This is a genomic window from Nostoc sp. T09, assembly GCF_002154695.1.
Lineage (GTDB): Bacteria > Cyanobacteriota > Cyanobacteriia > Cyanobacteriales > Nostocaceae > Aulosira.
Genome location: NZ_MTAV01000055.1, coordinates 1 through 87,306 on the forward strand (window position 1 = coordinate 1; position 87,306 = coordinate 87,306).

The 87,306-nt window shown below is 40.6% G+C and carries 86 protein-coding genes and 2 pseudogenes; 47 read left to right on the forward strand and 41 right to left on the reverse strand.

The genetic code is table 11. From position 1 onward, the window contains the following. Positions 1-96 precede the first annotated feature (96 nt). Positions 97-1,224 carry a VCBS repeat-containing protein gene (locus BV372_RS13460; protein WP_218776716.1) on the reverse strand — a complete coding sequence of 376 codons (1,128 nt, stop codon included), beginning with the start codon at positions 1,222-1,224 and terminating at the stop codon, positions 97-99. Between the two features lie 219 nt (positions 1,225-1,443). Between BV372_RS13460 and BV372_RS13465 the strand changes: the two genes are divergently transcribed. The 6 genes from BV372_RS13465 to BV372_RS13495 all read left to right on the forward strand — a co-directional run bounded on the left by BV372_RS13465 (position 1,444) and on the right by BV372_RS13495 (position 7,427). Further along, the gene (locus BV372_RS13465) at positions 1,444-3,336 is read left to right on the forward strand and encodes a S9 family peptidase (protein WP_086687084.1); all 1,893 of its coding nucleotides are present in this window, start codon (positions 1,444-1,446) and stop codon (positions 3,334-3,336) included. A gap of 845 nt (positions 3,337-4,181) precedes the next feature. Continuing rightward, positions 4,182-4,559, forward strand: a complete 378-nt coding sequence (locus tag BV372_RS13475; RefSeq protein WP_086687014.1) for a hypothetical protein — start codon at positions 4,182-4,184, stop codon at positions 4,557-4,559. Positions 4,560-4,569: 10 nt separating this feature from the next. Next, on the forward strand, positions 4,570-6,246 hold the full coding sequence (locus BV372_RS13480; RefSeq protein WP_086687015.1) for a caspase family protein: 1,677 nt from the start codon (positions 4,570-4,572) through the stop codon (positions 6,244-6,246). A gap of 36 nt (positions 6,247-6,282) precedes the next feature. Next, complete coding sequence (locus BV372_RS13485) at positions 6,283-6,798, forward strand: hypothetical protein (protein ID WP_086687016.1); 516 nt, start codon at positions 6,283-6,285, stop codon at positions 6,796-6,798. 246 nt (positions 6,799-7,044) lie between these two features. Continuing rightward, the gene (locus BV372_RS36270) at positions 7,045-7,206 is read left to right on the forward strand and encodes a hypothetical protein (RefSeq protein ID WP_086687017.1); all 162 of its coding nucleotides are present in this window, start codon (positions 7,045-7,047) and stop codon (positions 7,204-7,206) included. A gap of 11 nt (positions 7,207-7,217) precedes the next feature. Continuing rightward, the gene (locus BV372_RS13495; protein ID WP_179198079.1) at positions 7,218-7,427 is read left to right on the forward strand and encodes a hypothetical protein; all 210 of its coding nucleotides are present in this window, start codon (positions 7,218-7,220) and stop codon (positions 7,425-7,427) included. A 138-nt stretch (positions 7,428-7,565) separates the two neighbouring features. On the opposite strand, the gene BV372_RS13500 is transcribed toward BV372_RS13495, so the two are convergent. The 5 genes from BV372_RS13500 to BV372_RS13515 all read right to left on the reverse strand — a co-directional run bounded on the left by BV372_RS13500 (position 7,566) and on the right by BV372_RS13515 (position 9,563). Beyond that, positions 7,566-8,036 carry a GNAT family N-acetyltransferase gene (locus BV372_RS13500; RefSeq protein ID WP_086687019.1) on the reverse strand — a complete coding sequence of 157 codons (471 nt, stop codon included), beginning with the start codon at positions 8,034-8,036 and terminating at the stop codon, positions 7,566-7,568. A 34-nt stretch (positions 8,037-8,070) separates the two neighbouring features. Next, positions 8,071-8,271 carry a hypothetical protein gene (locus tag BV372_RS36275; RefSeq protein WP_218776717.1) on the reverse strand — a complete coding sequence of 67 codons (201 nt, stop codon included), beginning with the start codon at positions 8,269-8,271 and terminating at the stop codon, positions 8,071-8,073. Next, complete coding sequence (locus BV372_RS13505; protein ID WP_086687020.1) at positions 8,255-8,590, reverse strand: DUF5615 family PIN-like protein; 336 nt, start codon at positions 8,588-8,590, stop codon at positions 8,255-8,257. The genes BV372_RS36275 and BV372_RS13505 overlap by 17 nt, the downstream gene beginning before the upstream one ends. Further along, positions 8,583-8,894: a DUF433 domain-containing protein gene (locus BV372_RS13510; protein WP_086687021.1), complete on the reverse strand. Its 312-nt coding sequence runs from the start codon at positions 8,892-8,894 to the stop codon at positions 8,583-8,585. Before BV372_RS13510 ends, BV372_RS13505 begins: the two co-directional genes overlap by 8 nt. 99 nt (positions 8,895-8,993) lie before the next feature. Further along, the gene (locus BV372_RS13515) at positions 8,994-9,563 is read right to left on the reverse strand and encodes a Uma2 family endonuclease (protein WP_086687022.1); all 570 of its coding nucleotides are present in this window, start codon (positions 9,561-9,563) and stop codon (positions 8,994-8,996) included. Positions 9,564-9,791: 228 nt separating this feature from the next. Here BV372_RS13515 and BV372_RS13520 point away from each other — a divergent pair, with 228 nt between their 5' ends. After that, the gene (locus tag BV372_RS13520) at positions 9,792-10,373 is read left to right on the forward strand and encodes a Uma2 family endonuclease (protein ID WP_086687023.1); all 582 of its coding nucleotides are present in this window, start codon (positions 9,792-9,794) and stop codon (positions 10,371-10,373) included. A gap of 51 nt (positions 10,374-10,424) precedes the next feature. Here the strand turns inward: BV372_RS13520 and BV372_RS13525 are convergent, their stop codons facing one another. Continuing rightward, positions 10,425-12,815: a tetratricopeptide repeat protein gene (locus BV372_RS13525; protein ID WP_086687024.1), complete on the reverse strand. Its 2,391-nt coding sequence runs from the start codon at positions 12,813-12,815 to the stop codon at positions 10,425-10,427. A gap of 184 nt (positions 12,816-12,999) precedes the next feature. Further along, entirely contained in the window at positions 13,000-15,060 is a 2,061-nt protein-coding gene (locus BV372_RS13530; protein ID WP_179198081.1) for an ATP-binding protein, read from the reverse strand. A gap of 393 nt (positions 15,061-15,453) precedes the next feature. On the opposite strand from BV372_RS13530, the gene BV372_RS13535 reads away from it, so the two are divergent. From BV372_RS13535 to BV372_RS37570, 8 genes are all read left to right on the forward strand, one after another. After that, positions 15,454-16,137: a Uma2 family endonuclease gene (locus tag BV372_RS13535; protein ID WP_086687026.1), complete on the forward strand. Its 684-nt coding sequence runs from the start codon at positions 15,454-15,456 to the stop codon at positions 16,135-16,137. Between the two features lie 43 nt (positions 16,138-16,180). Then, a complete protein-coding gene (locus BV372_RS13540; protein ID WP_086687027.1) occupies positions 16,181-16,870 on the forward strand; it encodes a hypothetical protein in 690 nt (229 codons plus the stop codon). A 41-nt stretch (positions 16,871-16,911) separates the two neighbouring features. After that, on the forward strand, positions 16,912-17,037 hold the full coding sequence (locus BV372_RS37565; protein ID WP_256973195.1) for a hypothetical protein: 126 nt from the start codon (positions 16,912-16,914) through the stop codon (positions 17,035-17,037). Positions 17,038-17,075: 38 nt separating this feature from the next. Next, on the forward strand, positions 17,076-18,029 hold the full coding sequence (locus BV372_RS13545) for a ferritin-like domain-containing protein (RefSeq protein WP_086687028.1): 954 nt from the start codon (positions 17,076-17,078) through the stop codon (positions 18,027-18,029). A gap of 130 nt (positions 18,030-18,159) precedes the next feature. Further along, complete coding sequence (locus BV372_RS13550) at positions 18,160-18,906, forward strand: isoprenyl transferase (protein WP_086687029.1); 747 nt, start codon at positions 18,160-18,162, stop codon at positions 18,904-18,906. A gap of 355 nt (positions 18,907-19,261) precedes the next feature. Then, on the forward strand, positions 19,262-19,531 hold the full coding sequence (locus tag BV372_RS13555; RefSeq protein ID WP_256973196.1) for a hypothetical protein: 270 nt from the start codon (positions 19,262-19,264) through the stop codon (positions 19,529-19,531). Next, complete coding sequence (locus BV372_RS13560) at positions 19,524-19,691, forward strand: type II toxin-antitoxin system RelE/ParE family toxin (RefSeq protein WP_256973197.1); 168 nt, start codon at positions 19,524-19,526, stop codon at positions 19,689-19,691. The genes BV372_RS13555 and BV372_RS13560 overlap by 8 nt, the downstream gene beginning before the upstream one ends. Beyond that, positions 19,684-19,752, forward strand: coding sequence for a type II toxin-antitoxin system RelE/ParE family toxin (locus tag BV372_RS37570; RefSeq protein WP_373270762.1), 69 nt, complete (start codon positions 19,684-19,686; stop codon positions 19,750-19,752). The genes BV372_RS13560 and BV372_RS37570 overlap by 8 nt, the downstream gene beginning before the upstream one ends. Before the next feature lie 139 nt (positions 19,753-19,891). Here the strand turns inward: BV372_RS37570 and BV372_RS13565 are convergent, their stop codons facing one another. Continuing rightward, positions 19,892-20,593, reverse strand: a complete 702-nt coding sequence (locus tag BV372_RS13565; RefSeq protein ID WP_086687031.1) for a hypothetical protein — start codon at positions 20,591-20,593, stop codon at positions 19,892-19,894. A gap of 156 nt (positions 20,594-20,749) precedes the next feature. Here BV372_RS13565 and BV372_RS13570 point away from each other — a divergent pair, with 156 nt between their 5' ends. Further along, complete coding sequence (locus BV372_RS13570) at positions 20,750-21,169, forward strand: Mpo1-like protein (RefSeq protein ID WP_086687032.1); 420 nt, start codon at positions 20,750-20,752, stop codon at positions 21,167-21,169. After that, complete coding sequence (locus BV372_RS13575) at positions 21,156-22,184, forward strand: aromatic ring-hydroxylating dioxygenase subunit alpha (RefSeq protein WP_086687033.1); 1,029 nt, start codon at positions 21,156-21,158, stop codon at positions 22,182-22,184. The genes BV372_RS13570 and BV372_RS13575 overlap by 14 nt, the downstream gene beginning before the upstream one ends. 177 nt (positions 22,185-22,361) lie before the next feature. Here the strand turns inward: BV372_RS13575 and BV372_RS38365 are convergent, their stop codons facing one another. Beyond that, a complete protein-coding gene (locus BV372_RS38365; RefSeq protein WP_373270763.1) occupies positions 22,362-22,634 on the reverse strand; it encodes a hypothetical protein in 273 nt (90 codons plus the stop codon). Positions 22,635-22,777: 143 nt separating this feature from the next. Between BV372_RS38365 and BV372_RS13580 the strand changes: the two genes are divergently transcribed. The 4 genes from BV372_RS13580 to BV372_RS13595 all read left to right on the forward strand — a co-directional run bounded on the left by BV372_RS13580 (position 22,778) and on the right by BV372_RS13595 (position 27,585). Next, positions 22,778-23,518: a hypothetical protein gene (locus BV372_RS13580; protein ID WP_086687034.1), complete on the forward strand. Its 741-nt coding sequence runs from the start codon at positions 22,778-22,780 to the stop codon at positions 23,516-23,518. 21 nt (positions 23,519-23,539) lie between these two features. Then, complete coding sequence (locus tag BV372_RS13585; protein ID WP_256973198.1) at positions 23,540-25,240, forward strand: SulP family inorganic anion transporter; 1,701 nt, start codon at positions 23,540-23,542, stop codon at positions 25,238-25,240. A 358-nt stretch (positions 25,241-25,598) separates the two neighbouring features. Then, entirely contained in the window at positions 25,599-26,681 is a 1,083-nt protein-coding gene (locus tag BV372_RS13590; RefSeq protein WP_086687035.1) for an aromatic ring-hydroxylating dioxygenase subunit alpha, read from the forward strand. After that, positions 26,668-27,585, forward strand: coding sequence for a hypothetical protein (locus BV372_RS13595; protein WP_086687036.1), 918 nt, complete (start codon positions 26,668-26,670; stop codon positions 27,583-27,585). Before BV372_RS13590 ends, BV372_RS13595 begins: the two co-directional genes overlap by 14 nt. Positions 27,586-27,670: 85 nt before the next feature. On the opposite strand, the gene BV372_RS13600 is transcribed toward BV372_RS13595, so the two are convergent. Beyond that, complete coding sequence (locus tag BV372_RS13600) at positions 27,671-28,420, reverse strand: alpha/beta fold hydrolase (protein WP_086687037.1); 750 nt, start codon at positions 28,418-28,420, stop codon at positions 27,671-27,673. 105 nt (positions 28,421-28,525) lie between these two features. Between BV372_RS13600 and BV372_RS13605 the strand changes: the two genes are divergently transcribed. The 4 genes and pseudogenes from BV372_RS13605 to BV372_RS37575 form a co-directional block, all read left to right on the forward strand. Beyond that, positions 28,526-29,731 (forward strand): P-aminobenzoate N-oxygenase AurF, encoded by a 1,206-nt coding sequence (locus BV372_RS13605; protein ID WP_086687038.1) that lies wholly within the window; start codon positions 28,526-28,528, stop codon positions 29,729-29,731. 149 nt (positions 29,732-29,880) lie between these two features. Then, the gene (locus tag BV372_RS13610; protein ID WP_086687039.1) at positions 29,881-30,072 is read left to right on the forward strand and encodes a hypothetical protein; all 192 of its coding nucleotides are present in this window, start codon (positions 29,881-29,883) and stop codon (positions 30,070-30,072) included. 239 nt (positions 30,073-30,311) lie between these two features. Then, positions 30,312-30,599: a 2Fe-2S iron-sulfur cluster-binding protein gene (locus BV372_RS13615; RefSeq protein ID WP_086687040.1), complete on the forward strand. Its 288-nt coding sequence runs from the start codon at positions 30,312-30,314 to the stop codon at positions 30,597-30,599. A gap of 17 nt (positions 30,600-30,616) precedes the next feature. Further along, positions 30,617-30,772 (forward strand): annotated as a pseudogene (locus BV372_RS37575) (type II toxin-antitoxin system prevent-host-death family antitoxin); the annotation flags it as partial. Between the two features lie 77 nt (positions 30,773-30,849). On the opposite strand, the gene BV372_RS13625 reads toward BV372_RS37575, so the two are convergent. The 3 genes from BV372_RS13625 to BV372_RS13635 all read right to left on the reverse strand — a co-directional run bounded on the left by BV372_RS13625 (position 30,850) and on the right by BV372_RS13635 (position 35,885). After that, positions 30,850-32,202 carry a PIN domain-containing protein gene (locus BV372_RS13625; RefSeq protein WP_086687041.1) on the reverse strand — a complete coding sequence of 451 codons (1,353 nt, stop codon included), beginning with the start codon at positions 32,200-32,202 and terminating at the stop codon, positions 30,850-30,852. Positions 32,203-32,774: 572 nt separating this feature from the next. Beyond that, positions 32,775-34,526, reverse strand: a complete 1,752-nt coding sequence (locus BV372_RS13630) for an ABC transporter ATP-binding protein (protein ID WP_086687042.1) — start codon at positions 34,524-34,526, stop codon at positions 32,775-32,777. Positions 34,527-34,667: 141 nt separating this feature from the next. Next, entirely contained in the window at positions 34,668-35,885 is a 1,218-nt protein-coding gene (locus BV372_RS13635) for a lipid-A-disaccharide synthase-related protein (protein ID WP_086687043.1), read from the reverse strand. Positions 35,886-35,908: 23 nt separating this feature from the next. Here BV372_RS13635 and BV372_RS36280 point away from each other — a divergent pair, with 23 nt between their 5' ends. Continuing rightward, positions 35,909-36,079, forward strand: coding sequence for a hypothetical protein (locus BV372_RS36280; protein WP_179198082.1), 171 nt, complete (start codon positions 35,909-35,911; stop codon positions 36,077-36,079). Between the two features lie 211 nt (positions 36,080-36,290). On the opposite strand, the gene BV372_RS13640 is transcribed toward BV372_RS36280, so the two are convergent. Then, on the reverse strand, positions 36,291-38,549 hold the full coding sequence (locus BV372_RS13640; protein ID WP_086687044.1) for an HAD family hydrolase: 2,259 nt from the start codon (positions 38,547-38,549) through the stop codon (positions 36,291-36,293). Positions 38,550-39,570: 1,021 nt separating this feature from the next. Between BV372_RS13640 and BV372_RS13645 the strand changes: the two genes are divergently transcribed. Then, on the forward strand, positions 39,571-39,963 hold the full coding sequence (locus BV372_RS13645; protein WP_086687045.1) for a hypothetical protein: 393 nt from the start codon (positions 39,571-39,573) through the stop codon (positions 39,961-39,963). Between the two features lie 176 nt (positions 39,964-40,139). On the opposite strand, the gene BV372_RS13650 is transcribed toward BV372_RS13645, so the two are convergent. From BV372_RS13650 to BV372_RS13670, 6 genes are all read right to left on the reverse strand, one after another. After that, positions 40,140-41,399, reverse strand: coding sequence for an ISAs1 family transposase (locus BV372_RS13650; protein WP_086687046.1), 1,260 nt, complete (start codon positions 41,397-41,399; stop codon positions 40,140-40,142). A gap of 221 nt (positions 41,400-41,620) precedes the next feature. Continuing rightward, entirely contained in the window at positions 41,621-42,124 is a 504-nt protein-coding gene (locus BV372_RS13655; protein ID WP_086687047.1) for a hypothetical protein, read from the reverse strand. Between the two features lie 29 nt (positions 42,125-42,153). After that, positions 42,154-45,141, reverse strand: coding sequence for a CHAT domain-containing tetratricopeptide repeat protein (locus BV372_RS13660; protein WP_086687048.1), 2,988 nt, complete (start codon positions 45,139-45,141; stop codon positions 42,154-42,156). A gap of 221 nt (positions 45,142-45,362) precedes the next feature. Next, complete coding sequence (gene ltrA, locus BV372_RS13665; protein ID WP_086687049.1) at positions 45,363-47,057, reverse strand: group II intron reverse transcriptase/maturase; 1,695 nt, start codon at positions 47,055-47,057, stop codon at positions 45,363-45,365. Positions 47,058-47,337: 280 nt separating this feature from the next. Further along, positions 47,338-47,472: a hypothetical protein gene (locus BV372_RS37580; RefSeq protein WP_256973200.1), complete on the reverse strand. Its 135-nt coding sequence runs from the start codon at positions 47,470-47,472 to the stop codon at positions 47,338-47,340. 413 nt (positions 47,473-47,885) lie between these two features. Beyond that, positions 47,886-48,521, reverse strand: coding sequence for a chemotaxis protein CheB (locus tag BV372_RS13670; protein WP_086687050.1), 636 nt, complete (start codon positions 48,519-48,521; stop codon positions 47,886-47,888). Between the two features lie 239 nt (positions 48,522-48,760). Here BV372_RS13670 and BV372_RS13675 point away from each other — a divergent pair, with 239 nt between their 5' ends. Further along, positions 48,761-49,459, forward strand: coding sequence for a Crp/Fnr family transcriptional regulator (locus BV372_RS13675; RefSeq protein WP_256973201.1), 699 nt, complete (start codon positions 48,761-48,763; stop codon positions 49,457-49,459). A gap of 154 nt (positions 49,460-49,613) precedes the next feature. Here the strand turns inward: BV372_RS13675 and BV372_RS13680 are convergent, their stop codons facing one another. Further along, positions 49,614-52,244 (reverse strand): DNA polymerase III subunit alpha, encoded by a 2,631-nt coding sequence (locus tag BV372_RS13680; RefSeq protein WP_086687052.1) that lies wholly within the window; start codon positions 52,242-52,244, stop codon positions 49,614-49,616. Between the two features lie 175 nt (positions 52,245-52,419). Here BV372_RS13680 and BV372_RS13685 point away from each other — a divergent pair, with 175 nt between their 5' ends. Further along, positions 52,420-53,715: a dicarboxylate/amino acid:cation symporter gene (locus BV372_RS13685; RefSeq protein ID WP_086687053.1), complete on the forward strand. Its 1,296-nt coding sequence runs from the start codon at positions 52,420-52,422 to the stop codon at positions 53,713-53,715. A gap of 682 nt (positions 53,716-54,397) precedes the next feature. Here the strand turns inward: BV372_RS13685 and BV372_RS37590 are convergent. Beyond that, a complete protein-coding gene (locus BV372_RS37590) occupies positions 54,398-55,222 on the reverse strand; it encodes a hypothetical protein (RefSeq protein WP_256973202.1) in 825 nt (274 codons plus the stop codon). A 641-nt stretch (positions 55,223-55,863) separates the two neighbouring features. On the opposite strand from BV372_RS37590, the gene BV372_RS13700 reads away from it, so the two are divergent. From BV372_RS13700 to BV372_RS13710, 3 genes are read left to right on the forward strand one after another with little or no spacing between them, the layout of a single operon-like run. Continuing rightward, positions 55,864-56,082, forward strand: coding sequence for a hypothetical protein (locus BV372_RS13700; protein ID WP_143845104.1), 219 nt, complete (start codon positions 55,864-55,866; stop codon positions 56,080-56,082). 45 nt (positions 56,083-56,127) lie between these two features. Then, entirely contained in the window at positions 56,128-56,433 is a 306-nt protein-coding gene (gene clpS, locus BV372_RS13705; RefSeq protein ID WP_086687056.1) for an ATP-dependent Clp protease adapter ClpS, read from the forward strand. Between the two features lie 2 nt (positions 56,434-56,435). Then, on the forward strand, positions 56,436-56,729 hold the full coding sequence (locus BV372_RS13710; RefSeq protein WP_086687057.1) for a DUF2103 domain-containing protein: 294 nt from the start codon (positions 56,436-56,438) through the stop codon (positions 56,727-56,729). Between the two features lie 49 nt (positions 56,730-56,778). Here BV372_RS13710 and BV372_RS13715 read toward each other — a convergent pair whose 3' ends face one another. Together BV372_RS13715 and BV372_RS13720 are read right to left on the reverse strand one after the other, a co-directional pair. Continuing rightward, positions 56,779-57,099: a hypothetical protein gene (locus BV372_RS13715; protein WP_086687058.1), complete on the reverse strand. Its 321-nt coding sequence runs from the start codon at positions 57,097-57,099 to the stop codon at positions 56,779-56,781. A gap of 267 nt (positions 57,100-57,366) precedes the next feature. Beyond that, complete coding sequence (locus BV372_RS13720) at positions 57,367-58,458, reverse strand: glycosyltransferase family 4 protein (protein WP_218776719.1); 1,092 nt, start codon at positions 58,456-58,458, stop codon at positions 57,367-57,369. Between the two features lie 371 nt (positions 58,459-58,829). Here BV372_RS13720 and BV372_RS13725 point away from each other — a divergent pair, with 371 nt between their 5' ends. After that, a complete protein-coding gene (locus BV372_RS13725; RefSeq protein WP_086687059.1) occupies positions 58,830-60,161 on the forward strand; it encodes an ABC transporter substrate-binding protein in 1,332 nt (443 codons plus the stop codon). Positions 60,162-60,299: 138 nt separating this feature from the next. Here BV372_RS13725 and BV372_RS13730 read toward each other — a convergent pair whose 3' ends face one another. After that, the gene (locus BV372_RS13730; RefSeq protein WP_086687088.1) at positions 60,300-62,369 is read right to left on the reverse strand and encodes a S9 family peptidase; all 2,070 of its coding nucleotides are present in this window, start codon (positions 62,367-62,369) and stop codon (positions 60,300-60,302) included. Between the two features lie 36 nt (positions 62,370-62,405). Then, the gene (locus BV372_RS13735) at positions 62,406-63,161 is read right to left on the reverse strand and encodes a hypothetical protein (RefSeq protein WP_086687060.1); all 756 of its coding nucleotides are present in this window, start codon (positions 63,159-63,161) and stop codon (positions 62,406-62,408) included. Positions 63,162-63,273: 112 nt separating this feature from the next. Between BV372_RS13735 and hemE the strand changes: the two genes are divergently transcribed. The 5 genes from hemE (at position 63,274) to BV372_RS13760 (ending at position 67,999) form a co-directional block, all read left to right on the forward strand. Next, positions 63,274-64,326 (forward strand): uroporphyrinogen decarboxylase, encoded by a 1,053-nt coding sequence (gene hemE / locus BV372_RS13740; RefSeq protein WP_086687061.1) that lies wholly within the window; start codon positions 63,274-63,276, stop codon positions 64,324-64,326. Positions 64,327-64,549: 223 nt separating this feature from the next. Then, a complete protein-coding gene (locus BV372_RS13745) occupies positions 64,550-65,518 on the forward strand; it encodes an NAD(P)-dependent oxidoreductase (RefSeq protein ID WP_086687062.1) in 969 nt (322 codons plus the stop codon). A 101-nt stretch (positions 65,519-65,619) separates the two neighbouring features. After that, positions 65,620-65,835 (forward strand): hypothetical protein, encoded by a 216-nt coding sequence (locus BV372_RS13750; RefSeq protein ID WP_086687063.1) that lies wholly within the window; start codon positions 65,620-65,622, stop codon positions 65,833-65,835. A gap of 2 nt (positions 65,836-65,837) precedes the next feature. Beyond that, positions 65,838-66,245: a type II toxin-antitoxin system VapC family toxin gene (locus tag BV372_RS13755; protein WP_086687089.1), complete on the forward strand. Its 408-nt coding sequence runs from the start codon at positions 65,838-65,840 to the stop codon at positions 66,243-66,245. A 164-nt stretch (positions 66,246-66,409) separates the two neighbouring features. Next, positions 66,410-67,999 carry a B12-binding domain-containing radical SAM protein gene (locus BV372_RS13760; RefSeq protein ID WP_086687064.1) on the forward strand — a complete coding sequence of 530 codons (1,590 nt, stop codon included), beginning with the start codon at positions 66,410-66,412 and terminating at the stop codon, positions 67,997-67,999. Between the two features lie 101 nt (positions 68,000-68,100). Here the strand turns inward: BV372_RS13760 and BV372_RS13765 are convergent, their stop codons facing one another. Then, on the reverse strand, positions 68,101-71,757 hold the full coding sequence (locus tag BV372_RS13765; RefSeq protein ID WP_218776720.1) for a CHAT domain-containing protein: 3,657 nt from the start codon (positions 71,755-71,757) through the stop codon (positions 68,101-68,103). A gap of 462 nt (positions 71,758-72,219) precedes the next feature. On the opposite strand from BV372_RS13765, the gene BV372_RS13770 reads away from it, so the two are divergent. Beyond that, complete coding sequence (locus BV372_RS13770; RefSeq protein ID WP_086687066.1) at positions 72,220-72,696, forward strand: hypothetical protein; 477 nt, start codon at positions 72,220-72,222, stop codon at positions 72,694-72,696. Between the two features lie 281 nt (positions 72,697-72,977). Here the strand turns inward: BV372_RS13770 and BV372_RS13775 are convergent, their stop codons facing one another. Further along, positions 72,978-73,298 carry a hypothetical protein gene (locus BV372_RS13775; protein WP_086687067.1) on the reverse strand — a complete coding sequence of 107 codons (321 nt, stop codon included), beginning with the start codon at positions 73,296-73,298 and terminating at the stop codon, positions 72,978-72,980. Positions 73,299-73,329: 31 nt separating this feature from the next. Then, positions 73,330-74,217: a carbohydrate ABC transporter permease gene (locus tag BV372_RS13780; protein ID WP_086687068.1), complete on the reverse strand. Its 888-nt coding sequence runs from the start codon at positions 74,215-74,217 to the stop codon at positions 73,330-73,332. A gap of 85 nt (positions 74,218-74,302) precedes the next feature. Between BV372_RS13780 and BV372_RS13785 the strand changes: the two genes are divergently transcribed. Then, positions 74,303-74,923, forward strand: a complete 621-nt coding sequence (locus tag BV372_RS13785; protein ID WP_086687069.1) for a hypothetical protein — start codon at positions 74,303-74,305, stop codon at positions 74,921-74,923. Further along, a complete protein-coding gene (purN, locus tag BV372_RS13790) occupies positions 74,920-75,597 on the forward strand; it encodes a phosphoribosylglycinamide formyltransferase (RefSeq protein ID WP_086687070.1) in 678 nt (225 codons plus the stop codon). Before BV372_RS13785 ends, purN begins: the two co-directional genes overlap by 4 nt. 93 nt (positions 75,598-75,690) lie before the next feature. Here the strand turns inward: purN and BV372_RS13795 are convergent, their stop codons facing one another. The 4 genes from BV372_RS13795 to BV372_RS13810 form a co-directional block, all read right to left on the reverse strand. Beyond that, positions 75,691-76,272, reverse strand: coding sequence for a CPBP family intramembrane glutamic endopeptidase (locus tag BV372_RS13795; RefSeq protein WP_086687071.1), 582 nt, complete (start codon positions 76,270-76,272; stop codon positions 75,691-75,693). Positions 76,273-76,374: 102 nt separating this feature from the next. After that, the gene (locus tag BV372_RS13800; RefSeq protein WP_086687072.1) at positions 76,375-77,436 is read right to left on the reverse strand and encodes a DUF3326 domain-containing protein; all 1,062 of its coding nucleotides are present in this window, start codon (positions 77,434-77,436) and stop codon (positions 76,375-76,377) included. A 127-nt stretch (positions 77,437-77,563) separates the two neighbouring features. Then, positions 77,564-77,749: a hypothetical protein gene (locus BV372_RS13805; protein WP_086687073.1), complete on the reverse strand. Its 186-nt coding sequence runs from the start codon at positions 77,747-77,749 to the stop codon at positions 77,564-77,566. Positions 77,750-77,911: 162 nt separating this feature from the next. Beyond that, entirely contained in the window at positions 77,912-78,232 is a 321-nt protein-coding gene (locus tag BV372_RS13810; protein WP_086687074.1) for a 2Fe-2S iron-sulfur cluster-binding protein, read from the reverse strand. A gap of 289 nt (positions 78,233-78,521) precedes the next feature. On the opposite strand from BV372_RS13810, the gene acnB reads away from it, so the two are divergent. Genes acnB through BV372_RS13825 form a run of 3 tightly spaced genes read left to right on the forward strand, consistent with a single transcriptional unit; the run spans position 78,522 to position 81,952 of the window. Continuing rightward, positions 78,522-81,152: a bifunctional aconitate hydratase 2/2-methylisocitrate dehydratase gene (gene acnB / locus BV372_RS13815; protein ID WP_086687075.1), complete on the forward strand. Its 2,631-nt coding sequence runs from the start codon at positions 78,522-78,524 to the stop codon at positions 81,150-81,152. 51 nt (positions 81,153-81,203) lie between these two features. Next, on the forward strand, positions 81,204-81,620 hold the full coding sequence (locus BV372_RS13820; protein WP_086687076.1) for a XisH family protein: 417 nt from the start codon (positions 81,204-81,206) through the stop codon (positions 81,618-81,620). Continuing rightward, positions 81,608-81,952 (forward strand): XisI protein, encoded by a 345-nt coding sequence (locus BV372_RS13825; RefSeq protein WP_086687077.1) that lies wholly within the window; start codon positions 81,608-81,610, stop codon positions 81,950-81,952. Before BV372_RS13820 ends, BV372_RS13825 begins: the two co-directional genes overlap by 13 nt. A gap of 121 nt (positions 81,953-82,073) precedes the next feature. On the opposite strand, the gene BV372_RS36285 is transcribed toward BV372_RS13825, so the two are convergent. The 3 genes from BV372_RS36285 to BV372_RS13835 form a co-directional block, all read right to left on the reverse strand. Continuing rightward, a complete protein-coding gene (locus BV372_RS36285; protein WP_179198083.1) occupies positions 82,074-82,250 on the reverse strand; it encodes a hypothetical protein in 177 nt (58 codons plus the stop codon). Positions 82,251-82,304: 54 nt separating this feature from the next. Beyond that, positions 82,305-83,126, reverse strand: a complete 822-nt coding sequence (locus BV372_RS13830) for an endonuclease NucS domain-containing protein (RefSeq protein ID WP_086687078.1) — start codon at positions 83,124-83,126, stop codon at positions 82,305-82,307. Between the two features lie 257 nt (positions 83,127-83,383). Further along, complete coding sequence (locus BV372_RS13835) at positions 83,384-83,626, reverse strand: helix-turn-helix transcriptional regulator (RefSeq protein WP_086687079.1); 243 nt, start codon at positions 83,624-83,626, stop codon at positions 83,384-83,386. 109 nt (positions 83,627-83,735) lie between these two features. Between BV372_RS13835 and BV372_RS13840 the strand changes: the two genes are divergently transcribed. After that, positions 83,736-83,948 (forward strand): hypothetical protein, encoded by a 213-nt coding sequence (locus BV372_RS13840; RefSeq protein ID WP_218776721.1) that lies wholly within the window; start codon positions 83,736-83,738, stop codon positions 83,946-83,948. A 137-nt stretch (positions 83,949-84,085) separates the two neighbouring features. Here the strand turns inward: BV372_RS13840 and BV372_RS13845 are convergent, their stop codons facing one another. From BV372_RS13845 to BV372_RS13855, 3 genes are all read right to left on the reverse strand, one after another. Continuing rightward, complete coding sequence (locus tag BV372_RS13845; protein ID WP_086687081.1) at positions 84,086-84,487, reverse strand: type II toxin-antitoxin system VapC family toxin; 402 nt, start codon at positions 84,485-84,487, stop codon at positions 84,086-84,088. After that, on the reverse strand, positions 84,484-84,744 hold the full coding sequence (locus tag BV372_RS13850) for a hypothetical protein (RefSeq protein WP_086687082.1): 261 nt from the start codon (positions 84,742-84,744) through the stop codon (positions 84,484-84,486). Before BV372_RS13850 ends, BV372_RS13845 begins: the two co-directional genes overlap by 4 nt. A 186-nt stretch (positions 84,745-84,930) precedes the next feature. Beyond that, entirely contained in the window at positions 84,931-85,167 is a 237-nt protein-coding gene (locus BV372_RS13855) for a hypothetical protein (RefSeq protein WP_086687090.1), read from the reverse strand. Between the two features lie 164 nt (positions 85,168-85,331). Between BV372_RS13855 and BV372_RS13860 the strand changes: the two genes are divergently transcribed. Then, on the forward strand, positions 85,332-85,550 hold the full coding sequence (locus BV372_RS13860) for a helix-turn-helix transcriptional regulator (protein WP_086687083.1): 219 nt from the start codon (positions 85,332-85,334) through the stop codon (positions 85,548-85,550). Positions 85,551-85,759: 209 nt separating this feature from the next. On the opposite strand, the gene BV372_RS13865 is transcribed toward BV372_RS13860, so the two are convergent. After that, positions 85,760-86,590, reverse strand: coding sequence for a dienelactone hydrolase family protein (locus tag BV372_RS13865; protein WP_086687091.1), 831 nt, complete (start codon positions 86,588-86,590; stop codon positions 85,760-85,762). A 509-nt stretch (positions 86,591-87,099) separates the two neighbouring features. On the opposite strand from BV372_RS13865, the pseudogene BV372_RS13870 reads away from it, so the two are divergent. After that, positions 87,100-87,306: pseudogene (locus tag BV372_RS13870) on the forward strand (photosystem II q(b) protein); the annotation flags it as partial.

Below are 87,306 nucleotides of genomic sequence, written 5' to 3' on the forward strand. Positions count from 1 at the left end.
TTGTCAGATTATTTCTTAATATTGCTTCTTTCCCCTGTTCCCTGTTCCCTCTTAAAGACTATGAATTTAGCATAACAAGTACGGTAGAGCCATTATTTATTCTCTCAGGGTGTTTCTTAAGAAACCTACAAAATTCAAATCCCAATAAGAGTCAATATCTGGCAGATAAGCTCCAGTAGTAATACTAGTACCATTCATTAACCAAATGCCATTTTGACCTGTTGTTGAATTACGTAAAAGCAGATCTGACTTATCATCTCCATTAAAATCCACAATAGGACTTAGGCTCCAAGAAGAGTTAAGGTCTGGTAGATAAGCTCCAGCAGTAATATTAGTACCATTCATCAGCCAAATCCCGCTTTTTCCTGTGGTTTCATTTCGCAAAAATATATCTGTTTGATTATCACCATTAAAATCTGCAATCGGAATTACATCCCAAGAAGAGTCAACGTCTGGTAGATAAGCTCCAGCAGTAATATTAGTACCATTCATTAACCAAATGGCATTCTTGCCCGTGCTTTCATTTCGCAAAAATATATCTGTCTTGTTATCGGCATTAAAATCTGCAACGGGAATTACATCCCAAGAATAATCAAGGTCTGGTAGATAAGCTCCAGCAGTAATATTAGTACCATTCATTAACCAAACGCCAATTTTTCCTGCTTCTGAATTACGTAACAGAATGTCGGTCTTATTATCGGCATTAAAATCGGCGGAAGGAATTACATCCCAAGAAGAGTCAACGTCTGGTAGATAAGCTCCAGCAGTAATATTAGTACCATTCATTAACCAAACGCCGATTTTTCCTGTTTCTGAATTACGTAACAAAATGTCAGTTTGATTATCGCCATTAAAATCGGCAGCAGGAATTATATCCCAAGAAGCATCAATATCTGGTAAATAAGCCCCAGCAGTAATATTAGTACCATTCATTAACCAAATGCCGATTTTTCCTGTTTCTGCATTACGTAAAAAAATGTCTGTCTTATTATCGCCATTAAAGTCTGCAACAGGAATTACGTCCCAAGAAGAATCAAGGTCTGGTAAATAAGCTCCAGCAGTAATATTAGTACCACTCATTAACCAAACGCCGATTTTTCCTGTTTCTGAATTATGCAAAAAAATGTCAGTTTGATTATCGCCGTTAAAATCAGGTATGAGTATTGAGTTATTAGTATACATATTTAGTTTAGTGTTTTTTCTGTAGCAAATTTCATCAAACAATATTTTACATAGCATTTTTAATAGTTGAGTAAAGAACCTGTTTAATTAATAATTAGTAATATTACTTAAATTTTTATAATCATTTTCCTACTCACGGAGCGCGTAAGCTAGACCAAGCAAATAGGCAATTGTATAGCCATAATTTGCGATAATCAGCAAATGCGATTTTTTTCCAAGTTTTTTACTACCTTCATTGCAGTATTCTTACTGCCTATTCTCATGGTTTCTGCCCAAAATCCTACAGTTAATCCAGGAGAAAATCTTGTAACTGAAGGTATCTCAGCGATACCGATATCACTGACAGAAACAGTAGACCGCTACACCCAATTTCGCTCAGCAGGTCTTGCTAGTTGGCATCCCAAACGCCGCGAAATGCTGATTGCGACGCGCTTTGGTGATGTACCCCAAGTACACTTAGTCAAATTTCCCCTGGGAAGTCGCAAGCAGTTGACGTTCTTCCCAGAACGAGTTGGCGGCGGAACTTTTCAACCCACCGAAGGCAAGTATTTTGTTTTTAGTAAAGATACTGGTGGTAATGAATTTAACCAAAATTACCGTTATGAGTTGGCAACAGGGGAGATAGCACTCCTAACTGATGGGAAGTCAAAAAACAGTCGTGGTGTGTGGTCGAATCGGGGAGATAGAATGATTTACACCTCCACCCGTCGCACAGGGAAAGATAATGATTATTACATTATCGACCCAAAAAATCCGAAAAGCGATCGCTTGTTAGCGCAGGTTGAAGGCGGCGGTTGGGGTACTTTGGATTGGTCACCAGACGACCGTCAATTGTTAGCACAGGAATATGTTTCGGCTAATGAAAGCTATCTTTGGTTAATTGATACTCAGTCAGGTGAGAAGAAACTAGTCACACCCAAGGGAGGTAAGGAAAAAGTCGCCTATTATAGTGGCGCATTTAGTAAAGATGGTAAGGGTTTGTATGCCATCACTGACCGCGACTTTGAATTTTCCCGATTGGCATACATTGACTTAGCGACATTACAGCACACCTATCTCACCAGTAACATTCCTTGGAATGTGGAAGACTTCGACCTTTCTTATGATGGTAAACACATTGCTTTTGTTACCAATGAAGACGGGGCTGGTGTGCTGCATCTTTTGGAGACAGCCACAGGTAAAGAAAAGCCACTGCCAAAGTTACCAGTAGGAGATATATATGGTGTTAATTGGCATCGCAATAACCAAGATTTAGGCTTTACCTTAGTTTCGGCGCGAACAACTGCCGATGTTTACTCCTTAAATATCCTCAGCAACAAAATCGAACGCTGGACAGAAAGCGAAACAGGCGGCTTAAATACAGAGAATTTCCCCGAAGCCCAACTAGTACGCTGGAAGAGTTTCGATGATAAAACCATCTCCGGCTTTTTGTATCGTCCTCCTGCCAAATTCAAAGGTAAGCGCCCAGTAATTATTGATATTCATGGGGGGCCAGAAAGCCAGTTTCGTCCATCATTTTTAGGACGGATTAATTATTACCTCAACGAATTGGGTGTGGCGATCCTGTTTCCCAACGTCAGGGGTTCGAGTGGTTACGGCAAAAATTTCTTAAAGTTGGACAACGGCTATCAACGAGAAGACTCTGTTAAGGATATCGGCGCATTATTAGACTGGATTGCTACCCAACCAGACTTAGATAAAGACCGGATTTTAGTCACAGGGGGAAGCTATGGTGGCTATATGTCCTTGGCAGTTGCGACTAAATATGGCGATCGCATTCGTGCTTCTATAGATATAGTTGGCATTTCTAACTTCGTCACTTTCTTAGAAAAAACCGAAAGTTATCGCCGAGATTTACGACGAGTAGAATACGGCGACGAACGCGACCCCAAAATGCGAGAATTCTTGTTGAAGATTTCACCTGTGAATAATGCCACTAGCATCAAGAAACCGCTATTCGTGATTCACGGCAAAAATGACCCCCGCGTTCCCCTTAATGAAGCTGAACAAATTGTGGCAACAGTGAAAAATAATCAAGTGCCAGTTTGGTATTTGATGGCAAAGGATGAAGGGCACGGGTTTAGTAAGAAGAAAAATATTGACTACCAATTCTATGCAACGGTGATGTTTGTCAAAGAATTTTTATTGAATTAGTCAATATAAGTAGTTGCACAAATTTAAATTCAATGGTGGAGAGAGGGAACAGGGAACAGGAAACGGGGAACAGTGAAAAAAGTTGTGTAATTAATTCTGTGTGACTACTTAAACAGTTTTCTCATACACCCAACAATAGCCCCAAGCTTCCAGCTTGTGGGCTATTGTTGGGTGTATGAAGGCAAAAATATCGCGATCGCGAGTGCAAGAATTACTGATATGAGTTAGCAAACAAGTAAATTGAGAATGAGATTTGCCGATTGCTTGCGGAAAACACCAAAATGAGTGCGTGATTTACCGAAATGAGTAAGCGTTAAGGCATTTTGAGTAAGCAATATGCTATTTTGCTTGCGGAAAACACTAAAATGAGTGCGTGATTTACTAAAATGAGTAGGCGTTAAGGCATTTTGAGTAGACGTTAAGGCATTTTACTTGCGGAAAACACCAAAATGAGAAGGTGTTAAGGCATTTTATGAACTCGTTAAAACATTTCAAGTAAGTGAAATGCCATTTCAAGAACTTAATTAAGCAAAATATTAAAGTAATAGACCATTTTTGCTGATTTAAATAAATTTAATGTATTTTTCGATGTAGTGAGCAGTTATAGCGATCGCCGTTTGGTTAGGTGATGGCTTTGGCTTACTCCTTTTACTGCCGAGTTTGGGTCAAACTATGATGTGCAGTCATGGTTCAGGTCAGACTTGTAATCAAAAAGACAAATATATATTTTATGAAGATTTGTACTAGTGTTAGTTGTGTTAATTAGAGCATGAGGTTTTTACTGGTATAACTGAAAGAATTGTCAGTAATTAAAAAAAACTAACTAAACCTTTATTCAGTGCAGTATGACCGCAAACTCTAGTATTAAGTTTACGATTGCCTTCAATGACCCTGGCTTAGATGCGGAAGAACAAGACGAGCAGGTTCAAAGGCTAATTACTGAACTCAAGCAAATTGACGAAGTAGATACAGTTGGTCGTGTTCTCGATCTCAATCCACCAGAAGGAAACAAAGCATTAGGCGGATTTCTAGCAGGTTTGTTAATGGCTGAGGTGAATGCAGCCAATGCAAAAAAGTTGATGGGATTTTTGGGCGATCGCCTTGGTGGTAAACCTATTGAACTAGCGGTGGAAGCCAACGGCAAAAAACTTACGGTGAAAGCCCACAGCCGAGAAGAACTCGAAGCAGCCATCAAAGCAGCCCAAGATTTTATCTCAGCATAGGCAAGAAAACATGGTAAAGGTAGCATTGCTGATTGGGGTCAGTGAATATGAGCCTGGGCTGAATCCCTTACCTGCGGCTGTTAAAGATATTGAGGCGCTGCAACGGGTGTTGAAAGATCCAGAGATGGGGGGATTTGATGAGGTAAAAGCGCTTCCTAATCCTGACCGACAGACAATGGAATCTGAGATTGAAACCTTGTTTTCTAGTCGCGCCAAAGACGATCTGGTGTTACTATTTTTCTCTGGACACGGTATCAAAGATGATAGTAGCAAGCTGTATTTTGCGACTCGCACCACTCGTAAAAATCCCAAAGGAGAGTTGATACGGTCAACCGCTGTAGCCACCAACTTTGTCCATGAAGTCATGAACAATAGCCGAGCCAAACGGCAGACAATTATCTTGGACTGTTGCTTTAGCGGAGCGTTTGATCCGGCATTACAAGCTAAAGATGATGGCTCGGTTGACTTGCAGAGCCTGGGGGCTGAGGGGCGGGTGGTACTTACTTCTTCTAGTTCAACCCAGTATTCTTTTGAGCAGCAGGGTTCGGACTTATCGATTTACACCCGATATCTAGTTGAGGGGATTGAAACAGGAGCAGGCGATCGCAATGAGGATGGATTTGTTTCAGTGCTGGAATTGCATGAGTATGCTGCCAGCAAAGTGCAGGAAACTGCCCCCAATATGACCCCGAAGATTATTGTTCTTAAAGATAAGGGGTTTGAAATTGTTCTATCCAAGGCACGAGTTACTAACCCTAAGCTGAGATATCGGAAAGCCGCTTCACGTTATGCAAATGCCGGAACAATTCGACCATCGGGTAGGGCTATTCTGAATACACTGAAGCAGCAATTAGGCTTAACCTCTGAAGAAGCCAGTGAAATTGAGGCTGAGGTATTACGCCCTTATCAGGAGCGATTAGCAAATTTACAAACCTATCGAGAAGCTTTAATTGCAGAGGCAGAGCATGAATATCCTCTAAGAGAGGAAGCCTGTGAAGAAATGAATAGGCTTCAAGAGATTCTGGGGTTAAGGGACGCTGATATTTTGCCAATTCAGCAAGAACTTGAGGTGCAGTTTGCCCAGAAGTTAGATTTATACCAACAGAAATTAACTCAATACAAGCAGCTATTAACACAAGCAATTCAACGAAAATTTCCTCTAAACCAGCAAGATAGTCAAAACTTAGAGAATTGGCAGAAGTCTCTAAGACTAAGAGAAGAAGATATTACTCATGTTGAACAACCTCTTCTTAAGGAGGCACAAATCAGATATCAGGAAAAGTTGAGACAAGAAGCAGAGCAACAAAGGCAGGAGAAGGAACAAGTTGAGCAACAGCCTCACGTAGAATCTCAAGAGACAGGGCGATCTCAATTGCTTGGTGAAACGCAGCAGTTTGAGTTTTCAGATCAAATCGGAATCATTGATGGGAATAATCAAGTTAAAAATACTACGACTATGACTAATGGATTACCTGATCGTAAACGCCGTAGGCTAGAGCAAGAACGGGATTCATTGCAGCAACAATATGAACTTGCGAGTGAAAAACTCAGTCGATTGCGTCAGGCTCTTGCTCTTGAAGTTGATCCCTCAACAAAATTGAAATTGGAGAAGCAAAGAGAACAAGCTCAAATAGACCTAAATCAGATTGATGAGCAGCTTGAACAAGTTGAGCAACTGTTAGGTTAAGGTAGTCTTAAAATTTAGCTGCCGGAGAAGTAATTAATGTCATCTAAGCGACGTTTGCAGGTTATATATGAAAGCAAACAGCAAGAATGGGAAACAGTTCATGAACGGTTGAGTTCTCTCCGTCAGAGTAGAACTATTGAAACAGATCCTGAAAACCAATTCAAGCTTGATCGTCGAATCAAAGTAATTGAGCAAGAGTTAAAAGTTATTCAAGATGAACTCAATCAAATTGAGCATCAACTCGGCCTGTTGGGAAGTAGTCAAGATAAATATACACCTGAACAAGTTAAACAAACTTCTTTTGCCCAACAGCAGAGACGAGAAAGGTCTGATTTCGGAGCATATCAATCATCTTATACTTCCAAGCCAACAACATCATCTAAACGCAGGATTCTTGCTGGGTTCCTCATTATGACTGGAATTGGCTTGATAGGTTTTGCAGCTTATGTTCTCTTTGTTGATTACAACCGCGTTTCATTACCACAAAATGTAGCAGCATTCTATGGTTCACTAGGACTGCTTATTGGAGGGATTGGAGTATATCTTTGGTAAAAATAACTTTTGGTAAAATTATTAACGGTAAGCTACGCTAACGCATTCCATCCTTATTAAAGTCGAAGTCGCAAAGCGATCGCCAAATTGCAATAACTTTAATTTTGAGGCTAGCGCTCGCCTCCAACTGCTGACAAATGTAATATTGGGTGAGACTGCTTTTTCAATTTTCAAAAAGGTAGTTTTGTATTTTCTCCTAACCTGCTAGTCTGATTCAGAGCTATGTGGTTATGAGGTATACAAATCTTGCCAACTGCTGAACAAGGCATCAGGTGTGTCATACTATGCCAAGCTTTGACGTATACATTTACCTCTATTTTCATTGTCCGTCTTGATGAACAAACAGGTAATGTGTTTATTTTGGCAGGCGATAACATAGAAATAGAAATCTATCGCAATGGTCTTTAGAGGTTCTTGTGATGAAGCCTGACTTTAGTAGCATGACAAAAACTGAGTTAAGAGCTTTCGTCATTGCTCACCCCGACAACAAAGCAGCGTTTCGTGCCTTTGTTGACCGCTTTACTTCTGAAGCATCTCCAGAGACTTTTGACATCCCAAAATCGAATAGTGAGATTGAGGAAGTTGAAATCTTGATTAGAAAAAAGTTAGAACAACTAAAGACGAGCTGATTAAATTGTTTTGGGATTGCAGTAGGCAATGCCCACCAAAACCCGGATACTGTGGGCATTGCCCACCCTACAGATACTTAGATTTTTTCACAAATCAAATATGAGTCTTATAGCATTAACAAGATTATTGGCAATCAATTAGCTAGAAATTAAAAACTTCTCCATTACATAATTAACAAAAACTTCTCCTCTACGTTCCACCTGTTGTTCAGTGATGATGGAAAACCCCATGTGCAAGAAAAAAGGCTTGGCGGTAATACTTGCTTCAACGTATAAGCGATTAATTCCTAATTCATCAGCTTTTGCTTCAATTGCAGAATAAATCTTACTACCAACACCCATCCGCAGGTAATTTTTATGGCAGTAGAAGCAGTCTATATGTCCGTTTAACTCTAACTCGCCAAAACCTGCAATCACACCTCGATCATCAGCAACGTAGGTGAATCTTTCTGAACAGACTTTTGCCCAGTTTCTAAAATCAATATTATCTGGTGCCCAAGCTTTAACTTGATTGTTTGAGTAGTCAGAAATATTAATTTCACGTACTGTTTCGTGGAATAATTGCGCTATTTGCTCCGCATCTTGCTGTTGAAATAATCGTATTTTCATAAAAGTATTAAGTAGCTCTTTATTTATAAGATTACTACCTGATTCTTAAAATATACATAGGGAAGCCACTGCGTTGGAAGGTTCCCTGGGTTGTAAACGCGTAGCAGCTTTCCGCAGCGTAGCAAATGGCTTTGGGCATTGCCCACTCTACACTACAACCCAATTTACGCGATCGCAAAACCCGCAGATTATGCAAGTCTCTTGGCGCTGCTTTGATTTCACACAAACTCGACACGTCCCACCATCTCTTCTGGTGTCATCACTTCATAAATCAAAACCAAAGTTTGAATGATTTCACCAATTGAACGAGTCCCTTTCCTACAGTAGGTAATACCAGGATGATCGAGTCTAGAACTTGCAATAATCAAAAAATCTGCATCTTGAGTGAAGAGTATTCGCTGTGTTTCTTGAATAAACGCTAACTGAACTTCATCGCTTTGAGTCCGTAATTCCACATCATTGGTTGTTGTGACATCAATTCCATAACGGCACAAGCCAAGCGCGATCGCCGGATCGACATTTTCATCGAGATGAAAGCGAATTCGTTCACTCATTCCGCAACTGTCTGAGTTTTTCTTGGAGACGCGAGGGATGATTTTGCTTCAGTACCTCAACTAACTCATCTTCTTCTGCTGTACGGCGATCAATCTCGTCTCGGTGATCAAAGTAATAAGCCATTGCTGCATAAACAGATGCCAGTGACAGGTCATACTTACCAGCAATCTCTACCAAAGAATATCCTAGCTTTAAATGCATCACCGCTACATCTTCTACAGCAATGCGAGTACCGACAATGCAGGGCTTCCCACTCCGCACATCAGAAGCGATCGCGATATGCTCCCGACTGACTAATTGCATTGGTAAATCTTCCAGGTCTGTTCAATAATTTCATAATATACAGTTGTCCTGGCTTTTACAAAACAAGCTGGGCGATCGCATCTTTCAGCCAGAGCTATTTTACTCAAAAGCAACGCCGCGATAAATTTCCGCCATTGGCAATTCAATCCCAACTGACTCTAGGGAAATAGATCGCTCTAAGCCGCTACAATCACTGAGTAACCAACCTTGAGTTTGCTTGCTATAGCGCTCAACAAAAGGTTCATCTTGCTCGACTAATAAATATTCACTAAAACTAGGAATTGAGCGATATATGCGAAATTTATTTTGGCGATCGTAATCTGCGGTGGAAGGAGATAGGACTTCAACAATCACCAAGGGATTTAAGACTTCATCTAAACGCTCAGCATTCAGTTGCGGTTCACCATCAAAAACCATCACGTCTGGATAGACTCCGCGTCGATATTCGGGAATCCATAGCCGCAAATCGCTGTTAATTGGCTCGAATTGAGTATCACGCAGCACATAGGTAAAATAAGCCAAAATGTTCCTACCGATGCGGCTGTGTTTAAGCGTTCCTCCGGGCATTGGTACAATTTCTCCATCTCGATATTCGCTGCGTCCTTCTGCTTTTTCTTCGATGGCGCGGTATTCATCTAAAGTGTAGCGGCGCTTGATGGTAGAAATCATAAGTCGTCAGCGATCGCATTGCTGGTAGGACAACAAGATTATAATTCCTATATTGTATGGCTGAGATGTGGTGCATTGTGCGTTGTGGCAAAACACCTTACTAGCTAATATTGCGATCGCATTTCTTCTGTAGAGTGTGTTGTTCAGACTCTCCTTTGCAAGAGTTGTACAAAAGAGGATATTCTTTTTCGCTATCTTAGAACAGTAAATCATTCACCGATCGCGCCGATGGTTGCTTTACCCGATCCTATTTTGATGAGTGCAGAAGAATATCTGGTTTGGGAACCCACCCAAGAACAACGCTACGAGTATTGGGATGGCGAAGTTGTGGCGATGAGTGGCGGTACACGCAACCATAATCGGGTTTCTGCAAATTTCTTTAAGCTTCTAGATGATGCTTTAGGCGATCGCTCCTGTGAAGTATACATTGTAGATGTGAAGGTGCAGGTGGAACCTGGGCAAAAGTATTTTTATCCCGATGTGGTAGTGACTTGCGACGATCGCGAAAACGCTCCGCAATTAGTGCAATTTCCCTGCTTAATTGTCGAAGTGCTATCACCTTCAACGGAAGCCGCCGATCGAGGGAAAAAGTTTGCCAAATACCGCCAATCTCCAACCTTGCAAGAATATGTCTTAGTACAAGTAGCGCAACCGGGGGTAGAAGTGTTTCGGCGCAACGAACAGGGAAAATGGGTGCTGTCGGAGTATAGTTTGGAAGATAGATTGACACTTGAATCGGTAAATGTAGAAATAGCAATCGCTGATTTGTACCGACAAGTGCAGTTTGAACCTGAAGAAGCTGAAAGTTGAATAGATGAGCGATATAGGATGCGTTAGCGTAGCTCACCGTAGGTATCGCCCTCAATTGGAAATCTTTGCCACTTGCTTGGGTGCTTCTATTTCAGTAAATAGCTGCATTGCTATATTAAAATTAATTTGGCTTTCATCGGGCTTTGCCATTTGTTGATAAGTTAAACCCAATTGAAAATAAGCTTCAGCTAAATCACATTTAGCGCTTATTTTATCTAAAAGTTCAATTGCTTCTGTATGATTAGCCAGAGCTAAATCAAATTCTACTTGTTGGCGATGAATTTCTGCTAAACCATTGAGAGTTTTTGCTTTCACTTGCGTATAGTGGCTTTCTTCCGCAATAGTCAAAGCTTGCTGAAATATTTGATTTGCCCGATCGCATTCTCCTAAATTGACGTAGGTTTGTCCCAAAATTTGCATAAAATAGACAAATCTCCCAGTCTGTTCTACCAGTTTTTCGGTTGTCATATTTCGATAAGCTACGTCTGCTAAGGCATAAGAAGCATCACGCAAACCTAAATAAGAATATACTAAAGCTAAACACACAGAAGCTTTCTCTGCCCAGCGATGATGCTCGGTATTTTGAGCGAGGTAAATTACTTGTTGAAATAACTTTGCAGCCGCCTCTAGTTCCCACAAATCTATTTTGTACAGGCCAATACTTAATAAAGAATCTACCTCTAGCATACGCAGATAGTAAACTGTATGTTTATTTTCTGGCTGAGGTACAAGTGATTTGAGTGCTTGAGTTGCTAATGTAATAGTTTTTTCTTGGCAGGCGATCGCTTGATTAATTTTGCCTGTTATCCAGTATAAATCGCCCAATATATTGTAAAGTTCGCTGAGATTCTGGTCATCATCAAGATTGTTGACAACTTGATTAATAGCAGCAAGTACAGGTTGAATTAAACCCATACGATATAGCGTACTACCAAGAGGTAAAAACTGCTGCCATTGATTATTTCGGCTTTTGAGAATGACTTTGCCTGCTAACTCAAATTGATTAATTTCTATATAGTGATAATATGCTTCCAGAGCTTGCAAAGCATCTTTAAAAGTTTCGATTTGTTGAACGCTAGCTGTCCAAAATTCTGCGGCTTTATAGTTAGTCAATTCCCATTCATCGCTAGGGCGTAAACGCGCGATCGCTTCTGCACGAATCACCGGATGCAGCCAATATTCACCGTTATGGCACTCTACCAAAGACCGATTTCTCAGAGAGGCGATGATTTGCCGATGTTGATTGGGTGGCACATCCCACAGTAAGCAAAACAATCCTTGTGATGGGATAGTAGATATATCTTGGTAACGATAACATCCTAAACGGCAAAGCAGGCGATAAGCTTGGGGGTCGAGGGTTTGCAAACGATTAATTTGACTAACTGCTAAATTTTTTAAGTCGGTTGCTGCTAGCGGATCGGCATGATTTTCTTGCCAATAAAGTGCCATATCACCGTCAAAATCTTCCTGAATCGAACCGCAGAGAATTCCCATTGCTTTGGCATTTCCAGCATAGGTGCGATGCATCATTTGCAGAGTTGAGGAGTTGATGGTTAACCCACGATGGCTAAAAAACTCTTCCCATACGCTTTGATCCAAACCAGGAAGCCGATAGTGATTGACATTCAGCCCAGGTTCACAAAGGCGATCGCGACTGGTAATTAAAGTCACAGACTGCACCCTTGCATCAGCCAAAACCCGCAATAGTTCTACATAGTTACGGTGTTCAGCAATCAACCGTCCTTGTTGATCTAATGCTGGTTCGAGATTGTCAATTAACACCCCAATCCGCCGATTGTGGAGTTGGCGCTTGAGGCGTCCCAAAGTTACGCCAAATTCTACCCCTGGTTCTTCATGAAAGTCTTGTTTCAGCCATTCCTCTACCACCCGTTCCGCCGGAGTGATATTCTGCGTTTCCTTCGCCATCAGCAATTCTAAAACCAAGTCAAAACCTTGGTGGAGATATTGCTGCGCCAGAGTAGTTTTGCCTAAACCGCCCTCACCTTGGATGACAATTACCTTCGACCCTTGATTTACCAAAGTATTCAGGTGAGCGATCGCATCTTGTCGTCCAATAAAATTGGTATCCTCTGGTGTTGGGGTAGGTGGCTGAGGCGATTGCGCTGCGCGCACTGCCGGAGGCAATCGCGTATAATCAATCAAACTGGATATCGTCGTACTTTTTCTCAGAACACGCTCCAAAGTAGCACGACAATTACTTTTGGTAATCTTCTCCCGCAATACTTTAGAAAGCAAGCGCCATAACTGCGAGCCAGCATCCTTAGCGTGTCCTTCCGTACAACCGTAAGAATGCGCGATATCCAAGTACTTTCTACCCAACCAAACCTGCTGAAGAATAACTTTTTGCAAATCGCTCAACCGTTCCCCGGTCTGAGCAGGAATAATGGTGTCTAACCATGCTAATGCTGCTTCAGCGTCCATTGTGTAACGACTAGGGTAGTTCAGACTTTAGAGACAACTATAAATTACTCTACAGTTATGCTTCTGCAATTTTCGGATAAGATTCTGTAAATCCGACTTTTTTCCCGACTTTTTCCAGAAAGGCACAGGGCAAATAATTTTAGCTGACTCTTGACCATAGGTAATGCCTAAGCCCGGAAGTCAGCTAGTGAGCATCAGGATTAATATTATTTTGCAGCAAATATGGTAATTCAATAATGACTTGTGTTTCCCTATATAATTGCGAAACAACTTTAATATTGCCTTGATGCTTTTGGATAATCTGATAGGACACAGTTAATCCTAAACCTATACCCTTGCCAACAGCTTTAGTAGTAAAAAATGGATCGAATATTTGGGTAAGATTTTTAAGTTCGATACCTATGCCATTGTCAATAATGGTGATATTTACGCTATTTTGATTATTTTTAGTTTGAATAATAATTTTTTTATCAATCTGCTCTTGAGCTAATTCAATGGCATCTATTGCATTGACTAGAATATGCATGAATACTTGATTAAGTTGCCGAGAGTAACACTCAATTAAAGGTAAATCGTCATATTCTTTAATTACCTGAATAACTGGATAATCATGATCAGGATTGAGTCGATGCTGTAGTAGCAATAAAGTACTATCAATTCCTTCATGGATGTTCACTTTTTTTATCTCGGCTTCATCATGTCGAGAAAAATTTCTCAAAGAAGAAATAATATCTTTAATCCGATTAGCACCTGTGTCCATAGAAGCGAGAATTCGAGGTAAATCTTTACTTAAGTACTCAAGTTCTATTTCTTGTGCATAGAGTTGGATTTCTTGATCTGAATAGCGTTGCTGATAGCGATATATGAGATTGAATAAATCTTGAATATAGTTATTGATGTAGGTGAGATTAGCGTAGATAAAATTAATTGGATTATTAATTTCGTGGGCGATACCAGCAACTAAATTACCTAGGGAAGACATTTTTTCTGTTTGAATTAACTGCGATTCAGCCATTTTTAAATTGTGTAGCGCTGTACGCAATTGTTCAGTTTTAATCTCTAGTTCCTGATTCTTGTGTAAAAGCTCTACTGTTCGTTCTTGCACTCGTTCTTCTAATGTGTGATGAGCTACTTCTAATTCTTGAGTGCGTTCAGCTACCCTTTGCTCTAGATTGTTGATTAAAGTTGTGAGAGAGTGAGCCATTTCATGGTAAGCATTAGCTAACTGCCCAATTTCACCACCATGTTGAACACTAGGAATCGGACTACTCAAATCGCCTGCTGCTAAAGTTTTACTACGCTTTGCAAGTTGAACAATTGGGTGACTAATTTGTTTCGCGAGCAAATGAGCAATGAATACTGACAATAGTACGACTAAACTTAATACAAGCACAATTAAACGAGTAAGAGTGAGCTTAGCCTCCTGAAAATATTTAGCTACAATTTGGAGCTTGACAATAGCAATAGGCTGATGCCCAGAATATATAGGAGCATAAATTGTATTTAATCCTAGCTCTGGCTGAATATGATAAAATGAACGTTTTTGGGATATAGTGGGTAAAATTTGAGAATAAAAATAAGCTTTTTCCCACCTGTCTGGTTTCCCATCAGTATTACTAGAGACAAAAACTTCTCCATCTAAAGAAATGATTTCTAATCTTGTCGTTGGCTGCGAATAATTTAAAAATTGTCGCAACCATACTTTATCTAATAATTGCCCTAAAATTAATGTGCCTGATGATTTCCCAGTTCCATCACTACGAGAAATCGGTGAGCCTGCTAATAAGATGAGTCCTTGTGCTCCTGTATTAATCAACTCCTGAGATAATTTACTTCTCTTAGTTAAATCTTGAATTTTTGACTTTACTACTGGAAGAGTTAGGATATTACTTCCTGCTTCACCAATAATCTTTTCATTTGGGGATTGGATTACCTTGACTATATCAAGATCAGTAGTGAATAATAGTTGCTCAGACACTTCTTTTTTTATCCACGCACGATTCGGATGTTGAACTGCATTGTATAAATCAGTCCAGTTAGCATAACTAGAAATTAAATTTCGTAATCCCTTTTCTGTAGCAGCGGTGTAACCGCGAAATGCTAACACTTGATCGTCAAGTCGAGTTTTTTCTAATTCAATGAGTGGTTTCTCTAATAATTGCCACACAACACTGCTAAAACCTAATACTGGTAATAAAGATGCTCCAAAGGTAAAAACTAAAATTTTGGGTTGAAGGCTTTGCAAAAATTTTAGTCTTCTAAGGGTTATCATCCGCACGTGCCTTTGACGAATTATCGTGGATTATTAAGAGGTTTGATGTAAGCAAAGCAGAGTCTTAAATCTATTATTCCCAAAATTGCTTGCTAATACAGTTTTGTCCATAGTCGCGAACAGTGCGAAAAGCCTTAAGGCGTAATGTTAACGTGAGCTAGCTTCAAATTTATCAACAAAAAATATATATCTAGTAGTAGGGTGTGTTGTCGCGCAGCGCAACGCACCTGCAACAATTCTATTAAAATCATCCTGCATTTATGCAACTTCCAATTGTTATATAGAAATCCTATTTAATTTTGAAAAAATTCAGTACACCCCTGCCTTTCTTGATAAAATAAGGTAACGTCAGCACCATCATTACTTATGGTGAAATCAGACCACCGTCAATCTTTGCCTAGCAGTGCTGAACTTCCTTGTTCAGACGATACGCCTGTGGATAATGAAGACCAGAACTTTATTCCGAACCTGCTTTTATTCTTACTGGAATATATTTGGGCTAACCGCAATGACTGGTTTTTCGGCGTTGACATGGGCGTTTACCATACCACAGGGGTTAGTCCACTTGTGCCGATTGTCCCAGACGGATTTTTGAGCTTGGGTGTAGAACGTCGCAAAGCAGGTAAATCTCGTCTAAGCTATGTTGTTTGGGAAGAAAACGAAATTGTACCCATTCTAGCCTTGGAAATTGTCTCCTTAACTCCGGGTGAAGAATACGACAAGAAATTAGACACTTATGCCAAGTTAGGGGTACTGTACTACATTATTTATAATCCAGAGTATTGGCAACGCGATCATCACCAACCTTTTGAAGTCTATCGCTTAGTAGATGGTAGTTATCAACAGCAAATTGGCGAACCCTTTTGGATGCCAGAAATTGGTTTGGGAATTGGTAGAGGACAATACATATCTGGTAATATCCAGCGTCAGGTTTTGTATTGGTATGACCAACAAGGAAAGCGCTATCAAACTCCAGAAGAACAGCTTGAATTAGCACAAAAACAACTTGAGCGATACCGTCAGCAATTTGGAGATCTGCAAGAGGGTTAAATAATTACAAAATGATTTTCATAGCTTAAGAAAACTTACAATAATGGATACTAATAATTGGTTACTGGATACTTTAATATACTATCGTCAAATAGAGTTTTTTACTCGATATCAAGATTTTTCAAATAAGGAATTAGTAGATGAAGTTAAAAAACTAGCCAAGAAACTTTATTCAAATACTTACGAGCGTTTTTTTGACGAACAAAACGATTGGTATGTTTTAAATTTAGATAGACAAAGAGTGTTTGATATAGATTTCGGTTCAATTCATGATGATTGCGCAATAGAGGGTATAAATCAGAGTATACGGCAACTAGTAAACGTGGCAGAGATATCTAGAGGATTTTTTACACCTAATAAAGTTACAAGCTACTATATTAATGAATGTCACGGAAAAATTTACTCAGAAAAAGATTTACTCAATTATTTTGATAGTTTACCTCCAGATGAAAATATATATCATTTTTACAAAAATATAGTAGATTTTGAAATAGATGGTTCTAGACATTTGATTGTTGGGAGTTACGATCCATCATTAACGGCATTTCAAATAAATAAAATAATTATTAACACAGGTTATCAATTTTATTTAGGTGAATTTGGCGATCCTACACCGATGCTTTTACTCAATCAAGAAGAAGCACAAAAGTTGGAGCAAGAAAGAGGCTTGAGAGCTAATGTAATTAGACGTGTCGGAGACACATCTTGGTTAAATTTACCCAGTAATCTTTAGCTAATTTTAGCTATTAGCCTGTAGATACATTTAAGAGCAGATTGCCACAAGGTAGTTTAGTTCTAAAATCAATTAGCCGCTATCCGACTTTTTCTCCGACTATTGCAACTCCATCACATAAAACTGCCGACTTCAGCCGACTGACAAAAGAAAGTGCGATCGCTTAGGCTATTGAGCATAGAGATAAAAAACAAAGTATAAAAATATGCTTAATACTCTCAGCCCGCTTGCAGAAGATTTGGTAGGTCAAAGCTATACTTCTCCTGGCTACTTACAAACACAGCGCCGGATTCGTTCTCTCATAGATAGATATCTTGCAGTTGAAAAACTACGCGATCGCTTGGAGGATTTACCTATACAGTTTGCCAATCCCCAACCGCGTCCCTGGAAATCTATTGATTGGCAAGCGATTAACTCCAATCAAATTATCGGCATAGATCCAGAAGTATTTCTATCAATCTTGATAGGTGCAATGGATACAGAAGCCCCGATTCGCGGCTATACCCAAACAAGTAGAAAGTATTTGGCAAAATTGCATCCTGAGATGGCGCGGTTTGTTGGTGGAAGTGTCGGTGAAGATGGGGAACTACTAGAACCTGGCTTATGGGAAAAAGAAGAACGTCAACATACACCTGCATTAATTAAGGTTTACACCCAACTCACAGGGGAAAAAATTACCCCCAAACTTCGCACAGTTCGCGGCTACCTCCCCACAGATGACCCTTACGAAGACCTGTATCGCCACGGCTTACACCGCGTAGCCACAGAATACGGTGCAACCTGTCTTTATCTTTGGCTGATGGCTTACACCACAGGCCCGCTTCAGGATGTTCTTGAGGAATTAGCACAAGACGAAATCAACCACATGACCAAATTCTGGGGCTTTGGCGTCTGGGCTTTCCCCGATACTGGACTGATGCGCATTGGACGCACCTTAATCAAAACACGCTCTCAAAACTATCAGCGCAACAACCTCATGCGTACCCTACGTCGCATGATGGGTACACTAAACTGGAACGCTTGGTCTTTGAGCAATAAAGGCACTCTCCTCTTCACCTTCAGCTACACAATGCTTCGTTTGTGGAGTTGGAACAATAGCCTGTCACCAAAGTATTTACAAGATTTATTTGGAATTACTTCTGTTGCGCCAAAGAATTAATTTAACGAACCGCAAAGTACGCAAAGTACACAAAGGAAGAAAAGAAAACAAGTGATTTTACAACTTTTCGCACTCTCTCTGCGTCTCTGCGCCTCTGCGTGAGCTTTTCATACATTCATCTTAAAAATTCATGACCTCATTACCCCCAGATTTAAACCCGCAACACCTACCCCAACACATAGCCGTCATCATGGATGGTAACGGCAGATGGGCAACAAGCCGAGGATTAACCCGCATAGCCGGACATCGTCAAGGCGCAAAAACCCTCAAAGAACTATTGCGTTGCTGCAAAGATTGGGGAATCAAAGCACTGACAGCCTACGCTTTCTCTACAGAAAATTGGCGACGTCCGGTTGAAGAAGTAGATTTTCTCATGCTGTTATTTGAAAGACTTCTGAGGCGCGAGTTAGCCCAAATGCATCAAGAAGGCGTGCGAATCTCCTTTATTGGCGATTTATCGGCTTTACCTCAGACTCTACAAATCCAAATGCAACGTTCAATGGCAGAGACATTGCACAATCAAGCCATACACTTTACTGTTGCAGTCAACTACGGTAGCCGCAACGAAATTACTAGAGTTTGTCGTCAAGTAGCGGAACTCGTGGAACGTGGCGAACTCAGTCCAGAAGAGGTGAATGAAAGTTTTGTAACGCAACATCTTTACACAGCCGACACTCCCGAACCAGATTTGCTGATTCGTACTAGCGGTGAGATGCGCTTGAGTAATTTCCTTCTATGGCAAATGGCTTATACAGAGATGTACTTTACCGATATTCTTTGGCCAGATTTTGACAGAGAAGCATTTCATCAGGCTTTGTTGAGTTACCAAAAACGCGATCGCCGTTTCGGTCAAGTTAAAAGTGCAATCGCAGTCTAAGCAAGAGCATGAAAAAGCTAATCTCTAGCCTATGGTTTGGGAATACTGAAATACAAGCTTATCTTTTGGCTATGCTTGGAATTATTTAAATCGCCTTTAGTAGGGTGGATAGCTATGGTGATCGCACCAATGTCCAAAATCACTGTTTTTTTTAATCGCAGATTGTAGTAAGAAGTGAGCGATCGCTTGGGGCGTGAAAGACTGGGAAGCGTTTTGTCTCCGTGTTAATGAGGTATTTCACGCAGAGGCACAGAAAATTGCGTAACTCTTCGAGCAAGCAACTAATATTTTCCTATGATTGGTTGTTTTACAATGGACACTAAACCTTGAAGTTGCAAAGCAGGCGATGAATACTATGGATAATTCTCCAATGGAAGATAAGTCGTCAGCAGATTTGAGATCTGTGACAGAGTTGCAGCGACAGCTTCATGATTTACTGAAGCAACTATCGCCAGAACGATTACAGATACTTGCTGATTTTGCAGCTTACTTAGCAAATGCTGAAAGTGAAGCTGCAACCCAAGAACTTTTGGCAATTCCTGGATTGCTAGAGCGAGTTAAGCAAAATCAAGCAACCCCTAAAACCGATTACATCAACTGGAGAACTCTTCGCTCTGATGTATGAGGTTCTTCTGCACCCTGATGCCCAAAAAGTTTATATCAATGCTGACAAAGCCCTTGCTAAGAAAATTGCCCGATGTTTGCAGCAGTTAGAGCAAACTCCTCAGTTGCACCCCAACATCAAAGCCAATTGGGGACTACAGAGCGATATATTCGATAGATGATGAACTGATGCAGGTATTTGTTGTAGCGATCGCCCATCGCAGTGAGGCTTATGAATCGTGAAGATGCGTTGGTGAGAACTATGCTAACTACTGTAAGAAGTGAGCGATCGCTTGGGGCATGAAAGACTGGGAAGCGTTTTATCTCCGTGTTAATGAGGTATTTCACGCAGAGGCACAGAGATGCAGAGAGTAGAGAGGAGTTAATAATTTTCAGGAAATGGCATGGAACCCATATGTGGATAGCTCAAAGCTAACAATCCATTACCTTCGTGTAAAACTGTAGAAAAACATGACAGAATCAAAGATTGAAGCCTTTCTGCATAACTTTCATTACAGTTCCCTCTTGCCCCAATTGTACGCGCTCCTTGAACAAATTCATCAATGCTGACTTCCGCAAAAATTTCCTCAATAATTGTTAAAACATTAGCAATATCTTCTGGTAAAACAAACATATTACCCAAGTAGCCAGGAAGTCTACTTGCTCTTTTCCAACCTAAACCTCCCCATAATATTTCAGTTGCACCAACGCGATTAGTTATGATTAACTCTAATAAAGCTTGACTCATCGGCATAGAGATTATTGGAGCATCACCGATAAAAAGATAATCAAATATTTCTGTAAAACTGCGTGGGAAGAAAAGATGATAAACGTTATGTAAATCTTCCCAATCAAAAATATCTTCATTCTCTGCTTTATTAACAAAAGCGTTAGGAAAATAACTATTAAACGTCTCTTGCTCCTGCGGATGAAATTGGCTTTTATTTTCTGTCCGATTTTGCAGATAATTTTGTAGTTTATTTAAGATTTGTGAATTCTCTACAGCTTCATCAAATACCTTTTTAACCTTAAGAACATCAAATGGCTGTATCCTCAGCAAACACCAAACTGGATCTGCGCTCATATTCTTACTCAATTTCCTTTTATTGTAGTGTATATTAATACCAATATAATTAGCGATCGCTTGTATTAAGTATCTGACATATCACGATGATTACCAAGTTATCAACAATGAAACTTAGTTTTATTACTTATCCCTTCTTTGTATAATCAATTGTTTATGAGTCAACTCAATTTTAATACTCAACAAAATTTGAGACATAAGATAAACAATCAGATTCTAGATCATCCTTTTACAGATTATTGGGATATTTTTGTTCTTAAACATCAGCATCCAATTAATATCGCTCTCCATATTTTAGGGATACTCTTTTTTTACGGGTTGCTCTTTTCTACTTGGAAGTTGCAAAACTTTTGGTTACTCCTAGGATTACCATTAACTCAGTTAATTGGATTAACCGGACATTTTTTGTTTGAGCGTAGCCATATTGATTTACAAGATGCTCTTTTCTCTTGGCGGGCTTCTTACTGTTTAGGTAAAATGCTATTCAGGGTTGTAATGGGTAAATATCAAGATGATATTCGCCAACGGCAAGAAATATTAAATAATTATCAGTCAAGTAAGTATGCAAATATTTAACAACTGGAATATAGTTGCTAAGGGTTGGTATATTGCCTGTCCTAGTAGTGAATTACCTAAAAGCAAAGCAAAATCTGTAGAAATTTGCGGACAAAGAATTGCTATCTTTCGCGGTGAAGATGGGCAAGTGCGGGCTTTGGATGCTTACTGTCCACATCTGGGAACAGATTTAGGAATTGGACAGGTTGACGGTAACTGGATTCGTTGTGCATTTCATCAGTGGGCATTTGATGAAGCTGGACTATGCCAGAATATTCCCTGTCAATCAGAGATTCCAGCTAAAGCGAAAGTACAAGCTTATGCAACAGAAGAAAAGTATGGTTTCATCTGGGTCTATCCTGATACTGTAGCATCAGAAGGTGTGGCTGATTTTGATGAATTGCAGGGTAAAGAAATTGTTGCACAACCTGATACTGCATTTGAAAGAAGTTGCCATCACCATATTTGTATGATGAATGGTATTGATGCTCAACATTTAAAAACAATTCATCATTTAGATATCAAGATGGATTTGTCGCTACATCGCAGCGAATTAGGTACACAAATTGACTTTACAATGCGGGGAAAATTTCCTCAAACAACCTGGCGAGAACAGTTAGGTCAAAAATTTCTTGGTTCTACCTATGAGTATTCTATGCGGTATGCTGATGGTTGCATCGGCTTGTTAACAATGATGAAAAATGTGCGGCTGTTTCCGCCATTGCACATGATCTATGCCTACACGCCAATTGCACCTGGAAGAACGCGAATTCAACCGATTTATGTAACTGAAAAACGTAAAGGAATTTTGGGATATCTGCTTAGTAAGTTTTTGTTATTCTGTACTCGCTTGGCTTACTATATGCTCAGAGATGAAGATGGCAAGATTTACGACAATATTCGCTTTCATCCTAATTTACTTTTGAGTATCGATCGGCCATTGGCTCAGTATATGGAGTATGTGAATCAGTTAGAACCGTCTCGCTGGTCACAAAAGATAGCAAGTCTTTCTAAATCTGAGCATAGTAAAGCATAACCCAATATTTAAAATTAATGTTTATTGGGTTTACTAACGTCAACATAATCTACGAGCGATCGCACTCTGGTTTTATCTCTTGGACAAGCAGCCAATAAGCCCATCGATATCCTGCATCAATATATTTTTTGCAGTCTACACAAGCAAAATAGCAACAATTCATTAAAGTTAAGAAAATTAAATTTTAGAGTTTATTATCACTTTAGTGCAAGCGTAAGTCCTAACATTGTCAGTCGATGCAATCGCATTGTCACCCGATACAATCGCATTGTCACTCGATACAATCGCATTGTCAGTCGATACAATCGCATTGTCACTCGATGCAATGGCATTGTTACCCAATACAATCGCATTGTCAGTCGATGCAATCGCATTGTCACTCGATGCAATGGCATTGTTACCCGATACAATCGCATTGTCACTCGATACAATCGCATTGTTACTATTTATTCACCATTTCTGTTAAACATTATTAAGAGTAGTGTAAATAACCATTTTGAGATCTGTCACATTACTCAGTAACAACACTAATTTGCTAGATAGAGTGTTAATACAAAACATCTACCAAAGAGATTTTAGGTAAATTCCACATAATGAAGAGTTGGCTAGTTCCTGTACGAAAGCTGCAAATGAGCGATCGCATTGCTATGTATGCATTGCTCAATAATCACTTTAAAGGTGTAACCTGGGATGCATTCCAGGCTGATCTAGAGCGCAAAAACTGGGTGTTGTTGTTAAGGGAAGAAATAACCAATGCTCTAAAAGGGTTTTCAACTCTGATGTTGTCCCAAACAACTTTTTCTGGAGAGCGAATTACTGTAGTATATTCCGGCGATACAATTGTCGATCCTAGTGCTTGGTCAAGTACAACCTTACCGCGTACTTGGATTGCCGCAGTCAATTTTCTGCGTGAATACTATACGGAAAATAAATTGTACTGGCTGTTAATTTGCTCTGGTTTCCGCACTTACCGCTTTCTCCCTACCTTTTGGCAAGAGTTTTACCCTCGCTATGATGCAGCAACACCTGCGAATGTTGTGAATTTGATGACAAATTTAGCACAGGAATACTATGGTAATTTTTACCAAGAAGCAACTGGTATTGTCCGCTTCCAGCAACCGCAAATTCTCCGGGAAGGTTTAATAGAAATTCCCACAGGAAGACAGACTAACCCCCATATCCAGTTTTTCGAGGAAAAAAACCCAGGTTATAGACTTGGTGATGAATTGGTTTGTTTAACTGAAATTTGTTATGAAAATCTCACCCGTGCTGGACAAAGAATGTGGCAGTCAGAATCGCTGTTAGAATTTGTGCAAGATTCTGTGCTCATCTAAAACCTACGCATCAACTTGTGTATGAGAGTTAAAAATGACGAGGTAGCAATATCTACTAACCTGGAAGCACCACAGCGTTTCGGTGTCAGTCGCTTGTTTAGTAATCTACGTGGCGATTTGACGGGAGGATTGACAGCGGCGGTGGTAGCATTGCCTTTGGCATTAGCTTTTGCTGTGGCTAGTGGAGTGGAACCAAAAGCGGGACTCTACACTGCTATTGTGGCAGGAATTGTCGCGGCAATCTTTGGCGGTTCACCAGTCCAGATTACAGGCCCTACAGGTGCAATGGCTGTGATTTTGGTGGGAATTGTCGCCAAGTACGGCTTAGAGAAAGTTTGGATTGCTGGGGTAATCGCGGGAATTATCCAGATTGCTTTAGGGGTTGCGAAACTTGGACAATTAGTTAAGTTTATTCCCTATCCAGTGACGGCAGGTTTTACTAATGGTATTGCCGTTATTATTTTTTGTGGTCAGTTAAATAATTTCTTTGGCTTACAACTACCGCGTCAAGAACATTTTTTACCAGGACTTTGGCAAAGTATAACTCATGTAGAAGCGATGAACTGGGCAGCCGTTGTGTTGGCAATGCTGGTAATTGCAACCAATATTTTATGGCCCAAGATTAATACCACAATACCAGGTTCTTTAATGGGGCTGGTGTTAGCAACAGCGATCGCATCTTATTTTCATCTCAATGTCCCGACAATTGGAGCCATCCCGCAAGCTTTACCGATGCTTCAAGGTATTCCCCACTGGAATGATTTTGGCTTGATTCGGGAACTGATTAATCCAGCTTTGGCTTTAGCAGCACTGGGAAGCATTGAATCCTTGCTGTCAGCAGTGGTAGCTGATGGTATGACTGTGAGCGAGAAACACAATAGCGATCGCGAATTAATTGGTCAAGGTTTAGCAAATATTATTATTCCATTTTTTGGTGGCATCCCAGCCACAGGTGCGATCGCGCGGACTGCTGTCAATGTTCGTTCTGGCGGTAAAACCCGGCTATCTGGGGTAATTCATGGCGTTGCTTTAGCCATTATTGTGTTAACTTTAGCACCCTTAGCAGGGCAGATCCCCTTAGCGGCACTGGCTGGTATTTTGATGGTGGTTAGTCTGCGGATGATTGAGTGGGAAGCCATTGGCTTACTGCTACGCGCTACTTACTCCGACTTTGCAGTGATGATTCTCACCTGGTTAGTAACAATATTATTTGACTTGGTTCTCGCTGTTGAAGTGGGATTAATTGCAGCCGGAGCCTTATTTATCAAACGCATGAGCGATTTAAGCTTGGCGAAAATCCCGGAAACGGAAGTATTTCCCCCTGGTATTCCTCTGGAATTAGGCAAAGAAATTGCGGTGTATCGTGTAGATGGCCCCGTATTTTTTGGTGCTGCGGAAAGGTTTGTTACCTTCCTAAGAGAGCAACCAGAAGTGAAGTATTTAATTCTGCGGTTGCGGTTTGTACCCAACATGGATACCACTGGATTAGTCGCGCTAGAGGATATTTACCATGATTTGGAACGGCATAATTGTCGCTTAATTCTCACAGGTTTACAACCTCAAGTTCAACAATTACTAGAACGTTCGGGATTGTTAAAAACAATCGGTTTATCTAATTGTTTTGAAACAACTACCGATGCGATTTACTCTATCACTCCTCAATCTTCTCAACCTGTAGCGGCTAATTTTCCATCAAAGGAATTGATGGAATTAAAGGATTGAAATTAAAGGCCGATTAAAGTAGATAAACGCCGATGTAGACGCGTAACGGCTACTCTTACGAGAACGCCTAGCGGCGTTAGCGCAGCGGTAGCGACGAAGGAGCGTCACCCGCAGGGTACACAGATAAGTTGCAAAGTTAAAATGTAGTGGCGTGTCTAGACTAAAGTTATGCATTAGATTTCTAATTGATAGGGCGCTAAAGCACAACTACGAACATTTTTTATTGCAACATTTTAGCCTTGTCACGCCAGTAGGGTGTGTTATCGCTTTAGCGTAACGCACCATCAACAATTCTTTTAAATATACATATTCCCTATTCAAACACGCTAAATACTTCTGGTAAAACAATATAAATTCTATGCATTGTCCCAGCCCAAATTCAATCTTTAATAATCCGAGAAAATTTGTTGAGGGATGGTATTGGGCATTACCGTCACAAAAGTTAAAAGTCGGCAAGATAAAAGCTGTAAAATTACTGGGTAGAAACCTGGCAATTTATCGAGGAGTTAGTGGCCAGGTAGTGGCGGTAGATGCTTATTGTCCGCACATGGGCGCTCATTTAGCAGAGGGTAAGGTAGAAGGTGAGGGAATTCGCTGCTTCTTCCATAATTGGAAATACGATGAGCGCGGAATTTGTGTAGACGTTCCTTCTCTAAGTAAACCGCTACCTGTGTGTATCAAAACCTGGTCAACAGCAGAGAAATACGGCATGATTTGGGTTTGGGTGGGAGAGGAAAAGCCAAGTTCGCTGCCTTTTGTACCGGAATTAGAACAGGTAGACTGCGATTATATATTGGGGACTCGGTTTATCAAAAACTGCCATCCTAATGTGTTGTTGATTAATGCGATCGATGCTCACCACTTCAATACAGTACACAATCTACCTTTGGAGATTGTATTTGATTCCCAAGACCTCAACTCCAACGCTATTACCTTCAGCAACACGACACGGGGAGGCGATGATTCTTGGTTAATCCGCCTGATTCGTCCTTTGTACCGCAATGAAGTTACTTATAGTATGTGTTACTGGTATGGCAGCACTGGGACTGTGACACTGGGGCCGGATTTTCTCCATTTCTATATTATATTTGCGCTGCGAATGTTAGAAGGTGGCAAAACCGAAGGGCAAACCATCTTAGTAACTCCCAAGCGATCTGGGTGTTTGGGATGGGGTGTCAATCGTGGGTTGCTGTGGCTAACGCAGCAGGTTGGTAATTACTTCGCTAAAGGTGATACGCAGGTATTTCAGACAATTCAGTTTGACTTAAAGACACCCACCAAAGCGGATCAGTCAATTGTGCAATTTATCCAGCACGTTAATCGCCAAAAAGCCTTAACTTGGGGAAATTGGGAAACTGTTGATAGTCCAGAAGAAAGCGATTCTCCACAGGAGACACTTCGCGATCGCCATCCTTCATTATTTGAACATGAAAAACATTGATTTAGAATATAAAATTGCCGGACTTGACCTACCACACATAGATCCCAATGACCGATTACAACGCATACTAAAAGCAGCATTACCAAGTCAAAGCGATAATGCGTCGCATCCTCAATCAAATTATTGGGATGCTGGATTTTTTAACCTGTATCAAGTCAAAATTTTTCAACAAGCGAGTCAAGCCGAACAATCTGCCATCCTTCAACTTCTCAATCGCAGCCTGTTGGAAGAATCGTATTTCATTGAGAAAGCAGGCGTTGGCTACATGGCAAAAATGGTGTTGTTAGCCGAAACAGTTGAAGAGCGAATGCTCTACGGACTGTTTACAGCTGATGAAGCTACCCACCTCAGCCAGATAACCCATTTTTTACCAGAACTCGAACCAACTAACAGCAACGATCCATTTCTGAGTTTACTAGCAGAAGTAGTTGAAAGTGCAGACAAAACAGTATTGTTGTTTGTGCTTCAGGTTGTATTAGAAGGATGGGGCTTAAGTCATTACCGCTGCTTGGCGAAAGAATGCCATCATCCCATCCTAGCGGAACTGTTCTCAAGTTTTCTACAAGCAGAAGCCCGCCATCACGGTACGGGAACAATGCTGTTTAACCGAAATCCTGTTTCAGCATCCAGTCAAACAGCTGCAATCGATGTGTTAGCCAGCTTTCTGTCTATGGTGCAAGTAGGGCCACAAAGTGTCTTATCAGCTATTGAAAAAGTAAAAGGACATCTGGTGCGATCGCAAAAAATCCAAATCCTCGAAGAATTGGATACAGAAACCCACAGTGGTACGCGATTACAAATACTGCGATCGCTCATGCGAGGATCATCCGCAGAGGCGATCGTTCAAGCCTTAGACGAACGAGGAGCCTTTGAACCACTCCCCCCTCATAAATGTGTGTATTAAGTAATTAAACAGAATTAATTACATAGATTTTCTTCTTGTTCCCTGTTCCCTGTCTTCACGAATGAATTTAATTTTGTCCAACTACTTAATAAGTATCATTAGTTAACACTGAGGCAAGGTGAGCAGGACGAGACAAGTGTGGGCAATGTCCTCCAGGCAGTTCAATTGCATCAACTCCCAAGCGTTTACGTGCAGCGTAGCGTGACCATACAGGAGAAATTATCCGGTCATCATTACAAACAATATATTTATATTCTACATTTGGTAAAGAATTCATGGGATTGACCTCATAAATATATGCCATTGATTGCTGCGAACGACTCTTTGAAAGTGCCCAGCGCATTACATCCGGTTGGCAATCATGATAGAAAAGTTCAATTAATACTGCTTCATCAGAAAAGTCTTTACCAACAGAAACTGGATTAAACATCTCAGGTTCATCATCGAATTCTTTCCGTTGACTTAACTCTTTTGGTTCGTAATTTAGTGTTTTAAGGCTATCAGCATCGAGATTATGAGAAAATTGATCGAGCGTACTAATTCCTGGGTATGGAATCAGCGCAGTCAGGAATACAAGTTGGCGTACTTGATGAGCTTCTGCAACGAGGGGAATAACAGTACCAGCCATCGAATGACCAACCAGCACAATATCATCATCAGTTTTTGGCAGCGCTTGAAGTACTACATCTGCAAATTGCGATAAACTTGCAGATGCATCCTCAATTGGCAAATCCATTGCTACTGTTTTGTGACCTTGCGCTTCTAAATAAGGAATTAACAAATCCCAACACCAAGCGCCTTGAAATGCACCGTGAACTAGACAAAAAAGACTCATAGCGATTTTAGGTAAGTTTTTTGATTTGTATTTAACTTCTAGTTTACATCTTGCACCATTATCAAAAAGCCTTGCTACTAGCTCACCGATTTATAGATACTTTTTATGAAAAATACTATTCACCAACTATCAGATAGTCCAACAACTTATCGCAAATTACAAATTAACCACACCCGCAACAAACAGCAGGATCATACTGCTTTAATGGATGAAGCAGCCGCCAAGTTCCGCTATGAAGATTGTCAAAAAGAGTATTGGAATCCCGAAGAATTTTCCCTACTCTACGGTACACCTTTATGGCAGCAATCCAGCGAACATCAGCGTGTAATTTTAAATCAACTTTACTGGGTAGCATACTACTCACAAATTGTTTCCGCCGAGATTGCAACTATCTATTTCAATCAAACTAGTGCAGCTGGACTTTACGCTCAAGAAGACTTCCGCTTAATCTGCGATACTTTAGATCTAGAATCCTCCCAAGAAAGGGCGCACATTAATGCATTTCGCACAATTGCTAAACAGGTTGAGCAAGCATTATTTGGGGAACTCATCTTTACTTACCCCATGCGCGGCCCGTTTACCGAAACGATGGTTTATGCTGACACTAACGCCCTAAAAACTTGGTGGAAAAAAATTCAACTTCAATACTTCGGGCTAATTTCTGCGAATAACACCTTTTTAGCTTGTCAGTATTTTACAGTCCGAGGAGTGCGGACACTAAATGGCAAATTAGTACAGCATAAACTCAGCAATTATTATCAAAAACATCCCCATCCAGATACTGCTCCGATTCCTGCCAAAATTTCTTACTATCACTTTCTGGATGAAAGCTTTCACTTCAATAGTTCGACAATTCTATCTCACGATGTTGTTACTTGCCTTGCTCCACCAACTGCATTTGAGCGACTAGTTGCTAATTTAGGACTGGTAGGATGTCAGCGAGATCACTTTCACTTTTCGGCGGCGATTAACGGGATTTTTTGGTATGATCCAGCACTGTATGGCAAGATTTATCGTGTGCTGCGATCGCCTATTTTTGATATGAGCGATAGTGATGCTAAAGAAATGATGCGTCGTTGTTTCACCCAGGAGTCCGAAGGGTTACATCGTAGTTTTTTAACTCATCAGGAAGCGATGGCATCTTATAAAGTATATTTGGAAAAACTCGATTATCTTTGGCAACGAAATCGAGAAATGTCATTAATGGGAGCTAATTCAATTTCTCGATATTTGGCAACTCAACAACAGGCTTTTCAACGCTTTGAGCAGCATCAAAGTGAGAATTTACATGGATTTGTAGCAAATGTGTAGAGTATTCAAAACAAGCTAAACTGTGTGTATAAGCTAGTGGAATATTGATAAGACTTGAAACAAATCTTAATTTATATATTTGCTAAAACAAAAGTCATTTACATAGCTTTTGTCAGAAGATATCAGTGGACGTTAAAAAGGTAACTGTCATGCAAAAAGAATATATGGAGATTTTAGAAAGATTACTCGATCAATTGACATTATCAGCAATCTTAGAACTGTTAGAACGAATATGTCACAAAAAAGCAGAAAATTTGAGAACTCATTGGCAAGATGAAACCTCAGCAAAGCTTTGGGATAAAGCTGCTAGACAGATAGAACAGATAAATGTTGATGTTTGATGAAACAATAAAGTCAGTAAATAAAAGAGATTAGGCATTGGTAAGATCCGCATTACTGACAACGTGCGAATTATGTGCCTGATCTTTCTTATTTAAAAGACAGTATTTTTGATACTCGCTAAAGACGCTTTCCTTGATGACACTGCTGGTAATCCCCAATTTAAAATTGAGCGATCGCGGGCTGTTTAGTGCTAAATATTTTAAGTTCGTGTTGCTGTGGGTTAATTGATGAATTAATTATGTCTGACCTTTGTAAGATATCTTTTCCAGGAACTGATTATCCTCCCATCAATCTACAACCTCATCAAAATTTATCTGAGCATCTTACAATTCAGAATTCACCTGTATTATTTGGTTGTCGCACTGGTATTTGCGGAACTTGCTTAGTTGAAGTGATTGGTGACATTCCTCCGCCTCAACTAGATGAACAGGAAATGCTGGAAACATTAGCTCCCAAGCATCCCCATGCTCGTTTGGCTTGTCAGCTTGACCTCACAGCTAATGTCGAAATTCGCAGACTAGAATGATGAATTTGTTTAAACTTATCGTAAAGTTGGTTCCGTTCCGCGCCTCATCAAATTGACGCGATACTTTAAGGCAGGATCGAGGACGTTTCGTAGTACCAAACGAATTTAACGCCCCTTTGCCAGAAGAGATTTTGGCGGCATTTGAGGGCAATGAGCAGTCAAACTCTTGCTAGATACTCAGTGCTGGTTATGGTAGTTTGCCCGAGGTTACGGGGAAAAATCTTCCCCCAGCCAAGTAAAACGACTCGCTTTAATTTTCAGGCTTGCCTTCGCCTTCACTAAGCTTCTGCCAAGGTGAACGCCTGTTAGGTTTAGATTTTATCTCTTCGCTTTTTTCTTTAGGTATCCGCATCTGTTCAATTACTGGTTGCATTGCAGAATTAGACATTTGCAATGTTGAAAGAGGTATCCGCATCTGTTCAATTACTTGTTGCATTGTCGAATTAGACATTTGCAATGTTGAAAGAGGTATCCGTATCTGTTCAATTACTTGTTGCATTGCCGAATTAGGCATTTGCAATGTTGAAAGAGGTATCCGCATCTGTTCAATTACTTGTTGCATTGCCGAATTAGACATTTGCAATGTTGAAAGAGGTATCCGCTGTTCAAATGCTTTTTTTAGCTCAGAATCAGTTATCTCTATATTTTCAATTACTTGCCTAGAAGTCTCACATTCTTGTTCATCAATCAATTCAATATCGGCAATTGTATTTGTTTCTTCGATTGATCGTGGATCAATCTCCAGCATCAATTTCTCCTTAGCTATTTCAAGAAAACGTTGAGTTCGATACATCCAAAATGGCTGTTTCACATATTCCTGAAATTCACGTCTTAGTTCTATGTGTGGAGCAACTGTCTCTCCATTTTTCTTTATCCACCAGTCTTCTTTTTTCTCCCCTGTTACAAAAACAATTGGTCGAGACTCTTTTTGTGCAAAAGTTAATATTTGTTTCCAAAGAAGCAAGTCTCCATACTTCCGTTCATCCTTCTTGTCTTTAGCATCCATAAAGCCAGGAGGTTGTAATTTTTTGTACCTATCTTCGGCTTCCTTATACAGGCTCTGCAAAGTTGGCTCATCGTAAGGTTCTCCTACTTTTGAATCAAATAGTGACAAAAGTCTTTCCAAAATACTGTCTTTGTCTGCATCAAGTGGAGAATGAGCATTGGCAAGTTCATTTATCTTTTCTCGAAAAGCTTTTTCCACCTCATCCACTGCATTAAGATAGTTTTTCTGCACATCAAACAAATACGCCACTTCAGCAGCTACAATCCTTCCTGCTTGGTTAAGATTACCTCGAAGACTGCTAAAGCTGTGTTGTTCAGACTTCCATTTCTCAAGTGCTGATAAAGCTTTGTGAAAAGATGCTGCCTCTGAATCAATGATTTCTTCTCGCCGTCTAAAAAACTCGTCGGCTACTTGATAAGGTAGCCAAATCCTGTTTTGAAGATGTTCCAGTATTTTTAGGAAATCCTCTACGGTAGAACGCGATACTCGATATAAATCCAAGAGAAAATTTGTATCAAACACAAAAATGGCATTTTCCCATAACTTTGAAAAATCAGCCTCAGATGGCCGAAGTCTCCAGGAGAATAAGTTTCTCATGTACAGCGCATTAGATTAAGAATTTGAGTATGATTTAATGTTAAAAACTGAATCCTGTACATCCGAATATTTACGGCAAAATAATTAAATAAGTTACAAGGCTTACACTAACTTTGTTTAAAACCACGCTGTAAACAATACGCAATATGCTTCTACTTAAGACGTTGTTATAATTTAAATACGATCACACTCTCTCCTAATTTCCACTATGCAATTTGCAGACTTCTGGTATATTGTCGCACTCAGCGAACAACTACAACCTAACACGGTATTAGTGCGATCGCTTTTAGTTTCGCAGTGAGAATGCACAACCCACCCAAGCGATGGCTTCAGAAGAACGCGCTGTATTTAGATTAATTTGAAAAATTGGCAAGATGAATGGAATACAGGCTTTAGTTTAGCGATCGCATTCCTACTTTGTTATTTAAATTCCTGAATTGCGAAACTACGTGAAAATAAAGTTTTAAGATTATTTTCTGCCGAAAGCGACAAAAGCGGGATCAAAGGTTTTGTAAGTCTGCGTCATCTAAATTTACAACGTGTGCCAAAATGCAGGTATCTTAGCACACACCCTACTCCCTACTCCCTCCCACATCTGTAGAGTAAAACTGTTGGGCATAAAAACGGGCATAGCGTCCTTCTTGAGACAGGAGGGAGGTGTGAGTACCAGCTTCAACCACCTGTCCTTGTTCTAGTACGAGAATGCAGTCAGCCCTACGAACGCTGCTCAAGCGATGGGCAATAATAAACACGGTACGGTTTTGCATCACTCGCTCGATCGCTTCTTGAACCAGTGCTTCTGACTCTGAATCTAAGGCAGAAGTAGCTTCATCTAGGATGAGAATTCGCGGATCGTTGACAATCGCTCTGGCGATCGCTAATCTTTGGCGTTGTCCGCCGGATAGGTTAACTCCACGCTCGCCTACCCAGCTATGGTAACCTTGGGAAAATTGGCTGATAAACGAGTGAGCGTTGGCAATCTTTGCTGCTTCCTCAATTGCCGTTAAATTTAATTCTTCCTGACCATAACCAATATTTTCGGCGATCGTTCCTGAAAACAGGGTAATGTCTTGGGGAACAATGCCAATTTGACGGCGCAAGCTGGTGATTGTGACATCGCGGATATCAATATCATCAATGAGAATTTCACCTACTTGAGGGTCATAGAAGCGAAGTAAAAGGCTAATTAAAGTCGATTTGCCCGCCCCAGAAGCACCAACTAAGGCAATGACATTGCCAGGAGAAGCGTGCAGACAGAGATCCTTGAGAACTGGCTGGCTAGGATCGTAGGCGAAATTGACATGACGATACTCTACCTTGCCAGCAACTCGTGGCAGTTCCTTCGCATTCGGTTTTTCGCTTAAACTAGGCTGCTTCGCCATCAATTCAAAGATGCGTTCGACGGAAGCTTCGGTCTGTTTGTACTCGTTGTAATTGCTAATCAACATGTCGATTGGCTGAATCAGTATAGCCACAGCAGCTAAGAAACTGATAAAGCCTTGAGCTGTCAGCTGATTCTGAGAAATCTGCCATCCTCCTAATAGAAACAGCAGCATAATACTAACTGCTTCTAAAAAACCGACAACGGGAAACTGAATCGATTTGAGTTGTAGAGCGCGATACTTAGCTTGACGATTGCGTTCTGCTTCCTGATTGAATCGCTTGACTTCATACCCTTGTGCTGCAAAAGCTTGAACGACGCGAATCCCAGCAAATACTTCAGTTAGCAACGCCGACAAATTAGAAACCTGATTTTGACTCTGGCGAGATAGTACGAGTAATCGCTGACCAAATGCTCCAATCAACCAAGCCATCAAGGGAGCCAAAATCAAACCTGCAAGGGTGAGTTGCCAATTCAGGTAGAGCATGTAAATGGGAATCGCAATTACCTGCAAGATATTGGAAAGAAACTGATGGGATAACTTTTCCACAATCTCGCCTACGCGATCGATATCTTCAGTCAGCCGATAAGTGAGGTCTCCCGTCTGTGAGGTTTCAAAATAATCCAATCCGAGTTTATGCAGGTGGGCGTAAATCCGCTTACGCAAGTCAAAAACCATATTCAGGGAGGCAGCGATCGTGAAGACATTCTGCCCGTATTGACAAAGCCCTCGCAGCAAAAATACTAAAGTGGCTAGTCCGAGCCAGTAAGCAATCTGGTTAACATTTCCCTGGCCAAGAAAAAAAGCGACCTGACCTGCTAAATAGGGTATTGCTAGGGTGAATAACACAAATCCTAAGATACAAGCCAATCCCCGAATTAACAGCGGCCATTGGGGCCACAGATAAGGTAACAGTTGCCAGTAACTAGAGCGGACTTTCATAGGTAAGTAAGAATTCAGGAGTCAGGAGTCAGAATTTAGGAGTTAGGAGTCAGAATCGAAGTGCGTTACGGCGTTAGCCTATCACACCATGTTACCCAACCGTGCCGACTCCTGAATTCTGGCGCAATTTCTACTTGATTTCTACTCAGTTTCTCCTAGAGAATTTAGTAGAAAGCGGGCAATTCTCTCAGATGCGCCGGGTGGGCCAAATCGCTCAGGGCCATTTTCTTTGCATTTAGCGAGGTAATCTGAATCTTGTAAAGTTTCAACTACTCGTTTAGCTGCTTGCTTGAGAATCTCAGGGGTTGCTGGCTTAGTGCCGATGGTTTGGGCAGAAAAGCCCAACAGCCGTGTTTGCGCTTCTGCAAATTGATAGGTAAATTGAGGGCCCTCTCCGGCAATCTGGATGATAGGTTTCCCGATCGCTACAGCTTGCTCCACTGCCAACCCTGCCATACCAATCACGAGAGTAGAGTAACATAGGATGTCACTGAAGGCATCTGAATAACATCTCACTTCCACAATCGGTGATTCGTCAGGAGAATTTCCTGGAGGAGAATAAGTGAGTATGCCTTGAGTCAGCTGCCAACCTTGACTTTTGGCAATGTCGTCTAGTTGCTCCATCAAACCCGGTATCAAGGCTGCACGAAATTGTAATCCTGACTCAGGCATCAACTTGGCGATTTCTACCACTAGTTGCAACTGCAAACAAAAATTTCGCGCGGCTTCAGGCATCCGTGACCCTGGGAGAAGAGCGATCGCTCTCTCGTCCGGTTTCAGGTGCAAGTCTTTGCCAGTGGGGACAAGGCGATCTAAAGCCGGAATGCCAGCAACCTGAGCTTTAGTTAAACCTTGCCGTTGGAGATCATAAGCCGTATAGGAATCCTTGGTAAAAACTGCCAGACATCGAGAAGAATTAAGATCGTGCCACAGCAGCGGATTGAGACGCAATCGCCCTTCATAGAGAGCAGAAAGACAAGAGATAAACGAAACGAAGGGACGCTTTGTTAAGTAAGCAAACGTCTGGGAGACAAAATCCCCAGTAGCCATAATCAAATCGCAGTTGGGAGCATACTGCAACACCGCATGTAACTGTCGCCACGTTAACCCAACCAATCCCGATTGAAAATCTTTGAGCAAATAGAGGCGGTTCATGTAAAAGAATCCGCCTGAGGGCATTGTTTGTGTAGGGCCAATAATGGGAATGTCCAAGCTGCGGTAAGCTTTTCCTTCACCCACAATCGGCATTGCTGCCATCTCAATAGAAGGACATAATTGGCGGAGGGTCTGAATAACATGAGAGGTGTGGTTGTCCTCTCCGTGGCCGTTACTGATAAACAAGATTCGCTTAGAAGGCATCTTGGGATTTGGATAAGTCTAAAATGCTTGGTGAGATCTTTAACTTACATTGGGTGAGTACGGCAGAAAGTAGTGAAGCTGTCACCAGCCGCCATATAACGGCTGAAACCTTAAAATTGAGCGAAGAAGCATTGAACGCAAGTCATGGTAGTCGCTGTTTGCACCACCGTGTAACCAAACCTAAGGCTCCATAAGAACGCACTGATATTAGATTAATTTGAAAACTTGGCAAAATGAATAGAATACTGACTTTAGTTTAGCGATCGCATCAATGCATCAAAATTAAGATTAACCCTCATTGTTAAAGATAGTTGCGATGTGGTCAGACCTAGAAATTCTCAACTATTTCATTGTTGTACAGCAAAATGCCGTACAACAAAATTTATCTTCAATCAGAGGAATAATTTAAAAGGATAAGACTCCTTCTGTAATTGCCTCACTGCGTTTTTGCATTTCTGGATCGACATGTCCGTTCATTTCAAAATCGGTTTGAGATAAAGTCCCAAAAAAGTCGTAGTGATCGAATGCTTCCAAAATGCCCCAAGCATACTGCCCTTGAGCAAAGTAAACTTGTGGATAGTTACGCAATTTTTCAATTTCTTGGCTGTAGTTACCAACAACCACAGCTAACGTATTACCAGCAAGCATCGATTCGTCATTACCTGATGCACCTGCTACTAAAAACCGTTTAATTGGTAATCCCCACTTCAAAGCACAATAACGAATTGCGTCTCCTTTGGAAGCCCGAATCGGTAACAAGTCTAGATACATATTGTGACTATAAATACCTTTAACGTGGAGCCGATGCCGTCGCAAATGACGCATGATTTCCCGGAAACCCACGGATTTTTCTTCATCGATAAAGTAGCTAATCTTGAACTTACCTTGGGTTTCTGGAGGTTGCAACGTTACTCCTGGCAGTTCCTCCATTACTTGCCGTACTGCGTCTGGTTGCCAACGATAACTGATGTGTCTTTGCCAGTTCATATCAGGAATTACCTGCGGACCGTAGTAGATTTCGCTACCTGTCGAGACAATTAGCAAATCTGGCATTGGAAACCGATATTCTTCCAACATCTCTAAGGAACTATCTAGATTGCGTCCAGTAGCAATTCCTACTCCTGTGGTGTGACCTTCATTATGTAGTCGCTCGATTAATTTTTGCAGTGCATCTGAGTCACCTAATAGGGTATTATCGATTTCGCAAACAAAGAACCGATCTGCGGTTGGTAAGCGGTTTTTATCGGGTATGTTCCAATCAGTCAGGTTGCTTGCTGGTCCTTGGCGCAAGGGACTGAGCATAGATTGGACTCGCCGTTGTGGTAGTTGACGCACATATTCTAGGTAGCGTTCTACATGGGTATCCCAAGAGAAATTTTCTCGTACCCTACTTAAACCATTACTAGACCAACGTTGCCATTGTTCGGTATCGGTCAGGGCTGTTCGCAAAGCATCTTGAATCTGCTTAATATCGAGGGGATCGATTAACAGACCATTGTCACAAGCCGCCAATATATCTCGCGGCCCACCATCGGATGTGGCAATAATTGGCACACCGCAGGCTGTAGCTTCGATTAAAGTCAAACCAAATGGCTCAGTTAATGCTGGATTGATAAATACTCCTTGTGTTTTTGCCAGCAATCGATAGAGTTCTGGCACTTCATCAGCGGTGTGGTGTTTAGGATAAGCGATGTAACCGTAAAGGTCGTAGCGGTCTATTAACTGGAAGATTTCTGTGAGTACTTGACGCGACCCTGATTCCATCGTGGTGATGTCATCTCGGTTTCCTAAGACAAGGACTAGGTTCGCTAAGTGACGCAACTGTGGATCTTCGCCATAGGCTTTGACCAAAGTCCCAACATTTTTACGCATCGCCGGACGGGAAATCGCCATAATCATCGGCTTTTGCGGGTCTTTAAGAAATCGCTGCAAATCTTTATATATAGGCGGTTCCTGCCAATTTTGGGGAACTGGGTAGAAGCGTTCCAGTGCTACCCCAGGAGCAATTACAACCATCCGTTGTGGTTGATAGTGGTCGTAAATGCCGTATTGCTGCGTTACTTCTTGATTGGTACTGGCAATAATTAATGCTGCACTAGCAAGTGTGGTTTCTTCTGCTTCGATTCTTGCATTGATATGAAAATAGTTTTCAATAACTTCCGGTTTCGTTCCCTGTTCTAACAATCGTTGTTGCTTCACACGTCCCAGGGAGTGACCTGTATGCACAAGTGGGATACCTAACCAACCAGAAACCCGACAACCCACATATCCCGCATCAGCGTAATGGGTATGAATTACATGAGGTAATTTACCAATTTGGCGCAGGTGTCTGAGTAACTCATCAGCAAAGTTATCCAAATGCGGCCACAGAACTTCTTTGCGCAGATAGCGACGCGGACCGCAGTTCAGGCGAATAATTTGAGCTTTGTCAGAAATAACTTCTACAGGTTTGGCATAGTCAGGGCTAACTTTTGGATCGTTGACTAAACGGGTAACTAGGTCTACGCGTTCTACTTGTGGGTTTTCAGCTAAGGCTTGAGCGAGTTCTAGCACATATTTCGTTTGTCCGCCTGTATCAGCATCTCGTCCTAATTCTAAATTGTGGCTCCGAATTAACCCATGAACGCTGACTAGTAAAATATACAGGCCTGAGCTATTTGACATTGTGCATTCCTCAACGTGACTGCATTAAAGCCTAGGTACAGCTTCTAATAGAGATGGCTGTTAACCGCTACAGGTAAATAAATAATTATTTAGGTCTTTGCAGATTATAAAACAGATTTTCCCTAAGCAAAGGTAGATATTTCACTTAGGGCAGCTAGTACTGCTGCACAGAATTCAAAATCCAATATTTAAAAGATACAGCGGTTTTTACTTGAATAACCTATAGCTTAGAAGCACAATCTACTAGACTGCTTGCAAATAAATGAATAAGACTAAAATTAACCACAAATTTATGCAGGTAAATACCGAGATTTATTAGTGTCAATTTGTTTTAAAATTGGGCACTGGGCTTTGATTTTTATGCTTGGTTATGTGATTTTTCTGTGATTAATTGAGTTGAAAAATTCTTACCTGAGGAAGATACGAAACCTCTACTCATACTTTTCGCTGTATTTACAGCAGATTGCAAAGGAGTGACGTAAAAATTATCGTAGTCAATGTCAAATATTCATCTCGGAAATACCGCAAGGTAATAAATACCGGATTCAATGCTGACTGTTGGTAAACGCGGCAATCATAAAACGATCGCATTCCGATTCTGTTCAAAATATCTGTTTTACCAGGGGCGATGTCTGCGACGGGCTACGCCTACGCATACCCTGGATTGCACAAAGAGCAAACGCGATTGATTTACAAGACGAGACGCGATTCATCGCGTTTTTACAAGAGGGGATTTTTCAAGGCGATCGCTGCTGGCACAGTTTCGCCTAGGATAACCAAAGCACCTGAAATAATTTTGATGGTTTTGCTTCACAACACAAGTCTTATTCGTTCACAACACAAATCCATTCATTCACAACACAAGTTGATTCTCAACGATTTGTTGTCTAGCGTCGTGTAATTACTGAGCTAGCAATCCAAGTCTTATAAAAAAACACCTTTTTTTGCAAGTTTTACTGAACAATTAAATTGTCCCATTGAGACACCCTAGAAAGATAAGTTTAGTAAAAGGTGTGCATTAATGCCACGCAAAAAAAGAACATCTTCTGTGCTAGAAAAAACCGAACAGAGAGTAATCGGATTTAAATTGATTGATTCCAGCCTCGACTTTGGTGATTCCATCAGTTTAAACCATTTAACCCAGTTAACTGGGCAACTCCGCGACCAGATCGACCAGTATAATATGATGTTAACCGCCCTTGACTCGGCAAAGGCAGAAATACAAATTCTTGAAAAAACCATTCGCGAAACTTCAGAACGCTTGGTCAGTGGTGTGGTGTTGAAGTATGGCAAAGACAGCCGAGAATACGAGATGACAGGCGGGGTACGCAAAAGCGAGCGCATTCGTAAAGCCACTATTACTCGGTTAAAATCGACCGCAGACTCAAAAGCGGCTTCTACACAGACGGCGTAACGAGCAACAAGTCGACATCATTCATGGTGAATGATGCCCATTGCTTTGCGTAGGCGTAGCCCGCCGCAGACATTGCATCTTCTCAAGAGTGCGATCGCATCAATGCTTCAATTTTACCGATTCAAAAAATGTTTGCGACAGCTACCCCACTCGATCTCAGGGTAAGAGCATCTCAATCAGCCTTGACATAAGGAATTAAAAGAATCTAAAGTATTGCCAATGAGAAAACAACCCAGAACCTGAATCATATAATTATTATCCATAGCGGTGTGTTTCATTTTTTGACGCAGACTACGTTTGTAAGTTTTTTCACAGTTGAGAGCATTAAGAGCAAAGCGTCTTAAAAGAGCAAAATTCCTCGGACTGTGGAAAGAACGAATGCGACAAGCATCTTCAGCAAAGGTACAGTCGAGAGTCCAATGAGCTTCGTTTTCAATACCCCAATGTTTGCGGATAGCTCGACCAATAAGTTGAGCATCGCTGTGTAAAGAAGTCAAATAAAACTGAACTTCGCGGGTAGTTTTGTTCCAAAGATGACGCACACGAACAACCATGACCAAGCTTTGTAATCCTGCCCAGACCTTGGGTTGATAAAGCTGACCAATCGCTGCAACGGGTACAGTCCAAACTTCACGAATTTCTGTGCGATGATGAGCTTTCTCAATTCGTTTGTCATAGCTGACATCAACGCCTCGGAAATTATTAGCTTTGTGTGTTTCAAACCATTGCTGGATTTGAGAATAGAGAGTGGGATGATTAGCCTTGAGTGCCAGGACATAATGAGCTTTCTTATCGATAATCTGTTTGGCGATTTCGGTTTGTGTTCCCATCGCGTCAATGGTGATGATAGCGCCAGTAATATCTAGTAACTCTAATAATGCTGGAATCGCCGTAATTTCATTGGATTTATCTTCTACTTTCACCTGTGCCAACACCAAACGTTGTTCACTTGCCCAGGCACTTATGAGGTGGAGTGCGCTTTGACCCTGATTTCGGTCATAAGAACCTCTGATGGTTTTTCCATCTATGGGGATAATCTCTCCTCCCATCGAACCCACTAAAGTTTCCACCCATTGCAGAAAACATCGATTTAATGCTTCTGGGTCGATGAATTCAAATACCCGACGAAAGGTGTCATCCGATGGAATACCGTTTGGTAATACTAAAAACTCTTCTAACCACTGTTGCTTACTGATGCCGTAATTCTCGATGTCTTCCCACCCCTGCGCTCCTGCAATGATTGCCAAAATTGCAATTACTAAGATGTCTTTGAGTTGATGTTTTTTGGTTCGTTCTACTCTTGGGTCTTTGATATCCCCAAAATGCTCGACTAGACTCTGTTGAATACTGCCGATATCTTCTATTTCTTTCAACTTTCGCTCTTCACGTGCATTTTGAAGTCTATCCGCAGATTTTGTTTCAAAGCCCTGTGACATCAACTTGACTCCTGAAGATTTTCGGACAACAGCATTGAAGTCTTCTCATTGATCTTGTTCTTCAGTCAAGTGCATTTTTGACACCTTTGTTTATGCTTATTTTACTTAATTTGTCAAGTTCACTCTATACTCAATTAGATGAGCTTACCCTGCCACTCGATCTGCCCCTAATCTCGCTACATGGTTAATTTTTTTAACTTCATTCAATTGTCTCTGGACGGTTACAATTCATCCTTACCTGTTAATTCTTTTTCGATAGCATCTGCACCATATCCCACAGCTAACATAGTATTTTTAATAGTTTCAGGATCGCTATTTACAGCTATCTTGGCGGTAAATACAGCCATATGCGTCTGATCTTTTGTAAACAATTGCCAGGCAGCTATTTTATTTAAACCACTATTTTGTAATAGCTTGTTGGCAATCTCTGTTGAAAATGGGCCCTTCGATACATAACCTGGAGATGAAATATAGCGAATTTCTAAGTTGCCCAGTTTCTCAGTTTTAGATTCAATAAATACTACTTGGCTTCTTTTATTTTCGGTTTCTACTAATAATTTAAAATCTCCATCAGAAATTATTTGATATTTAGCGCCAAGTTTATCAAGTGTATCTTTGATGCGCGGATCGGCTGGTGGCTTGGTATTCGGTTGAGCAGATACGATTTGTATAGATATAAAAAAGCCGACAACAGCAAAAGTTGCTAATTTAGTGATGCGTTTCATGAGTTTTTTTCTGTGATATTTGGTATTGTTTACTCTGCTTCACCTATGAGCGTAAATGCAGCCCAGTCAACAGGATTACTATACTGTTGTCTCGTAGTCAGCATTGCTTGTCGTAGCGCCGCCGCTTTATCAGAATTATGTTGGAGATGGCGATAAAACTCAGTCATCAACAATGCTGTGGAATTGTCGGGTACAGACCAAAGCGAAACAATCACACTCTTGACTCCGGCGGTAATTAAAGAGCGTGATAAGCCAATCACACCATCGCCTGTAATATTACCACCTCCAGTGTTACAAGCACTGAGCACAACAAGTTGCGCCTTGAGTTTCATGTCAAGAATTTCACCAGATGTCAGCAAACCATCATCTTTACCACCAGGAGCCAGTGCGATCGCACCAGGTACACCCAATCCTTTAAAATCATCAAGTAAGCCGTGAGTAGCAAAGTGAACAATGTTGGCTTGCTTCATCTTCTCTACCATCGCTGTCTCGGTGGCTTTGTTACCTGTAATTGCTGGTGTTTTAAATAAATCTGCAATCTTAATTGCTTCTTCTTCCGCACCTGGTAGAGATGGTAACTGTTCATTGTCAATGGGAAGCTTCGGCATGGTAGGATTACCGACTATCAACACATCTTTTGCAGACTGGTTAAGGTTTTGTCTCTGTTTGCGGGTGAGATCCAAAACTTGAATTGCTGGTGCAGTCAAGATAGTATGTTTATCGATTAAATATTTGCCTTGCTCATCTTGTAATGCAGGGAACGGTATGAGAAACAAGGATTCTTGAGGAATGAAGATAACACGAGCGTTAGGATCTTTAGGAAGATATTGAGCGATCGGTTTAACTAGTATTTCATAGAGTTTATTTAATTGTGATTTTTGATTACCTGTATTTTGGTTATCGCCAGATGTAGATTCAGCAGAGTCACTTCTACCCCTTGCACCTATACCTCTGCGGCTGTTAATCACAAGGTTTTGTAGCGAAGATTTTAGAAATTTCTCCAGCTTAACTTGCTCAAAAGAAATTTCTCCTGTAGGCTTGACTACCCAAATGTAAAGTAATTTGTCCTCTAACGTTGAGTATTGCACAAGCGTAGAATTTTCTAGTTTGGCAATATTTTGAATTTCTTGGAGTTTTAAGGGTTTGATATTTAATTGAGCATTTGGTTTCTCTAATTGCTTCGAGGCTAATAACTCAACAAAGGCTCTGGCTCTAGCGCGATCGGCTACTTCTAGTGCAGAATTAATTTTATTCTGAGCAATTAAACTTTGTTGTAGAGAACGATAAGTAATTGTCTGGTTTTCAAACAATGATATTTTCTGAGCATCAGTTAATCCAGGTCGTAAAGATTCCCAAATTTCAACAGCAGTAAACAGAGTTTTTTCAGCTTCAGGATATTTACCTTGATGATTATAAATTAACCCAATATTATTGAGAGTTTTCCCTTCTCCTACCTTGTCACCAATTTTTCTAACAATGGCTAAAGCTTGCTGAAAATATTCTAAGGCTTTGGCATCCTGTCCTAAGTTACGGTAAACTTCTCCAATATTGTTGACATTTCCTGCTTCCGCAGCTTTGTCGCCAATTTGTTTGTTGATCGCTAAAGATTGTTGAAAATAATCCAAGGCGCGATCGTACTTTTCTAAATTGCGGTAAAGTTCTCCAATATTGTTGAGAGTCTGTGCTTCTCCTGCCTTGTCACCAATTTGTTTGCGCAATACTAAAGCTGGCTGAAGATACTCTAAGGCTTTTTCATACTCTTTTAATTCGCGGTAAGCTTCCCCAATATTATTGCGAGTTGTTCCTTCACCCGCCTTATCACCAATTTGCTTTTGAATCGCTAAAGCTTGCTGGTAGTATTGCAGTGCTTGGGGATGCTGTCCTAAGTTGCGGTAAATTTCCCCAATATTGCCAATATTTCCGCCTTCCCCAGCTTTGTCACCAATTTGCTTGCGAATCACTAAAGCTTGCTGAAGGAAATCCAATGATTTAGCATATTGTCCTAAGTTGCGGTAAACAGCACCAATATTGTTAAGAACTACTCCTTCTCCAGCTTTTTTACCGATTTGTTTATCAATCGCTAATGCTTGCTGATAAAACTCTAATGCTTTGGCATACTCTGCCAAACTGTCATAAACTAATCCGATATTATTAAGAGTTGTTCCTTGCTGTGCTGTATCACCAATTTGTTTACTAATAGCTAAAGCTTGCTGATAGAATTCTAAAGCTTTAGGATATTGTGCCAAGTCTTGGTAAATTGAGCCAATATTGTTGAGGGTGATTCCTTCCTCAGCTTTATGACCAAATTCTTTGTGAATGGCGTAAGCTTGCTGATAAAATTCTAATGCTTTGGTAAAGTCTCCCAAGCTTTGATAAACTGACCCAATATCGTTGAAAACTGTTGCTTGCTCGGGTTTATTACCGACTGCTTGATGAATGGCTAAAGCTTGCTGAAAGTACTCTAATGCTTTAGCATACTGTCCTCGTCTGTTATAGACTGAGCCAATATTGCTGAGTATTGATGCTGGCTGTGCTTTGTTGTCAGCTTCTTTGGTAATGGCTAGAGCTCGCTGAAAGTAATCTAAGGCTTTGGTATACTGCCCTAAATAACGGTAAACCAAGCCAATATTGTTAATAATTCCGCCTTCTCCAGCGCGATCGCCTGTTTGTTTGACAATGACTAAAGCTTGTTCCAAAATTTCTATAGCTTTGGGATATTGCCCTAATTTGCGGTAAACAGCACTAACTTCATTCAAAATTACTGCTTCACCTTGACGATATTTGATTTCTCTAATAATTGCTAAAGCTTGTTCGTAGGACTTTAAAGCTTCAGGATACTGTCCTTGATCGAATTGTTGCAGACCTAAGTTATAAAGTCGTTCAGCCTCAGATTTGCGGTCTTGAGGCGTTTGCGCTTGTGCTGTTAAGGGAGGAAGTGTGGCCAGGGGAAAGGAAGACAAGGAGAACAGGGGAAGTATGACAGCCAAAAAGGTGAGATATTTTAGGCGATCGCGCATAGCACTCCAGCAAGTGTATATTTAACTACTTGCTTTTGTTTATACTCCTCAGTCACTTGAGATTCCGCAAAATGACATAAAACTTTCGTAGTCAAGACTTCATACCAATTCTCTAAAATTGGGTGCAAGTGTCGGGTAGGGCAGGGATATTACTATCCCTTTCCCCCCTAAGAACCGTGCTTGCGTCTTATAAATGCACACGGCTCAAGCAAGCCATAAAGCTACCAAAGTGGTAATTCTTCTTTGAGAATGCTTTTCTTTTGAGAAGAATGAATTTGTTGATGGCAATAATAATGTACTAATTGAAGATTGGCGTAAGTATCTTGACCACCCTGATGGCGAGGGATTTTATGATGCCGATGTAGGGTTTCTCCATTAAACAGAGAATCACCACATAATGGGCATCGATTATCTTGTTTAAGGGCAAGTTTCTCAAGGCTCTTGGTCAAGTTTTTGGATTTATCCTTTTCTCTGCTTAACCAATATTCTTTGAGTGTTGGATCATCAGGTGATGATGTGCCTTTCACAAGACAATGCCTAGTAATCTTAAACCAACTAAATTTCAACAAGTGAAACCCAGAGAGTTTGTTTCCAAACACGAAGTTGTCATTCCTGTCTAAATTTAGTTTTCCCCAATAGCGATTTTTGCGCCATTTATCAGATTTATTCGGGTGCATTCGCTTGGTGTATCTTCTTGCCCTCTTATACATCCAATAATCTAAACTATTGAAAATTTCTGAGGCTACACCGATACGGAAATAGTTAGCTGAACCTCGAACAATTGGGTTGAGCTTGGCTATTAAAGCATCGACATTTAGGGTTTTATTTTCTAACCATATACGTCTGAGCTTATCCCGTAATTTCTGTATGGATTCTTTGCTCGGTTTAATAAGCAGTTTCCAACCACTTTTGGTGTTGGTGTCTTTGTATTGTCTAATTGAAAAGCCAAGGAAATCAAATCCTTCACTAATATGGACTATTTTGGTCTTTTCTGGTGAGAGGGTAAGCCCTCTATCCTTCATCCATTTATTCAGGATAGAAACTGAATTTAGTGCAGATTCTTTGGTCTCACAAAACACTACAAAATCGTCGGCGTATCTTACCACAGCAATTGGGCTTGTCAGCTTGTTGTTGTGATAAGTTACACCTAACGCTTGCTCAATTCCATGCAAAGCGATGTTAGCCAAAACGGGGCTGATTATTCCACCTTGCGGTACTCCAGCATCGGTTTCGTAAAAAGTCCCTTTGTCCATATACCCTGCTTTGAGCCATTTGTGTATCAATTTTCGCGCTGGAAAATTGCCTATGGCGTTCATGAGTGGTATATGAGCAATTTCATCAAAACAGCTTTTGATATCGGCATCCACTACCCATTTTTTCCAAGTTCTGGAATGTGCCAACGTGTATATTTTCTTGATGGCATCATGGGCGCACCTGCCGGGTCGGAAACCATAGCTGCTGCGTTCAAAAAGGGCTTCCCAATAAGGTTCCAATGCGTTTTTAACAATCGCCTGTAGGCAGCGGTCGATTATGCTAGGTATTCCTAATGGTCGCTGTTTTTTATTTGGCTTGGGGATATATACCCGTTTTACTGGGAGTGGTTTCCAAGGAATACATTGTGTCAACATATCTACAAGCATTCCTCTGGCTGTTGGTGTTTGTACCAAGAGTTTATCCACTCCAGGCGTGTTCTTGCCAGTGTTGATTTGCGTTACTTTCCTTACTGATAACAGTATGTTGGAATAGCTACGCATTAGTAGTCTTTGTAGATTACGAACCAACTTCAATTTACCTTCTTTGGTTGCCTTGAAAATCCGTTGTCTCAGTCTCCTAACTACTTTGTTGGCTTTGCGCCAATTGACGCAATTCCATTCAGTAGTTCTCTGAGTTACGTTCACAATCTCAAAAGATTGCATCTAACTTTTCCTTTTGAGCCCGGTTTCTTCACTAGGTTTTTCAAGAGACTCACCCGCCATACGTCAGCACCCTTTCAGGTTGGACAGTTGCCCTATCTACTCGGTTATTTATTCCCGTTGCCTTTCGGTTAGTAGCATTCGCTTTTTATGGCATCCCTCACCCACTGGGGTTTTCGGTTGGATTACTCCTTCCTTACTGTCCACACCTTTTGGGCGTTTCTAGACCCCATTGGGGTTACTTCGTTCCACACGCGTGAGATCCAGCCAATTTAGGTTCCCTCTATACACCGGGGGTTTGTGGTGTCCTAATTCCGTCTTTCTTGGAACGAAATTCATTACCCCGTACTGCCGTAAAAGCCGTTTCCAGCAGTCTTACTTCACGATGCCTCATCAAGGGTTCACTTGCGTTAACCATGTTGGCTTTACCCTAACACCTCTCCCATCATGTCGGCTGACAGGTTTTGGCACACTTGACCCTCTCTCTAGCTGTGAGACAACCGGATTACTCCTGTTGCCCCTTCGGGCGGGTACTGGCATTGGACACTTGCCAGGAGTCTTTCTGAGGGACTCACTCTACAACGTGCGACATCGAATCGCACAAGAAAATCAATTAAGAAAAATTTGATTACTTTGTTAAAAATCTTTGATTTATAAGAATTTCAGCAGCCAGTGATGAGCAACTTCCTTGCGAGGCATTACCTCGCAAGCTGGGGGCAAAAGTATTAAACCAATACCGAGCATCTCTATTGCTTGGTAATGGTTTAGCCAACCATAATATTTCCCTGGACAAGCGATCGCCCCAACATCGGGAAAAAGATAAATTACTCTTTACGCTGCTAATTCTGCCATTACTAGACTCATCAATTTGTTAGCGATCGCCTTCGTAGCCAGAACGAAGTCTACTTTCTGTGTATCAATAGCTGCCTTGGGCATACAGAAGTACTCTGAAGTTGTTTCATCTTGAGCAATAGTTATACCGCCATACTTTTTGATTGCTCTGGTTCCTAAAGCACCATCTCTACCCAAGCCACTCAATACAACAGAGATCGCCCGCAATCCATAATTAACGCCTACCGACATGAATAGTTTGTCCACTGAGGGACGAACAAAGTTCATCTTTGGCTGCTCTAACAAACACAGCCTACCATTAGCATCGATCGCTAGATGTCGGTTTGGAACATAAGTGTAAACCGTCCCTGGACGTAATACACTTCCAGATTTAGCTGGCTCAACTTGCAACGCTGTGTAACGGCTTAAAATCTCTGCCAAATGACTATTATAGGCAGGATTCATGTGCTGCACTACAACAATCGCCGCCGGGAAATCTGCTGGTAAAGCTGACAATATTTGGATAAGTGGCTCTTGCCCACCCGCAGAAGCTCCTATTGCCACTATGTTATAGGCAATATTAGGAAAGTGTGACAGGATGCGATGTGGTTGTGTATCGGCAATGTTTTTGACCATTACTAATGCTTACCGTTCAGCAAACTATAATCCAACGAATATTAAAGCTGTATAGCCAGTAAAACTGTTATGTTAGCTATCCAACATATACTAATTTTATATGTTAGCTATCTAACATAAACTATTTGCATAGAATAAATCTTTGGAGAGAGGTTGTTAACTGCTGCCGTTTAACTTAATGGAGATAGGGCTGGCTCAAACAAACTTTTGCTCTTTGGGTTTCAATCACCCTGCACTTTGTGGAAAATCGACTTTTAGCTGCTCTATCCCCTGAAGAATACTCTCGTATCGTTGCTTATATGGAACTCGTACCTCTGGAGTTCAAGCAAGACGTCTACTTATATAACCAGCCAATTGAGTACGTCTATTTCCCCAAGCATGGTGTAATCTCTTTGCTCACCATTATGGCGGACGGTTCGGCAGTGGAAGTGGCTACGGTCGGTAACGAAGGAATGGTAGGTCTGCCGATATTACTGGGAGCTAATAGTATTCCGGGCCAGGCTTTTTCACAAGTTCCTGGTGATGCGTGGAGAATGAGTGCAGATGCGTTTAAAGCTCATGTCACCCCAAGTAGTCCCTTGCACGACCTACTGCAACGCTATACGCAAGCACTGTTTAACCAAATCGCCCAGTCTGCTGCTTGCAACCGCCTGCATTCAATAGAAGAGCGATTTTGCCGTTGGCTGTTGATGACCGCTGACCGAGTAGAAAGAGACTCTTTTCCACTTACTCAAGAATTTCTTGCTCAAATGCTAGGTGTGAACCGCTCCAGTGTTAGTCTTACTGCCTCTATTCTTCAAAGGGCAGGGTTAATCGAGTATGTTCGCGGGCAAATGACTATCGTTGACCGCGATAGTTTAGAAGCTACTAGCTGCGAGTGTTACCAAATCGTCAAAGTAGAGTTTGAGCGTTTGCTCAACGGTAATTCAAGTCATTAGCTCAATATTTATTTACGCCGCGACCGAGCAATAGAGATGCACAGCACTGGCTCTCAAAACTGTTGATGAGTCTCGGCTGTAGCAACTAAAGTAAGAAACTAAGGACTGAATTTTCTTATTTTGAGCATCCAATATTAACTATCGCTATGGGTTCTTATCTTGGTAATCGTGGAACCTGTAGCAAATCTAACCCTCGTTCAAAGATTTCATCAATCGGTAACATTTGTCCATCAGTAGTCATAAACTTATGGTCTTTTGTCGCCCGAATTATCGAACCATCTTCTAAACAATACTCAAAAACTTCTTGTTGACCGCGATTATGCCACTGCGCTACAGGTTGGGTATAAACATTGCCATGTTCATCAACGCTGTAAACGCTGCATTCCAACCGTTTTTCAACAATTTCACCAATCGCAATTAACCCATATTCTACTGTCAAAACTTCTGTATCGTAGCTTAGGCAATATTCGGCGAATTTCAACATATCGTCAAATAACTTTTCAGCTACTTGCTTTTTCACGCCGTTTTTAGTCGCACCATCAATAAACTTTTCCTGCTGCTTCTGCATTTCCGAAACTTTCTTTTTACCCATCGCACGACGCAGCAAGTCGGCTTGTCCTAGCGAATATCCAGCCATATCCTGAGCAATTTTCATAATTTGCTCTTGATAGACCATAATTCCATAGGTTTCATTTAATATCGGTTCTAAAATTGAAGTTTCGTAGTCAATATTTTCTCGACCATGTTTGCGGTTAATAAACTTAGGAATTAGTCCTGCATCTAATGGTCCCGGTCGATAAAGTGCCAAAATTGATGAGATGTCTTCTATATTAGATGGCTTCAAATCTCGCACTATCTGCTTCATTCCAGAAGATTCTAATTGAAATATTCCTTCTAGTTCACCCGCTTCTAATAGTGCATAAGTTTTTTGTACATCTTTTGGTAAAGTGCTATGTTCACCTTTAGCTAATATCTTCTGCGCTTTTCTTTCTTGATGTGTGATTTCATCAGGATCAACACGATATCCGTTAGTTTCTTCAATCAGATCCAACGTCTTTTGAATCAAGGTCAAGTTCCGCAGACCGAGAAAGTCCATCTTTAACAATCCCATTGATTCTAAGTCTTCCATGAAATACTGAGTAATCACGGAACCGTCATTATTTCTCTGTAGCGGCACAATTTCATCAAGGGGATCGGCAGAAATTACCACGCCTGCTGCATGAACCCCAAAAGTTTTGTTAGTTCCTTCAATTCGCATCGCCATATCAAGCCAATGGCGAACATGAGGCTCATTATCATACTTTTCCTTAAACTCTGGTGCTGGGGTGTCATCGGAAACCATCACCTTGAGTTTAGTTGGTTTCCCCCGCACTACAGGAATTAATTTCGCCATTTTGTCGGCTTCCCCGTAAGGAATATTTAATACTCTGGCGACATCTTTTAATACAGCTTTAGAAGTTAGGCGGTTAAAGGTAATAATTTGGGCAACTTTATCAGCACCATATTTCTCAGTTACATATTCAATAACCTTATCTCTTTGTTCAATGCAGAAATCCGTATCAATATCAGGCATGGATTTCCGTTCTGGGTTTAAAAAGCGCTCAAATAGTAGACCATGATGTACAGGGTCGATGTTGGTAATGCGCATGGCATAAGCAACTAATGAACCAGCCGCCGAACCCCGACCAGGCCCCACAGGAATATTATTATCTCTAGCAAATTTGATATAATCCCATACGACTAAAAAGTATTTGGAAAACCCCATTTGTTGAATCATTTTTAGTTCGTATTCCAACCTTTCTTTATAGGTTGAATCGACTTCGTGGCGGGATTTGCGATTTAACCTTTCTAAAAGTCCGTTCCATGCAACTTCTTCGGCGTAAGTATCAGCAGTATGACCAGAGGGAATGGGAGGCGTAGGAATTTGCGGCTCACCCATAATCTGGTAAGGCTCGACTTTATCGGCAACTTCTTCAGTGGTAGCCACAGCTGACGCAATAACATCATCAGGCAAATGATCGCGAAATAGCAGCTTCATTTCTTCGGCAGATTTGAGATATTCTGTGCCGCTATAACGCATTCGGTTTTCTTCAATAATTAGCTTGCCTGTTTGAATACACAGCAAAGCATCATGTGCTTCTACGTCATAACAGGAAATAAAATGAGAGTCATTAGTAGCAACAACTTTAATATCTAGTTCCCGAGCAATTTTAATAATTTCTACGTTAACAATTCTGTCTTCTTGGGAACCGTGATCTTGAATTTCTAAATAATAGTCATCACCAAATACATCTTTATACCATTTAGCAACTTTACGGGCTGCATCTGGTCTATTGCTAAGAATTGCTTGCGGAATTTCTCCACCTAAACAAGCACTGGTGACAATCAATCCTTCATGATATTCTTTTAATAATTCTTTGTTGATGCAAGGACGGGAAAAAATACCTTTTCCCTGTACACCTTTGAGGTGAGAAATAGTAGTTAATTTGACTAAATTTTTGTAGCCTTTAGTATTTTTAGCTAAAACAACTTGATGATAACGGGGACGGCGTTCTTGCTTTTCGATATCACCATTAATGATATACATTTCGTTGCCAAGAATTGGCTTAATGTTCTTACTCCGGCAGATTTTGATCAGTTCCACCGCACCGTACATGACACCGTGATCGGTGAGGGCGATCGCTTTCATCCCCAGAGCGATCGCTCGATCCACCAACTCTGGTAGCTGACTAGCTCCATCGAGCAAGCTGTAATCACTGTGAATATGCAAAGGGACAAAAGACATATCGATCTCCAACCACAAGCCAACGATAGCTCTTGGGGCATACTAGTGACATACCCTTTTGAGCAGGATTCTGCAAAGAAAGCAACGGGATCTTAGATTAACGCGTTTGTGGAAATTTCACTTCCGCAAGTGATGTTTAAATAGTTACAGCAGTTCAGTTACCCAACATATAACAATGAGTGAACCAGAGAGCATTACTTCGCTTGAAGCCAAAAGCCGTCCTTGGTGGCTGCGTATTCCTCTGACATTACAAATTGTTATCGCCTTAGTGCTTGCTGTCAGCTTAGGAATCGCCCTCGGTGCAGGAAATCCTAGCCCAGACAATGCCACATTTATCACCAACTTAGCCATTCCCGCGGAATTAGTGCTAAAGGCTCTCCGTGCCCTAGCTACGCCGCTAATTTTGGTAGCAGTGCTGCATACCTTCATGACTACCAATATCCCTGGTACAGCTGGTAGGCGGCTAGCAGTACTACTATTAACAAACACTACCGCCGCAATTCTCATCGGTTTGGTTGTAGCCAACGTCTTGCATCCAGGTAGTTGGGGAAATTTAGCAGTGACCCCAACAGCTACGGATATACCTGCTCAAAGTCTTGACCCTTGGGGTTTATTCAAAGATGCTGTACCAGATGCCATCCTCAAGCCATTAGTCGATAATAATGTTATCCAACTGATCGTTATTGCCCTTTCCTTTGGGATTGTGCTGCGGGCATTAAAATCAGAACAAATTGCTCAAGGCAAAACAGCATACCAGCCAATAGAAGATGTGATTGGGATTTTATTTGAGGCGGTAATTCGCATCCTCAACTGGGTAATTGCCTTAGTTCCTTTAGCTGTCTTTGGAATTGTCGCTAAAACTGTGGCTGAAAAAGGTTTTGCTCCTTTCCAATCTTTGGCGGCGTTTATCGTGGCGGTACTGGTCGCTCTGGCGTTACAAGCTTGTTACTATCTCACTAGGGTAAAAATAGGTTCTTGGGTAAGCCCATTAAGGTTCCTAACTGGTGGTTCGGATGCTTTTATTACAGCTTTTTCGACTTCTTCCTCAACCGTGACAATGCCGATTACCTTTGAGGTTTTGCAAACAAAAATTGGTTTAAGGGAATCTTCGGCTTCTTTAGGGGCATTAGTCGGCGCAAACTTTAATAATGATGGTACTGCCCTGTATGAGGCAATGTCTGCACTGTATATCTCCCAAGTACTAGGGCAACATCTAAGTTTAGGACAGCAGCTAATCGTCATCCTTACCTCTATTTTTGCATCCGTAGGCGCAGCTGGTATTCCGAATGCGGGATTGGTAACGATGACCTTGGTATTTACTTCCGTTGGCTTGCCAACGCAGTATATTGCTTTGTTGGTAACTGTAGATTGGTTTTTGGATCGCTGCCGTACTGCGCTCAACGTTATGGGAGATATGACAGTCAGTGCTTTGCTAGACGGTAAAAAGCCTCGTACTTTAGACGAGGCTTAATTTGCACCCTTAATAATAAACATTTAATGCTGTTGAGGCCCCTTGGCATCACATTCTCTATGCCAGCACCGTTCTAAAAGTTGAATTCGCCATATAGAAGCAAAAGTACGAGGATTCCATATTAATTTAGTTTGACTACTAAACAAGGGCTGGTTGAGATAATGCCAAAGTGGAAATTGAATGTTCTTAAGTTTGGGAGCCATAGGAAAAAATACTATACAGGCTATGTCGCAGTCTAGTTAAAGATTAAACAATGATATACACGATCGTCCTGGTGACAATTGCGGAAAACTACTAAATTTTATTGCAAAAATCATGAGAAAAACTTTAGTGGGAGAAAATTCTGCTGGAAGCTGATTTTGTCTGCAATTATTTGGGTTATTTTGACTACAAGGGGTTTTAAGCTTGAGTTTTGACGTTCTGACTACGCGGTAAGCTAACTCAGCTTAGTTGTTTCAGTCTAGAGTATTTATAGCTATTTTCAGGCAATTTAAAAAATTATTAAGATAGCTGGCTTGCTCAATACAATTACCAAAAAATTTTTTATAATCTAGCCTCCAAAATCTGAAATGGTAGAACTGACGCAAAATAAAGACGTAAGGGCAAAATATTTTGTGCCCTTACGTCTTTATTTGCGTATTTGAAAATAGCTTGAGGTAACGTTGCCGTTAAATTAATATCCTTAAGAGCTTAAGTGTTGCTTCTTTGAATCAATAATGTGAATTCCTACATCTACCCCTTTCATATGAGCACTCATATAAGTTAGCAGTGCATAAATAAAGGCAATGATTCCTAGCATTTCTAATACCTCTTCTATAGTTGTCATCAAAACATAGATGATATTAGTTTCACCATAATGGCTTGCATACAATCCACCTAGCATTTCAAAACCAAGTGCACCTACTACGTAGATAATTCCAGCAATGAAAAATAAGCGTCGTGTCTTTGCAGGAAGAGAAGCAATAAATTTACCAAACACTATCAAAAATATAACTAAGAAGATACTGCCCAAAATCACCCAAGGAAAGTAAAGCAAGCCTCCAGTATGAAAAGCTTTACGCATTGGAACGACTACATTTTCATGTAGACTCATGAATTCGTCCATTGATAAATAAGCAAAAACCAACGAGAACCCTAACCACGATCGGAAATTTGAGTTTCCAGCTAATTTCTGAGCTTGGGCAATGATAGCCATCAGAATCGAACAAAATAAGATTGCGCCTGCTGCGTAAACTGAGGGTATATTGGTTTCGCTGTCGAGGTCAAATAAGTTTTTTAACAGATTCCTTAAGGGGAAATTAGGCAGATAAAAATAATACAGATTTACCAAAACACTGGCTATGGCCAAAAAAATTACTACCTTAACCAGAAATTGAACTGTTCCTTTCGCAGAAAGATATAATTCCACCTGCTGTGATCGCAACTTTGCGATCGCATTTTCTAGAGGATTGGCTGGCTCAATTCCTGCTGAGTCTTCATTATTGTTGATGTTTGAATGTCCAATCATTTTGAAATCCTAGTTGTTAATTAATCTTTGAATAAAAAAAATCTCCTAATTCCAAGCCATTCATCTTCATCATGGACAACACTGACTGCAACAAAAAATTAATGAATTAATGTCCTTCTTTTAGAGATTTCTTAACCTTGTATTAAAGTATAAGTACAATTAAATAAATATAAAATTTTGATAATTTCACTATAAATTTTATGCATAATTGCGTATAGTTAAGTATAGAAAAACACTTATTGATGAGCTAATTCAATAAATATTTTGGATGACTGGTAGTAAATACAACTAGATACTAATTAAAGTTTGTAAAATTTTATCAATCCGAGCAACTTAGCTTGGTTTGTCATGATTGCTGCCAAAGTCAACACAAAAAGTACGTTTTTATAATTAATCTCAACCTAATTAGTGCGATCGCTTTTTTGGATTGATGAAAATATACTTGAGTCTTTTTTAACAAGAATGTATACTCAGCCTGTAAACTCTATGTAGCTCATTACTAAGTAAAATCCACATAAAAAATCTAAAAATCAGCTACATAAACTAGTTTTTACTTTAATTGGTGAATCTGATTAGGTCAGTAGTAGGAGAAATTCTTGTGGTTCCCTTGTCTGATTCCAAAAAACCAAATATTTTTGCTTATGTCTGCGTTAAAGACAGATAACGTGACTGTGGTGGTAGATATTTGTCATTCTGGAGGTGGTAAACGGGGAAATTTCCGGGTGCATTCTGTGGAGGGAAGCGAAGAACTTGAATATAAACTTCAATGGCTAAGGCAATTAGGCCTTTCACCCCAAAAATTTATCGAATTGCGAAAATCCCAAGTCCAACTCTTGACTCTGAAGTATGAACTAAACTAGTTATTTGTAGTGTAGTGTTATAAAATCCTGTTGATTAACTGTTTTATGGTGACCAGACTCTCAACATCACCAACTATAGCTCCTGAACGGTCTAATCAAGTTACCCGCAAGCTATATCCAAATTATAAAGTTATCGTTTTAAACGATGACTTTAACACATTTCAGCACGTCGCTGAGTGTTTGATGAAATACATTCCAGGGATGACCAGCGACAATGCTTGGGATCTGACCAACCAAATACATTTTGAGGGTCAAGCGATCGTCTGGGTAGGCCCCCAAGAACCAGCAGAACTATATCACCAGCAACTACGGCGTGCGGGTTTGACAATGGCTCCTCTAGAGGCAGCTTAATCATGGGCAAACCCAATGATGGTAGACTAGTCTGGAATCACTCAACCCACATTAGTGGACTCATTCCCATATTAGAACGTCTGTGTCAGCAGCATGGCATTCAAACTGTGACACCAGGCGTGATTGGGCGAGTTAGAGGTCATGCTCCCAAAATGCAACTGCGTGTGTCTGTACCGATTCGAGGTGGTTATAAAGTTATCGCCCGGCAAGGAAAGACAGTGCAGGAGGTATTTATCTTAACGACTTTAGATCAAGATAGCCTCTTAGAAGCGATCGCGATCGCGATGAAAAGTTAATCACTTCAATAGTCCATAGTCCATCAGACTATGCACTGTTGACTCTCAACTATTCTTCTACCTGATGTACTGCAAATCTGTGGAGTGGTAAACTAAGGATACAAGAAAATGTTAAAAAATATGACAGAGCTGTAGTTATTTTTAAAGACATTACTATTGGTTCCCAGCTTGGTAAAAGTATTTTGTCCAAGCCAAAAGCAACACAATAAACTAGCCAGTAAGTAAAGCTCATTCTAAACAGAATCTGCTCTGTTTCTTCCAAATCATGTTTCTGCTGCTTGCCATCCCAAAGTAGCAATAGACCAAGGATACAAGCAATAAAGGAAACAGCAACTACAAACTCGTGACAAAATACGTTTACCGAATGCATTTGTCTTGATCCCAATATTTCTCAATTGAGATTCAGTCTAAAGGAATAGGCCTTGAGGTTGCACAAAATAGTTACAAACTGCAATAGAAAACTTGGGATTATGTAAAGAATTGCAAAGCCTAACGCCTGTAAATGATCTCTAGGAAAATCTTTTTTACGGGAAAAAACTAGATTTTGCACATTTAAAATTGAAAATCAGGGAATTATTAATACAGTAGAGTCCGATTAAATCTGCATAAGCAAACAATAGCAGGGCAAGATTACACCTTACGCTTTAGCTTTTACCTTGGCACTCTGATTGAGAATATTTTGAAACCATTGTTCCACGCGATCGCCCATAGCCTCCAAAGAATAAGTTGCTTCTGCTTGTTGGCGACAAGCATGACGGTCAATTTCATCTAAACGTCGAATAGCTGCAACTAAGCCTTGTACGCTATCTGGTTTTACCAAAAAGCCTGTTTTGCCATCCTGGACAATTTCTGTCAAACCACCTCGACTATAAGCAATTAAAGGGACTCCACAGGCTAAAGCTTCAATTGCTACATTACCAAAAGCTTCTACCCAACGGGGAGTTACTAACAAGGCTACACATTTACCTAATTGTTGTTGTAACTCGATTGTAGGTAAAAAGCCCATATATTCTATTGGTGCATCTGGGTAGTCTTGACAAATCTTTTGCCAGTAATTTTCATCCTGTTTCAGTCCAAATATTTTCAGAGGAACCCCAGTGGTATTCGCTGCTTTTACAGCATCTTCTAGCCCTTTTTCTGGTGCTATTCTACCTACCCACGCCAAGTTATGGCTTGGTCGATCGCAAAACTGATAAATAGATAAATCCATCCCATTCAGCAAACAAGTACACTGCTGTTCAAATTTAAAAGTCGCTGCTTGGGTTTTACTGTGAACGCCAATAGTAGCTGGGAACTTAGTTGCTATCTGTTCCATAATCTGATCCATTGCATCTGTTAAAGAACCCATACTGATGAGATGGGCAATTGGAGTGTTAAAAAATGGTGTTAAATACAATGGCAGCCAATCATAAGCAAAATTCACGATTAAATCATAATTTGCTTGTACTTGGCGAGCATAATCCCACATATTCGCCAAAACAGAATTTTTAGGTAGAAAAATTGGATCAGTTCGTGTCTGATTTTGGGCTGGTATTTGTAGTTCACCAGGAATTTCTTGAATCGGTAATGAATTGGTGACAGATCCTTGTGGTGCAACAATTTCTAATTTGTGCCCTCGCAGCAGCATCTCTTTAGCAATATTAGAAAGTGTCAATTCTACTCCACCTCCCAATCCTGAACCCATTGCACCAACTGGGGTAGACATAAACAATAATTTGTAATCCGGCATAATCCTTGATTGCTGCTATATCAAAATTACTTAAAGATAATAACGCTTAACGAAGGTGTTATTAAAGTTATCTTCTATTTAATGTTGCTTACTGTAGTAACGAGATGTAATCAGGTAAGGTTGAAATAATTCTAAAAAATTGCTCTAAAGTGGATGAAAAAACTTATTTATAACTTTAAAATCATCTAAATGAAAGGAAATTAAGAAAGATGGTGTTAATTTACCCATGAGTTTTGTGTAATAAGAAACATCATTTTATGATACTATGCAATTGATGTTTTTATTAAACTACAATAAATAAGTAAAAAAAGTCACACCACAAATCAAGGTATTGAGAGAGTACATTTCCTTATTTGTAATAAATAATTAGCATGAAAGTTAGCACTTTTATATCCAAAATCAAAGCTGCTTTGCAATATTGTTTTTATTATATTAGGCAGCTTTCTTTTTTGATAATTGTCCTCAGCCTATGTCTAATATTATCTAGTTGTCAAAATCTGGTAAAGAAAAATGCTGGAGTAGTTCATATAAACCTATGGCAAGGAATTAATCCTCCTGTTAATCGTGATGTATTTCAAAAATTAGTAGATAAATTTAACCAGACTCATGATGATATTCAAGTAGACTCTATTTTTGCAGGTGCATTAGAACAACAACTGCCGAAAGTATTAACAGCAGTTGTAGGCAATGTACCACCTGATATATTGTCATTCTACCCGCAAATTACTGGGCAATTGGTAGAATTAGGGGCAATTCAACCTTTAGAAGATTGGCTAAATAAATCACCTATCAAGTCAGAAGTTACATCCAACTTACTTGAGGAATTACAATTGGACGGTCACTTATGGTCAGTCCCATTGTACACTGCTAATTTGGGCATTTTTTACCGACCTGATTTATTTAAAGCAGCAGGAATTACAACAACTCCTAAGACTTGGGAAGAATTACGGCAAGTTGCCAAAAAACTCACTATAGACCGTAATGGCGACAATCGACCGGAACAATATGGAATTTTACTACCTTTAGGAAAGGGAGAATGGACAGTTTTTAGTTGGTTTCCCTTTTTATTGAGCAATGGGGGAGAGGTAGTCAAAAATAACCAACCCAATCTGATCGACTCGGGAGCGATCGCGGCCTTAAAATTTTGGGAAAACTTGTTAAAAGATGGTTCGGCAACGCTTTCTCCTCCAGAACGAGGTTATGAGGAGGATAGTTTTATTGCTGGTCGAGTAGCGATGCAAATCACAGGGCCTTGGACTTATATAGCTAAATCTAATGTTGATTATGATGTCTTTCCCATACCTGTGAGTGTGCAACCTGCTACAGTCACAGCTACAGGAAATCTATTTGTTATGAAGACTACACCCGAACGAGAAAAAGCCGCCATGAAATTTTTGGAATATGTTCTGAGTGAAGAATTCCAAACAGAGTGGAGTATTGGGACAGGTTTTTTGCCGGTGAATATTAAATCTGCTCAAAGTAAAGCTTATCAGCAATATCTCAGCCAAAAACCTTGGTTAAAAGTTTTTATGGAGCAAATACCTGTGGCCAATGCTCGACCAACTATTGCTGGTTATAGTCGTTTATCTGATAGTCTTGGTAGAGCGATTGAGTCTACATTAATGGGTAGATCTACTGCTGAAAAAGCTTTAAAAATGGCGCAAGAGCGTTTAGATCTAATTTGGGATAGCAATAAAAATTAGATCATTTGGCATTTGTCCAGAGCCAAGAGTCAAAAGTATTTTAGATTGCGTTCCTGCACTCGTAACGCTCTGCGATTTTGAATTTTAAATGTTTGTCCGTCTTGTCCTCCTGATATTCGGCTTTTTCTAGTCAGCATTTCACTGTGACAAACCCAGCCTATCTAAAATAAAGGCATATTCAAAAGCTAGTTCGCGCAAGCTTTCATAACGTCCAGATGCACCACTATGTCCTGCACCCATATTTGTTTTTAAGAGGAGAATATTATTATCTGTTTTGAGTTCTCTAAGTTTGGCTGTCCACTTAGCTGGCTCCCAATATTTGACGCGAGAATCATTTAAGCCAGCAGTAATTAGCATATCTGGGTAATCTTTTGCCTCGACGTTATCGTAGGGCGAGTAAGATTTCATGTACTCGTAATAAACTGGATCGTTGGGATCACCCCATTCTTCCCATTCCATTGCTGAGAGAGGCAATGAAGTATCCAATATCGTAGTTACTACGTCTACAAAGGGAACATGGGCTACTACTACTTTAAACAGATCCGGACGCAGATTAATGACTGCTCCCATCAATAAGCCGCCTGCACTACCGCCTGTAATTACTAAGCGATCGCTCGCTGTCCACTTTTCATCTATTAAATATTCAGCACAGGCAATAAAATCTGTAAAGGTATTCTTTTTCTGCAAAAATTTGCCATCTTCATACCATTTTCGCCCCATTTCTTCCCCACCACGAATATGAGCAATGGCAAACACTACTCCTCTATCTAGCAATGTCAGGCGATTTGATGAAAATGTGGCTGGGTAAGAAGCACCATAAGCGCCGTATCCTGTAAGCAACAAGGGATTGTGACCATTTTTTTGTATTCCCTGTTTGTACACAATCGATATAGGAATCTGTGTACCATCTTCAGCGGTAGCCATCAGCCACTCGCTTTGATACTGTGTTCTGTCGTAGCCACCAAGCACTTCTGTTTCTTTTTTTAACTCGCGTTCGTGTGTTTCCATTTTGTAATCGAAAACTGATGGCGGAGTAATAAAAGAGGTGTAATGGAAACGCAGGATGGTAGTATTAAACTCTGGGTTATTGCCTTCATAAAATTCATAGGTAGGCTCTGGAAAATTAATATTACTTTCCTCACCTGTCGAGAGGTGTTTTACTCTGGCAGTTTCTAAACCACCTTTTCTTTCATAAATTACTAAATGATTGGCAAAAAGACTAATTCCTGATAGCAACACATCTTCTTGATGAGGAATTATAGTCTGCCAATTTTCTTTACTTGGGGAAGCTACCAAGGTTTTGACCAGTTTAAAGTTGGTCGCCCGATCGTTGGTAACAATGTAGAAGTAATCGCTGTGATGATCGACATCGTACTCCATACCTGTAGTACGTGGATGAATTAATTTCCAATTGCCTTCAGGATAATTTGCATCTATATAGTGAACTTCTGTTGTAATGCTGCTTTTTAAAAGCATCAGAAGATATTGTTCACTGCGGGTTTTATCAACATATAAATGGTAAATTTCATCCAGTTCTTCATAAATTAAAATATCACGATCAACAGAAGTACCTAAAGTATGGCGAAATAGCTGGTAAGGACGATTAGTATCATCAATTTTGGTATAAAATATTGTTTTGTTATCGTTAGCCCAAGCCAGAGAGAAATAGGTATCAGGGATAGTTTCGGTGGATAGTTCAAATGTGGTTAAGTCTAGGAAAAAAAGCGTGTATTGCTCGGAACCACTAGTATCAACTGAGTAAGCTAAGATTTGATGATTGGGGCTAATAGCAAACACACCCAAGCTGAAAAATTCGTGTCCCTTTGCTAGTTCATTTTCATCTAAAAGAACTTCTTCTGGTGCTTCTAAGCTACCTTTTTTGCGGCAATAAATAGGATAATCTTTGCCTTCTTCAGTACGTACATAATAGTAGTATTCGTCTTTACGGTATGGCACCGATAAGTCGGTTTCTTTAATCCGTGCCAGCATTTCATTATAGAGTTTTGTTTGCAGCGCTTGGGTGTGTGCCATCATCGCTGCTGTATACGTATTTTCCGCTTCTAAATAGGCACTAACTTGGGGGTTTTCAATATCGCGTAGCCAAAAGTAGTTGTCGATGCGGCGATCGCCTTGCAACTCCAAAACCTGTGGCTGTTTCTCGGCAACTGGTGGTTTAGTTATATTGTGTAAAAGATTATCCTTATGCATCATCAATAACAAGTAGCAGTTAGCTACCTAGTAATCTTAGGATGGGCCAGGAATTACAGTTTTGTGGTGTTGTTTTCTCTTTAAAGTACACAAGCCAATTGCTGGGATAAATCCCAGAATAAATGCTGTAAATCCTTGCCCATTCCAATACAATATCGAAGTCCGGTTGGCTTCGGGAATAAAATTTTGCAACAGAGAAAGCAGCCAAATTAAAGTACTGATGAAGAAGAAGCAAATTGCCGGTACAAAATTCCACCACCAAGCATTGGCTGTATATCGCCGCAATACCAGCCATTGGCAAAGTCCGAGCCAAATTCCCGAAATAATGTATGAAATAGTAGACAAGCATCCTAAGATCACCATTGCCTCAGAAGATAAAGTTTCGTTAAAGGATGCGGCAATGGACGAAATATAGTTAATCCAGGCTGTAGAAACGCTGTTGGCAATTAGCCAACCGATGCTAGTAGCTAGCAACCACCACCAACCAGGAATATACGGGCGGAGAACCAACGCTTGATCGGCAGCGAAAATTAAGGCAAAGACTACGCTGCTGAAGTAGGTAGCAAAGCTATTCCACATTTGGGGATTTGGAAAAAAAGCGGGTGAGAGGTTATCTAGAAGATTTTCCAAAGCTATACTGACAAGGCCACCCACAACCCATCCCAGACAGGTCATGAAGGTAAATTTGATCAGGAAACTTTTGGTTTGAGAACGCGGGATCAAAAACTTTCTGAATTTGGAAGCGTTCTGAGTCGATGCAACGTCAGAGGAAGTATTGGAATCAGCTTGCATATGAAGTTAAGTTAAGCAGAGACGTGAGTGAGACCAGACTCCTGAAAAAGCGTAATCTCAGAATGATAAGCTAAACAGTGGCATAAAAAAGTGACTTAGGATGAAGTGTTAAATGGGTGTTTCCTCAACAGCTCCTAGACTCCTGAGAGCAGCTCGTGGTGAAGTAGTAGACCGTCCCCCCGTATGGATGATGCGACAAGCGGGAAGGTATATGAAGGCATATCGAGATTTAAGGGAGAAGTATCCTTCTTTCCGCGATCGCTCAGAAATTCCCGAAGTAGCGATTGAGGTTTCCTTACAGCCTTGGAGAGCCTTTCAACCAGATGGGGTGATTTTATTTTCCGACATTGTAACGCCATTGCCTGGTTTAGGCATTGACATGGACATTGCGGAAGGTAAAGGGCCAATTATTCACTCGCCCATTCGCACTCAAGAACAAGTTGATAACCTGCGTCCCTTCGATCCCGAAGCATCCCTGCCATTTATCAAAACCATATTGCAGGCGTTGCGTCAAGAGGTAGGGAATCAATCAACGGTGTTAGGCTTTGTCGGTGCGCCGTGGACATTGGCTGCTTATGCAGTAGAAGGAAAAGGTTCTAAAACCTACTCCATCATCAAGAATATGGCGTTTTCTGACCCGACAATTCTGCATCAATTTTTAGGGAAATTAGCAGATGCGATCGCCGTTTACGCACGCTACCAAATTGACTGTGGTGCTCAAGTTGTGCAAATGTTCGACTCTTGGGCAGGTCAATTGAGTCCTCAAGATTATGACACCTTTGCTTTGCCATATCAGCAACGGGTTTTTGAGCAAGTCAAGCAAACCCATCCTGACACACCCTTAATTTTGCTAGTTAGCGGTAGTGCAGGTGTGTTGGAGAGAATGGCACAATCTGGTGCAGATGTTGTGACTGTAGACTGGGCAGTAGACATGGCAGAAGCACGCGCAAGATTGGGTAAGCACGTGAAAGTTCAGGGAAATCTCGACCCAGGCGTACTATTTGGTTCCAAACAGTTTATCCGCGATCGCATCCTCGATACTGTTCGCAAAGCTGGCAATTGGGGTCATATTCTCAATCTCGGTCATGGTGTGCTACCAGAAACTCCAGAAGAAAATGTCGCTTTCTTCTTTGAAACTGCAAAGCAGCTTAATGTACTGGTTTAATCAGTTGTCAATCTGTTTCGCTGTTTTCCTTTTTGTGTCTTTGTGTCTTTGTGTTTAGAGAATAATTTTTTTAACCACAAAGGCATAAAAGCACGAAGCAAAAAATATTAATTTTTCCTAAATGATTTAGCATTACTATAGCTGATTGTGTATTACTCATAGAGCTACACCGGGAACTAAAAATTCATTACAAGCAACTAATAAACAAAACTCAAAACTCTCTATGAGCCAGAAACGGATTTTAGTGACTGGTGCAAGTGGCTGTATAGGTCACTACCTCAGTGAAGCCTTAATTCAGGAAACAGACCACGAACTGTATCTACTAGTTAGGAACCCAAGTAAACTGCAAGTTGATATCCAGGCGCGTCCGGGTATAACCGTGTTGCAAGGTGATATGCAACAAATTGGCCAGTTTGCTGAATTGCTATCCACAATTGATATTGCGGTGCTAACAGCAACAGCTTGGGGTGGTGAGGAAACCTTTAATATTAATGTAAATAAGACTCTAGAATTGCTGAAGCTGCTAGATCCAGACAGATGCGAACAAGTAATATATTTTTCTACTGCTAGCGTTTTGGATCGCCACAATCAACCACTTAAAGAAGCTGGAGAAATTGGTACAGATTACGTCAGTTCTAAATATGAGTGCTTGCACCAAATCTCAAAATTGGCGATCGCACCGAAAATTACCACAGTTTTTCCCACTTTAGTTTTAGGTGGTGATGCCAAAAAACCCTATTCTCATTTAACATCTGGAATTCCCGAAGTCACAAAATATATTAATATAATTCGGTTTTTGCAAGCAGATGGCAGTTTCCACTTTATCCACGGACGAGACATTGCGACCACAGTCCGATATTTAATTGAACATCCCCCGACTGGACGGGAACCTCGCAAGTTTGTTTTAGGTCAAGAGAAATTGACTGTTAACGATGCCGTAGAAGAAGTCTGCGCCTATCTGGGTAAAAAGATTTACTTTCGCATTCCATTATCTATAACATTAGCCAACTTGATTATTGCTGTGTTCCGAATTCAGATGGCTGCTTGGGATAGATTCTGCATGAACTATCGACAGTTTACTTACGAAAACGCTATCAATCCTGCCAGTTTTGGGTTACCAAATTACTGTGCAACTATGACTGATGTTTTGAAAATTAGCGGCGTGAAAAGTGGCGTTGTCAAGACCCGTTAAGGGAATGAATAAGAGTGAATTATTGGAGCATGTGGCAAAGCTCGGTTATTAATTGTTGTTTATACTATGAGAGAGGAGACCATTAGAATTAAGGAAAGTTGATGTTACAAACTATTCAAGGAATTTATAAGAACGGCAAAATTGAACTTGCTGAAAAACCACAGGGTATTACTGAAAGCCCAGTCTTTGTTACTTTCTTAGAAATAAAAGCTACAACTTGGCCAGAAATAATCATGGAATATCAAGGTGTAGCCGAAAGTATCAACTTTGAATCCTATCGAGATGAGCTTCTACCACCTAAAGAAGTAGAATTTTAATGATGGGTTATCTACTCGATACTTGCGTAATTAGCGATTTTGTCAAGGGAGAAGAAAACACCTTAAAGAAATTAAAAGTTATCTCTCCTACTGAGGTTTTTATTTCATCTTTAACGGTTATGGAAGTCAAATATGGATTAGCAATCAATCCAGAAAGAGCCGTTAAAATTCAACCGTTGATTGAAGCATTTTTAAAAGCAATTATAGTTTTACCTTTTGGTTCAACCGAAGCAGATCAAGCAGCCCAAATCAGAAGCATACTGAAAATAGCAGGTTCTCCTATAGGTGCTTATGATGTACTTATTGCCGCAACAGCAGTAACCCATAATCACATTGTTGTTACATCTAACGTTAGAGAATTTCAACGGGTACCCAGTTTGCAAATCGAAAATTGGCGTTCTCCTCTCTAAAGTTATTACCCCCTATAGTATTAGCGTCGCTTACCGCAGGTATTGCTTTTATTCAGAATAAGAAAAAATTTTAGTAAACCGCTGAAGCTGCTTAGATAAAAAGTCAATGACTCTTAATTTTCGTTAAAGTGAGATAACAATCAAAGTGTGAGGATTGATACTGTATGCGAGTCCTACTGGTGTATCCAATATTTCCAAAAACCTTTTGGTCATACGAAAAAATTTTGGCGTTAGTCGATCGCAAGGTTTTGTTACCACCTTTGGGTTTAGTGACAGTGGCGGCAATTTTGCCTCAAGAATGGGAATATAAACTGGTCGATCGCAACATTCGTCCAGTCACCGAGGAAGAATGGGCTTGGGCTGATGTAGTCATTTTCTCCGCCATGATTGTCCAGAAACAGGACTTACTAGACCAAATCCAAGAAGCCAAGCGGCGTGGGAAGTTAGTCGCTGTGGGCGGTCCCTACCCCACCTCTACACCTCATGATGTGCAAAACGTGGGCGCAGATTTCCTGATTCTTGATGAAGGGGAAATCACCTTACCCATGTTCGTTGAGGCGATTCAACGGGGTGATACATCTGGTACTTTCCGCACGAGTGAAAAACCAGATGTCACAAGTACACCAGTACCCCGCTTTGATTTATTAGAATTTGATGCCTACGACATGATGTCCGTGCAGTTTTCGCGGGGTTGTCCTTTCCAATGCGAATTCTGTGACATTATTGTTCTCTACGGTCGTAAACCGCGTACCAAAACCCCAGCCCAATTGTTGGCAGAATTAGATTACCTCTATAAGTTGGGTTGGCGGCGGGGTGTGTTCATGGTCGATGACAACTTTATTGGCAACAAACGCAATGTGAAATTGTTGCTGAAAGAGTTAAAAGTTTGGATGCAAGAACATCAATATCCCTTTAGGTTTGATACCGAAGCTTCAATTGATTTAGCACAAGATCCAGAGTTGATGGAGTTGATGGTTGAATCTGGTTTTGCGGCGGTATTTTTGGGGATTGAAACACCAGATGAAGATAGCTTGCAAATGACCAAAAAGTTCCAAAATACTCGCAGTTCTCTGACTGAGGCTGTAGAAAGCATCATCAGGGCTGGATTGCGCCCAATGGCTGGGTTTATTATCGGGTTTGATGGGGAAAAAGCAGGTGCAGGCGATCGCATTGTCCGATTTGCGGAACAAGCTGCAATTCCTTCTACTACCTTCGCTATGTTGCAAGCGCTACCCAACACAGCCTTATGGCATCGCCTGAAAAAAGAAGGCAGATTGCGGGAAAACAAAGACGGCAACATCAACCAAACAACCTTGATGAACTTTGTTGCTACCCGTCCTCTGGAAGATATTGCCAGAGAATATATCGAAGCATTTTGTGCTTTATACGATCCAGTGAAGTATTTGGATCGCACCTACCGCTGCTTTTTAATGATGGGTGCGCCAACGTGGAAAGCGCCATTTAAATGGCCAGAGTTGATAGTAATTAAAGCGCTGTTGATTGTCATCTGGCGACAAGGCATCAAACGCGAAACCCGCTGGAAATTCTGGCATCACTTATTTAGCATCATCAAACATAACCCAGGAGTTGCCGAGCATTATCTTTCTGCTTGTGCCCACAATGAGCATTTTCTGGAATATCGCCAAATTGTGCGCGATCAAATTGAAAGTCAGCTAGCCGAATATCTCGCCCAAGGTGCAGAAAAACCTTATGTGCTACCTGTGAAGGAAAAGGCAGAGGCGGTCGTTTGTTAAGCGGTTAACAAAAAATAAATTTCCTAATAGGGGCACAGCATTGCTGTGCCCTTTGCAATTGAAGTAAATGGAATACCCGCTTGCAAAAGGCACCAAAAAATCTACCGTTGTGCTTCACCAATTAGCGTAAATGCAGCCCAATCTCTAGGAGAAGGGTACTGTTTCATGGTGGACAGCATTGCCTGCCGCAGTGCTTGGGCTTTGTCTGGGTTGTGCTGTAGATGTTGATAAAATTCCTTCATCAACCCAGCAGTGGGAGCATCCGGTACTGACCAGAGAGATACAATCACGCTAGGTACACCTGCCGATATTAAGCTGCGAGACAGCCCGATAACTCCATCTCCAGTAATTTCACCTCTGCCAGTATCACAGGCACTCAGGACAGCTAATTCAGCATTTAGCTTCAAATTGAGGATTTCTTTGGCAGTAAGCCAGCCTGAGTCTTTGCCAGAGGGTGCAAGCGCGATCGCACTTTCCAAACCCTGTAGGCTATCAAATATTCCATGCGTTGCGAAGTGAATGAATTGTGCTTTGGGCAGTAACTTGAGAATGGCTTCTTTTGTGGCAACTTTTCCTAAAATCGCTTGAGTACCAAACAACTTAGCAACCTCTTTAGCTTCTTCCTCAGCACCAGGAAGGCTATCTAATTGCTGGGGTGGCGTTCCATTAAAAGGCATGATGGGATTGCCGATAACTACAGCATTTCTCGGAACACCCACCACTAGGGGCTTTTGAGCGCTAGAGCCAGGTTTAAAGCCAAGGTGTCGTTTTTGATGAGTTAAAGCTAAAACCTGAATTGACGGGGCTGTAAAAATTGTATGTTTTTCAATCAGATATTTACCTTCTTGATCTTGTAAAGCTGCAAAAGGCACCAAAAACAGCGAGTTGTGAGGAATGATTACCACATGGGCGTTAGGATCGGTAGGTAGCAGGTCAGCAATTGGTTGGATGAGCAGTTGATATGTTTGCTTTAAGGTGCCGCGATTTCTCCCTGTAGTAACAGCAACCCGTAATTTTTCTACCATGTCTGCTATGTTAGTGCCCAAAGAATGCAAACTGCTGCGACGAAATGCTAGTTTACCTGAGGGCTGAATTACCCAGATGAAGAGTTCATTACCTGTAATTGAATATTCAACTAGCGTGGCATTTTGAGTTTTGGCTATTTGTTTAATCTGCTCGATATTAGGGGTAAGAATGGCAACTTGTTCTGTGGATGAAGAAAAGCGTCTCGCTAGTAACTCTACAAACGCTCTAGCGCGTCCTCGCTCGGAAATTTCCAGCGCTTGCTCGGTTTTATCTTGTTGAACAAGAACTTGCTGCAAAATAATATAAGGCTCAAGCTGTGTTTCAAAAAGCGAGCGATAATCTGCATCTTGCAATCCTGTTCGTAAAGACTCAAGCAAATTAATGCCTGAAAATAGTTGTTTTTCAGCTTCAACAGTTTTACCAGCCGAGTGTAAAGCGTATCCAAGTTGAATCAGTTTTTCTGCTTTACTACGAGGAGAATCAGACTGTTGAGAGATAGCGATCGCTTGTTCCAAATACTCAATACCTTTGGCATAATCTCCTAATTGGGTATAGAGTATACCAAGATTTCTAGCTAAACCTGCATTTGGACTCTGCCCTTTTGCTTTTAATGAAACAAGTACCTCTTGAAATAATTTTTGGGCTTCAGAAAGATTGCCAGATACAGTATGCATTACTGCTAAATCCTGAGTTACTTGCATCTCGCCATTGTGATCTTTTGCTTCACGGGCGCGTGTTAATGCTCGTTGTAAATATTGCTTACCTTTTTCGACATTATCCAGCTTAAAATATGAAAATCCCAGACTTTGTAAAGCAGTAAATTCAGCAGAATAGTTGTTGATTTTACGGGCAGTTAACAACATTTTATTTAAATATTCTATGGCTTGATTTGGGTTTACTGCCATATAAATATTGCTAAGCAAAGCCAATGGTATAAATTGTTCTGATAAATCCTGGGATTTCCTTGCTTCCGCCAAGGCTTGTTGAGCATAGTCATGCATCTTTTGGTAGTTACCCAGTTGTCCGTAAGAATTAGCAATGAGAGTTAGAGCAGAAACTGCATTAGGCTTTGCAAAATCATTACGAGGAATTTCAATTGTTACAGAACCATCGTCAGAATCTGTAGATCTAGCAAGCTCACCCATTGGTTGAGCATATTCCTTCACGCAGTTTTCCGAATCTCTATGAATAATTTCTAAACTTTTTTCTGCCTGGTCAATCGCTTGAGCATAACTACCCAAATAGAAATGTAGATTAGCAAAACGTTCACGTGCTGCCAATTCATCAGCACAATTCTTCTTTCTGACTCCTAACTCTACACTTTGACGAATAGAATCGATTGCTTTATCTTTTTGACTTAGCTTTAGGTATGTTTCAGATATTTTAAATAGAGCTTGATAATCCAAATCTTCCTTGGATACATAATTAAATCCGGGATTTGAAAAGGCAAGTGGTTCTTTAACCTTTTCTTGCGCGGCGGAAAGCTGTTGTTGGTAAAATTGAATAGCCGAATTATAGTCTCCTAACTTAAAATAACTATCGCCAATATTCTCAAATGCTTCAGCAGCTAAGTTTGGGTTGCCTAGTCTAGATTTCAGCTTTTGTGCTAGGAACAGTTGTTGTTGAGCATACTTAATTGCTTCTGGGTAATTCTTGAGGTTCGTATAAGCATTAAAAGTAAGCCTTAAAGCGTTGATTTCATCACTACAACTTCGCAACTGTCTTGCCATCTCTACCATCCGTTTCGCAGAATCAACCTCTTTGGGAGAGTTTCCAGAATTTCTGTAAACATTCCATAAATTTAATCGATTTGAAAATTCTCCCAGATAATTTTTATCGTTTTTATAAAAACCTATCAACTTTTCAGAAGTTTCTAATATGATGGGATAATTGTTATCTTCAAAGCTTTTTATTAATTCTAAACTAAACTCTATAGGCAAATAATTATTGAAATAACTCATATCCTTCGTGAATATTTTTAAAATAATTGCATTTAACCAGGTCATAGAAATTGAATCATATTCTACTTTAAGTAAATCTTGATTGTTTAAGAAATTTTGTATTATATTCGGATAGCTAGAATCATTAGTATCAATTGCACGTCTAATTGTCTCTGATACAGAGAAACTTGATAATGTCAAATCACTCCTTAAAATATGTTCTGACCCACTAGAAAAAGAAAATTGTTTAGCTACTGGTAAAATCTGTCGAACGGCTCGAAATGCTTCTTCCTGCTTGTCTAAAATAAGATTAGTTCTGTATTGCCTTATGTATCGTTTTGAATTAGTTAGTAGTTTTGGGTGAATGTAGTCTTCGTATTCACAGCTACCGGAAATGGGTTGATTTTTTGTCCAATCTCGAAGACTCTCTCTACGCGAACTAGCTTGTTGTTGAGCGATCGCTAACGCCTGCCGATAAAACTCTACAGCTTTGGGATAAGGAGGTTTTTCCAGATTACGATAAACGTCTCCGAGTTCATGTAAGGTATCCTCTTCACCATCGCGATCGCCTATTTGTCGGTAAATAACCAAAGCTTTTTCTAAAGCTTCTTTAGACTTGAGTTTATCTTCACCGACTACCTTCCTTCCTTCTTCTAGGAAGCGATCTGCCTCATCTTTAAGAGGTGAAGGCGATTGGGTTTGTGCCAGCAGGGGGACAGGCTCAGTTGCGATCGCGCTCATCCCAACCAATGACTCTGTGTTCCGAGTCGTTGCCATAACTGACTTTGACATCAATAACCCACTCATCAATAGCGCCAAACTCTTCCCTGCAACCCTAGCGATTAAGTACCAGCTAACCCCATACCATTCGCTGGAAGTCTTCATAAATTAATAAATGTATAATTTGTACATACAAATTTAGCTTAAAATCCAGCAAGCTAGGCACTCTTGAGCATTGTAGGAACACTCTAAGGCTTTTCTCAAATTTTGAACTCCTTTTATTAGGAGGCTTTTGAAGCTGCTGGAGATAAAGAAATTCCTGACGGTATTGATTGAAAATTGCGACGGATATGTAAGTATATATGCTGAAATTAGTAGTGTAAATATTTTTTTCACGCGGAGACGCAGAGGCGCGGAGAGGAAGGGAAGATTGAGGAATTTTGCGATTTATTGTGACTGATTGGTTGTAAGATGTGCGATCGCATTTATCGCTGGGAATCCTAGAGAGAGTTAAATCATCAGGGTAATTCTCCCATGCCATATCAAAATATTACCGCCTCCCTTACGCCAGAAGATATCCAAGAAATCAAAGCAGCGTTGCAAACAATTCAAAAAAAGCTGCCGTTTCTGGTTACTCTAAGTGTGGAAGAACGACGTAAGTTATTTAAAATGGGCGATAAAAGCTTGGCTTTTGTCAATAATAGTCTGACTGCGGCTCAGTCTAACCGCGATATTCTCCCAGCGAGTTTTGATGTAGAGGAGTTTATGCGAGATTATCAATTAGCTGCAACACTCACAGAATTGTTAACCGGACTGCGCCAAGTCACAGAACAAGTTGATGATACTTTATTGGCGGTCGGTAGTGAAGCAATGAGCAGCAGTTTGACGGTTTATGATTATGTGAAGACTGCGGCTAAAAAGACTCCAGGTTTGAAAACTATTGCTGAACAGTTGGGTGAACGCTTTAAAGCAATGAAAAATAAACCTGTTAAGGTTGCTTCTGGTTCTTAGGCTGGATGTTGATTTGTTGATTGGACATCTCCAACAATCAATGTAGAGACGTTATATGTAACGTCTCTACGCGTATTCCACGAATATGTAAACTGCTGTAAATATAGATTTTTCGTAGGGGTTTAGCAATGCTAAACCCTTAGCCGTGTATTTGTATCATTATTAAACTGAAATGCTATGAGTCTGGTTTCAATACGGTTCAGTTAAGGAAAATTATCGTAGTAGGGGCACGGCATCATTAATATTATCAGCTTGTAGAAAAAATTTTGGGTGCCGTGCCCCTACCATGTATACTTTGCTGTGTCTATTTTCTCATTCACGAGTATCAAACACTCGTTAGCGAGTATTAAAGACTCATCGCCGAGTATCAAAGACTCGTCAGAGAGTATCAAAGACTCGTCAGCGAGTATCAAAGACTCGTCAGCGAGTATCAAAGACTCGTCAGCGAGTATCAAAGACTCGTCAGCGAGTATTAAAGACTCGTCAGCGAGTATCAAAGACTCATCGCCGAGTATTAAAGACTCATCCGCGAGTATCAAAAACTCGTCGCCGAGTATTAAAGACTCATCCGCGAGTATCAAAGACTCATCGCCGAGTATCAAAAACTCCGTTCAGTTTAACCTTCTGCCTTCATCATTCCTCACCCCAAGTTCGCAACTGCAAATACACAAACACTAGGGTTACCGCTAATAATACTGTCGCGGCTGCGGCTGCATAACCAAAATCAAATTGACCAAAGGCTTCTTGGTAAATGTAATAAACCAGCAAGTTTGTGGAATTTAACGGCCCACCACCTGTAATTACATAAACTTGCTCAAAACTCCGCAAGGTAAAAATCGCAGTGGTGACAATCGCAAATATTAAAGTCGGTTGCAATCCAGGGAGGGTGATATGCCAAAATTGTTGCCAACCATTTGCACCATCGAGTTCCGCAGCTTCGTAACGACTGGGGGGAATTGCTTGCAATCCTGCTAAAAATACCACCATATTAAAGCCGAGTTGTTTCCAAATACTTAATAAAATTAGTACTGGCATAGCCCAAAATGTGTCTCCTAACCAAGGAATAGAAGGAATGCCAAATATATTTAAAAATGCGTTTAACGGGCCAGTGGTTTGAAATAGCCAGCGAAATCCCAACCCCGCGGCTACTAGGGAAATAATTGAAGGTAGAAAGTAGGCACTGCGGATGATGCCTCGCCAAGCCAAAGAACGATTTAATAGTACTGCCAACCCTAAGGGAATAACTAAACTGGGAATGACAGTGGCAACGGTAAAATAAACGGTGTTACCTATAACTTGCCAAAAATCGGAATTGAATAACAACCGCCAGTAATTTTTTAAACCTACTAGGTAAGTGCCTTTTGAGGTAAAACTACCAGCAGTGAAACTGAGATAAAACAAATAGGCGATCGGCCAAATGATAAACAGACCCAGTAAAATCAAGGCTGGTGTCAGAAAAATCCAGGCGGCAACTGTATCATTATCCAGCAGTTGCATGTCAGAAGAACGGGATGGTTTCATCGCTATTTTGGCTATCAAATGCGGTAGAGTGTGATTCTACGCAGAGGTACTGCTAAGATCCTTTCATTCTATTGGCTCAAAACAAATGCCTAAAATTTTCCCCTTCTTTGGCAAATTTCTCATCGCCAGCACCATGCTGACCTCTAGCGTACTTATAGCATTATCAATGACGCTCGACACAGATGTGCTGGCTCAACCAACAAAAGCACCAATCCCAACTCCGCCAACAAATCAGCCGACAAAAGCACCAATCACAACGCCATCGTCCACAAATCAGCCAACAAAAGCACCAATCCCAACACCGCCAACAAATCAACCTACAAGCCCAATTGGTCAGAAACTATTAGGGCAATGGCAAAGTAAAGACTCTTCATCGAATCCCTCACTCACGTTTATTTTCTCGCCGGATGGTAAATTATATATTCTCTCGCCCAATTCGCAAAAGCCGATGGCTGTGGAATTTAAGTACAGCATTAACCCAACACCACAACCAATGCATTTGGATATCACAGTTTCCGCTGAGCAAAAACAAGCACTGACAATTTTTGAATTTACTCCTGATGGTCAGCTACGACTGCAATTAGATAATACCGACCCAGGACAACCCAGACCTACAGCTTTCTCTCCCACAGCAACTCTATTCACAAAAGTTTCTGAGAACACGAAATTACCGGAGAATGTCAAAATTATCGACCTGCGCTTATGAGTAATAATTCCATTACGGATACTGCTACTAGTAGTTTGATTTCTCCCAACATTTCTAGTAACCAATTGGCATCTACCACTCCTTTAAAATTAGGGATTCTCGCGTCTGGGAATGGCAGTAATTTTGAGGCTGTTGCCCAAGCCATTGAACAGGGGGAACTAAACGCCCAAATTCAGGTTTTAATTTACAACAACCCGGAAGCTAAGGCTGCTATCAGGGCTGCAAACAGGGGTGTAGAAGCGGTATTGCTGAATCACCGCAATTACAAAAGCCGGGAAAAGTTTGATGGGCAACTTGTACAAACTTTACAGCAGTACAATGTGGAATGGGTGATTTTGGCAGGCTGGATGCGGCTATTAACGCCAGTATTAATTGATGCCTTTGCTGACAGAATTATTAATGTCCATCCCAGCTTGTTGCCCAGTTTTAAAGGTATTCATGCAGTGGAACAAGCTTTAGCCTCTGGTGTAAAAATCGCTGGCTGTACGGTGCATCTAGTTTGTTTGGAAGTAGACAGCGGCCCAATATTAATGCAAGCAGCAGTACCAGTCCTTCCAGATGACACAGCCCAAACCCTCCATGCGCGGATTCAAATTCAGGAACATCGAATTTTGCCCCAGGCGATCGCACTAGCAGCACAAAGGCGATCGCAGGTTAAACTTGTACCATCATGAAGGCGATCGTGCGATGCTCCTAGCTGCAACCTTACAAACAGGGTGCTCTCCAAACATCTTTAATCCCAAATCCCCACTAGTCCCTAGCCTGCTTTACACCCGTCGCAACTTCCACAAATAGCTAGAAATCAAATTCGTCATAATATGAGCAATTATCGGCACTAATAAGTTGCCAGTCAACAAAGCGCTGTACCCAAATATTAGCCCGACAATGGTTGCCCACAGCACGTAAGGCCATTGTTCGGAACCACTCAGGTGCAATACGCCAAAGCAAAGACTAGATACAATTACAGCTACATGATCTGCTCCTAAGGCTGGTAACATTACACCCCGGAATAATAATTCTTCACTTAATCCTGGTAGCAAACCTAGCCAAATGATGTCTGGCAAAACTAAAGGCTTGAGCACTAAATCTAAGTAATAATCTGCACTTTTACGGTAGGGAGGGCAAAAGCGATAAGTTAAGCCACTCAAAGCTGTGATGATTAACCCTAACCCTATCCCCGAAAGCAAATCTCTTTCGTTCCAGCGCCAAGAAAATATCGGAAAGTTACCAAAGCGCAGCCACAGCTTGGCAACTATCCACAAAATAATTGCAGTTGCTCCCATCGCCCCCAGTACTTGGACGCGTGTTAGGTATGGAATTTCTGGCTCTTGTTTTTGTTGTTCAACCACGGGAATTTAGGAGGTAAGGGAGAGGATTTAATTCAAAATCCAAAATTGGATTTTTGGTTTTTAATTTTTATTTTTGTAATTTATTGAATTGCAGCAAAGCGACTAAAGTAATGGCTTTAAAGATCTGATTTGCGGACGGAGGGCAGATGGATCAACACCAGCTTTATGTGCTGCTAATACACCGACTGCTTCTAAATATGAGTTTACCTGTATGGACTTGATCCCTAAGAGTTGGGGAGGAACTTGGATTTGAGTTTTATTTTCTTCAACAGTGATAATTTGGCATCGCTTCTGATTTAAGCTCAGAATTGCACTACTACCACAAGTAGTTGCTGGTATTATGGCAGCATCAATTTGATCTGCCCAAATATCCTCTGATAGATATTTGCTTGTTCTTTTCTCTATGATAAATTGTGGTGCGCGGCTTAAGCCGACAAGCACGCACGGTAAAAAGGTATAGCCTAATTCTTCGGCGGCGGAACGGGGAGATAAATCAGGATCTGGGGGTGCTGAGGCCAAGGCTGGAGAATGGGCACAAGGAATTTGAAAAGTACGTACTATTAAATGGCTGATCACAGCTTCCGCACCCGCCAAAGGATCGACACCTTTGCCAAGGCGATAGTTTTCTACTGCTTCCTCATCCATATCATCAGGGAAACGAGCAACAACTGCGATCGCTTCTGCCCCCGCTTGTTGAATTAATACCTCAGCCGCCCTTAATAAACTATCTGGGTTACCAATTGTCCCCCAACTAACTCCCGATGGCGAAGTTCGTAATTCTATATTTAATGGCGTATCTGTAATTACATAATCTGTCAGGCTTAAGCCGAGAGTTGCTCTGGCTGCATCCGCCGCCTGTAAGTGTCGTAGCCGCAATTCCGGCTCTATACCCTGGTCTAAAAGCAAACCTATTTTGTTACTATGTACAGGGCGCAATCCCCAGTAGCCTGCGGCAAATTTATCAAGTCCATAACCTTCAACATAGAAAGTGTTTGGCAGATTCCAATACAAACTTGCACCATTGAGGACATTGGGGTGAGTAATCAGGCGATCGCATACCTGTGCTATAACTCTTGCTACTGGTAAGGCATCCCCCGCATAACCCCCAATTGCTGCTCCAACGCCAGTAGGTACAATTAAAATAGCAGTATAGGGACGATTCATTGCAAGTGCTGAGTGAGAAGAAGGAAGAAGAGTTTCAAATTAATTAATGAAGTATCAAGTTTTGATTCCTAAGTTACCAGACAGTTGCTTTACTCTTCTAGCACTTCCCACTCTCAGGACTCAGGACTCAGGACTCAGGACTTGTTGTAGTGACAACAGCTTCAACAGTAGCCTTTTGCTGTTCTGCATCTACAGAGGTAATTGCCCAACGTAAAGGTTCACCCTGTTTTTTCAACTCTGCTTCGATTGCTTTCTCTAATTCTGTAGGAGTTGCTTGCAGGTCAATTTCTGCGGTAATAAAATGGGTTGTCATTGTAGTCAATCCTGTTTGTGTGTTCTCTAGAATAGCTGAATGTTAGCTAGGATGAAATACTTATGTTATTTATCAGATATGGCAATCTCAGTTATCAATTAGCAGTTACTAATTATCTAACGTTCAACCCGTAATAACTGTTAACTGATAACTGTTAACTGATTACTGGTCTTTGCCAAATTGCAACTGATAAAGTGTATCTTCTTTTTCCGTTTCAATTTTTAAATCAGAAAGAGGTTTGGCTACACAAAGCAACACATAGCCTTGTTTTTGTAATTCTGGACTAACGCCCATGCCATCAGTTTGATCGACAGATCCGGAGATAATTTTACCCGCGCAAGTTGTGCAAACACCTGCATGACAAGAACTAGGTAATTCTAAACCAGCTTGATCGGCAACTGCTAAGATAGTTTCATTTTCAGGGACTTGTAAAGTGTGACTCTTGCCTTGATGCTGAAGTTCAACGTTGTAAGTTTTGGGCATATACAATCATGAGTGTAACTTAACTAACAAAGGAAATATTTTATCTGATGAATAGACACACAACCAAGTCGATAAATACTAATTCAGGAATTATTTTCAAATAGATTTATTGGCAAAAGTAGCTATACAGTGATAATTATAAGTCCTGGCCAGACCAAAAACTTCAAGTAGGGAGACTCATTGTCTGTGGATACTGCCGATAAAGACTTGTGAGATTGAATTCTCCCGCAATATAGGAAGTGATTATAAACACTAAAACCATGTTTGGCTGAATATTTGGAGTGTAATAATGTTGGAATCATATCGTCAACACGTTGTAGAAAGAGCCGAATTAGGAATTCCCCCCTTACCGCTAGATGCAAAGCAAACATCAGAATTGTGCGAATTACTGAAGAATCCGCCCAAGGGTGAAGAAGATACATTATTGCACTTATTGCGCGATCGCGTTCCCCCTGGTGTTGATAGCGCCGCGTATGTGAAAGCTGGGTTTCTAACTGCGATCGCTAAAGGTGAAACTAAAAGCCCCTTAATTTCGCGTATCCAGGCAGTAGAATTACTAGGAACGATGGTAGGTGGCTACAATGTGCAATCTTTAATTGAATTGCTGCAATTTCCCACCACATCTGTTTCCGACTCTTCCGAAACACCCCTAGTTATGGGGGGACAAGGAAAGGAACCAATCGCCGCTTACGCCGCCAACGCTTTAAGCAAAATCCTGTTGGTGTATGATGCTTTTCATGATGTTTTGGAATTATCCAAAACCAATCCCTACGCCAAGCAAGTGATTAACTCTTGGGCGGAAGCTGAGTGGTTTACCGTTCGTCCCCAACTACCCAAAGAAATCACCGTTACAGTTTTCAAAGTTCCTGGTGAAACGAATACCGACGACTTATCCCCTGCACAAAGTGCTACCACCCGCCCGGATATTCCTTTACATGCTTTAGTGATGCTAGAGTCACGGCAACCGGGAAGCTTAAAAACCATTGCCGAGTTAAAGAAAAAAGGGTATCCCGTCGCCTACGTCGGGGATGTCGTTGGTACAGGTTCTTCTCGTAAATCTGCCATCAACTCAGTATTGTGGCACATGGGCAATGATATTCCCTTTGTTCCCAACAAGCGAGCTGGGGGATATATTTTAGGTAGTGCGATCGCGCCTATCTTCTTTAATACAGCTGAAGATGCCGGTGCTTTGCCAATTCAGTGTGATGTCACCCAACTAGAAACAGGTATGGTAATTACCATCCATCCCTACAAAGGCGAAATCACTAACGAAGCCGGCGAAGTTATTTCTGCCTTCACCCTCAAACCCGACACCATTCTCGATGAAGTCCGTGCAGGTGGACGCATCCCTCTGTTAATTGGGCGTACCCTCACCGACAAAACCCGCCAAGCACTAGGTTTAGAACCCAGCACCTTATTTATCCGTCCCCAAGCACCTGAAGATACAGGTAAAGGCTACACCCTAGCACAGAAAATGGTAGGGAAAGCTTGCGGTTTACCCGGTGTCCGTCCCGGTACATCTTGCGAACCCATCATGACTACCGTTGGTTCCCAAGATACCACAGGCCCCATGACCCGCGACGAGTTAAAAGAACTCGCCTGTCTCGGTTTCAGTGCTGATTTAGTAATGCAGAGTTTCTGCCACACCGCAGCTTATCCCAAACCAGTTGATATTAAAACTCACCACGATCTCCCCGACTTTTTTGCCCAACGTGGCGGCGTTGCCCTACGTCCTGGTGATGGTATCATCCACTCGTGGCTAAACCGGATGCTACTACCTGACACCGTAGGAACTGGCGGCGACTCTCACACGCGCTTTCCTTTAGGTATTTCCTTCCCCGCAGGTTCTGGGTTAGTAGCCTTTGCCGCAGCTTTGGGTGTCATGCCTTTGGATATGCCAGAGTCAGTTTTGGTAAGATTCAAAGGAGAATTACAACCAGGCATTACCCTCAGAGATATTGTTAACGCCATTCCCTACGTAGCCATTCAAAAAGGATTGTTAACAGTAGAGAAAGAGAACAAGAAAAACGTCTTCTCTGGGCGGATTTTAGAAATGGAAGGCTTGCCCGATTTAAAAGTTGAACAAGCCTTTGAACTTACAGATGCATCAGCAGAACGTTCCTGTGCAGGTTGCACAATTAAACTGAGTACAGAAACAATTGCTGAATATCTGCGTTCTAATATCGCATTGTTAAAAAACATGATAGCCAGAGGCTACCATGATGAGCGTACTATTCTCCGCCGCATCGCCCAAATGGAAGAATGGTTAGCCAATCCCGTATTACTTGAAGCTGATGCAGATGCAGAGTATGCAGAAATAATTGAAATTGATTTGAACGAAATCAAAGAACCAATTGTTGCTGCTCCCAATGACCCCGATAATGTGAAATTATTATCGGAAGTTGCTAATGATCCAGTACAAGAAGTATTCGTTGGTTCTTGTATGACAAATATCGGTCATTATCGGGCAACAGCGAAAGTTTTGGAAGGCGCAGGTGAGGTAAAAACACGCCTGTGGATAGCACCCCCAACCCGCATGGATGAATACCAACTTAAAGAAGAAGGTGTATATAGCGTTTTTGGCGCTGCGGGTGCTAGGACAGAAATGCCAGGATGCAGTTTATGCATGGGTAATCAGGCGCGAGTTGCTGATGGCACAACTGTATTTTCTACCTCTACCCGTAACTTTAACAATCGCATGGGTAAAGGTGCAAGAGTGTATTTAGGTTCCGCAGAATTAGCCGCAGTTTGTGCCTTGTTAGGACGCATTCCCACAGTAAAGGAATATCTTGATATTGTGGCGAAGAAGATTAATCCTTTTGCCGATAATTTATATCGCTATTTGAACTTCGATCAAATCGCCGGTTTTGAGGATGAAGGGCGTGTGATTACTAAGGAGCAGCAGGCTTTGTTGGTATAGTGTAATTAAGGTGGGTGTAATGCCCACCTGACTATTCTTAGCAGGGTGACAATGCCAGCAAAAGATACCTACCATGATGGATTTAAAAACGCCTTAATTAAGGATGGTTGGACAATTACTCGCGATCCTTACACTATTACATACGAGGGTCTAAAGCTATTTGCCGATCTGTCAGGTAAAAAATTGTTTTCCGCACAAAAAGCAGAAGCTAATATAGTAGTTGAAATTAAGAGTTTTCTGGGTCTTTCTCCAATTCATGAATTTCAATGTGCTTTAGGTCAATATATTTTATACCGTACACTTTTATCTGTGATTAATCCTCAGCAAAATGTTTATTTGGGGATTGAACAAGAAATTTATGAAACTTTTTTTCAGCAACCAGGTATAAAACTGGTTATCGAACAATATCAAATCTTGCTGATTGTTATTAACATTGATCGAGAGGAAATTGTGCAATGGATAAATTAAATCATTACCGTTCAATCATCAAAAAAATATTAACTGAATACGATCAACTAGCAGGACAAACTCCTAATATCTCTGGAGTTGATACTGTGTTAGCTTTTGATGAAGAAAGAGATCAATATCTGTGGTTTGATGTTGGTTGGAAAGAAAGAAAACGAGTTAAAGCAATTTCTGTTTATGTTCGCTTCAAAAATGAGAAAATTTATATTGAGGAAGATTGGACAGAAGAAGGAATTGCTACTGAGTTATTAAAAGAAGGTGTACCGAAAGAAGATATTGTTTTAGCTTTTCATGCTCCAGAAACTCGTAAATTGACTGAGTTTGCTGTTACTTGAGTAGTTTATAAATAGTAGTAGTTATAGTATAGTGGGCAATGCCCACTTAATTTTTATTTGTTTAAATCCAATACATAATTTTTGGATTTAACTGACTTAAAATCGAATCTATAAATTTATTTTAATTGATTCTTTTTAGCCATGTTTGTAATGCTTGATTAATGATATGATTAATGTCTTCACCAAATATTTCTTCTTTTGACCATTCACCATTGCCTACAGGAACACAATAAAAACTGCGATTATTTTCTGTAACAATACCATAATTTCTATCATTATTTATTGTAACAGTATACAAACGGCGATAGAAGTTTGTCCAAATTATACTTCCTTCTTTTACAGGAGCATATCGTCAATATGTTAGATACTCTTGCGCTGTATCAATTTGCATTCTAGCAATAGTTTTATTTTGGCGATTGGGAATAATTAGCCAGAGAAATAATATTATCTTCTTCGCTTTTCGCTCAAAACATAACTCTGCACACTGCCTAATTTTTTCTTTACCATATTTACTTGCATATATAATACTTTTATTAAGTACTATTTCTTCTAACCTACAGTCAAAGCTTAAGATTTGATGTCTGATTTTTGTGAGGTTTTCTATTTCTGTGTTTGTTAAAGAACCTAACCAATCTAATAATAGTCTTGGTGGATCAGGAATATTATCATTTACTTGATTTTGTAAATTAACTTCTTGATAATTAATTCTGGCAATATTTGTTTTTAATTGCTGATGAACATGAGATAAATTAAAATAAAATTCATTAGATTGATATTTAATACAAAAAGTAAATAAATTAAATTTCAACTTGCTATATTTTTTATCAATTAAGTTATGACGATGAAAGCTTGGACATATAGCTATCAAACGAATTTCTTCATCATAATTAATAATATCTTTAAAAGGTTGTTTCTCTAATAAATTTTCATAATAGCGTGTGAGTTGATTAATTACATATCTATCTTCTGTATTTTTGAGTTCAATAATAGCTAGTTGATTCTTTTTTCCTATTGCTAAAATGTCACAAATTTCTCCTTTTATCGACAATTGGCGCTTTAAGGGCTTTAGTCCAAATATTTCTTCTAAATTATCCCAAACAAAGGTTTCTAATTCAGACTCATCAATAAATTTCCACCCTTGATCTGTTTTGCGTAATGCTACATTTTGTGCCATAGTATTTTCCCAAATATCTCAGTAATAATCCGGAAACAGGAATTTGCTTTTGAAACTTCAGTGAGGCTAAAAAGCAAATTCTATAAGGCTTCAGTCTGCTTCTGAACAAAAAACTAGATATAGTTTTATATTTAATTTATACTCAAAATTATCTGATGTCCTTATTTTGGATAAGTGAAGGCGGTGAACTGCGATCGCACTCTTCATTACCAAATGCGATCACGCCTTATTTTTTCAGTAGCTTAACTAGTTCGCAACTAGGGTTGCTTATCCTCTTCTAAATCTTCCCAGAATAGTCTGACAAACACCTCAGCAGCAGCAGGCTCAATTTCTTGAAGCGCCTTGCGAATTTTCACGACTGTATCACCTGGTGGATCTGCAATTTCATTTACCCAGCCAAAAACACTAGAACGATTGACTCCCATCACTACAGCCAATCGATTTTGGGTAATGTCATAAATTTCTAGTACCCGTTTGAGAGCTTTTCCTGCTTTTCCCATGCCTCCGATTTTGTCAGAGGCTTATAACTAAGTAAATGTTCGGAATTACGAACAAAATGCTAAAGTGATTATGTTCGTGATTCCGAACATAATTTTTAGGTTAACTCTAATGAACAAAAGCTCTCTACCTTCCATGCAACCAGATCCAGATCGAGAACCAGTTAGTTTCCTCGTCATTGGTTCGCGGCAGACTGTTACCAGTACTATTCACACGCTTTATAAAATGGGTTTTGCTGAGATTAGCGAGTGGAGTCCACTTTTAGCGGCTTCTGAACCAGGCAAAGTCATGAAGATTTTAACCAGAAGCGTTCCAACAAGCTGATCATTATCTTTGCAATTGTATTGCGATCGCACTTGGGAATTAAGAGTGCGATCACCTTAAACTATATACAGTCCAAAATTAATGCCACAAATGCCTTTACTGCATCGTAGACATTTATAGTTGGTTGTAAAGTTCTATTATTCAATCTCCCAATCTTCTATTTTTAACCCTTCAACTCTGACAAATTCTTTAGTATTATGAGTCACTAAAATTAAATCATGAGATAGCGCAATTGAAGCAATTAATAAATCATTATAACCAATAGGATTACCAGCATTAGCCAATTGAGCGCGAATCCTACCTGCATTTAACGCTGAAATATCATCTAAAGGTAAAGAAATAAATACTTCCAAAAATCGCTTTACTTTTGCCCATACTTGATCGGGATTATCACTCCTCATCGCTCCATAAAACAACTCTAGTTTCACAACTGAACAAACCGCAATATCTTCTAAATCATAATTTTCAAGCTTCCGGCGAATAATCGAATCTTCATTGAGATATTTAATACATACGTTTGTATCTAGCAAATATTTCATGACAATTTAAAGTCTTCTAAATCATCAAAAACACCTTCGGAATCTATCACTAAAGGAGTATCTTTCAAACAGCCAGAAGTTTCTTCAAAAAAATTAGCAGGCCAACCTTTTCCTTTAGGTTGATTCTCCGGCTGAGAATCAGTAACGGGTTGTAAAATTACAGTAATAGTTAAATCAACATTAGTGACATCTACAGGAATATCTAAATGTAATATTCCATCTTGTCCAACATGAGAGTTCAAAGTTATTTGTTGCATAGCATTTAATTAGGTTAAATAGAAAATTTTCTACTACCAGATAGCTGATTATATTTTATATATAAATAATTGTAGTTAGGAAAAGTATCAGGAAAATCAATGCTTGCTCAAGACACGTAGCTCTAACACACCTTCTACTTATTTTGCGATCGCACTCTCACCCCAAAAAATGCGATCGCAATTCCTCTAAATCACCGCTTCCTCACGCTGGGAATCAAAAACTACCGCAAAGTTAGCGTCAGGGATAAGTTGGCGTAAACGTTGCAAATGACCTTCTGCATCAGATCGAGTGCGAAATCTCGCAACAGTTACCCGTTGCATATCTGGAAGTAGACGAGTAATAGCCCAAGGATTCAAGCGTTCTTTGTAAGCAATCGTCTGAGTCTCTGACGATAAATCGTTGTATTCGTTGTTTTGTGGCATGATTAATTTATCCATAAAAAGTTTAGTGAAGGGCGTTAGGGAGTCTCTTGCCGGGGATGCACTAACGCCTCTTCAATGAAGATTAAAGTGCAAACGGTTATATACTGTCAATATTTAACGCTAAAAGTTAACGATAAAAAGTTATATCAAAGGTCTAGTCAGCTATGGATTTGAGAGCCTTGAGAGAACGTGCAGGGCTGAGAGTCTTTGACGTAGCTAAAGAACTAGACTGCGCGGAATCTTCAATTCGCAACTGGGAAAAGGGGAGAACAACGCCGAAAATGGAAGTATGGCAAGTATTCCGCCTGCGAGATTTGTATCAATGCACAGAAGAAGAGTTAGTACAAGCAGCGAAAGAATCAATGCTTGCTCAAGATACATAGCTTTAACTTACTCCCTGTTTTTGGTAGAAGCAGGTTTAGTCAAGAGCAATTCAGGCGATCGCACTCTTCAATTCCCAAAGTGCGATCGCGTTGGATTTTTTATGAAAGCTGAAATTATCGTGATAAAAATTACTGAATTGCCCCATTGAACAAGTCAGCTTAACCCGTGTTATCTAAAAGGCAATGCCTACATTGCCCCATCCGCAGACTTAGACACCATGCTGCTTAAACCAAGCTTGCAGACGTTTCCAACCATCATCAGCTTCTTTCTCGCGGTAAGAGGGGCGATAATCAGCAAAAAAGGCATGGGGTGCATTGGGATAAAGGATAATTTCAGATTTACTGCTGCTGGACTTTAAGCGATCGCGCATTTGCTCTACTGTATCTAAGGTAATGCCAGTATCCTTACCGCCGTAGAGTCCGAGTACAGGTACTTTCAGCGTCGAGGCAATATCTACTGGATGCTTAGGTGTGAGTTCGGTAGCATCACCCACCAGTCGTCCATACCACGCCACACCCGCTTTTACTTTGGGATTGTGTGCAGCGTACAGCCAAGTAATTCGACCACCCCAGCAGAAACCTGTAATTCCTAACCTATTGGCATTTCCCTTGGCAGACTTGACAGCCCAAGCTACAGTGGCATCAAGGTCAGATAGTACCTGAGCATCTGGTACTTTCGCAACAATTGGGCGAATTTCGTCAATGCTGCTTAACTTAGAGACATCACCCTGACGTGCAAATAATTCTGGTGCGATCGCTAAATATCCCAACTTGGCAAAGCGACGGGCGACATCCTGAATATGCTCGTGTACACCAAAGATTTCGTGGAGTACTAGCACAATCGGGAAATTCTTACCTGTAGCAGGCTGCGCTCTATAAGCTGGAATTTCACCATCTTGAACGGGTATTTTCACCGCACCCGCGACCAATCCTTTGGTATCAGTGGTGATGACTTTCGCAGTAACAGGCTGCACTGCTAGAGCAAAACCTGTTGCAAGGGTAGCAGTTGCGATAAAGTTGCGGCGTGTTATCTCTTTCATCATCTTTATGCCTTGAGCTATCCTAGTTGAATTTTTTTTCAGAATATCGTCTACTTCAGTCAGCAATAGACAGTTCAAATTATTAGATAACGCAAATGATCAATATCTTTAGTTATTCTAATAATTAGTTTTATATAATTTTAACTGCTCGTATATTTTATTGTCTAAAAACTTGAATTTTACTTATGACCGTGTAGTATGTCCGCAAAATGTCGTTCTAGAAATTGAGCACGCCTAGAATTAGTTCCTTCATAATCTAATCCTCTCAAAAACTTTCTATAGCGGTAATTTCAACATTTGTGTATGTGGGATAGGTTCAAAGCTCAATTATAAATTTGCTCAGATTTCCACTTCAATTACAGATGAGTAGTTATAAGTTGAACTTATAAATCAGTTAAGTAAACTTTACGTAAAACTTCTTTACAATGCTTTACATAACCTCTAAGATAAAAAACATCATAAGTAATTATTCCTGCGTACACAAATAACGCAATCGCAATCATAAAACCATGACAGCAACTCTACAACAGCGCGTCAGCGCTAACGTATGGGATCGCTTCTGCGAGTGGATCACCAGCACAAACAACCGTCTATACATCGGTTGGTTCGGTGTCCTCATGATCCCTACCCTGCTAGCTGCAACCGCTTGCTTCGTGATCGCCTTCATCGCTGCACCTCCAGTAGACATCGATGGTATCCGTGAACCTGTTGCAGGT

Bases quoted from the DNA above. Each gene is read 5' to 3' on its own strand.
- BV372_RS13520 (WP_086687023.1), top strand. From the start codon at position 9,792: ATGGTTGCTTTACCCGATCCTATTTTGATGAGTGCAGAAGAATATCTG.
- BV372_RS13495 (WP_179198079.1), top strand. From the start codon at position 7,218: ATGAAGCCTGACTTTAGTAGCATGACAAAAACTGAGTTAAGAGCTTTC.
- BV372_RS13550 (WP_086687029.1), top strand. From the start codon at position 18,160: ATGACCTCATTACCCCCAGATTTAAACCCGCAACACCTACCCCAACAC.
- BV372_RS36280 (WP_179198082.1), top strand. From the start codon at position 35,909: ATGCTTGGTGAGATCTTTAACTTACATTGGGTGAGTACGGCAGAAAGT.
- BV372_RS13710 (WP_086687057.1), top strand. From the start codon at position 56,436: ATGGGCAAACCCAATGATGGTAGACTAGTCTGGAATCACTCAACCCAC.
- BV372_RS13720 (WP_218776719.1), bottom strand. From the start codon at position 58,458: ATGCCGGATTACAAATTATTGTTTATGTCTACCCCAGTTGGTGCAATG.
- BV372_RS13860 (WP_086687083.1), top strand. From the start codon at position 85,332: ATGGATTTGAGAGCCTTGAGAGAACGTGCAGGGCTGAGAGTCTTTGAC.
- BV372_RS13835 (WP_086687079.1), bottom strand. From the start codon at position 83,626: ATGGGAAAAGCAGGAAAAGCTCTCAAACGGGTACTAGAAATTTATGAC.
- BV372_RS13515 (WP_086687022.1), bottom strand. From the start codon at position 9,563: ATGATTTCTACCATCAAGCGCCGCTACACTTTAGATGAATACCGCGCC.
- BV372_RS13570 (WP_086687032.1), top strand. From the start codon at position 20,750: ATGAGTCAACTCAATTTTAATACTCAACAAAATTTGAGACATAAGATA.
- ltrA (WP_086687049.1), bottom strand. From the start codon at position 47,057: ATGCAATCTTTTGAGATTGTGAACGTAACTCAGAGAACTACTGAATGG.
- BV372_RS13540 (WP_086687027.1), top strand. From the start codon at position 16,181: ATGGATACTAATAATTGGTTACTGGATACTTTAATATACTATCGTCAA.
- BV372_RS13670 (WP_086687050.1), bottom strand. From the start codon at position 48,521: ATGGTCAAAAACATTGCCGATACACAACCACATCGCATCCTGTCACAC.
- BV372_RS13610 (WP_086687039.1), top strand. From the start codon at position 29,881: ATGCAAAAAGAATATATGGAGATTTTAGAAAGATTACTCGATCAATTG.
- BV372_RS13555 (WP_256973196.1), top strand. From the start codon at position 19,262: ATGGATAATTCTCCAATGGAAGATAAGTCGTCAGCAGATTTGAGATCT.
- BV372_RS13545 (WP_086687028.1), top strand. From the start codon at position 17,076: ATGCTTAATACTCTCAGCCCGCTTGCAGAAGATTTGGTAGGTCAAAGC.
- BV372_RS13595 (WP_086687036.1), top strand. From the start codon at position 26,668: ATGAAAAACATTGATTTAGAATATAAAATTGCCGGACTTGACCTACCA.
- BV372_RS13660 (WP_086687048.1), bottom strand. From the start codon at position 45,141: ATGCGCGATCGCCTAAAATATCTCACCTTTTTGGCTGTCATACTTCCC.
- BV372_RS13655 (WP_086687047.1), bottom strand. From the start codon at position 42,124: ATGAAACGCATCACTAAATTAGCAACTTTTGCTGTTGTCGGCTTTTTT.
- BV372_RS13630 (WP_086687042.1), bottom strand. From the start codon at position 34,526: ATGAAAGTCCGCTCTAGTTACTGGCAACTGTTACCTTATCTGTGGCCC.
- clpS (WP_086687056.1), top strand. From the start codon at position 56,128: ATGGTGACCAGACTCTCAACATCACCAACTATAGCTCCTGAACGGTCT.
- hemE (WP_086687061.1), top strand. From the start codon at position 63,274: ATGGGTGTTTCCTCAACAGCTCCTAGACTCCTGAGAGCAGCTCGTGGT.
- BV372_RS13635 (WP_086687043.1), bottom strand. From the start codon at position 35,885: ATGCCTTCTAAGCGAATCTTGTTTATCAGTAACGGCCACGGAGAGGAC.
- BV372_RS13830 (WP_086687078.1), bottom strand. From the start codon at position 83,126: ATGGCACAAAATGTAGCATTACGCAAAACAGATCAAGGGTGGAAATTT.
- BV372_RS13680 (WP_086687052.1), bottom strand. From the start codon at position 52,244: ATGTCTTTTGTCCCTTTGCATATTCACAGTGATTACAGCTTGCTCGAT.
- BV372_RS13615 (WP_086687040.1), top strand. From the start codon at position 30,312: ATGTCTGACCTTTGTAAGATATCTTTTCCAGGAACTGATTATCCTCCC.
- BV372_RS13845 (WP_086687081.1), bottom strand. From the start codon at position 84,487: ATGAAATATTTGCTAGATACAAACGTATGTATTAAATATCTCAATGAA.
- BV372_RS13805 (WP_086687073.1), bottom strand. From the start codon at position 77,749: ATGACAACCCATTTTATTACCGCAGAAATTGACCTGCAAGCAACTCCT.
- BV372_RS13800 (WP_086687072.1), bottom strand. From the start codon at position 77,436: ATGAATCGTCCCTATACTGCTATTTTAATTGTACCTACTGGCGTTGGA.
- BV372_RS13640 (WP_086687044.1), bottom strand. From the start codon at position 38,549: ATGTCAAATAGCTCAGGCCTGTATATTTTACTAGTCAGCGTTCATGGG.
- BV372_RS13475 (WP_086687014.1), top strand. From the start codon at position 4,182: ATGACCGCAAACTCTAGTATTAAGTTTACGATTGCCTTCAATGACCCT.
- purN (WP_086687070.1), top strand. From the start codon at position 74,920: ATGAGTAATAATTCCATTACGGATACTGCTACTAGTAGTTTGATTTCT.
- BV372_RS13465 (WP_086687084.1), top strand. From the start codon at position 1,444: ATGGTTTCTGCCCAAAATCCTACAGTTAATCCAGGAGAAAATCTTGTA.
- BV372_RS13650 (WP_086687046.1), bottom strand. From the start codon at position 41,399: ATGTCACAGGGCTTTGAAACAAAATCTGCGGATAGACTTCAAAATGCA.
- BV372_RS13725 (WP_086687059.1), top strand. From the start codon at position 58,830: ATGAAAGTTAGCACTTTTATATCCAAAATCAAAGCTGCTTTGCAATAT.
- BV372_RS13820 (WP_086687076.1), top strand. From the start codon at position 81,204: ATGCCAGCAAAAGATACCTACCATGATGGATTTAAAAACGCCTTAATT.
- BV372_RS13785 (WP_086687069.1), top strand. From the start codon at position 74,303: ATGCCTAAAATTTTCCCCTTCTTTGGCAAATTTCTCATCGCCAGCACC.
- BV372_RS13560 (WP_256973197.1), top strand. From the start codon at position 19,524: ATGTATGAGGTTCTTCTGCACCCTGATGCCCAAAAAGTTTATATCAAT.
- BV372_RS13865 (WP_086687091.1), bottom strand. From the start codon at position 86,590: ATGAAAGAGATAACACGCCGCAACTTTATCGCAACTGCTACCCTTGCA.
- BV372_RS13755 (WP_086687089.1), top strand. From the start codon at position 65,838: ATGGGTTATCTACTCGATACTTGCGTAATTAGCGATTTTGTCAAGGGA.
- BV372_RS13780 (WP_086687068.1), bottom strand. From the start codon at position 74,217: ATGAAACCATCCCGTTCTTCTGACATGCAACTGCTGGATAATGATACA.
- BV372_RS13685 (WP_086687053.1), top strand. From the start codon at position 52,420: ATGAGTGAACCAGAGAGCATTACTTCGCTTGAAGCCAAAAGCCGTCCT.
- BV372_RS13855 (WP_086687090.1), bottom strand. From the start codon at position 85,167: ATGCCACAAAACAACGAATACAACGATTTATCGTCAGAGACTCAGACG.
- BV372_RS13525 (WP_086687024.1), bottom strand. From the start codon at position 12,815: ATGGACGCTGAAGCAGCATTAGCATGGTTAGACACCATTATTCCTGCT.
- BV372_RS13500 (WP_086687019.1), bottom strand. From the start codon at position 8,036: ATGAAAATACGATTATTTCAACAGCAAGATGCGGAGCAAATAGCGCAA.
- BV372_RS37590 (WP_256973202.1), bottom strand. From the start codon at position 55,222: ATGATTGGACATTCAAACATCAACAATAATGAAGACTCAGCAGGAATT.
- BV372_RS13810 (WP_086687074.1), bottom strand. From the start codon at position 78,232: ATGCCCAAAACTTACAACGTTGAACTTCAGCATCAAGGCAAGAGTCAC.
- BV372_RS13535 (WP_086687026.1), top strand. From the start codon at position 15,454: ATGGTGAAATCAGACCACCGTCAATCTTTGCCTAGCAGTGCTGAACTT.
- BV372_RS13590 (WP_086687035.1), top strand. From the start codon at position 25,599: ATGCATTGTCCCAGCCCAAATTCAATCTTTAATAATCCGAGAAAATTT.
- BV372_RS13585 (WP_256973198.1), top strand. From the start codon at position 23,540: ATGAGAGTTAAAAATGACGAGGTAGCAATATCTACTAACCTGGAAGCA.
- BV372_RS13505 (WP_086687020.1), bottom strand. From the start codon at position 8,590: ATGAGTGAACGAATTCGCTTTCATCTCGATGAAAATGTCGATCCGGCG.
- BV372_RS13580 (WP_086687034.1), top strand. From the start codon at position 22,778: ATGAAGAGTTGGCTAGTTCCTGTACGAAAGCTGCAAATGAGCGATCGC.
- BV372_RS13730 (WP_086687088.1), bottom strand. From the start codon at position 62,369: ATGCATAAGGATAATCTTTTACACAATATAACTAAACCACCAGTTGCC.
- BV372_RS13510 (WP_086687021.1), bottom strand. From the start codon at position 8,894: ATGCAATTAGTCAGTCGGGAGCATATCGCGATCGCTTCTGATGTGCGG.
- BV372_RS37580 (WP_256973200.1), bottom strand. From the start codon at position 47,472: ATGGTTAACGCAAGTGAACCCTTGATGAGGCATCGTGAAGTAAGACTG.
- BV372_RS13745 (WP_086687062.1), top strand. From the start codon at position 64,550: ATGAGCCAGAAACGGATTTTAGTGACTGGTGCAAGTGGCTGTATAGGT.
- BV372_RS13760 (WP_086687064.1), top strand. From the start codon at position 66,410: ATGCGAGTCCTACTGGTGTATCCAATATTTCCAAAAACCTTTTGGTCA.
- BV372_RS13840 (WP_218776721.1), top strand. From the start codon at position 83,736: ATGAACAAAAGCTCTCTACCTTCCATGCAACCAGATCCAGATCGAGAA.
- BV372_RS13770 (WP_086687066.1), top strand. From the start codon at position 72,220: ATGCCATATCAAAATATTACCGCCTCCCTTACGCCAGAAGATATCCAA.
- acnB (WP_086687075.1), top strand. From the start codon at position 78,522: ATGTTGGAATCATATCGTCAACACGTTGTAGAAAGAGCCGAATTAGGA.
- BV372_RS13715 (WP_086687058.1), bottom strand. From the start codon at position 57,099: ATGCATTCGGTAAACGTATTTTGTCACGAGTTTGTAGTTGCTGTTTCC.
- BV372_RS13735 (WP_086687060.1), bottom strand. From the start codon at position 63,161: ATGCAAGCTGATTCCAATACTTCCTCTGACGTTGCATCGACTCAGAAC.
- BV372_RS13480 (WP_086687015.1), top strand. From the start codon at position 4,570: ATGGTAAAGGTAGCATTGCTGATTGGGGTCAGTGAATATGAGCCTGGG.
- BV372_RS13750 (WP_086687063.1), top strand. From the start codon at position 65,620: ATGTTACAAACTATTCAAGGAATTTATAAGAACGGCAAAATTGAACTT.
- BV372_RS13565 (WP_086687031.1), bottom strand. From the start codon at position 20,593: ATGAGCGCAGATCCAGTTTGGTGTTTGCTGAGGATACAGCCATTTGAT.
- BV372_RS13600 (WP_086687037.1), bottom strand. From the start codon at position 28,420: ATGAGTCTTTTTTGTCTAGTTCACGGTGCATTTCAAGGCGCTTGGTGT.
- BV372_RS13645 (WP_086687045.1), top strand. From the start codon at position 39,571: ATGCCACGCAAAAAAAGAACATCTTCTGTGCTAGAAAAAACCGAACAG.
- BV372_RS13825 (WP_086687077.1), top strand. From the start codon at position 81,608: ATGGATAAATTAAATCATTACCGTTCAATCATCAAAAAAATATTAACT.
- BV372_RS13700 (WP_143845104.1), top strand. From the start codon at position 55,864: ATGTCTGCGTTAAAGACAGATAACGTGACTGTGGTGGTAGATATTTGT.
- BV372_RS13765 (WP_218776720.1), bottom strand. From the start codon at position 71,757: ATGTCAAAGTCAGTTATGGCAACGACTCGGAACACAGAGTCATTGGTT.
- BV372_RS13625 (WP_086687041.1), bottom strand. From the start codon at position 32,202: ATGAGAAACTTATTCTCCTGGAGACTTCGGCCATCTGAGGCTGATTTT.
- BV372_RS13605 (WP_086687038.1), top strand. From the start codon at position 28,526: ATGAAAAATACTATTCACCAACTATCAGATAGTCCAACAACTTATCGC.
- BV372_RS13850 (WP_086687082.1), bottom strand. From the start codon at position 84,744: ATGCAACAAATAACTTTGAACTCTCATGTTGGACAAGATGGAATATTA.
- BV372_RS13575 (WP_086687033.1), top strand. From the start codon at position 21,156: ATGCAAATATTTAACAACTGGAATATAGTTGCTAAGGGTTGGTATATT.
- BV372_RS13485 (WP_086687016.1), top strand. From the start codon at position 6,283: ATGTCATCTAAGCGACGTTTGCAGGTTATATATGAAAGCAAACAGCAA.